This is a genomic window from Streptomyces sp. NPDC014870 (genome assembly GCF_043081505.1).
GTDB lineage: Bacteria > Actinomycetota > Actinomycetes > Streptomycetales > Streptomycetaceae > Streptomyces.
In genome coordinates this window covers 450,835-562,728 of the sequence record NZ_JBIBWQ010000002.1, presented here as the reverse complement: position 1 = coordinate 562,728, position 111,894 = coordinate 450,835, and the positions used below count along the sequence as shown (strand labels likewise).

Below are 111,894 nucleotides of genomic sequence, written 5' to 3'. Positions count from 1 at the left end.
CGGCGGCCTCACCCGTCCACTCCCCCGGCTCCGCCCAGGGGTGGAAGGCCAGGTTGAAGGTGCCCCAGTGGATCGGCAGGAGCACGCCGTGCGGGCGGCCACCCTGGAGGTCCAGGTGGGCCTGGACGCCCTCGGCGGGGGTCATGTGGATGTCCGGCCAGTACTCGCTGTACGCGCCGATCTGGATCATGGTCGCGTCGAAGGGGCCGTGCGCGGCGCCGATCTCCGCGAAGCCCGGGAAGTAACCGGTGTCGCCGCTGTGGTAGACCCGGTGCTCGGGGCCGGCGACGACCCAGGACGCCCAGAGGGTGTGCTGGGTGTTGCGCAGGCCCCGGCCGCAGAAGTGGCGGGCGGGGGTCGCGGTCAGGCGCAGGTCGCCGATCTCGGTGGACTCGTTCCAGTCGAGCTCGCGCAGCCGGGAGGCCGGCACTCCCCAGCGCTCCAGGTGGGCACCGACGCCGAGCGGGACCGCGAACACGGTGTCCGTGCCGGCCAGCGCCTTGATCGTGGGCAGGTCGAGGTGGTCGTAGTGGTCGTGGGAGATCACGACGACGTCGACCGGGCCGAGCGCGGCGAGCGGCAGCGGCACCGGGTGCAGCCGCTTGGGGCCGGCGAAGGCGAAGGGCGAGCAGCGGTCGCCCCAGACCGGGTCGAAGAGGACCCGGTGGCCGTCGATCTCCGCGAGGACGCTGGAGTGCCCCATCCAGGTGATCCGGAGGCCCGAGACCGGGGGCTTGGCGAGGTCGGCCACGGTGGTGGCGTGCACGGGGATGGTGCCGGTGGGGGCCCGGCGCGCCCGGGCCTCCTTCTGGAAGTAGATCTTCGCGAACTCGGCGGTGGAGCCGGACGGCCTGTGCCGGGCTGCCACGGGGTTCTGGAAGACGCCGTCCGCGAAGTTCGGCGAACGGCGGATGCGCTCGAGGCGCTCCCCCTCGGGATCGGCGCCGAAGGCCTCGGGGCGCAGGGCGCGCAGCCTGGCCCGCAGCGAATGGTCGGAGCCGGTGCCGGTCACGGGACCTCCTGATGGTCGGGGTCGTTCCATTATGGTCGGCCCGCGCCGTTCCCGGCCGGAGTATGCGCGATACTGAACGCTCATTCAGTAGCGCCCCCTGCCTCACCAGCACTCCCACCGCAGTCCCACCAACATCCTCGCCGCACCCTCGGAGATCGCCCATGACCACCGCCCCGCTGATCTCACTGACCTGGTCGGACCCTGTCACCGGCCGGCAGGGGCATCTGGTGATCGACCGGCTGGTACGGGGTGTGTGCAGCGGCGGGCTGCGCATGCGGGCGGGCTGCACAGCGGCGGAGGTGGCCGGGCTCGCGCGCGGGATGACCATGAAGGAAGCCCTGCACTACGACCCGAAGAGCCGGTACGTCCCCCTGGGCGGCGCCAAGGGCGGCATCGACTGCGATCCCCGCTCGCCCGAGGCGTACGGCGTCCTGGTCCGTTATCTGCGGGCGATGCGCCCCTACGTCGAATGCTTCTGGACCACCGGTGAGGACCTCGGCCTGACCCAGGACGTGGTCGACAGGGCGGCGGCCGAGGCGGGACTCGTCTCCTCGATCCAGGCCGTCTACCCGCTCCTGGACGACGAGGCGCGGGCTCGGCGCAGGCTCGCGGACGCGTTCGCGGCCGAGGTGGACGGGATCGGCCTCGACGAGCTCGCGGGTGGCTGCGGGGTCGCCGAGTCGGTCCTGGTGGCCATGGAGCGGGCGGGCAGGCCGTACGCCGGTACGCGGGTCTCCGTGCAGGGCTTCGGGACCATGGGCGGCGCCACCGCACGTTTCCTGGCCAGGGCCGGGCTCACGGTCGTGGCGGTGGCGGACGTACGGGGCACGATGGCCAACCCGGACGGGCTCGACGTCGAGGCACTCCTCGCCGCGCGCGACGCGCACGGCACCGTGGACCGCGCCGCGCTGCGGTCCGGGGACCGGGAGGAGCCCGGCGACGCCTGGCTCGGGGTCGACGCGGAGGTGCTCGTCCCGGCCGCCGTCTCGTACGCGATCGACACCCGGAACCAGTCGGGGATCACCGCACGCTGGATCGTCGAGGCGGCCAACATGCCCGTCCTCCCCGACGCGGAGGCACTTCTCGCCGCGCGCGGAATCACGGTCCTGCCGGACGTCGTGGTGAACTCCGCCACCAACGCCTGGTGGTGGTGGACCCTCTTCGGCGACATCGGCGCCGACCCGGACGAGGCCTTCGCCCACATCCGCACGGCCATGCGCGCCCTCGTCGGCCGGATGCTCGACCGGGCGGAGGCGGACGGCTCCACGCCGCGCGCCGCGGCCCACGCGCTGGTCGAGGAGCGGCTGCCGGAGATCGCGGAGAGGTACGGCTGGTACTGATCCAAAGCAGGTCGAACCCAGCGGAACCGTCCCGACCAGCCAGAAAGACGATCATGCCCTTGGCATGGTCTGTGTAGGCTGACCGGCGTGACGAGAGTGCGGTTGAGCGTGGCGGAACGGCGGGACGAGCTGCTCCGCGCCGCCGTCACGCAGATCGAGGAGCGGGGTGTGGCGGCCGTCCGGATCGCCGATGTCGCCAGCGCCCTCGGGGTCAGCAACGCGCTCGTGCTCTACCACTTCTCGACCAAGGAGAAGCTCGTCGCGGAGGCGTTCGCGTACGCCGCCGAGGCCGATCTCGCGCATCTGCGCCGGCTGCTGGGACGCCGGACCACCGCCCTGCGCCGCCTCCGGGCGGCCGTCCGGTGGTACGCGCCGACCGGGCAGGCCAAGGGCTGGCGGCTCTGGATCGAGGGCTGGGCGGCCTGCCTTCGGGAGCCGGCGCTCCGCGAGGTCGCCGGGGCGCTCGACCAACAGTGGAAGTCGGCCCTGACCCGCGTGATCGCGGAGGGCGCGGCGGCCGGCGAGTTCCCGTGCGCCGATCCGGCGGCCGCCGCCTGGCGGCTGACGGCCTTCCTGGACGGTCTTGCGGTGCAGATGACGTCGTATGCCGGGTCGCTCTCGCGCGCCGCCATGCTGGAGTGGGCCGACGCGGCCCTGGCCCGGGAACTCGGGCTGCCGTCGCTGGACGCGCCGGCACCCCCGCCGCCGGCGTAGGCCGCACCCGCACCCGGGCGCGCCCCGGCCACCACGCGTCCCCGACCGCTCAGGTCTGGACGAGCGGCTCGTACGCCGCCTCCGCGAGCCCGAAGGTCCAGGCGACACCCTCGCGGGCGGTCCGCGTCCGGGGCGGCACCCTCAGCCAGTACGTACGGAAGGTCCCGTCCGGCTCGGGCGTCGCGTTGACCACCTCGACCATGACCACGTCCTCGTCGTCCACGAGCTCGATCCGCCAGAGCACTCCGGTCTCGTCCCGGGCCACCGGCTGCGCGCCCGACTCGGCGAGATAGCGCTCGTAGCCGTAGAACTCCAGCATCACGCGGCGCAGTTCGGCGTTGTCCTCGGAGCGTATGCGCTCCGGGGTGAGCCCACCGAGACCGGCGAGGAACTCCGCCGGCACGGCCATGCCCCGCCAGGCGTGCAAGGCGAAACCGTCGCCGTAGGCAAGGGCCGGGCCGTCGCCCCGGTCCAGCCGGCCGGCCTCGTCCCGGTGCAGCTCGACGGGCCGTTCGCAGACCACGGCGACCTTCTCGTACGGCCACCACCAGCCCGCGTTCTCGGCGACCGCCGTGAGTCCCGCGAGGCGCTCGCCCCGGCCGTCGAAGGCCGCGAGCCAGGCCGCGTCGTGCTGGCCCAGGACCGCGTCGAGCAGCACGAGCCGCACGGCGGCGGCGTGCTCGGCGGCGCCGTCCGTCGCGGCGCCGCCGTCGGACCCGCCGCCGCCCGCCTCGTCCACCACCGCCGCCCGTATCCGGTCGGCCAGGGCCCTCGTGGAGTCCCAGAGCGGCGCGCCGGTGCTCGACCACAGCGCCGTCCAGCCCCGGGGGCCGAGTTCGTCATGGACCCTGCGGCGCTCCTCCGCCCAGGGCCGGGTGCGGACCTCTTCCCGCACCGAGGCGCCCGCGTCGGTCAGTTCGCGCACGAGCGCGACCGCCGCCCGGGGCGAGGCCGCCCACACGATCCGCTCCGGCGCCGCGAGCCCGGCCGTGGCGTACGCGAGCCGCACGCCAGCCTCCGCCGCCGCCCGGTCCGCCGCTCCGGTCGCCGCCGCGACGGCCCGCCACTTGTCCACCGTCGTCGCTGTCTCGTTCATCGTTCCCCTGTCGGTGTCGTTGTCCGCGTCGTTGTCCGTGTCAGTCCGCGACGATCCGGTACGCGCCCGGGGTGTACTCCCGCTGGCGCACCACGCGGTACCAGCCCTTCGGCAGCGGGATCGGGGCGTGCTCCTCGTGCACCACCCGTCCGCCCGTGGGCAGTTCGAGCAGGAACGGCCCGAACGGTCCGGGCTCGCGCACCAGGCGTCCGGGCCCCGGGATCGCGTGGGCGTGGCCGGTGACCTCGCCGAGCGCGAGGACCAGCCGGCCTCTGGCGTCTCTCGGCTCCCCCGCCGCGTCCTTGGCGTGCGCGGGCACCGCCGTCTCCTCGACGGGCACGATCAGCACGTCTCCCTGCCGGTACATGGCTCTCCCCTCCGTGGTGCGCACGGGCTGTGTCGACCACGCATTCGACGCTAGAGGCAGCCACTGACAACGGCCTTGCGACCGCCCCCGCACCACGCGTTGTCGGTGCGGGTTGGTACAACTGCTCGCGTCAGCAGATCAGCAGATCAACGCCGTCCGGTGTCTGGAGCATTCATGACCATCTCGGGAGACATGCAGGAGTTCCACGGCCTGCCCGTGTTCGAGTTCCCGGACCGTGACGCCGTCGTCGAGCTGCCGGACCCGGCCTCCGTGGCCTGGCGGGTCTCCGGCCCGACGTACTGCGACCCGGAGGACGAGCAGTGGGAGCAGGTCTTCACCCGGTTCCTCGCCGCCGTCGACAGCAGCCGGGTCCGCGCGCTGATCGTCGGCGGCTGGGACGAGGCGTACGACAGCTCGTCCGCGCCGATCGTCGCCGCACTCGTGGAAGCCGCCAGGGAGCGGCTCACCTCCCTGGAGGCGCTGTTCCTCGGGGACATGACCTTCGAGGACTGCGAGATCAGCTGGATCCAGCAGTCCGATGTGACGCCGCTCCTCGTCGCCTATCCCCGGCTGAAGGAGCTGGGGGTGCGCGGCGGCACGGCGCTCGCCTTCCCGGCCGTCCGCCACACCGAGCTGCGGACGCTCGTGGTGGAGACGGGCGGTCTGGGGGCCGACGTCGTGCGCGGCATCGTGGGCAGCGACCTACCCGCGCTCGAGAAGCTCGACCTCTGGCTCGGCACCGACGAGTACGGCGGCGACGCGACGCTCGACGACCTGGCGCCGGTGCTCGCCGGCACGGGCTTCCCCGCCCTGCGCGACCTCGCGTTGCGCAACAGCGTCCTTCAGGACGAGATCGCCGCCGCCGTCGCCGGCGCCCCGGTGGTCGCCCGGCTCGACCGCCTCGACCTCTCGATGGGCACGCTCACCGACGAGGGCGCCGAGGCGCTGCTCGTGGGGCAGCCGCTCACCCACCTCACGCGCCTCGACCTCTCCCACCACTACCTCAGCGAGAAGATGAGCGAGCGGATCGTCGACGCCCTCACCCCCTACGGGGTGACGGTCGACGTCGGCGACGCGCAGGAGGCCGAGGACGACGGGGACGGCGAGGTCTACCGGTACGTCGCGGTCGCCGAATGACCCCTTCCCTCGCGGGCGCCCACCCGCGCCTCGTCGTCGTCGGCAATCCGGGCAACCGCAGGGTCGCGTACTTCCGCGACGCCGTGCGGGCGGCCGGGTTGCCCGAGGCGCGGGTCGAGCCCTGGCTCGACGTCCTGCGGGGTGGGGGCCGGTTCCGGCCGGGCGAGACGGTCCGGCTGGAGTCGCCCGGCGAGGACCCGGACGTCGAGCGGCTGCTGCGCGGCACCGACGACCCGACCCGCGTCGAGGGAACGGCCCGCTGGTACGAGGCGTTCACGGCCGCCACGGCACGGCTCGCCCGGACCGTCGCCGACGCGGGGGCCGTCCTTGTCGACGACCCCGCCGAGCCGGCGGTGCTCTTCGACAAGCGTCTCGCCCACGCCCGGCTGCGCGCCGCCGGGGTCCCGGTGCCGGAATCGCCGACGTCCGGTACGGCCGGCCCGCCCGTACGGGACTGGGTGGACGTGCGCTCCCTCATGGCCGCAGCCGAGCTGCCGCGGGTCTTCGTGAAGCTCGCGCACGGCTCGTCCGCCTCGGGGGTCCTGGCCGTGGAGACGAACGGCGCCGGACGCGTCCAGGCCACCACCTCCGTGGAGCGGGCCCCGGACGGGCGGCTCTTCAACTCCCTCCGGGTGCGGCGCTACACGTCGGAGCGCGAGGTGGCGGCCATCGTGGACGCGCTCGCCCCCGACGGGCTGCACATCGAGCGGTGGCTGCCCAAGGCCGTGCAGCACGGGCGGGCGGCCGATCTGCGGGTGGTCGTGATCGACGGGCGCGCCACCCACGCCGTCGTGCGGACCAGCCGCTCCCCGATGACCAACCTCCATCTCGGCGGCGCCCGGGGCGATCTGGGCGCCGTGCGCGCGGCCGTCTCCGCGGCGGGCGGACGGTGGGCGGACGCGCTGGAGGTGTGCGAGCGGGCGGCCGACGCCTTCCCCGGCACCCGGTGCGTCGGGATCGACCTGCTGCCGGCCGTCGGCTGGCGGCGCTTCGCCATCGGCGAGGTCAACGCCTTCGGCGACCTCCTCCCGGGCCTCACCGGCCTGCCGGGCAGCGGAGCCGAGGGCATGGACACGTACGCCGCCCAGGTCGCCGCGCTGCTGCGCGGCGCCGACACCCGCACAGACAACCCCCGCACCAACTGCACCACAGGCACCAACCGCACCACCGGCACCACAGGAACGAGCACCACGTGAACCAGCAGCACGCACCCGACATGAACGAGATCGTGGGCAGCCACGACCTCCTCCTGGTCACGCTCGACACCCTCCGGTACGACGTGGCCGCCGAACTCGCCGCCGCGGGCCGCATCCCGAACCTGGCCCGGCACCTCCCCGGCGGCCACTGGGAGCGCCGGCACGCCCCCGGCAGCTTCACGTACGCCTCCCACCAGGCGATCTTCGCCGGATTCCTGCCGACCCCGGCCACTCCCGGTCCGCACCCCCGGCTCTTCGCCGCCCGGTTCGCGGGCAGCGAGACCACCGCCGACGGCACGTTCGTCCACGACACCCCCGACCTCGTCGCCGGGCTCGCCAAGGAGGGGTACCGCACGGCGTGCGTGGGCGGGGTCGGGTTCTTCAACGGGCAGGGCCCGCTCGGCTCCGTGCTGCCGGGGCTCTTCGACGAGAGCCACTGGGAGCCGGCCTTCGGCGTCGCCTCCCCCACGTCCTTCGCGTCCCAGGTGACCAGGGCCGAGGAGATCGTCTCCGCGCTCCCCGCCGAGCAACGGCTCTTCCTCTTCGTCAACGTCTCCGCGCTGCATCAGCCCAACTGGTTCCATCTGCCCGGCGCGACCCGGGAGTCCGGCGACACCCGCGCCTCGCACGCGGCGGCCCTGGAGTACGTGGACCGGCACATCGGCCGCCTCTTCGCCGCCATGAGCAGCCGCCGCCCGTGCTTCGCGATCGTCTGCTCGGACCACGGCACCGCGTACGGCGAGGACGGGTTCACCGGTCACCGGCTCGGCCACGAGGTCGTGTGGACCGTCCCGTACGCCCACTTCGTCCTCGACGGGCCCGACGGACCCGACCGCGACGGCCGCGACGGACTCGACGCGGAGGCCCACGCATGACCGAGTCGCCCCGGCCGTACGAGAGTTACGTCTACGCCTACCCGCACAAGACGGCGTACCGCCCGCTCGCCGACCCGACGCCCGACCTCGCCGCGCTCTGGCGGGACGAGCCGAAGGACGCGCTCTCCCTCTACGCCCACATACCGTTCTGCGAGGTCCGCTGCGGCTTCTGCAACCTCTTCACCCGGATCGGCGCCCCCGACGAACTGACGACCCGCTACCTCGACGCCCTCGACCGCCAGGCGACCACCGTGCGCGAGGCACTGGGCGACGCCGGGCCGGTCCGGTTCGCCACGGCGGCCTTCGGCGGCGGCACGCCCACCTTCCTCACCGCCGGCGAGCTGGAGCGGCTCTGCGACATCGCCGAGCAGCGCATGGGCGTGGACCTGCGCGCCGTCCCCCTCTCCGTGGAGACGTCCCCGTCGACCGCGACCGCCGACCGGCTCACGGTTCTCGCCGAGCGCGGGGCCACCCGGATCAGCATCGGGGTGCAGAGCTTCGTGGCTTCGGAGGCCCGGGCCGCCGTGCGTCCCCAGCGCCGCGCCGAGGTCGAGGAGGCGCTGGGCCGGATCCGCGCCAGCGGCGTCCCCGTCCTCAACATCGACCTGATCTACGGCATCGAGGGACAGACCGAGCGCAGCTGGACCCTCTCGCTCGACGCCGCCCTCGCCTGGCGGCCTGAGGAGCTCTATCTCTATCCGCTGTACGTCCGTCCCCTCACCGGCCTCGGCCGGCTCTCGGCGACCGCCGACCGGGAGTGGGACGAGCAGCGGCTGCGGCTCTACCGCCACGGCCGGGACCACCTGCTCGCCCGGGGATACGAGCAGGTGTCGATGCGCATGTTCCGGCGCACCGACGCCCCGCCGCAGGGCGCGGACGACTACGCCTGCCAGACCGACGGCATGATCGGTCTCGGCTGCGGGGCCCGCTCGTACACCTCGGCGCTGCACTACTCGTTCGACTACGCCGTCGAGATGCGGGAGATCCGGGCGATCATCGACGACTACACGGCGACGGAGGACTTCGGCCGGGCCCGGGTGGGCCGCCGGGTCGACGCGGACGAGGCGCGCCGACGCCATCTGCTGCAGTCGCTCCTGCAGGCCCGAGGCATGGCCACCGCCGAGTACGAGGAGCGGTTCGGCGCCTCGCCCTTCGCGGACTTCCTCGAGGAGCTGGGCCGGTTCGAGGCGCTGGGCTGGCTGGACCCGGCGGCGCCCGCCGGACTCCTTCGGCTCTCCACCGAGGGGCTCGCGCACTCGGACGCGCTGGGCCCGGCGCTCTTCTCCCCGGCCGTACGGGCGGCGATGGCCGCCTACGAGCCGAAGTAGGGACCGGTCGTGGACCTGACGATCCTGTACCGGGGGCCGCTCGCCTCCTGTGACTACGACTGTCCCTACTGCCCGTTCGCCAAGCGGCGTGACAGCCGTGAGCAGCTGCGGGCCGACCGGGCCGCCCTCGAGCGCTTCTCCGCGTGGGCGGCGGCGCAGACCGGTGACCGGCTGCGGATCCTGTTCACGCCGTGGGGCGAGGGGCTGGTCCGGTCGTGGTACCGGCGGACCCTCGCCGAGCTGTCGCACCTGCCGCACATCGAGCGGGTGGCGATCCAGACCAATCTGAGCTGCCGCACGGACTGGCTGGCCGAGGCCGACGCCGGGACCCTCGCGCTCTGGTGCACGTACCATCCCGGCCAGACACCGTACGACCGTTTCCTCGCGAAGTGCCACGAGCTGGCGGCGCGGGGGACGCGGTTCAGTGTCGGGGTCGTCGGCCTGGCCGAGCACCGGGAGCACGCGGTGCGGCTGCGCGCGGACCTGCCGGGCGAGGTCTATCTGTGGGTGAACGCGGCGGAGGGCCACACGTACACCGACGAGGAGGCCGAGCGCTGGACGGCGCTCGACCCCCTCTTCCCGTACAGCCGCCGTCCGCACCGCTCGGCCGAGCTGCCCTGCAGGACCGGGGAGTCGGTGATCTCCGTGGACGGCGACGGGACGGTGCGCCGGTGCCATTTCGTCAAGGCCGAGCTGGGCAATCTGTACGACGGCTCGTTCCGTGCCGCCCTGCGCCCGCGCGCCTGCCCGCTCGCCGTGTGCGACTGCCACATCGGCTACGTCCACCTGGAGACGCTGCCGCTGTACGACGTGTTCGCGGGCGGGGTCCTGGAGCGGATCCCGGCCGCGCCGGTCGGGGTGGTCGGACCCGACGGCGCGGCCGCGCCCGGCGGAGTCGTCAGAGGGGCATGAGGTCGCCGACCGGCATGAGGTCGGGGCGCTTGGCCGCGACGTCGTCGCCCGAGCTCTCGCCGCGCAGGCGGCGCCCGATCCACGGGACGAGGTACTCCTTGGCCCAGTGGATGTCGTCGCGGCGGACCTCCAGGGTCCCCCTCGGCGGCAGCGGCGGCCAGGCCTGGTCAGGGTCGGCCGGCACGTCCATGCCGAGGACCTGGGCGGCGCGCAGCGCGACCCGGGTGTGGCCCTCGGGCGAGAGGTGCAGCCGGTCGTCGTCCCAGGCCCGCCTGTCCTGGACGGACTTGAGCGACCACAGGTCGAGGACCGGGCAGTCGTAGCGGTCGGCGATGGCCCGGACGTGGGCGGTGTACGTGGCGATCTTGCCGCGCAGGTGCCGCAGGACGGGTACGTCGCGGGTGTCGAAGCCGGTCGTCACCATCACCGTGCCGACGGCCGACGTCAGGTCGGCGACGGCGCGCTCGAAGCGCTCGGCGACGTCGTCCGGGTCGGTGCCGGGGCGGATGATGTCGTTGCCGCCCGCGCAGAAACTCACCAGGTCGGGGGCGAGTTCCCTGGCCCTCGGGACCTGTTCCGCCACGATCTGGTCGAGGAGCCGGCCCCGGACGGCCAGATTGGCGTAACGGAACGCGTCGTGCTCCGGCAATTGGTCGGCGAGGAGAACCGCGAAGCGGTCCGCCCATCCGACGTACTTCCCGTCCGGCCCGGGATCTCCGACGCCCTCGGTGAAGCTGTCCCCGATCGCCGCGTACGACCCGAATGCGTTCTTGTCTCTTGATCTCGAATCGTCTGCCACGGGAGTTCATCTTTCCCTTATGGGTGTGACCTACGCGACCGTAAGGAGGGGTTGACGCCGGGTGAGATACGCCACCGGTCAAGATTCCGCCAAGCCGGAATACGCCGGAGGGGCCCGGCGCACCGAAGTGCCGGGCCCCTGCGGGGTGGAGCGTGCGACGCGGAGCGTCAGATGCCGACGCCGTGCTGGCGCAGGTATGCCAGCGGGTCGATGTCCGAGCCGTAGCTCGGGCCGGTGCGGATCTCGAAGTGCAGGTGCGGGCCGCTGGAGTTGCCGGTCGAGCCGGAGAGGCCGATCTGCTGGCCGCCCGTGACGGTCTGGCCGGCCGAGACGGAGAGCGAGGAGAGGTGGGCGTACTGGGAGTACGTGCCGTCGGCGTGCTGGATGACTACCTCGTTGCCGTACGCGCCGCTCCAGCCGGCCGAGTGGACGGTGCCCGCGCCGACGGCCTTGACCGAGGTGCCGGAGGAGGCGATGAAGTCGACACCGGTGTGGTAGCCGGAGGACCACATCGAACCGGAGGCCCGGTACGGGGTGGAGACGCCGCCGCCGACCGGGGCGACCCAGCCGGAGGAGGACTGCGCCGGGGCGGACTGCGCGGGGGCGGAGCCCTGGGTGGTGGCGGCTGTGGTGCGCTCGGAGGAGCGGGAGGCACGCGACTCGCTCGTGTCGGAGGACGAGGACTTCTTCTCGGCCTTGGGCGCGGCCTTCGGGGCGGCCTTGGGGGCCGCGGCCTTCGGGGCGGCCGTGGACTTGGCGCCGAGGGTGAGCTTCATGCCGGGGAGGATCAGCGAGGGGTTCTCGCCGACGACCTGGCGGTTGTCGGCGTAGAGCTTCTGCCAGCCACCCTTGAGGTCGTGCTCGGCGGCGATCTTCGACAGGTAGTCGCCCGGAACGACGGAGTACGTCTTCGGCTTCGCCGCGGGGGCGGTCGCCGGGGCGGCCGGGGCCTTCGCGGGGGTGGCGGCGACGGCGGTGACGGCCTGCGCGGGCGTCAGGGCCGGCGCGGCCTTCTCGGCGGCGTGGGCGCCGGTCGCGCCGAGCAGCGGGAGGGCGACGACGGCGCCACCGGTGCCGGCGGCGACGAATCCGCGCGTGATCGGGTTGGCCTTGGGACGGCGATGCTTACCCTTCGCGGGCATGGCGAATTCCTCTCCGTCGCCTACGAGGTGAGCTGTCGGGTTCGGACTGGAGATGTCCGGCCGCGCTCTCACGCGACTTCACCCCGAGCCGACCGGTTCGACCGGTGCGGCGTACTTACCTGGGTCCCCCGCTCCTGCCGTACGTGGATGGGTGCGGATTGATTCCGGGCGGTGGCAGGATTCGGCGGTCCGTCCGGATTGAGCGTGACGCTAGACGAGCGGGGTCGAGCCGAACAAGCCGCTGGTTTCCGTTCGCAATCCGCGGCGTGATATCCGCACCGAATTCCGGTCACCCTGCGTGGATGACGGGGGATCGATTTCCTTTTCCGGTACGGGAATTAGCGGGGACGATCAGGCACGGTCCGTCACCTTTGAGACGCTGCTCACGCCCCGAAACCCATCTCCCCTGCAACCAGGGCGCGTTATATCGAAGGGCTCAATTCGGACAGAACACCCAATCCCCCACCCAGGGGTGCGCGCCGACCCCGACACCCGGGATGATTGCCCCAGGAATCGATCAGGAACCGATCGCGATCCGTCTACCTTCAGGAGCACTCGTGACGCAGCAGCTGCCCCAGGTCCCGTCGACCGAACCCGAGCTCACCGGGGTCCGCAACTTCCGGGACGTGGGCGGACTGCCGACCGTGGACGGCGGTTCGGTGCGGTTCGGACGCCTCTTCCGCAGCGGCCACCTGGCCCACGCCACCGAGGAGGACGCGACCTTCCTCGCCACCCTCGGGCTGCACACGATCTTCGATTTCCGCAATCAGGCCGATGTCAAGATCGAGGGTCCGGACGTCGAACTGCCCGGTGTACGGAACGTGAACATACCGCTCAACGACCCGGCCGACGGCAAGGAGTTCTGGAAGCTCGTCCGCTCCGGCGAGCTGGAGCAGCTTCGCGCCATCCTCGGCGACGGCAAGGCCGCGACCCGAATGTCCGATTCGTACCGGCAGATGATCGTCGAGCGGACGGCGGAGCACAGCCGCATCCTGCACGCGCTCGCCGAGGACAGCGTCCCGGCGCTGATGCACTGCGCGGCCGGAAAGGACCGGGCCGGCCTCTCCGTCGCGATCTCCCTGCTCGCGGTGGGCGTCGAGCGCGAGGCGATCGAGGCCGACTACGTGAAGTCGAACGACCCGCACCGCCGCTACAAGGTGCGCCGCACCTCCGACGCCTCGGACGCGATGGCGCCCGAGGTGATGGAGCTGATCAGCCCGCTGTTCGACGCGCGGGTGGAGTACCTGCGGGCCGCCTTCGAGACGATGGAGCAGACCTGGGGGACGGCGGAGAACTACTTCACCGACGGCCTGAAGCTCAGCCCGGAGACCCGGGCGAAGCTGCGCGAGCGACTCGTCGTCGAGGGGTGACCGCCGTCCCGGCGCGTCATTGGTTCTGCGCGCCGAGGGCGAAGAGCAGATAGAGGAAGCCGGCGAAGAGGTGCCCGGCCACGAGGTAGGCGAAGAGCCGGAGGACCAGGCCCTTGGGGAACTTGCCGGCCTCGCGCTCCTCGCCGGTGACCGGTGCGGGCTTCTTGGACATATCGGTCCTTTCTGAAGGTCAGCGCAGATGAGGTGCGCCGCCGTCGCCGAGGCACAGCTCGGCGACGGGGCTCTGCATCAGCGTGTGGACGAAGAGCAGCTCGGCCCCGCCCCGTCCGGCGGCGCCGATCCGGTGCGGCGTGAGCGAGTCGAAGTGCGCGCTGTCCCCGGGCTCCAGGACATGGACGGCATCGCCGAGCGCGAGGCGCACCCGGCCGTCGAGGACGTGCAGCCACTCCTCCCCCGGATGGACCCGCACGATGTCGGCCCGGGTGGCGTACGGCACGTGGACGCGGAGCGCCTGCAGCGCGCGGCCCGGCCCCCCGGCCTGGCGGTAGATCCAACCGTCCGCCTCGACGGGTTCGGACCGGCCGGCCCGGACGATCGGATCACGCTCGGCCGGAACCTCGCCCAGGAGGGCGGAGACCGTCGTACCGTAGATACGGGCCAGGGCCAGCAGCATCGGCAGCGAGGGCTGGCGGTGGCCCGTCTCGAGCCGGGAGAGATGGGCCGGGGAGAGTCCGGCGCGCTGAGCGGCTGCCTCGAGGGTCAGCCCGCGGCGCCGGCGCAGGCCCCGCAGCTGCGGGGCGACGTCCGGCAGGACGGCGGTCGCGTCGCCTGCGGCAGGGTCCGGGGAACGCTCCCCGGGGAGGTGGTCCATGCCTCCATTCCGCCAGGAATTTTCCTCTGAGGCAAACTTCTTGCCCCAGAGGCAAAGAGTGCCGGTGTGAACGCGCCACCCTCGCGTCAGCGCTGCGCGACCGCCTGCTTGACCAGCGTCTTCCCGAAGTCCCAGACCAGCCCGCCGCCACCGTGGGCGTCATCCATGACCGCCGTGAACGCGGTCACGAACCGGTCCACGTCCGCCTCGTCGATGATCAGCGGCGGAATCAGCTTGATCACTTCCATGTGGTCGCCGGACACCTGGGTCAGGATCCGGTGGCGCTGGAGCAACGGCACGACGACCATCTGCGCGAAGAGCCCCTTGCGGGCCGCCTGCAGCATGGTCCAGCGGCTGCGCAGGCCGAGCGAGGAGGGCCGGCCGAACTCGATGCCGATCATCAGTCCACGCCCACGGATCTCGTGCAGCAGCTCGTAGCGCGGCACGAGCTCCCTCAGACGCGAGGAGAGCAGTTCGCCGATCCGGCGCGCGTGCGCCACCGTGCCCTCGTTCTCCATCACCGAGAGCACGGCGAGCCCGGCGGCCATGGCCTGCGCGTTGGAGCCGAAGCTGGCGGAGTGGACGAGGACGCGGTCCATGGACGAGTAGACCTTCTTGAAGATCCAGTCCTTGCCGAGCGTCGCCCCCACCGGTACGTACCCGCCGGACAGGGCCTTGGCGACGCAGAGCAGATCGGGCTCGACCCCCTCCTCGTGCTGGTACGCGTAGAAGTCCCCGGTCCTGCCGAGCCCGGTCTGCACCTCGTCGGCGATCAGCAGGGCTCCGTGCCGGTGCAGCAGCTCCTGGGCGGCGCGCAGGAAGCCGGGCGGGGCCGCGTGCACCCCCTTGCCCTGGATCGGCTCGACGACGAAGCCCGCCACGTCGCCCTTGCGCAGCTCCCGCTCCAGGGCGTCGAGGTCCCCGAGCGCGAGGGCCGTGTCGGGCAGCAGCGGAGCGAAGCCGTCCCGGAACCCCTTCTCCCCGTTCACCGACAGGGAGCCGGTGGTCAGTCCGTGGAAGGCGTGCGCGCAGTACAGGATCCTCGGCTTCCCGGTGGCGTACCGGGCGAACTTCAGCGCGGTCTCCACCGCCTCCGTCCCGCTGTTGCCGAAGAAGACCCGGTCGAGGTGCGGGCTGTGGGCGAGCAGCTTCTCCGCGAGGAGACCCGGCAGCGGCTGGCAGTCGAAGCGGGTGAGGTCGGCGAGCTGGGCGTCCAGGACGTCGTGGAGGGCCCGGCGGACCACGGGGTGGTGCCGCCCGAGGCCCATGACGCCGAAGCCGGCCAGCATGTCGAGGTAGTCCTCGCCGTCGGCGTCCCAGAAGTGGGCGCCCTCGGCCCGTTCGTAGACCTTGTCGAAGCCGATCGTGTGCAGCATGCGCGGGAGCTGGTGGTTGAGGTAGCGGCCGTGCAGCTCGTAGCGCTCCGCGCCGCGTTCGGCGAGCAGCGCCGAGAGGTCGAACTCCGTGCTCATCGCCCCTTCTTCCGGGTCGGTGCGGCGCCGATGCGCCCGGCGATCTCCACCGGGGGTGGGGCCGAGGTCGGCGAGGCCTGGGCGCGCCTGGCGTGGGCGAGGAACTGCCCCGGCGTCCCGAAGGTTCTCAGGGAGCCGTACGGGGGACCCGCGCCCGGTCGTCCTTCGCGGGCCCTCCCGTACGCGTCACGTCATCCGCGGTTGCCGGAGACCGTCTCGCGGGCCGCCCTCAGGGACTCCTTGAGCGAGCCCATGGTGGCGAGGACGGCGGTCGGTTCGTAGCCGCAGTGCGCCATGCAGTTGGCGCAGCGCGGGTCCTTGCCCCGGCCGTACTTGTCCCAGTCGGTCTCCTCGATCAGCTCCCGGTACGTGGGCACGTAGCCGTCGCTCATCAGATAGCAGGGTCGCTGCCAGCCGAAGAGCGAATAGTTGGGGATCGCCCAGGCCGTGCACGGGAAGTCCGCCTTGCCCTCCAGGAAGTCGAGGAAGAGCGGCGAGTGGTTGAGCCGCCACCGGCTCCGGTTGCCGCCCGCGAAGGCCTTCTTGAAGAGTTCGCGGGTCTGCTCGACGCCGAGGAAGTGTTCCTGGTCGGGCGCCTTCTCGTAGGCGTACGCGGGGGAGATCATCATCTCGTCGACCTGGAGGTCGTCGTTGAGGTAGTTCAGCACCTCGATGATGGTCTGCGGGGTGTCGGTGTTGAAGAAGGTCGAGTTGGTGGTGACCCGGAAGCCGCGCCGCTTGGCCTCCTTGATCGCCGCCACCGCCTCGTCGAAGACGCCTTCCTTGGCGACGGACTCGTCGTGCCGCTCGCGCAGCCCGTCGATGTGCACCGCGAAGGCGAAGTACCGGGAGGGGGTGAACTTCTCCAGCTTCTTGCGCAACAGCATCGCGTTGGTGCAGAGGAAGACGTACTTCTTCTTGGCGACCAACTGGCGCACGATCTCGTCGATCTGAGGGTGCATCAGCGGTTCGCCGCCGGCGATGGAGACCATCGGCGCGCCGGACTCCAGGACGGCGCCGACTGCCTGGGCGACCGGCATCCGCTGCTTGAGCACACCGGCCGGGTGCTGGATCTTTCCGCAGCCCTCGCACTTGAGGTTGCAGGCGTACAGCGGCTCCAGCTCGACGATCAGCGGAAACTTGTCCCGCTTGCGGAGCTTCTGTTCGAAGAGGTAGGTCCCGACCCGGATGGACTGACGGAGCGGCATGGCCATAACTCGCTCACCTCCTGGGGAGCAGCAAAGAACGGTGCCATTCGAAGAATGCGGGAAGGACGGAACGAAGAACACGGAACGCTGATATTCCCCCGCGTACCGTGCCGATCCGGACCAGTTCATGTTCTGGAGCGTCCACGACCACCCGGACGGCCGCAACCGGACGCGGTCCCGCCGCCAGCGCGGTACGGAGCGTGGCGGCTGACTCCATGTCGACGGCGATGGCGCCGGTGGCCTCGAGCTCGGCCCGCTCGTGGCCCCTGACGACATGGTCGGAGCCGGTCAGGGGGCCGGTGTGGACGGTGCGCCCGGGCAGCGCCCTGGTCAGGGCCTTCACCAGGAGCTCGGTCCCGATGCAGGCCGTGACGGTGCCGGGGCCGGTACGGGGACCGCCCGGTTCGTCCCGGGTCTCGTCGGCGACGATCAGGTCTCCGGGGTGCATCCCGGGGGCGAGACCGGCGCAGAAGCCGGAGGCGATGACGGCGGCGTCCCGCCAGGGCTCCCGGTCCAGGGCACGGGAGACGCCCCGGCGGGCGTGGGCCGGGCCCATGCCGGTGCGGACCACGGTGAAGGGGCCGGGCGCGCCGGCCCGGTCACCGCTGCGCAGCGCGAGCTGCTCGATGCCGAGCGCGCAGGCGATCAGCAGCGGCGGTGCGGAGCCGGCCGGCGGCCCCGGCTCTGCGCCCATCAGTCCTCCCCGGGGACGGCCGGCTCGCCGTTCAGGTAGCGGCCGAGGGCCGTGAGCGGGAAGACCTGCCGGTAGAGGTGGTAGTTGATGGAGAAGTCCCAGGGGAAGCCGGTGCCGGTGAAGTACGGCTCGTCCCAGGAGCCGTCGGCCCGCTGTGTCTCGGCGAGCCAGGCGACGCCCCGTTGCACCGCCTTGCTCTCCGGTCCTTCGGCCGCGAGCAGGGCGAGCAGCGCCCAGGCGGTCTGGGACGCGGTCGAGGCGGGGCGCCCGATCCAGGGCTGCGGCTTGTACGAGCGCAGGTCCTCGCCCCAGCCGCCGTCCTCGTTCTGTACGGACTCCAGCCAGCGGACGGCCCGGCGGATCGCCGGGTGGGAGCGGGGCACCCCGGCGGCGGTGAGCGCGGGGATCACCGAGCCTGTCCCGTAGACGTAGTTGACGCCCCAGCGGCCGAACCAGGCGCCGTTCGGCTCCTGTTCGGCGAGCAGCCACTCGACTCCCCTGCGGGTGCGCGGGTGGTGGGCCTTGCCCTCGTGGGCGAGCATCTCGACGACATGGGCGGTGACGTCGGCCGAGGGCGGGTCGACTACCTCGCCGAAGTCACAGAAGGGCAGCCGGTTGGGGAAGGGGCTGGTGTTGTCGGCGTCGAAGGCGGCCCACGCGCCGTTCTTCGACTGCATGCCGAGGGTCCAGCGGGTGCCCCGGGCGATGGCCGCCTCGGCCCGGTGGGGATCGGTGGGCGTGACGCGGCGCAGCGCGAGGATGACTTCGGCGGTGTCGTCGATGTCCGGGTAGTTGTCGTTGTGGAACTCGAACGCCCAGCCGCCCGGGGGCAGTCCGGGCCGGCGGACGGTCCAGTCGCCGGGGCGGACGATCTCCTCGCCGAGCATCCAGTCGGCGGCCCGCTGAAGCGCCGGGTGGTCGGCCGGGACGCCCGCGTCGGCGAGGGCGATCGTGGCGAGGCAGGTGTCCCAGACGGGCGACTGGCAGGCCTCGACCATGCGCGAGCCGTCCTCGCGCCAGACGGCGAACCGGTCGAGCGATGCGAGCCCTGCCCGCATGACCGGGTGTTCCAGGTCGTAGCCGAGCAGGTGCAGGGCGATCAGCGAGTAGACGGCGGGGGGCTGGATGCCGCCCCAGCAGCCGTCGTTCTCCTGGCGTTCGACGATCCAGCGGGCGGCGACGTTCATGGCCGCGGTGCGGAGCCGGCGCGGGGCGACCCGGTGGTAGACGTGCAGCGCCTTGTCGAGCCGCTGGAAGGCGCCGTCCCAACTCGCGGCGGGCGCGAGGGGTTTCCCCGGGTTCGGCCGGGCCGGGTCGGTGTGCAGCTCGTCCAGCGGGAAGGGTGCGGGTCGCACCGGCCGCTTGGCGGAGACCACGGTGAGCGGCACGATGGTCTGCCGGGCCCAGCAGCCGAAGTCGTAGATGTTGAGCGGGAACCACTTCGGCAGGAAGATCAGCTCGGGCGGCAGCTCGGGCAGGTCGTCCCACTTCCACCAGCCGAAGAGGGCGAGCCAGATCCGGGTGAAGACGCGGGCGCCGGCGATCCCGCCCCGCTCCCGGATCCAGGCGGCGGCGCGGGCCATGTGCGGGTCCTCGGGCCGGTCTCCCGCCAGGCGCAGCGCGACATACGCCTCGATGGTGGTGGAGAGCTCGGCGGGCCCGCCGTAGAAGGTGGCCCAGGTGCCGTCCTCGCGCTGTTCGCCGCGGATGTACCGGGCGGCGGCGCGGGTGGTCGCCTCGTCCCGGATGCCGAGGAACTGGCGCAGCAGGAGGTCCTCGGCGTCCATGGTGACGTTGGTCTCCAGGTCGCCCTTCCACCAGCCTTCGGCGTCCTGGCAGCCGAGCAGGTGCGCGATGGAGCGTTCCGCCGCCCGTGCGGCCGCCTCGTCGAGGCTGCCGGGGGCGTGCGTGGTGGTGTCGGTGGTGCTGGCCGCGGTCGTCCGGGGGCCCATGGCCCCGGCGCTTCCGTCGGTCGTCGCTGTCATGGCTTCCCCTTCGTGCAGGCGGTGTACTGGTGTGTACTTTCTGCTTCACTCGGGTCTGCCGTCGGCCGGTGCCGGGTGGCACCGGCCGGCGACCGCGCACTCATATCAGGGTGATGGTGATCATCTCTTCCGTACGACGACGAAGTCGGCGAGCGCGGTGAGCTGGGCCCGGACGCGCTCGGGCATGTCCACCTCGTGCAGGGCACGGACGGCGGTGGCGTGCTGGCGGCGGGCCTCCTCGGAGGTCCACGCCCGGCCCCCGGCCTCCTCGATGAGGGCGGCGCGGGTGGCGAACTCCTCCTCGGAGAAGCTCTCGAAGTCGCTGCTCTTGGCATCGGCGGCGAGCAGCTCACCGAGCCGCTCGGAGGCCGCCCCGCCGGCCGCGAGGGCGGCGACGACCGGAAGGGACTTCTTGCGCTGGCGCAGGTCGCTCCAGGTCTGCTTGCCGGTGGACTCCGGGTCGCCCCAGATGCCGAGGAGGTCGTCGACGGCCTGGAAGGCGAGGCCGAGGTGGTAGCCGTACTCCTCCAGCTTGTCGGCGGTGCGGTCGTCGGCGCCGCCGAGGACGGCACCGATGGAGACGGCGCAGGCGAGCAGGGCGCCGGTCTTGTTGCCCTCCATCTCCAGGCACTCCTCGACGGTGACCCGGTCGCGGTGCTCGTAGGAGATGTCCTGGGCCTGCCCGTCGATGAGCTTGCGGCTGGCGGTGGTCAGCCGGCGGGTGGCGCGGCCGGCCTCGACGGTCCCGAGTTCGAGCAGCAGCTCGTTGGCGAGGGCGAAGAGCGCGTCGCCGACGAGGATCGCCTGGGCGGGGCCGTGCACCTTCCAGACGGTGTCGCGGTGGCGCCGCTGCTCGTCGCCGTCCATGAGGTCGTCGTGCAGCAGCGAGAAGTTGTGGACCAGCTCCACGGCGACGGCGCCGGGGATGCCGACCTCGGGGGCGACTCCGGCGGCCTCGGCGGAGAGCAGGGCGAGGGCGGGGCGCACGGCCTTGCCGCTGTCGGCGTCGGTGGGGTTGCCCTGGGCGTCGATCCAGCCGAAGTGGTAGGCGGCGACGGTGTCCATGGGCGGCGCGAGCCGGTCGACGGCCGCCCGCAGGACGGGGGTGGACAGGGTCCGCCCGCGCTCCAGCAGAGCGGTGACGTCCGCGGTGTCGACGGCCGGATTCACCGGGGGCACAGTCGGCACGGTCTCTCCTCTTGTTCCAGTACTCACACTCATGCCGCCTCCTGCAGCGGATGTTCATGGCGGCGGCCGAGGGCGGAGAGCGCGGCGCCCGCGGCGCTGAAACCGCTGCGGACCGCGCCCTCCATGGTCGCGGGCCAGCCAGTGGCGGTCCATGCGCCGGCCAGGTAGAGGCCGGGGGCGTGGGTGCGGGCGGCGGGACGGAGCCGGCCGACGCCCGGGGTGGGGGCGAACGTCGCTGTCCGCTCCCGTGTGACGAAGAAGTCGCGGATCCCTGCTCCCCGCGCGGCGGGCAGCAGGCGCTCCAGCTCCGGGAGGTACCGCTCGCGCAGGGCGGCGACGGGCGCGTCGATCTCGTCCTGGGCCGCGGACTGCGAGACGGCCAGATACTGGCCGTCGCCCTGGAGACCGGAGGAGTCGGTGCGGTCGAAGACCCACTGCACCGGGGAGCCGAGCGCGGTGAAGAAGGGCTGCCTGAGCACCTTGCGGTCGTAGACGACGTGCACGTTGAGAATGGGCGCGGTGCCGATGTCCAGGAGCCGGTCGGGGTCGTCGACGGCGCCGTCGGGGAGCAGTTCGCGGGTCTCGCGCTGCGGGACGGCGAGGACGACGGTGTCGGCCTCGATGGTCTCCCCCGGTACGTCGACGGCCCAGCGGCCGCCCTCGGTACGGGTGATCCGCTCAGCCTTGGTGCGCAGTTCGGTGCGGACGCCGAGGGAGTCCAGGGCCTTGCGGGCGAGGGTGTCGTGCAGTTCGCCGAGGGGCACGTGGGCCCAGCCGATGTCGGCGGCGCCGGGCTCGGAGAGCAGTCCGGTCTTGAAGACCATGGCGGCCAGGCCCATGGAGGCGTCCGGCGCGGTGGCGTTGAGGGTGGCGACGCCGACGAGGTCCCACAGCGCCTCGATGGCGCGCGGGGACTGGCCGTGACGGCCGAGCCAGGTGGCGAAGTCGATGCCGTCCAGGGCCGGGTCGGCGGGGTCGAGGCCCTTGAGGGCGAGCGCGGCGCGCCCGACGCTCGCGCGCTCGGCGAGCGAGAGGTGCGGATAGGTCGCCAGGCTCTTGGCGAGGTGCAGCGGTACGGGCAGGTTGGTGCGCCGCAGCCGTCCGAGGCGGGGGCCGCGGGGGTGGGCCACGTCCAGGACGGGCACGTCGAGCCGGTCCTGGAGGGGCGCGAGGTGGGCGCCCTCGACCCGGTCGAGGAACCACCGGTAGGCGGTGCAGCAGCGCAGGTAGACGTGCTGGCCGTTGTCGACGGTGAGTTCGCCGCGGCGGAAGGAGAACGCGAGCCCGCCGAGCCGCGGGCGGCCTTCGAGCAGGGTCACGCGCAGCCCGGCGTCGGCGAGTTGGAGCGCGGCGGTGACGCCGGCGAGCCCGCCGCCGACGACGACGGCGTGCGCGGCGGCGTCCCGGCCGGTCTCACGCTCGGTCATGCCGCCTCCCCTCGGGTCGTCGCAGGCAGGGACGCCGTCGTACGGCGTGGGGTTGCCCGGTGCCGGGGCGCGTGCCGGCGCATCAGGCACGCCTCCTGACGGTCCGTCGGGAGACATGGCGGGTGTCGAGTCCGGAGAGGCCGCGCACGGCGACGTACGCCTTCTCCCGGCCGGGGAGCGAGACACGGCCGCGCAGCACGGCCGCCGGGTCGCGTTCGATCCGGTCGAGGAGGCGGCGGTAGATGCCGGCCATGGCGGCGACGCACGCGCCGCTGCGCCGGTCGAGCATGGGCAGGAGCCGGTAGCCCTCGGCGAACAGGGCACGGGCGCGGCGTACTTCGAAGTGGACGAGGCCGGTGAAGTCGGCGCCGGCCGGCGGGGTCTCGCTCCCGAAGCCGTCGCCGCAGCCGAACTTGGCGAGGTCGTCGGCGGGCAGGTAGGTGCGTCCGTTGCCGGCGTCCTCACGGACGTCACGGAGGATGTTGGTGAGCTGGAGTGCCAGGCCGAGGGTGTCGGCGTACTCCGACGCGCGTTCGACGCCCTGGGCGCCCGGCTGGGTGCCGAAGACGCCGAGCGAGAGCCTGCCGATGGCGCCCGCCACGCACCGGCAGTAGACCTTGAGGTCGTCCCAGGTCTCGTACGTCTGGCCGCGCACGTCCATGAGGACGCCGTCGATGAGTTCGTCGAGACCGCCGAGCGGGATCGGGAACCGCCGCGCGGCGTCGGCGAGCGCGACGGCGACGGGGTCGGTGTCGTCCTCGTCGACCTTGTCGTGCCGCACCCGGTCCAGGAGCGCGCGGGTCGCTTCGAGCCGCTCCCGCTTGGCCTCGGGGGCGAGCGGGCCGTCGCCGATGTCGTCCACGCGGCGCGAGAACGCGTACAGCGCGGACATGGCCTGTCGCTTGTCGGTCGGCAGGAGCCGGATCCCGTAGGCGAAGTTGCGCGCCTGCTGTCCGGTGACGGCCTCGCAGTAGCTGTACGCGGCCTGCACCGGCGCCGACGTCTCCGTCTGTCCCTCCACGGTCCGGCTCACCCCTCTCTCCGCGCTTGGAGCAGGACCGTTCCCGCTTCGCGCATCAGACTCGGCTTCGTGGGCTTGGGGGGTTCCCGCAGGACGTCGAACCCGGCGGCGGTGATCGCGTCGAGGGCGGCGAGGCCGCCGGCCGTGAAGCCGGCGAGGAGCAGCCGCAGCCTGCCGCGCACGCTGCCCACCAGCGGGGTGCCGTCGCGCAGCAGGGTGCGGGCGCGGTCGGCCTCGAAGGCGATCAGGGCGCGCACCGAGGCGTTCGCGGTCGGCCGGGCGAGGTCGTCCTCGGTGACGTGGAACCGCTTCATGTCCTCGGCGGGCAGGTAGATCCGGTCCCGGCCGAGGTCCTCGGCGACGTCCTGGAGGTGCTCGACGATCTGCAGCGCGGTGCAGATCTCGTCCGAACGTTCGACGCGCTCGGGGGTGGCGGTCCCGGTGATGCCGAGGACGAGCCGGCCGACGGGGTTCGCGGAGAGTTCGCAGTAGGCGAGGAGGTCGTCGTACGTCTCGTAGCGGCGCACCAGCTGGTCCTGGCGGTTGGCCGCGACGAGACCGAGGAAGGGCTCGGGGGTCAGTGCGCGGCGGCGCACGGTCGGCTGGAGGGCGCGCAGCAGGGGGTGGTGGGGGGTGCCGTCGAAGACCCGCAGGAGGTCGGCCTCGAAGGCGTCGAGCAGGGCGAGCCGGTCCTCGGCCCGGTCGGGGGCGACGCCGAGGTGGCGGGCGTCGGCTCCACCGGGTGCGAGATCGCCGTCGCCGATGTCGTCGACGAGCCGGGCGAAGCCGTAGACGGCCATCAGGTCGTCGCGCCAGGCGCGCGGCAGGAAGAAGGGGGCCACGGGGAAGTTCTCGTCCGCTGCCTTGTCGAGGGTGGTGCGCGCGGAGGCCTCGGGGCGCACCCGCCGGGTTCCCGTCACTGGCCGCTGCCCGACGCGGGGACGGCGACACCCTCGTGGAGCTGGAGATTTCGCGTCATGGCCGTCACATCTCCTGTTCTACACTGCCGATCCAATCCATCCTATTTCGGACACGCCACCGGTCCGTCACGGACGGCTCACCGTCTGACGCCCGAGGATGCCTAGGGGTTATCGACCCACTTGCCACGAATCAGCACCGCTACAGCTTACGTTGTACAACGCCGAGTGCCTCGTCGGGGTGCCGGGCGCCGCGCGAAAAGAACACCCAGGTCGTCAACTCGCCCGCATAGAGCGGAAGTTCAGCTTCCTCGCCGCGCCCGGCCGGCGCGGGCCCCGGAGACCACCAGGGCGAGGGTGGACTCGACGACGTCGGCCCGGCGCTGGGCCGGCAGGGCGTCCAGCGGGCCGTCGAGGAGCAGAAGTGACAGTCCGTGCACGGCCGACCACGTGGCAGCCTCGGCCGCGGGCCGGGCGCGCCGCGGGCCGCGGCCGGCCCCGGTGAGGGCGTTCACGGCCTCCGTGAGCAGGGCGAACGCACGGATCTCGGGTTCGGGTTCGGCGGGGCGCCCCGGTGGCGCCCAGGGCTCGCCACAGGCCGCGCGCGGGGTGCAGAAGGCGGCCCGGTAGAGGCCGGGGTGGTCCAGGGCGAAGCCGACGTAGCCGCGGCCGAGGGCGGCGAGGCGCATCTCGGCGGCGACCGTGGGGTCGTCGGCACCGGGAACCCGCTCGACGGCCCGCTCCATGGAGTCGGCGAGCGCCCGCTGGGCGTGGGTCTTGACGGCTTCGAGCAGCTCGCCCCTGCCCTCGAAGTGCCGGTAGGCGGCGGTGGGCGAGACGCCGACCCGGCGGGCCGCCTCGCGCAGGACGACGCGTTCGGGGCCGCCCTCGGTGGCGAGGTCGACGGCGGCACAGATCAGCGCGTTGCGCAGATCGCCGTGGTGGTAGGTCTTTCCCCCGGTGATCGCTGCCATGGGCTCATCCTGCCCGATGTTGACCGCATGAACATTCCCGGTGGTCGGCGCCGGACGGGGCGGGGAACGCGAAGGCCCCCGCCGGTCGGGCGGGGGCCTTCGTACAGCGTGTGCAGCGGCTACCTCGCGGTCTCGCGCTCGTACGCCCGCATGACCTCTTCGGTGGGGCCGTCCATCAGGAGCTCGCCCTTCTCCAGCCACAGGACCCGGTCGCAGGTGTCCCTGATCGACTTGTTGCTGTGGCTGACCAGGAAGACCGTGCCGGCCTCCTTGCGAAGCTCCCTGATGCGCTCCTCGGAGCGGATCTGGAACCTGCGGTCACCGGTCGCGAGGGCCTCGTCGATCATGAGGACGTCGTGGTTCTTCGCGGCGGCGATGGCGAACCGGAGCCGGGCACCCATGCCGGAGGAGTACGTCCGCATCGGCAGGCTGATGAAGTCGCCCTTCTCGTTGATGCCCGAGAAGTCGACGATGCTCTGGTAACGCTCGCGGATCTCGTCCTTGCTCATGCCCATGGCGAGGCCGCCGAGGATCACGTTGCGCTCGCCCGTGAGGTCGTTCATCAGCGCGGCGTTGACGCCGAGCAGCGAGGGCTGCCCGTCGGTGTAGACCTTGCCGCTCTCGGTGGGGAGCAGGCCGGCGATGGCGCGCAGCAGGGTGGACTTGCCGGAGCCGTTGCTGCCGATGAGGCCGATGGCCTCGCCCCGGTAGGCGGTGAAGGTGACCCCGCGCACGGCGTGCACCTTGCGGACGCCGCGGGAGACCTCGGCCTTGCCCTTGCCGACGATCCGGCTGAGGGCCGCGGTGGCGCTGCCCTTGCCGCCGCCACCGGTGTTGACCCGGTAGACGATGTGAACCTCGTCGGCGATGACGGTGGGAACGCGCCCCTTGGTGATGTCAGCCACGGCCGTACCTCTCCTCGGCCTTCCAGAAGTAGACGAAGCCGCCGATGCCGATGGCCAGCGCCCAGCCGAGCGCCGCCATCCAGACGTGCGACGGCAGGTTGGAGGAGCCGTAGTCGTCGATCAGGGCGAACCGGACCAGGTCCATGTAGATCGCCGCCGGGTTGTACATGAGGACGTCGGCGATCCAGGCCGGCTTGTCCGCGAGCATCACCGGGATGGAGAACATCACGCCGGAGGCGTACATCCAGGTGCGCATGACGAAGGGCATGAGCTGGGCGAGGTCGGGTGTCTTGGCCCCCATCCTCGCCATGATCATGGCCAGACCGACGTTGAACACGAACTGCAGGAACAGCGCCGGAATCAGCAGCAGCCAGCTCAGCGACGGGTAGCTGCCGAAGGCGATCACGATGGCGGCCAGCACGATCATCGAGAACAGCAGCTGCTGGAGCTGCTGGAGCGCGAACGAGACCGGCAGCGAGGCGCGCGGGAAGTGCAGCGCGCGGACCAGGCCGAGGTTGCCGGCGATCGCGCGGACACCCGCCATCACCGAGCTCTGGGTGAAGGTGAAGACGAAGATGCCGGTGACCAGGAACGGGATGTACACCTTGGTCGGCATGCCCTGACCGGCGCCCAGGATAAGACCGAAGATCAGGAAGTAGACACCGGCGTTCAGCAGCGGGGTCGCCACCTGCCAGATCTGCCCGAGCTTCGCCTGGCTGTACTGCGCCGTCAGCTTCGCCGAGGAGAAGGCGAGGATGAAGTGGCGCCGACCCCACAGCTGCCGGATGTACTCGAAGAACCCGGGCCGGGCACCGCTGACCGCAAGACCGTACTTGGTGGCCAGCTCGGCCGGGGTCAGGCGGTCGTCGACGGATGGCGGGGCGCTCGTCGCGACCGCACCGTCGTGGGTTGTCTCACTCACAGGTCGGAACTTTCGTATTCAGATGCGCGGTGGTCAGGCACCACGTGTCAGACGACGGGCGGGCGTCCCAGTCGGGTCAGCCGCCACACCGTACGCCATTTCATGGGCCGGCGCGGTCCGCAGGGGGCGGCCCAGCCTTCCCGGAAACCGCCGAGCCACGCCTTGAGCGCGGGGCCCGAGGGGCGCCGCGCGAGGGTCAGGAGCAGCCAGACACCGAGATAGACCGGAACGAGGAGTGCGGGGAGGTTGCGCCGGGCCAGCCATACCCGGTTGCGGGCCACGTTGTAGTGGTACGTCGCGTGCCGGGACGGTGGCGTGGTGGGGTGGAGCAGCACCATGTCGGAACGGTAGTCGATCATCCAGTTGGCGTCGAGGGCCCGCCAGGCCAGATCCGTCTCCTCGTGCGCGTAGAAGAACTCGTCGGGCAGGCCGCCGACTTCGGCGAGGACCTGGGTGCGGACGGCGTTGGCGCCGCCGAGGAAGGTGGTCACGCGCGAGGACCGCATCGGGTCGGCGGCGCGCAGCCTCGGGACGTGCCGGCGCTGGGTGAGACCGGTCTCCGGGTCGGCGATCCGGAAACTGATGATGCCGAGCCGCTCGTCGGCGGCGAAGGCCGCACGGACCAGCTCGGCGGTGTCGTTCCGCTCCAGCAGGCCGTCGTCGTCCAGGAAGAGCAGGGCGTCGACGGGGCCGCACGGACCCTCGGGGCCGAAGGCCTCGATGCCGACGTTGCGGCCGCCGGGGATGCCCAGGTTTTCGGGCAGGTCGATGGTGTGGACGCCCTCGGGCACCCCCGTGACGGGGGCGCCGTTCCCGACGACGACGACCTCGACCGGGTCGCCCTCCTGCTTGGCGACCGACTCGAGCAGCGCGCGCAGGTCGTCGGGGCGGTTGCCCATGGTGATGATGACGGCGCCCAGCTTCATCGGCGTGCTCACGCTCGTCCCCCTGCTCGTCGTCGTCATGTCGGTCGTCCGCCCACTCCTGGCCATGTCAGCCGGTCCTCACTTCAGCCGGCTCGACGCCAGGATCGACACCAGGTGCAGCACCGTCTGCAGGAGCGCGATGCCCGCGAGGACGGCGACGCCGAGGCGGGTGAAGAACAGGTCGCCGCGCGCCGCGTCGAGGAACGCGAGCACCAGGATGAGCAGGGAGGCCTCGATGCCGAGGACCAGGCGGTGGAACTTCAGCGCCGCGGCCGCCCGGCGGGCGAGGGCCATGCCGGAGGAGCGGGGCTCGCTGGCCGACTCCTTGACCGGCTCCATCCCGCTCTGGTGGCGGGCGACGCCGACGAGGTCGGTCTCCGCCTTGATGAGGATCGCGCCGAGCGCGGCGAGGGTGCCGAGGAAGGCCCACAGCCAGTCGATCCGGCCACCGCCCCACAGGTCGGAGGCGCGCAGGCCGAGGCCGACCAGGACGGCGGCGTCGCACAGGTACGCGCCGACGCGGTCCAGGTAGACACCGGCGAGCGAGTACTGCTTCTTCCAGCGGGCGACCTCGCCGTCGACGCAGTCGAGGAGCAGGTAGAGCTGGACGGCGACGACGCCGAGGACCGCGCCCCAGATGCCCGGCACGAGCAGGGCGGGGGCCGCGAGGACGCCGCAGATCGTCATCACGTACGTCAGCTGGTTCGGCGTGATCCTGGTGCCGACCAGGTGGCGGGTGATGCGCAGCGAGATCTCGCGCATGTACAGGCGGCCGCCCCAGTGTTCGCCGCTGCGCCGGTCCTTCACCCCCGCCGGGTGCACGACCGGGCGGAGCTCAGCTACCGATGGCTTTGGCATAGTCGGCGTACGCGTCCCTGATCTGGTCGTCGGAGAGGTCGAGGTGTTCGAGGATCGTGAAGCGGCCCGGACGGGTCTGCGGCGCGAAGGACACGGCCCGGACGAACTCGTCCACGCCGAAGCCCATCTCCTGAGGGGTCACCGGCAGGCCGTGGCGGCGCAGCGTCTCGACGATCTGGAGCGAGCCCTCGGCCGCACCGCGCAGGTGCATCGCGAAGGCGGCGCCGAGACCGACCTGCTCGCCGTGGCTGGCAGCACGCTCGGGGAAGAGCAGGTCGAAGGCGTGGCTGATCTCGTGACAGGCGCCCGAGGCCGGCCGGCTGTCGCCGCTGATCGACATGGCGATGCCGGTCATCACCAGGCCCTCGGAAAGGGTGACGAGGAATTCCTCGTCGCCGATGCCGCCGGGGTGCCGGAGCACCGCCTCGCCCGCGCTGCGGGCCATCGCCGCGGCGAGGCCGTCGACCGGCTCGCCGGTCTCGCGGTGCGAGAGCTCCCAGTCCGCGATGGCGGAGAGGTTGGAGACCGCGTCGCCGATGCCGGAGCGGACGAAGCGCACCGGGGCGTCCCGGATCACGTCGAGGTCGATGACCAGCGCGATCGGGGTCGGCACTCCGTAGGAGCCGCGTCCGTTGTCGTTGTCCAGGGTGGAGATCGGCGAGCAGATGCCGTCGTGCGACAGGTTCGTGGCGATGGCGACCAGCGGCAGGCCGACCCGGGCCGCCGCGTACTTGGTGACATCGATGATCTTGCCGCCACCGAGGGCGACCACGGCGTCGTACCGCTTGCCGCGCATCGCGTCGGCGAGCTTGACCGCCGCGTCGATGGTTCCGCCGTCGACCGGGTACCAGTCGGCGCCGGGCAGCTCGGGCGCGAACTGGTCGCGCAGCTTCAGGCCGGAGCCGCCGCTGATGGCGACGGCGATCCGGCCGTTGCTGGAGATGCGCTGGTCCGCCAGGAGGCCGGCGAGGTCCTCCAGCGCCCCCCGCCGGATGTCGACGACGACCGGCGAGGGGATCAGCCGGGTCAGTACTGGCACGCGATCTCACGGCCCTTCGCGAGGTCGTCGTGGTTGTCGATCTCGACCCACTTGACGTCGCCGATGGGCGCCACGTCGATGGTGAAGCCGTCGTCGACGAGCTTCTGGTAGCCGTCCTCGTAGTAGAGGTCGGGGTCGCGCTCGAAGGTGGCCTTGAGGGCGTCGGCGAGCGCCTCGGCGGCGGCGGGCTCGATGAGCGTGACACCGATGTACTCGCCGGTGGCGGTGGCCGGGTCCATCAGCTTGGTGATCTTCTGGACGCCCTTGCCCTCGGCGGTGATGACCTTCATCTCCTCGTCGGCGAGGTTCTTCACCGTGTCGAGGGCGAGGATGATCTTCTGGTCGCCGCCGCGCGCGGCGAGCAGGGTCTTCTCGACGGAGACCGGGTGGACGGTGTCGCCGTTGGCGAGGATCACACCGCGCTTCAGGACCTCGCGGGCGCACCACAAGGAGTAGGCGTTGTTCCACTCCTCGGCCTTGTCGTTGTCGATCAGCGTGATCGACAGGCCGTACTGGGCCTCCAGGGCCTCCTTGCGCGCGTACACGGCCTCCTTGCGGTAGCCGACGACGATGGCGACCTCGGTGAGGCCGACCTCCGCGAAGTTCTTCAGCGTGAGGTCGAGGACGGTGGTGTCACCGTCGACAGGCACGAGGGCCTTCGGGAGCGTGTCGGTGTAGGGGCGCAGACGCCGTCCGGCACCGGCTGCCAGTACGAGGCCAATCATGCTGTTTCTCCTTCGTCATGTACGGCGGGTGCTCCGGAGGACACCCAGAAGCGGATGGACTCCACGAGCACCACGAGCGCGAGGGCGACCGCGAGGGCGGTGAGTGCCAGGGCGAAGTCGTCGCCCCGGCTCGCCAGCAGGGCGGCGAGGACCGTCACCAGCAGGACGCGGCCCTCGTGCCCGCCGATGGTGCGCACCAGCCAGGCGGGCGGGGCGCCGGTGCCGCCGCGGATGCGGTACACCGTGTCGTAGTGATGGTAGGCGACGGCGGCCACCAGGCCGTAAGCCGCGGGCAGGGCGCCGTTCACCTCGGAACGGGCGGCGAGGATGAGGATCAGGCTGTACTCGGCGGCCCGGAAGATCGGGGGCACGAGCCAGTCGAGGGGGCCCTTGAGGGAGTGCGCGACGGCCACGCCCGCCGCAGCGACGTACACCACGGCGGCCAGGACGACCCAGTAGCTGCCGACGCTCTTGTCGCCCGCCTCGACCAGCAGGATCGCCGCGCCGACGGCCGCGGCCAGCGGGGCCGTCCAGCGGTCCCGGGTTCTGCTCGGTGAGCCCGCGATGAACTGCGCGATCGGGCCGCTGTCGGCCAGGTCCGCCAGGGCCTGGGCGGCCCGGTCGGTGCGCTTCGCCTTGCGGGTCAGCGAGCGCAGCACGCGGCCGGCGGTGGTGTAGCAGGCGCCGAAGGCGCAGCCGATGATGAGCGCCCAGAAGGTGATCCGGGGGGTGGTGACGGCGGTGAGGACCGCGATCATGGCCCAGCGCTCGCCGATCGGCAGGATGATCATCCGGCGGATCCAGACGGTCCAGCCGACGCTGTCGAGCCGGCTGGAGAGCGCCGCGGTGGGGCTGGTGTTGGCCGTGGCGTCGTGATTGGCCTCGTTGAACGAGAAGTCCACAACGTGCCGGCAGGTCATCAGGATCATCGCGCCGAGCGCGAGCGCCCAGACGTCGTCGCCGTTACGGGCCGCGCCGAGGGCGAGGCCGGCGTAGAAGGCGTACTCCTTGGCGCGGTCGAAGGTGGCGTCGAGCCAGGCGCCCATCGTCGAGTACTGCAGGGAGTAACGGGCGAGCTGCCCGTCGGTGCAGTCCAGGACGAAGGAGACGAGGAGGAGCACGCCGGCCGCGATGTATCCGCCGCGCTCGCCGGTGGCGGCGCAGCCTGCCGCGATGAGCGCGGTGAGCAGCGAGGCGGTGGTGACCTGGTTGGGCGTGAGACCGCGCCGGGCGCACCAGCGGGCGATGTAGCGCGAGTACGGGCTGACGGCGAAGGTGGTGAAGAAGCCGTCGTGGGCCTTCACGGCGGAGCGGAGGCGTACGGCCTCCTCGTCGACGGCGGCGACGGCGGCGCGGGCCTCGTGGCGGGCCTCGGCGTCGGTCGGTACGGCGGCGACGAGCGTGCCGAGGGTGGGCCGGTGCACGGCGACGCCGTCGGCGTCGAGGGCCTCGGCCAGGGTGTCGGGCAGGCTCTCGTCGGAGGCCGTGTCCGCCGCGGGGGCGCCGGGCACCGTCGCATGGGCGTCGGTCAGGGCGCGGGCGAGCGCCGGGCGGGCCTCGGGCTGCGCGGTGAGCGCGCCGGGCGCCGCGGCGGCCGGGAATCGGGGGTCGGTCAGGGCCAGGCGCAGGGCGTGGAGGTGTCCGACGAAGCGGGGGTCGACGACGGCGACCCGCTCACCGGCCGGTACGGCGGCGAGCAGCGCTCCGGTGTCCTGGGGGCCTGAGGCGACCCGCACGTCGAAGCCGAGCGACCGCAGATCGCCGTCGAGCGACGATCCGGGTACCGGCGGACCGGTGAGGATGGCGGTCGACAGACGAACTCACTCCTTGGAGCTGACGGGCGGGCCCTCGGGGCTCACGGCACGGCCCCGGGCACGGCGGCTCGGCCCGGCATCGGGCGGCGGCACGTCGGCTGAGGCTATCGGATGAACATGGCGGGAGTTCACCGAGGCTTTGCGGGGCGGACTCCCCCGGGCCCACTCGAATCCGTCCGTGTGCGCCATGCCCCACGGAGATCATCATGGGCGATCGACCCGCCGCCCCACAAACCGCGTTCGGAGGCGTTCCGGGACCACCTTCTCGCGCCGTACCGCCGAACGCGCATCAGTGCAGGTCAGATGATATGACAACGGTGTTCAATCCCGTGTTGCACATACCCCCCACCCGTAGTTCACTGGCGAATCGGAGCGACTCGCGGTGACGCGAAACACCCGGCACACGACACGAGGGAGAGGCGACGTCATGGGGGCTGGACACGACCACGGGCACAGCCACGGCGGACCCCCGCCCACGGGGACCGCCGCCGCTGCCTACCGCGGCCGGTTGCGGATCGCGCTCGCGATCACGCTGTCCGTGATGGTGGTCGAGATCATCGGCGGCATCGTCTCCGACTCGCTCGCCCTGATCGCCGACGCCGCCCACATGGCGACGGACGCGGTCGGCCTCGCGATGGCGCTGCTCGCGATCCACTTCGCCAACCGCCCGCCCACGGAGAACCGCACCTACGGCTTCGCTCGGGCCGAGATCCTCGCCGCGCTCGCCAACTGTCTGCTGCTGCTCGGTGTCGGCACCTATGTGCTGTACGAGGCGATCCAGCGGTTCATCGAGCCCGCCGAGACCAAGGGCGGCCTCACGATCATGTTCGCGCTGATCGGTCTGGTCGCCAACATGGTCTCGCTCTCCCTGCTGGTACGGGGCCAGAAGGAGAGCCTGAACGTGCGCGGCGCCTATCTGGAGGTGCTCGCCGACGCGCTCGGCTCGGTGACGGTCCTCGTCTCGGCCGGCATCATCCTGGCCACCGGCTGGCAGTACGCCGACCCGATCGCCTCCATCCTCATCGGCCTGATGATCGTGCCGCGCACGATCAAGCTGCTCCGCGAGACGCTCGACGTCCTGTTGGAGTCGGCTCCCAAGGGCGTCGACATGGCGGAGGTCCGGGCGCACATACTGGCGCTTCCCGGCGTCGAGGACGTCCACGACCTGCACGCCTGGACGATCACGTCCGGCATGCCGGTGCTCTCCGCGCACGTGGTGGTGGACCAGGCGGCGCTCGACTCCGTCGGCCACGAGAAGATGCTGCACGACCTGCAGGGGTGCCTGGGCTCCCACTTCGACGTGGAGCACTGCACCTTCCAGCTGGAGCCCGCGGGTCACGCCGCGCACGAGGCCAAGCTCTGTCTGTGAGCCCTGTTAGGCTTGATCGACACGTGTTCGAACCGCATGCGCGAAGCGCGTGAGTGGGAGAGGAGCTGAGGTTGATGACCGTCGCGATGGAGGCTGCCCAGTGCGGCAGCGCCCGGTCCAGCTTCAGCTTCCGGGTCCTCGGCTGACCTGATCCCGGTTCTTCCGGCCCGATCATCCGTCGGCCGGGACCCTTTCACACAAGGGTTTCCCACGTTGTCCGACAACAACAGCAACGCACTTCGCGATGCTTTCTTCGCCCTGCACCACGGCCTTCCGCGCCAGGGTCCGGGCTCCGACGCCACCACCCGCCGTCTGCTCGCGCTCGCGGGACCGCTCCCCGAGCGCCCCCGCGTGCTCGACCTCGGCTGCGGCCCCGGCCGCTCCGCCCTGCTCCTGGCCGCCGAGGCCGGGGCGGAGGTGACGGCCGTCGATCTGCACCGGCCGTTCCTCGACGAGCTGCGCGAGGCCGCGGACGCCCGCGGGCTCGGCGACCTGATCCGTACGCTCGACGCCGACATGGGCGAGCTGCCGTTCCCCGACGGGTCCTTCGACCTCGTCTGGGCCGAGAGCTCGGCCTACGCCCTCGGCTTCGACACCGCCCTGCGTTCCTGGCGCAGGCTCCTGGTTCCCGGCGGCACCCTGGTGCTCACCGAGTGCGAATGGACGGTGGACGAGCCGAGCGAGGAGGCCCGCGCCTTCTGGGACACGCATTACACGCTGCGCACCCGGCGGGCGAACACCGCGGCGGCGGTCGAGGGCGGCTACCACGTCCTCGGTGTCCTCCCGCAGCCGGAGAGCGACTGGGACGCGTACTACGGACCGCTCTCCGAGCGGGCCGACGCGGCGGACCCAGGCGTTCCCGGCATGGCCGAGATCCTCACCTCGACGCGCGCCGAACTCGCCATGCGCCGCGACCACGGCGGCGAGTACGGCTACACCGGTTACGTCCTGCGGCCCGCCGACGCCCGGTGGCGGACGCGGCCGGAGACCGCCGACGACATCCGTTCCGTACGGGACGTCAACGCGGCGGCGTTCGAGACGCCGGCGGAGGCCGATCTTGTCGACGCCCTCCGCCGGGACCCCGGGGCGTGGCTGCCGGGTCTGTCGTTCGTGGCGGAGGCCCCGGACGGCTCCGTCGCGGGGTACGCGCTGATCACCCGCTGCCACGTCGACGGCGTCCCTGCGGCGGCGCTCGCCCCGGTCGCCGTCGCCCCGCGGTACCAGCGGCAGGGTGTCGGGGAGGCCGTCACCCGGGCGGTGCTCGACGCGGCACGGCTGCGCGGGGAGCGGCTCGTCCTGGTGCTCGGCCATCCGGAGTACTACCCCCGGTTCGGGTTCGCACCCGCGTCTGAATATGGAATTCGGCCGTCCTTCGACGTTCCGGACGAGGCCATGAGGGCACTGGTCCTCGACGGCTCCGGCCCGGTTCCGTCGGGCACGATCCAGTACGCGGCGGCTTTCGGGGTCTGACGCCCCGCCCGCTCCCGCCGTGCCGGTGTACTCCGGTGCGGTGGGAGCGGGCCATGTCCGGCCGCTCGAAGTACGGACAAGAGGCTTTTGTACGGCAGACTGAAGGGGCCCTTCCGGGCCGAGACCGAAGCGAAGGACGGTTATGCCGACCACATCAGCCAGCGTGGCTCACACCTCGTCGAACGGTGTCCAGCCGACCGCAGCCCAGGCGTCGATCATGCTCGAACTGGTCGACGAGAACGGCATCACCATCGGTACGGCGGAGAAGCTCGCCGCCCACCAGGCCCCCGGTCAGCTCCACCGGGCGTTCTCCGTCTTCCTCTTCGACGAGTCGGGCCGGCTGCTGCTCCAGCGCCGCGCGCTCGGCAAGTACCACTCCCCCGGTGTCTGGTCCAACACCTGCTGCGGCCACCCCTATCCGGGCGAGGCGCCGTTCGCGGCCGCCGCCCGGCGCACGTACGAGGAGCTGGGGATCTCCCCCTCGCTGCTCGCCGAAGCAGGAACGGTCCGCTACAACCACCCCGACCCGGCGTCGGGCCTGGTGGAGCAGGAGTACAACCACCTCTTCGTCGGCATGGCGCAGACCGAACTGCGGCCCGACCCGGAAGAGGTCGAGGAGACGGCCTATGTGACGGCGGAGGAGCTGATGGAGCGGCACGCGAGCGCGCCGTTCTCCGCCTGGTTCATGACCGTCCTGGACGCGGCGCGTCCGGCGATCAAGGAGCTGACGGGTCCCGCCGGGGGCTGGTGATCCCGGGTGCGGCCGGGGGGAGCGCCGACGGCGCCTCCCCGGGGCGCGCGAGGTCCGGGTTCAGGGGCAGCGCGGCCCAGATGATCTTTCCGCCGCTCGCGGTGTGCTCCACGTCGCAGGCGCCGCCCGACTCCAGGGCGATCTCCCGGACCAGGAGCAGCCCGCGGCCGCCCGTCTGACCGTAGTCCGCCTCGAGGGCCTTGGGGCGGTACGGATGGTTGTCCTCGACGGACACCCTGATCCACTCCGCGCCGATCGCCACCTCCACCGCCACCTCGGGGGAGAGCAGCGCCGCGTGTTTGACGGCGTTGGTGACCAGTTCGGAGACGATCAGGAGCAGCCCCTGAACCGTTTCCTCATGGACCGGTACTCCTTGACGGAGCAACAGGTCGCGTACCGCGTGCCGGGCCTGCGGAACTGAGACGTCGACCGCGGGAGCGGTGAAGCGCCAGACCCCTTCGTAGGACGGTGGCCGTGCGGGGACGCTCCCGCTCTCCATGGTCCGGCTCCCACCGTCGTGCTCGATTGTCGCCACGCGTCAAGTCTTGGTAATGCGCAGGTCCGGACCGGGCTACTGACCAGAAGTCGACACTTATCGACCACATTCTGATCAGGTGAGTATGCCAACGTCAGTTGTTCGACTGCTCCTGATCCTCCGTTGACGCCTTCGGAGGGGTGGCGGGAGACTCGTCCTTCACCGTCGTGGCGGGCGGTGTGACCATGCCGACGATACGCCTGCCCCCGACGCCGATCGCGATCAGGCCGAGACCGTCGAAGAGCAGGGCGAGCGAGAAGAAGACGCCGAGCACGTACCGGCTGCTGTCCGGCCAGTCGAAGAGGACCAGCAGACCGAGGAGGAGACCGAACGCTCCCTGGAGCAGGGTCCACCCGAACTGCGGTCCGCGCACCACCACACTACCCACCAGCCGGAAGACGCCGCCGGTGAGGAAGAGCAGGGCGGCGAACATGGTCAGGGCCTCGGCCGAGCCCTCCGGGTGCCGGATCACCACGACACCCGCCGCGATGTTCAGCGCCGCCACCACCACGGCGAGCCAGAAGAAGTTGCTTCCGCGCGATTCGATGGCGTGCACCAGCCCGACGACACCGCCGATGAGCAGCAGCCAGCCGAAGAGCAGCATCGAGGTGAGGGTGGCGAGACCGGTGTAGAAGAGACCGACGATCCCGGCGATGACCAGCAGGACGCCGAGCACGGTGAGCCGGCCGAGGCTGCGCTTGAGCTTGCGTCCCTCGTGCACGGCGTCGAAGGGGGCCTCACCGGACGCGTCGTCGGGTTCCCGGGCCATGCGCGCCTCCTCCTTCGCCCCCTCCGCGACCCCTCCTCGATCGTACGGTCGAGGTGCCCGGATAGCATCCGGCGCATGGAGCCCACCGAGCCGCAGCTGACGGTCGTCGTCGCCGACGCGGTCGCCACCGTCGTCATCTCGAACCCGGCCAAGCGCAACGCGATGACGGCGGCGATGTGGCGGTCCCTGCCCGGGCTGCTCGCGCCGCTCGCCGCCGACCCCGAGGTCCGCGCCCTGGTGCTCACCGGCGACGGCGGCACCTTCTGCGCGGGCGCGGACATCTCGACGCTGCGGGAGCCGGGCGACGAGCAGCAGTCGCTCGCGGTCCGGGCCGAGGAGGCGCTCGCCGCCTTCCCCAAGCCGACCCTCGCCGCGATCCGCGGCTTCTGCGTGGGCGGCGGCAGCCAGCTCGCCGCCGCCTGCGACCTGCGGTTCGCCGAGGAGGGCGCGCGGTTCGGGGTCACCCCTGCGAAGCTCGGGATCGTGTACCCCGCCTCGTCGACCCGCAGACTGGCCGCGCTCGTCGGGCCCTCCGCCGCCAAGTACCTGCTCTTCTCCGCCGAGTTGATCGACACCGAGCGGGCGCTGCGCACCGGGCTCGTCGACGAGGTCCTGGCGGAGGGCGAACTGGACAAGCGGGTGGCCGAGTTCAGCCGGGTGCTCGTCGCGCGCTCGCTGCTCACCCAGGCGGCGGCCAAGGAGTTCGCGGACGGCCACACGGACCGGGACGCGCACTGGGCCGAGCAGGCGCGCGGCAGCGGCGACACCGCCGAGGGGGTCGCCGCCTTCCTGGAACGCCGGGCGCCCCGCTTCACGTACGGCCTGTAGGACCAGGCCGCCAGGCCGGTCAGCCCTGGGGCAGGTCCTTCGGGGCCGTGCCGCGCCAGTGGGCGACGATCTCGGCCGGCGCCTTCTCCGGGGAGCCCGCGTCGTAGGGCGGCTGCGGGTCGTACTCGGTGAGCAGCTGGATGGTCTGGGCGGTCGCGTCGCCGGCGATCCGGCCGATGAGGTGCAGCGCCATGTCGATGCCGGACGAGACCCCGGCGGCGGTGACGTACTTGCCGTCGAAGACGACCCGCTCGCCGGTCGGCTCGACGCCGACCGCCCGCAGCTCGTCGAAGGCGAGCCAGTGGGTGGTCGCCCGGCGGCCGTCGAGCAGGCCCGCGGCGCCGAGGATGAGCGAACCGGTGCAGACGGAGGTCGTCCAGGTGCTGGTCTCGTCGGCGGTACGGAGCCAGCCGAGGATCTCCGGGTCGTTCATCGCCGCCCGCGAGTCGGGGCCACCGGGGACGAGCACGATGTCGGGGTGCGGGACGTCCGCGAGGGTCTTGTCGGCGACCAGGGCGAGGCTGCCCTGGTCGTTGCGGACCGGCCCGGCCTCCTTGGCGACGAAGACGGTCTCGGCTCCGGGGATGCGGGCGAGCAGCTCGTAGGGTCCGACGGCGTCGAGGGTGGTGAAGCGGTCGTAGAGGAGCACGGCGATCTGCATGGGGTCCCTTTCCTTGGGTGGTCGGTGCTGAGTGGTCTCGGGTTCGCCGCGGGCGCGGGTTCCGCAGGTGGGGCGGTTCAGGGCCGCGTGGCGTTCCGTACCGGTGCGTGGAAGCGGCGGCGGTAGTCCGCCGGAGCGGTGCCCATCGCCTTGACGAAGGCCCGGCGCATCGCCTCGGGCGTGCCGTAGCCGACGGCCCGGGAGACCTCCTCGACGCCGTCGGTCGTCTCCTCCAGGAGTCGCCGCGCGTGCTCGAGCCGGACCCTGTCGACATAGCGGCCCGGGGTCGTGCCGGTCTCCGCCTGGAAGGCGCGGGCGAAGTGGCGGGGTGACAGCCGGGCCCGGGCGGCGAGCGCCTCGACGGAGAGGTCCCCCGCCGGATGCTCGGTGATCCAGTGCTGGAGGTCCCGCAGCGGCGCGCGCCGGGCGGTCTGCGCGGCGAGCTGGGCGCTGAACTGCGCCTGGTTGCCGGGGCGGCGCAGGAAGACGACCAGGTGCCGGGCTACGGTCAGGGCGGTGTCACGGCCCAGGTCCTCCTCGACGAGCGCGAGCGCGAGGTCGATGCCCGCCGTCACGCCGGCGGAGGTGGCGATGCGGCCGTCACGGACGAAGATCGGGTCGGGATCCACGTCGACCTCGGGGTAGCAGCGGGCGAGGTGGTCGCAGGCGATCCAGTGGGTGGTCGCGCGGTGGCCGTCGAGCAGCCCGGCCTCCGCCAGCAGCAGCGCCCCGGTGCAGACGGAGACCAGCCGCTCGGCACGCGGGCCGTTCGCCCGCAGCCAGTCGATCAGCCGGGGGTCGGGGCGCCGGGTGCCCTCACCTCCGGGGACGAGCAGGGTGTGCGGGCGGTCCGCAGCGGCGAGCGTGGTGTCCGGCAGCAGCCGCAGGCCGCTCTGGGTGCGGACCGGCCCGCCGTCGAGCGAGGCGGTCACGATCGGGTAGGAGCCGCCGCCGGCGCGGCCCGCCCCGGCGAACACCTCCACCGGTCCGGTGACATCCAGGCTCTGCACGTCGTCGAAGAGGACGACGAGCACGGGTCGCTTCGTCATGGGCACCATCCTTGGCCGGTTGCGGGGTGTCCGCAATGACGAGCAACCCACCTTTCCTGCCATGCGGGACCGGGGCGACCGCCCCGGGCTTCCGGTCGTACCGACCAGTCGGTAACGTTCCGTTCCATGACCTCTCTGCCTCCCCGCGCGGGCCGCCGCTGTCACCACATGCTCAACCCGATGCACTCCACGGTGTACTTCTCACCGGACCTGGACACCGAGTTCCGCGCCCTCGGCTTCGAGGACGCCACGGCCATGCGGCTCGCCTCGCGCAGCGCCGCGATGGGCGCCGTGGGCGCGGGCACCGTCGCCGCGGCCTTCTTCAACTACAACGTCGAGATGCTGGCCCAGCACCTTCCGGCGGTGTGGGACATCGCCTCGCCCGCCGAGGTCGGCGCCGCGCGGCTGCGGACGGTGGACCGCACGCTGCGCCGGCTCCTCGGCGAGGAGGCGATCGCCTCGGCCGAGATGGCGGAGGCCGCCGAACTCGCTCTGCGCGCCACCGAGGCCTGCACCCGGCACGCCCGGCCGCTCTACTCGGCCCACGCCGACCTGCCCGTCCCCGAGGCGCCGCACCTGCGGTACTGGCACTCCGCGACGCTGCTGCGCGAGCACCGGGGCGACGGCCACCTGGCCGCGCTGCTGACCCTGGACCTCGACCCGCTGGAGGCGATGGTCAGCCACACCGCGACCGGCCTGGGCATGAACCCGCGGCTCGCCCTGGGCGCGCGCGGCTGGCGGCGCGCCGACTGGGACGCCGCCGCCGACCGGCTGCGCGGGCGCGGGCTGCTCGACGCGGAGGGCGAACTCACGGCCGAGGGCACGGCGCTGCGCGAGGAGCTGGAGGAGCGGACGGACCGGCTGGACTCCGCCCCGTACGAGCACCTGGGCGCGGCGGGCGTGGAGCGGCTGACGGAGCTGGGCAAGACCTTCCGCAACGCGGCGTTCCTGGCCGGGGCCTTCCCGGCCGACCTGAGCGCGAAGAGCTGACCTGCGGCCGCCGGACACGGCGGGACCGGGGCGCGTGCGGGGTTCCGGAGGAGGAGACGGCAGAATGCACTCGCAAGCTTGAGGCACGAGAAGGCGAGTCGGGACACCGTGACGACGTCCATCGAAGGCAGGATCGCCGAGGAACTCGGCGTACGTGAGCGACAGGTGAGGGCGGCCGTCGAGCTGCTCGACGGCGGCTCGACCGTGCCGTTCATCGCGCGCTACCGCAAGGAAGCGACCGAGATGCTCGACGACGCGCAGCTGCGGACGCTGGAGGAGCGGCTGCGCTACCTCCGGGAGCTGGAGGACCGGCGGACCGCCATCCTCGACTCCGTACGGGAGCAGGGGAAGCTGACGGCCGAGGTGGAGGCCCAGCTGCGCGCCGCCGACACCAAGGCCCGGCTTGAGGACATCTACCTGCCCTTCAAGCCCAAGCGCCGTACCAAGGCCCAGATCGCCCGCGAGGCCGGTCTGGAACCGCTGGCGGAGGGGCTGCTCGCCGACCCGTCGGTGGATCCGGCGGCGGCCGCGGCGGCCTTCGTGGACGCCGACAAGGGCGTCGCCGACCCGGCGGCGGCCCTGGAAGGCGCCCGCGCCATCCTCACCGAGAAGTTCTCCGAGGACGCCGACCTCATCGGCGAGCTGCGGGAGCGGATGTGGGGCCGGGGCCGGCTGGCGGCGAAGGTCCGGGACGGGAAGGAGGAGGCGGGCGCGAAGTTCGCCGACTACTTCGACTTCGCGGAGCCCTTCACCGCGCTCCCCTCGCACCGGATCCTCGCCATGCTGCGCGGCGAGAAGGAGGACGTCCTCACCCTGGAGCTGGAGCCGGAGGAGCCCTCCGAGGTGCCCGGTCCGACCGCGTACGAGGGCATGGTCGCCTCGCGCTTCGGCGTGGCCGAGCGGGGGCGTCCTGGCGACAAGTGGCTGCTCGACACGGTCCGCTGGGCGTGGCGGACCCGGATCCTGGTCCATCTCGGGATCGACCTGCGGCTGCGACTGCGCACGGCCGCCGAGGACGAGGCGGTCCGGGTCTTCGCGGCGAACCTGCGCGACCTGCTGCTCGCCGCCCCGGCGGGCACGCGCGCGACCCTGGGCCTCGACCCCGGTTTCCGTACGGGCGTCAAGGTGGCCGTGGTCGACAGCACGGGCAAGGTCGTCGCCACCGACACGATCTACCCGCACGTCCCGGCGAACAAGTGGGACGAGTCGCTGGCGAAGCTGGCGCGGCTCGCGAAGGAGCACGCGGTCGAGCTGGTCGCCATCGGCAACGGCACGGCGTCCCGCGAGACCGACAAGCTCGCCGCCGAACTCATCACCAAGCACCCCGAGTTGAAGCTCACCAAGGTCATGGTCTCGGAGGCCGGCGCGTCCGTGTACTCCGCCTCGGCCTTCGCCTCGCAGGAACTGCCGGGCCTGGACGTCTCGTTGCGCGGCGCGGTGTCGATCGCTCGGCGGCTCCAGGACCCGCTGGCCGAGCTGGTGAAGATCGACCCGAAGTCGATCGGTGTCGGGCAGTACCAGCACGACCTGTCCGAGGTGAAGCTCTCGCGTTCGCTGGACGCGGTCGTCGAGGACTGTGTGAACGGTGTCGGCGTCGACGTCAACACCGCGTCCGCGCCGCTGCTTTCGAGGGTGTCGGGCATCGGCGCGGGTCTCGCCGAGAACATCGTCGCGCACCGCGACGCGAACGGCCCGTTCCGTTCGCGGAAGGCGCTGAAGGACGTGGCGCGGCTCGGCCCGAAGGCGTACGAGCAGTGTGCGGGCTTCCTGCGGATCCGGGGCGGCGACGACCCGCTGGACGCGTCGTCGGTGCACCCGGAGGCGTACCCGGTGGTGCGGCGGATGGTGAAGACGACGGGCGGCGAGGTCGCGTCGCTGATCGGCAACACCGGGGTGCTGCGGTCGCTGCGGGCGGACCAGTTCGTGGACGAGACCTTCGGTCTGCCGACGGTCACCGACATCCTGCGCGAGCTGGAGAAACCGGGTCGCGACCCGCGGCCCGCGTTCAAGACCGCCACGTTCAAGGAGGGCGTCGAGAAGATCGGCGACCTGGTCTCGGGGATGGTCCTGGAGGGCGTGGTCACCAATGTGGCGGCGTTCGGGGCGTTCGTGGACATCGGCGTGCACCAGGACGGGCTCGTCCATGTGTCCGCCATGTCCAAGACCTTCGTCAAGGACCCGCGCGACGTGGTGAAGCCGGGTGACGTGGTCCGGGTGAAGGTCCTGGAGGTCGACATTCCGCGCAAGCGGATCTCCTTGACGCTGCGGCTCGACGACGAGGCGTCGGCGAGCGCGGGCGACGGGGACGCGCCGAAGCGGGAGCGCGGAGAGCGGCGTGAGCGCGGCGGGCGTCCGCCGCAGCAGCGGCGCGGCCAGCCGCAGGGCGGCCAGCGCTCGGCGCCGTCGGCCGGCCCCGCGAACAGCGCGATGGCGGACGCCCTGCGCAAGGCGGGGCTGCTGAACGAGGGCGGCGGCGACAAGCGGCGCGGCCGCTGACGGGGAACGGGCCCGGCCGGACGGCCGGGCCCGTTCGCGTCGCCGAGGGCGACATCCGTGCCGTCAGGCGTTCGGCAGGAAGCGCAGAGCCCATTCGGCGCGGTTCGCGACCGTGAGGTCGTCGTCCTCCGTCAGGGGCTGGAGGAGCGCGCGGGCGCGGGTCGGGTCGGCCTGGACCAGGTCGACGATCTCCGCCGCCAGGGAGTCCTGGTCGTCGCCGAGGTCCACGGAGGAGGCCCGCAGGAGCGCCGGCAGGGCGTCAGGGCCGCCGATGGCGGCGAGGACGCCGCCGAGGAGCTCGCGGGCGTAGGCGTTGCGCTCGACAAGGGCCCGGTCGAGTTCGGCCTGGAGCCGGGGCAGCAGCGCCGCGTCGCCCGAGGCGGCGATCTCGTCGGCGAGGTCGATGGTCTCGTCGAGATCGGCGTCGAGATCGTCCAGCATCTCGGTGAGCCGGGTCAGCAGGTCGGTCATGGTGTCTCCTGGAATGCGCCGTCCCTCAGGACGGGGACCGTCTCCGAGGTGTCGGCCTCGGCGGCCACCGCGACGTCCTGCGGATAGCCGTACTCGTACAGTTCACGCCCGGAAGCGCAGCGGTGCAGCTCCGCCACCGGATCCTCGGTCGCCTCCCACAGCGTGGCCGCCGCCCGCGCCTCCGGCGTCAGGGCGTACGGGCCGAGGCCGCGCAGGGCCGACAGGACGGCGCCCGCGCCGAGGAGGTCCTCCAGGGCGGGGCGCAGCGAGCCGTCCGGCCACCGCTCGCCGGCGGCGATCACCGCGAGCGGGCTCGACTCGGAGCCGTAGCCGTGGGTGGCCAGCCAGTGGGCGACGGCCGTGCGGTTGCGGAGCGAGGCGGCGACGACGGTCGCCCCGGCCGCCTCCGCCGCGATCGTGGAGCCGTTCGGGGACGGCAGGACCAGTCGCGGGGTCGGCGGGGCTGCCCGCAGGGCGGCCGGGGAGAGCGTCCACGGCGTCTCGGGCGATGCCTCGCTCCGGCCGACGGCGAGGGCCGCGTCCCGTTCGGCCGCGTACGCGACCGCCGTCCCGTCCCTCCAGCGGTAGGGGAAGACGGACGTACCGGCCTCGACCGCCACGCCCACCGACGTGGTGAAGGAGAGGACGTCCACGACGACCAGGCAGGCGGCGTCCTTGGCCAGGGCCGCGGCCTCCGTCGGGCCCCAGCCGAAGGTGACACCCATCAGAGCTCGGTCACCTTGCCGGTCGCGACCTCGACGCGGCGGGTCGTACGGACGGCGTCGAGCATCCGCCGGTCGTGGGTGACCAGGAGGAGCGTGCCGGTGTAGGAGTCGAGCGCGGACTCCAGCTGCTCGATGGCCGGCAGGTCCAGGTGGTTGGTCGGCTCGTCGAGGACGAGCAGGTTGACGCCCCGGCCCTGGAGGAGGGCGAGCGCGGCCCGGGTCCGCTCGCCCGGGGAGAGCGTGGTGGCGGGGCGCAGGACGTGGGCGGCCTTGAGCCCGAACTTCGCCAGCAGGGTCCGGACGTCCGCCGGCTCGGTCTCGGGGACGGCCGCGCAGAACGCGTCGAGGAGCGACTCCGAGCCGTGGAAGAGCTTGCGGGCCTGGTCGACCTCGCCGACGACGACGCCCGAGCCGAGCACCGCGTCGCCGGAGTCGAGCGGGAGGCGGCCGAGGAGGGCGGCGAGCAGCGTCGACTTGCCGGCGCCGTTCGCGCCGGTGATCGCGACCCGGTCGGCCCAGTCGACCTGGAGGGTCGCGGGCCCGAAGCGGAAGTCGCCACGCCGGACCTCGGCCTCGCGCAGGGTCGCCACGACCGAGCCGGAGCGCGGGGCGGGGGCGATCTCCATCCGCAGCTCCCACTCCTTGCGGGGCTCCTCGACGACGTCGAGCCGCTCGAGCATCCGCTGCGTCTGGCGGGCCTTCGCGGCCTGCTTCTCGCTCGCCTCGCCGCGCAGCTTCCGGCCGATCTTGTCGTTGTCGGTGGCCTTGCGGCGGGCGTTGCGGACGCCCTTGTCCATCCAGTTGCGCTGCATCAGGGCGCGCCCTTCGAGCGCGGCCTTCTTGTCGGCGTACTCCTCGTACTCCTCGCGGGCGTGCCGGCGGGCGGTGTCCCGCTCCTCCAGGTACGCCTGGTAGCCGCCGCCGTAGAGGGTGATCTGCTGCTGGGCGAGGTCGAGTTCGAGGACCTTGGTGACCGTGCGGGTGAGGAACTCGCGGTCGTGGCTGATGACGACCGTGCCCGCGCGCAGCCCCTGGACGAAGGACTCGAGCCGCTCCAGACCGTCGAGGTCGAGGTCGTTGGTGGGCTCGTCGAGCAGGAAGACGTCGTAGCGGGAGAGGAGGAGGGAGGCGAGGCCTGCGCGGGCGGCCTGGCCGCCGGAGAGCGAGGTCATCGGCTGGTCGAGGCCGACGGTCAGGCCGAGGGACTCGGCGACCTCCTCGGCCCGCTCGTCGAGGTCGGCGCCGCCGAGGCCGAGCCAGCGCTCCAGGCTCACGGCGTACGCGTCGTCGGCGCCGGGCGCCCCGTCGACCAGGCCCTGGGTGGCCTCGTCCATGGCGGTCTGCGCGGCCGCCACACCCGTGCGGCGCGCCAGGAACTCCCGGACCGTCTCCCCCGCGCGCCGCTCGGGCTCCTGCGGGAGGTGGCCGACGTTCGCGGTGGGCGGGGAGAGCTTCAGCTCGCCCTCTTCGGGGGTGTCGAGCCCGGCGAGCAGTCGCAGCAGGGTCGACTTGCCGGCGCCGTTGACGCCGACGAGGCCGATGACGTCGCCGGGGGCGACGACGAGGTCGAGCCCGGCGAAGAGGGTGCGTTCGCCGTGGCCGGCGGCGAGATCCTTGGCGACGAGAGTGGCAGTCATCAGGGAACGCATCGTATGTCACCGGCCCGACGCACCGTGGTGCGGCCGAACGGCTCCCGGTACGGTCCGCGCATGAGCGACGACGTGATCGTGGTGGGCGGCGGGGTCATCGGTCTGACGACGGCCCTGACCCTTGCGGAGCGCGGCCTTCGGGTACGGGTCTGGTCCCGGGACCCGGCGGAGGGGACGACCTCCGCGGTGGCGGGGGCGCTGTGGTGGCCGTACCGGATCGAGCCGGCGGCGGAGGTCGGCGGCTGGTCCCTGGAGTCGCTGCGGGTGTACGAGAAGCTCGCCGCCGATCCGGGAGCGACGGGGGTGCGGCTGGTGCCCGGCGTCCACGCCGACACGGCCCTCGCCGGCCTGGGCGACTGGGCGCGGGAGGTCTCGGGGCTGCGGCAGCTCGCGGGGCCGGACGTGCCGGGGCCGTACCGGACGGGCCTCGCGGCGGTGCTGCCGCTGATCGACATGCCGGTCCACCTGGGGTGGCTGCGGCGGCGCCTGGAGGCGGCCGGCGGGGTCGTGGAGCGGCGGACCGTGACCGGTTTCGCCGAGGCGGCCGGGTCGGCACCGGTCGTGGTGAACTGCACGGGGCTCGGCGCCAGGGAGCTCGTGCCGGACGCGGGTCTTCGTCCGGTGCGGGGGCAGTTGGTGCTGGTGGAGAACCCGGGGGTGGAGGAGTGGTTCACGGCGGCCGACGCGGCGTCGAGCGCGACGACGTACTTCTTCCCGCAGCCGCGGCGGCTGATCCTGGGCGGGACCGCCCAGGAGGGCGACGAGCGTCTTGAGCCCGATCCGGCGACGGCGGCGGCGATCGTGGCGCGGTGCGCCCGGATCCGGCCCGAGATCGCCGACGCGCGGGTCCTCGGCCACCGGGTGGGCCTGCGGCCGGCCCGGGCGGGCGGGGTGCGGCTCGACGTCGAGCCGCTGCCGTCCGGCGGCCGCCTGGTCCACAACTACGGCCACGGCGGCGCGGGCGTCACGGTCGCCTGGGGCTGCGCGCGGAGGGCAGCGGAGCTGGCCTGCGGGTAACGGCCCCGGAGGGATCGTCCGGGAGGGTGACGGTCCCGGAGGGGCCGGTGATCGGTCACCGGCCCTCGGCCCCCTCCTCTCGCACACGCTCAGCCGCCGTCCCCCGGCGCGCCCGTGCCGGGGCCGATGCGGAGTTCGAAGTCGCCGTCGTACTTCTCGTGGCCCGCGATCACCGCGAGTTCGATGACCTCCTCGCCCACCTCGCCCCTGACGATCAGCGGGTCCTTGCGCAGGTCCTTCATCAGGGCCACGCACATGCCGATCATCACGAGGACGAACGGCGCGGCCACCAGGATCGTGAGGTTCTGCAGGCCCGCGAGGGCGTCGCCCTGGCCGTCGCCGATCAGGAGCATGATCGCGGCGACGGCTCCGGTGACCACGCCCCAGAAGATGACCACGGGGCGGGTCGGTTCGAACGTGCCGCGCTGCGAGAGGGTGCCCATGACGATCGAGGCGGCGTCCGCGCCGGAGACGAAGAAGATGCCGACGAGGATCATGACGATCAGGCTCATGGTCCCCGTGAGCGGGAACTCCTGCAGCACGCCGAAGAGTTGCCCCTCGGGCGTGGTCTCCTCCGCCAGCCTTCCCTCCTCGCTCAGCTTCATCGCGGTGCCGCCGAAGACGGCGAACCAGACCAGGCTCACCGCGCTGGGCACGAGGATGACGCCGCCGACGAACTGGCGGATGGTGCGGCCCCTGCTGATCCGGGCGATGAACATGCCGACGAAGGGCGTCCAGGAGATCCACCACGCCCAGTAGAAGACCGTCCAACCGCCCAGCCACTCGTGGATGTTGTCGCCGCTGGTCGCCTCGGTCCGGCCGGCCAGCTGCGGCAGGTCGCCGAAGTAGGCGAAGATCGAGGTGGGCAGCAGGTCGAGCACGATGATGGTCGGGCCCGCGATGAAGACGAAGACGGCCAGGACGAGCGCGAGCACCATGTTCGTGTTGGACAGCCACTGGATGCCCTTCTCGACGCCGGAGACGGCGGAGGCGACGAAGGCGACCGTAAGGACGGCGATGATGCCGACGAGCAGCCCGGTCCCGGTCGTCTCCAGCCAGCCCAACTCCTCGACGCCGCTGCCGATCTGGAGCGCGCCGAGCCCCAGCGAGGCGGCCGAGCCGAAGAGGGTCGCGAAGATCGCCAGGATGTCGATGAACCGGCCCGGTCCCCCGTAGGCCGCCCGCTTGCCGATCAGCGGGACGAAGACGGCGCTGACGGTCTGCCGCCGGCGGCGCCGGAAGGTGGAGTACGCGATGGCGAGGCCGACGACCGCGTAGATCGCCCACGGGTGCAGGGTCCAGTGGAAGAGGGTGGTGGCCATCGCGACCTGCATCCGCTCGGCCGAGTCGACGGGGTGCGTGCCGGGCGGCGGGGTGCCGTAGTGGGCGAGCGGCTCGCTCACCCCGTAGAACATCAGGCCGATGCCCATGCCCGCACTGAACATCATCGCGATCCACGAGACGGTCCGGAACTCGGGACCCTCGCTCTCGTGGCCGAGGGTGATCCGGCCGTACCTGCTGATGGCGAGCCACAGCGCGAAGACGACGAAACCGGACGCGGCGAGCATGAACGCCCAGCCGCCGTTGCGGATCAGCCCGTCGAGGAGGTCGCTGGAGACGCTCTCCAGGCTGTCCGTGGCGGTGGCGCCCCAGACCACGAAGGCGAGGGTGAGGCCGGCGGTGACCCCGAACACGATCCGGTCCGTGCGCGCCTTCGGGTGGTGGCCGGGGCCGCGCGGGAGGTCCGCCGTCACCGACAGCCCCTCCCGGCCTCCCCGGCCACCACCGCTCCCGGACTCCCCGGCTGACTGATCATCCTGCGACACCGATGGCACCTTTCCCTGCAATACGGGACAAACGCACTCCGTAAGGCAGCAGTACCACAGGTGTCACGCCAGGTACGGGACCAACTCAGCCCGTCGGCCCGTCACCCCGTCAACAGACCTCCACCGGCTGTCCGGTGGTGAGCCGGTAGGCCGCGCGCCCGTCGAGGAGCAGCGGCACGAGCGCGCGCTGCGACTGGCGCAGCGGCACCCACGCCCCCGCGCCGTCCCGCCGGACGGTCACCCCGTGCAGCGCCAGCTCGTCACCGAACTCGGCGTACTGCGCGGCGTCCAGGCGGTAGCCGCAGGGCGGGTCCTGGAGGATCTCGGCGGGTTCGGCGGGGTCGTTGTCGGCGCCCCCGATCATGACGGGTCCCCGGTCGGCGAAACCGGTGTGACGGGCGGCCGCGGTCGCCGCTCCGAGGAGCCCGCGCCGCTCGTCGAGGTAGGCGAACGCACCTTTCAGCGCGACGAGTTGGGTGGTGACCCGGCGCCGGTTGTTGCGCGCCTCGTCGTCGGCGTCGGCCTGGGTGAGCGCCTCGATCCGGGTCTCGACCAGCAGCCCGACGGAGTGCTTGAGCCCGGCCGTGTTGCGCAGGATGCGCTCCTGGCCGTCGCCCGCGACCTGCTTGACCGGCTGCCCGGTGTGCGGGTCGGTCCAGATGCCGTAGATGCCGCTGCTGAAGCCCGAGATGCCCGCGGCCGGCCGGACGTAGGACTCCGAGAGGGCGTGGGCCTCGTCGTGCACGTGGGCGTCGGTGTTGAGGTTGCGTGGCCAGAGCGCGAGCAGGTCCTTGTCGTAGTACGGCGAGGTGCCGTCGTACTCGTGCAGGTCGTAGACCAGCTCGGGGCGCCGGTCGCGGATGAGCGCGGCGAGCGCCCGGCCCTCGGCGGTCGCCAGGGCGAGGTGGTCGCGGTTGACGTCGACCCCGTCGGCGTTGCCCCGGGTGTCGGCCTCACGGCCGTCGGGGTTGGCCGTGGGGACGACGAGGAAGGTCGTACGGGCAAGGAGGCGCAGGGTCTCCTTGTCCCGCGCGTAGGCCAGGTCCCGCACGGTCGTGAGGCACGCCTCCCGGCCCGACGGCTCGTCGCCGTGCTGGGAGCAGACCAGCAGCACGGTGGTCGGCGCCGACCGCGCGCCGACCGTGGCGAGCCGGATCGGGCGGCCCTGCTTGGTCGTCGCCAGGGTGCGCAGCGCGACCCGGTCGCTCGCCCGGTCGACGGCGGCGAGGAAGGCCCCTTCCTCGGCCTCGGTCGTCCAGCGGGCTCCGTGGCTGGTCTCGAAGCCGGTGCGCGGGGGCGGCGTCTGGGCCGACCCGCCGTGCGCCTCGGCGGGCACGGCCACGAGCGGCAGGCCGAGGGCGGTGACACCCGCGGCGAGGGCGAGCGCGCGGCGCACGGGGCGGCGGCGGGGTGCGCGGTTCATCGGGCCTCACCGGGGACGGGGATGCCCGGGCGTGCGGGCCCGACACCCGTGAGCGGCTGCCCGGCCTGCGCCGAGCGTGCGTCGACCGTAGCGGCCGTCGCCCTCGTGAACGCCTCGACGCCACCGACGAGCGGGAGTTTCGCCGAGGTGCGGGCGAGGTCGAGGGTGAGCGTCGGGGTCGTGGACGGCGGGTCGAGCAGGTCCCTGTCCGTGCCGCCGACGATCAGGGCCAGCCGGTGGCCGGCCGGGATGACGTGGTCGGTGGCCGCCAGCTTCAGCGTGATCGTGTACGCCTTCCCCGGGGTCAGCGGCCGGCCCTGCGCGGGGTTCGCCCATGTGCCCAGGTCCGCCCAGCCCCGGCTGACGACGGTGTGGCCGACGTCGGCCGTCCGGGCCTTCGTCTCCTTGAAGCAGGCGGAGTCGCCGTCGGTGCTCGCGCCCCAGCAGGTCCGGTCGGTGAGGGTGGTGATGCCCTCGCCGGAAGCGGCGTAGTCCCGGATGGTGTCGGGGCCGAGGTCGACGAGGACGGCCGTCAGGTGCGCGGTCGTGGTCGTCGGGGTGGCGGTGACGGTCACCGTGGAGGAGCCGGAGAGTCGCAGGTCGCGGGAGAGCTGCCGGGTGGTGAAGCCGGCCTGGGCGGAGGTCGGGTCGTCGGTCCGGGCCGCCCAGTCGGTCTCGCCGAGCGCCGGGTCGTCGGTGAACGTCTCCGTGGCGCCGGCCGCGGCGGGGGTCCGGCCGAGGGTGCCGGCGCGGGGCGCCTGGCCCGTGCCGGGGCGCAGGGTGGTGGGCTCGGTGGCGCGCGGCGGCCATACCCGGTCGGTGGTCCACCGGTCCGGGGCGCGCTCGATGTCGGCCATCGGCTCGCGGTCGATGCCGTTGTCGTAGCCGAGGAGTTCGTGGTCGAACCAGCGGTGCAGGGTGCGGACCCAGTCGGCGCGCCGGAAGTCGAAGGGGTCGACGTGGCCGGTCTGGGAGAGCCAGATCTTGCGCTCGACGCCCTGCGCTGCGAGGGCGTCCCACCACTGGCCGAAGTGGTTGGCGCGGACGTTGAGGTCCTGCTGCCCGTGCACGACGAAGACGCTCGCCTTCACCTTCCGGGCGTCCGGGACGTGGTTCCGCTCGCTCCAGGCGGGCGTCCAGTCCCCGCTGTACGGGGTGCCGGCGGTGACCCGATCCTGGACGGCGCCGCAACGGGCCTTCGCCTCGGGGCTGTTGACGTACTCGGAAAGCCAGCTCGGGTTGGCGTTGTAGAGCGGGGCGCCCTGGGAGTGGAAGTAGTCGTACCAGGAGGAGATCGCGCCGATCGGGACGATCGTCTCCAGGCCCTCGACCCCGGTGGCGGCGACGCCGTTGGCGATCGTGCCGTCCCAGCTCTTGCCGATCATGCCGACCTTGCCGGTGGACCAGCTGGTGGCCTTCGCCCGCTCGGAGCCGGTACGGGTGGTGTAGCCGCGCGCGCGGCCGTTCAGCCAGTCGACGACCGCCTTGGCGGACTGGACGTCGGAGCGGCCGCCGACGTCGTCGCAGCCGTCGGAGCGGTTGGTGCCGGCGAGGTCGACGGCGACGAAGGCGTAGCCGCGCGGCACGAAGTAGTTGTCGTAGAAGAGCGGGAACTGGACCGGTTTCCCGGCGGCGTCGTAGGTCTTCTTCTGGCTCTCGTTGCCGCGTCCGCAGCAGGCGTAGTACGGGCTGGCGTCCATGATGACCGGGATCTTCCGGCCGTTCGCGGCGGTCTCGCGCGGGCGGACGATGTCGGCGGCGACCCGGTCGGTGCGGCCGTCGCCGTCGCCGTCGAGGCCGGTGTCCACCCAGATCGACTCGCGTATCGCGTCGCCGTAGGAGTACACGGGCTGGGACTCGCGTACGGCGCGATCGGCCGCTCGGGTGTCCGCGGCGAGGGCGCCGGACGGGGCGACGACGAGGGCGGACAGCAGGGCGGCCGTGGCGGCCACGGCGAGGGTTCTGCGCGACGGACGGGCTCCGCGGGTTCTCCGCACACGTATCGGCATGGGGCGGAACGTACCCCCGTCAACTCCCGCGCAAAAGAGTGCCGTCGGGAGCGGGGCCGTACGGGTGGGGCCGGAGGGTCCGTTTCGGCCGAATGGCGATCGTGTGAAAGGAGGTCCTCTGGACGTGACGGGGCATCACCGCGCTGAATAGCGTCGCTAAGGACCGAACACCATGCATGCTTCTTACCGACTTGGAGCTCTCGTGCACCGCAGACTTGTCGTTCCGAGCGCACTCGCGGCGTCCCTCCTGCTGGCGATCCCGGCATCCGCCGCCGACTACGTTCCGGGCGCATCGGGCATCGGCGACCCCTACTACCCGGCCAGTGGCAACGGCGGCTACGACGTCTCCCACTACGACCTGCGGCTGACGTACCAGCCCGCGACCGACCTCCTCGAGGGCACGGCGACGATCCTCGCCACCACCAAGCAGAACCTCTCCCGCTTCAATCTGGACCTCGGCCTGAAGGTCAGCGAGGTGCGGGTGAACGGCAGGAAGGCCGCGTTCACCACCAGCGGCGAGCAGGAGCTGGAGATCACCCCGGCGACCCCGCTGGAGAAGAACCGGACGATCTCGGTCGTCGTGCGCTACGCGGGCAAGCCCTCCGAGGTGAAGATCGGCGGCTGGACGGCCTGGCACCGCACGCCCGACGGCGGGGTGGCCGCCCAGGAGCCGGACTCGGCCGCCTGGTGGTTCCCGTCCAACGACCACCCCCTGGACAAGGCCACCTTCGACGTCTCGGTCTCCGTCCCGGACGGTACGCAGGCCATCAGCAACGGCGTGCTCCAGTCGCAGTCCTCGCGGCTCGGCTGGACCCGCTTCAACTGGCGCTCCAACAAGCCGCAGGCGACCTATCTGGCCACGCTCGCCGTAGGCAAGTTCGACATCACCACCGACAAGACCGCGAAGGGGCTCCCGGTCCTCAACGCGTACAGCAAGGACCTCGGCGACAACGCGGGCGCGGCCCGGGCCTCGATCGAGCGGACCGCCGAGGTCGCGGAGTGGCTGGAGGAGGTCTTCGGGCCGTACCCCTTCAACGCGCTCGGCGGCTACGTCCCCAACGTGACCAGCGGGTACGCGCTGGAGACGCAGACCCGGCCGTTCTACAGCCCCCGCCAGTTCGCCAACGGGGCGAACGTGTCCGTGGTCGTCCACGAGCTGGCGCACCAGTGGTACGGCGACAGCGTCTCGGTCGACCGGTGGAAGGACATCTGGGTCAACGAGGGCTTCGCCCGCTACAGCCAGTGGCTCTGGTCGGAGAAGGAGGGCGAGGGCACGGCGCAGGAGCTGGCGGACTACGTCTACCAGACCCGTACCGCGGAGGACCCGTTCTGGACGGTCGCGCCGGGCGACCCGGGTCCGGACAACCAGTTCCACATCGCCGTCTACGACCGGGGCGCGCTGGCGCTGCAGGCGCTGCGCAACGAGATCGGCGACGAGGACTTCTTCGCGATCCTGAAGGGCTGGCCGACGGCGTTCGCCTACGGCAACGCCAAGGTGAAGGACTTCGTGAAGTACGCGGAGCGGATCTCGGGCAAGCCGCTGGCCGCGCTCTTCGACACCTGGCTGTACGAGCCGGTGAAGCCGTCGACGTCGACGGCCGCGGAGGCGGGCGTGTCGGCCCGGCCGGCCCGCTCGGCGGGGGTCGCCGCCGCCGCGCCCGCCGCGCCGGCGAAGCCCGTGCAGCCGAAGTCCTGGAAGAAGATCGCGGAGACCAACACGATCCACGAGCACGGCGGCCCCGAGGGCAACGGCGGTCACTGACCCGTCGCGCACGCGCCCCGCGCCGCCCCCCGGAGGGGCGGGGCGGGGCGCGTCCGTGCGCCCTGGGTAGGCTCACCGGCTGCACGAAAGCGACAGGTGGGAGCGGACAGTGGCGGTGGCGGCGGAGCGGTACGGGGACCCGGAGGTACGGGCGGCCGTCGCACGGCGGGTCCGCGGGGAGTGGGGTCTTGAACTGCCGGACTCGTTCTTCCGGTTCGCCGACTTCCTCGCCGCGCTCGGCCCCGTCGAGCAGCGGGCGCTGCGTGACCTGGACCTCGCGCCCTACGGCGTGACGGACCTGTTCGCGGACCCGTCGGCGCTCCCCCGGGAGGGGCTCGACATCCGGGTGCACGGGCGGTACTACCGGGATCCCCCCGAGTTCCTCACCTTCCTGCACGGCGGTTCGGACGGCCTGCACTTCGGGCTCTGGTCCGACGACGGGCGCACCTGCGACGGAGTCGCCTCGTACTGCACGAACGACGGCGAAGGGATCGACCGGACCCACCGCACCCCGCTGGAGGCCATCCGGGCACGGATCGAGGCGGCGCAGCGGGACCTCGCCGACTACGCGGCCGACGGGGACGAGGAGGAGCTCGCGCGCCTCGCCGACCTGGGGCGGCTACGGGTTGCCCTGACCGGCTTCGAGACCGGGGACCGTACGGAGACGGGGCTCGCCTACTCCGAGACGTACGTGTACCCGAGAGCGCCCGTCGACACCGCCCGGATCACGACCATGGACGGCGCGGGGGCCCTGGTCTCCGGGCGGACCGCGCTGGACCGGCCGGCGCACGGCGCCGCCGACCCGTACCGCTTCGGCACCTTCATGGAGGACCTCTTCGACGACGCCGAGCAGGTCCTGGCGGCCCGCGACGAGGCCCTGCGGCGGGCGTCGGCCGGGGATCCGGCGGAGGCGCTTGCCCTGGGACGGGACCTGCACCGCGCTTCGTACGGCCGCGCGGAGCACGAGGAGTACGCGCGCGAACTGCTGGAGGTGGCGTACCGGGAGCTCGGCCGCCCCGCGCTGGCCGAGGTGGCGGCGGCCCACCACCGCCACCGGGCACTGCCGGACGTGAACGTGCTGCGGGCGGCGCGTTGAGCCCCGCCCGGCTGAGAGCGCTTTCGCCATCCGCCCCGGCCCGCCCCACCAGGGGTTACCCTCGACGCTGTCAGGACCGTCGCAGCACCGTGCCCATGGGGAGCCAGCCTTGAGCGAAATGACGTCCGGGACGCGCCCGACCCTGGAAGCCGTCGCCGAGCGCGCCGGGGTGTCCCGGGCGACCGTGTCCCGCGTCGTCAACGGCGGCGCGGGGGTGCGCGAGGCGCTCGCGGAGAAGGTGCGCGTGGCCGTCGAGGAGCTGGGCTACGTCCCCAACCACGCCGCGCGGACCCTGGTGACCCGGCGCAACGGGGCCGTCGCCGTGATCATCGCCGAGCCCGAGTTCCGGATCTTCTCCGACCCGTTCTTCGAGCAGCAGATACGCGGCATCAGCCGCGAACTGACCGCCCATGACGCACAGTTGGTGCTGCTGTGGGTGGAGGGGCCCGGCGACCACGAGCGGATCGCACGGTACCTCGGCGGCGGGCACGTCGACGGGGCGCTCGCCTTCTCGCTGCACACCGACGACCAGCTCCCGGAGATCGTCCGGCGCGCGCAGGTGCCGACGGTCTTCGGTGGGCGCCCCGGCTGGACGCCCATCGGCGATTCCACGGTGCCGTACGTCGACTGCGACAACCGGGGCGGCGCCCGCGACGCCGTCCGCCATCTGCGCTCGCTCGGGCGCCGCACCATCGCGCACATCACCGGCCCGGGCGACCAGACCTCGTCCCTCGACCGGCTCGACGGATACCGCGACGAACTGCCCGAAGCCGGGCCGGAGCTGGTGGCCGAGGGGGCGTTCACGGAGGAGAGCGGGGCGCGCGCGATGGCCGAACTCCTGCGCCGCCGCCCCGACCTGGACGCCGTCTTCGCCGCCAGCGACGTGATGGCCTCGGGCGCCCTGCGCGTGCTGCGCGAGCACGGCCGGCGCGTCCCTGAGGACGTGGCGCTCGTCGGCTTCGACGACATGCTCCAGGTGGCCGAGGCGACCGACCCGCCGCTGACCACGGTCCGCCAGGACATCGAGGGCATGGGCCGGTTGATGGTGCGGCTGCTCATGGGCATCCTCGACGGCACGGGCGTGCCCCAGCCCGTGATCACCACCACGGAACTGGTCCGCCGCCACTCCGCGTAAGCTTCCGACGTACTGGCGTGCGCCCTCGTACGGCTCCTGAAGTGCGGGGGCGGATATCGGCGTTGGCCGAGCTGTTACGCGTTCGACTCTTGACGGGAACCTGGGCCGGGAGGCACGCTCCAGACGCATTCTTGAGAGCGCTCTCAACACGGAGGCTTCCCATGCCCACAGCCCGAGCCGCCAGAACGACCGCCGTGCGGACCACCGCCGCACGGATCGGCGCGGTCGTCCTCACCGGGGCCCTGCTCGCTGCCTGCGGATCCGGCGGGTCCGACGACACGTCCGACGGCGCGGGCGGAAAGGTGACGATCACCGTCGACCTCTTCGGCTCGTTCGGCTACAAGGAGGCCGGGCTCTACGCCGCGTACGAGAAGCTCCACCCCAACGTCACGATCAAGCAGTCCGACACCGAGGACGAGCAGGACTACTGGAAGTCGCTCCAGACCCGGCTGGCCGGCGGGGGCGGCCTCGCCGACGTCCAGGGCATCGAGGTCGGCCGGATCGCCTCGGTCACGCAGCAGCAGGCCGACAAGTTCGAGGACCTGACGAAGTACGGCGCGGACGCGCTGAAGGGCGAGTTCGCCGACGCCAAGTGGTCGGCCGCGACCACCAAGGACGGCAAGGTCCTCGGCCTCGGCACGGACGTCGGCCCGGAGGCCATGTGCTACCGCACCGACCTGTTCAAGCAGGCCGGACTCCCCACCGACCGCACCGAGCTGGCGCAGAAGTGGTCCACCTGGGACGGCTATCTGGAGCTCGGCAAGCAGTACAAGGCCAAGGCACCGGCCAAGAGCGCCTGGGTGGACAGCGTCGGCAGCCTGTACGCGGTCATGATCGGCCAGGAGAAGGAGCGGTACTACGACGCGTCCGGGAAGCTCATCTACGCCGAGAGCCCCGCCGTGCAGGCCGCCTGGGACACCTCGACGAAGGCCGCGCAGGACGGCCTGAGCGCCAAGCTGGACCAGTGGTCCCCGCAGTGGAACCAGGCCTTCTCCACCGGCTCCTTCGCCACGCTCCCCTGCCCCGCCTGGATGCTCGGCTACATCAAGGGCCAGGCCGGTGACGCGGGCAAGGGCAAGTGGGACATCGCCAAGCTGCCCGGCGGCGCCGGCAACTGGGGCGGTTCGTACCTCTCCGTGCCGCGCGCGGCGAAGCACAAGAAGGAGGCGTACGAGCTGATCAAGTGGCTCACCGCCCCCGAGCAGCAGGCCACGCTCTTCACGAAGCAGGGCAACTTCCCGTCCTCGACCGGCGCCATCGCGAAGGTCGCCACCGCGACGGACCCGTACTTCTCCGGCGCCCCGATCGGGCAGATCTTCGGTGACGCGGCCAAGGCCGCCCCGGTGCAGGTGCTCGGCGTGCACGACAAGAACGTCGCCGACCAGATCACCAACGCGCTCAGCGAGGTCGAGCGCAAGGGCACCTCACCCGAGAAGGCGTGGTCCAACGCCCAGAAGGGTGTCGAGAACGCCGTCGGATGACGCCGGGGACGCGGGGGCCGGACCACCGGCCCCCGCCCTCGGGGGGCGTCCTGCCCCCAGCCCGTCAGCCACAGCACCTCGCACCCGCTCACCCGACCCGAAGGGCCGCACCGTGACCCTGACCGCCTCCGGGCCGACGGCCGCACCCGTCCCGCCGTCGTCGGCCCGGTCCTCCGGACCGTCGCGCCGACGCCGACGGTCCACGCTCGCCCCGTACGCCTACATCGCCCCGTTCTTCACCCTGTTCGCCGCCTTCGGCCTCTTCCCCTTGCTCTACACCGCCTTCGTCTCGCTCTACCGTGTCGAGCTGCAGACCCCCGGCGACATGGAGTGGCGCGGCCTCGGCAACTACACGGCGCTGCTCACCGACGAGTTCTTCTGGACCGCGCTCCGCAACACCTTCACCATCGGGGTCCTGTCCACCGTGCCCCAGCTCGCCATGGCGCTCGGTCTCGCCCATCTGCTCAACTACAAGCTGCGCGGCCGGACCTTCTTCCGCACGGCGATGCTGCTGCCCTACGCGACCTCCGTCGCCGCGGCGACCCTCGTCTTCGCCCAGCTCTTCGGGCACGACTACGGGCTCGTCAACTACGGTCTCTCCCTGGTCGGTTTCGGTCCTGTCGACTGGCAGAACTCCACGCTCGCCTCGCAGATCGCCGTCTCCTCGATCGTCGTCTGGCGCTGGACGGGCTACAACGCGCTGATCTACCTCGCGGGCATGCAGTCCATCCCCTCCGAGCTGTACGAGGCGGCGGAGATGGACGGGGCCTCGCGCTGGCGGCAGTTCTTCCACGTCACCCTGCCCGGACTGCGCCCGACGATCGTCTTCACCACCGTCGTCTCGACGATCGGCGCGACCCAGCTCTTCGGTGAGCCGCTCCTCTTCGAGGGCTCCATCTCGGGCGGCATCTCGCACCAGTACCAGACGCTCGGGCTCTATCTCTACGAACAGGGCTGGGGCTTCTTCCACCTCGGCCGCGCCGCCGCCATCGCCTGGCTGATGTTCCTGCTCATTCTCGTCCTCGTCGGGGTCAACGCCCTGCTCGTGCGGCGCCGTTCACGCAAGGAGGCCCGCGCGTGACCACCCGAGTCGCCGGCCGCACCGGGCGCGGGGGCCGGATCACGTACGCCGTCCTGATCCTCGCCGTCCTCGTCTCGGCCTTCCCCTTCTACTGGACGATCGTCGCCGCCAGCCGGTCCAACGCCGATCTGGCGCAGGTGCCGCCGACCCTGCTGCCGGGCCCCAACCTGATCCGCAACTTCGAGGCGGTGATGGAGGAGGCGGACATCGGCAAGGCGCTGTTCAACTCGCTCGTCGTCTCCGGTTCCATCACCGTCGGCACGGTGCTCTGCTGCACGCTGGCCGGGTTCGCCTTCGCCAAGCTGCGCTTCCGCGGCCGGGGCGCGCTGCTCGCGATCACGGTCGGCACGATGATGATCCCGCCGCAGCTCGGGGTGATCCCCCTCTTCATGCTCATCGCCGAGCTGGGCTGGGTGAACCAGCTGCAGTCGGTGATCCTGCCCGGTCTCGTCTCGGCCTTCGGCGTGTTCTTCATGCGCCAGTTCCTGGTGCAGTCGCTGCCGGACGAGCTGATCGAGGCGGCCCGTGTCGACGGCGCGTCCTCCGCGCGGATCTTCTGGTCGATCGTGATCCCCGTGGCCCGGCCGGGCATGGCGGTGCTCGGGCTGCTCACCTTCATGGCCGCCTGGAACGACTTCTTCTGGCCGATCATCGCGCTGTCCTCGCAGGAGCCGACCGTGCAGGTCGCCCTGCGCCAGCTCGGCGGCGGATACGTCCACGACCAGTCCGTGATCATGGCCGGCACCCTGCTCGGCACGCTGCCCGTGCTGCTCGTCTTCGGCCTGCTCGGCCGGCAGATCGTCGGCGGCATCATGCAGGGCGCCGTCAAGGGCTGAGCGGGTGGCCGACCGTACCCTCTTCCTCTCACAGGAGTTCTCCCTCCATGAACGCTCTCTTCCCTGACGGCTTCCGCTGGGGCGCGGCCACCGCCGCCTACCAGATCGAGGGGGCCGCCGCCGAGGACGGCCGCACCCCGTCCATCTGGGACACCTTCAGCCGTACGCCGGGCAAGGTGCGCAACGGCGACACCGGTGACATCGCCGCCGACCACTACCACCGCGTGCGGGAGGACGTGGCCCTCATGAAGGAGCTGGGGCTCACCGACTACCGCTTCTCGCTCTCCTGGTCCCGCATCCAGCCGACCGGGCGCGGACCGGCCGTCCAGAAGGGCCTCGACTTCTACCGGAGCCTTGCGGACGAGCTGCTCGACGCGGGCATCCGGCCGGTCGCCACCCTGTACCACTGGGACCTGCCCCAGGAGCTCGAAGACGCGGGCGGCTGGCCGGAGCGGGGGACGGCGGAGCGCTTCGCCGAGTACGCGGGGCTGGCCGCCGAGGCGCTCGGCGACCGGATCGCCACCTGGACGACGCTCAACGAGCCCTGGTGCACGGCCTTCCTCGGCTACGGCTCCGGGGTGCACGCGCCGGGCCGTACCGACGACGCGGCCGCGCTGCGCGCCGCCCACCACCTCAATCTGGCCCACGGCCTGGCCGCCCGGGCGCTGCGCGCGGCCGTGCCCGCCTCGGTCGAGCTGTCGCTCACCCTCAACCTGCACTCGATCAGGCCGGTGTCCTCCTCCCCCGAGGACGTGGACGCGGCCCGCCGGATCGACGCCGTCGCCAACCGGATCTTCCTCGACCCGGTCTTCCACGGCCGCCTGCCGGCCGACCTGGTCGAGGACACGGCGGGGATCACGGACTGGTCCTTCGTCCGCGACTGCGACCTGGAGGCGATCTCGGCCCCGATCGACTCGCTCGGCATCAACTACTACACGCCCACCGTCGTCGGCGCCGGTGTCTCGGAATCACCGTCGCCGTACCCCGGCGCGCCGGCCCGGGTGCGGTTCGAGCCCGCGCCGGGTCCGCGTACGGCCATGGACTGGCCGGTGGACGCGGCCGGTCTCCACGAGCTGCTCGTCCGGCTCCGCGACGAGCTGCCCGGGGTGCCGCTCATGATCACCGAGAACGGCGCGGCGTACGACGACTACGCCGATCCGGAGGGCGCGGTCCACGACCCCGAGCGGGTGGCGTACCTCGACGCCCATCTGGGGGCCGCGCACCGCGCGCTCGCCGACGGCGTCGACCTGCGCGGGTACTTCCTCTGGTCGCTCCTGGACAACTTCGAGTGGGCCTACGGCTACGGCAAGCGGTTCGGGATCGTGCACGTGGACTTCGCGAGCCAGCGCCGTACACCGAAGGACAGCGCGCGCTGGTACGCGGAGGTGATCAGGCGCGGCGGCCTGGCGCGCTGACCGGGGCCTCGCGTCCGGCGCGCCTGGCCTGGCGGCGCGCCTCGCGGGCCAGGGGCAGATACCGCAGCCGTTCGGGGAGTACGGGCACCACGGCCCGTACGACCCGGGCGAAGCGGCGGAGCCGGCGCTCCTGCTCGTCGGTCCACTCCAGGCCGATGGCGTCGCGGGCCTCCGGCGGCATCAGACCGACGGTGACGAAGGCGCGGAAGCGGGCGAGGCGGGGCAGGAGCACCGGCCAGAGCAGCCTGAGCAGCAGCCGCAGCGGCAGCGGGCCCCGGTCGGGCGGCGGGACGGGCTGGTCGACGGCGGTCAGCTCGCGCAGGACGACGGTGGCCTCCAGCTCGCCGAGCCGCTTGCGGAAGTACGGCCAGAACTCCTCGACCGTCTGGGGCATGTCCCGGTCGTGGATGCCGAGGATGCGGCCGACCTGGAGCCACTCGGCGTAGAGCTGCCGTTCCTGGGCCTCGGTGAGCGGGCGGTGGAGCAGGCGCAGGCCGTGCTGGTAGACGGGGAAGCCGGTGGCGTGCACCCAGGCGTAGTGGGACGGGGTGAGCGCGTGGTAGGAGCGGCCGTGGGCGTCGGTGCCCTGGATGGTCCTGTGGAGCGTACGGAGCCGGCGCCCCTCCTCGGCCGCGGCCTCGCCGCCGTACACCCAGAGCTGTACGGAGCGCAGCGAGCGCTCGCCGCGGCCCCAGGGGTCGGTGCGGAAGACGGAGTGCTCGTCGACGCCGGCGCCGACGGCGGGGTGGGCGACCTGGAGGGCGAGGGCGGCGGGCAGCATAAGGAGCCCGCGGACGTCCCCGGCGACGCTCCAGAGGACGCCCCCGGCGGGGGGCGGCTGGGGCGGTTCGGCCGAGTGCGGTGCGGTCATGCGGGCGTTCCTCTCACGTTCTCAGCCTGCCCCTGTGCGGACCTTCGCCGCAAAGGGCGCAAAAGGATCGGGGCCGCGTCCCGGGCGTCGGCCCGGGGCGCGGCCCCGATCACATGGCGTGCTGCGTCAGGCGCGGTCGGCGCCGACCGGCTCGCCGACGATGCGGCCGGCCAGGGCGCGGGCCCAGGCCTCGACGTCCTGGTTGAGCTCGCGCTCGGCGGACTCGCGCTCGGTGGCGATGCGCGCGGCGCCGGCGGCCAGGATCTCCTCGCGCTCGCGGATGCCCTCGGCGCGGGCGGTGGCGATGGCGGCGGCGCCCTCCTCGGTGGCCTGCGAGCGGATGCGGGCGGCCTCGTGGCGCGCCTCGGCCAGCTCGGCCTCGTACTGCTCGCGGATCTCCGCGGCCTGGGCCCGGAGGGCGTCGGCGCGGCCTTCGCCACCCGCGATGGCGTCCTCACGCTCGGTGAGGGTGCGGTTGATCTTCGGCAGGATGCCCTTCGCCAGGATCAGGAAGGTCAGGGCGAACAGCACCACGCCAAGGATCAGCTCAGCCGTCACCGGGTTGAGCGGACCGAGGTCCATGTCGAAGATCGTCGAATTCTGCGCGAGGGTCATGCGCGCATCCTACCTGGTCCAGGATGTGACATTTCAGGCACCAGGACGAGAGTTGACGGCAGAGTTGGCATGTTCGTGCCGGGCGCGCAAGATTCCCGGCATCCAACGGCTACCGGAAGGTAACTAGGGCTGATTGCATGTGCGTCGCTGGTCGAACCCCCACCCAGAATCGGGAGATCCTGTGTCGCCGCTCGCCCCGCTCCACCGCAGATTCCTCGGCGCCGCCGTGTCCGGCGCGCTCGCCGCCGCCACCCTCGCCGCCACCGCCCCCGGCGCGACCGCCGCCTCCGCCGCCGACGCGCCCCGGCTGAAGGTGCTCACCTACAACGCCTTCCTGTTCAGCAAGACGCTCTACCCCAACTGGGGCCAGGACCACCGGGCCAAGGCGATACCCGCCGCGTCCTTCTACCAGGGCCAGGACGTGGTGGTGATCCAGGAGGCCTTCGACAACTCCTCCTCGGACGCGCTCAAGGCGAACTCGGCCGCCCAGTACCCGTACCAGACCCCGGTCATGGGCCGCAGCAAGAGCGGCTGGGACGCGACCAGCGGGGCCTACTCCGCCACGACGCCCGAGGACGGCGGCGTGACGATCCTCAGCAAGTGGCCCATCGTCCGCAAGGAGCAGTACGTCTACAAGGACGCCTGCGGCGCGGACTGGTACTCGAACAAGGGCTTCGTCTACACCGTCCTCGACGTGAACGGCAGCAAGGTCCACGTCGTCGGCACGCACGCCCAGTCCACGGACCCGGGCTGCTCGGCGGGCGAGGCTGCGCATATGCGCAGCCGCCAGTTCAAGGCGATGGACGCCTTCCTCGACGCCAAGAACATCCCGGCGAACGAGCAGGTCATCGTGGCCGGCGACATGAACGTCGACTCGCGGACGTCCGAGTACGGCACGATGCTGAGCGACGCGGGCCTGGTGGGCGCGGACGCGCGGACGGGTCACCCGTACTCCTTCGACACCGAGCTGAACTCGATCGCCTCCTACCGCTACCCGGACGACCCGCGCGAGGACCTCGACTACGTCCTCTACCGCTCCGGCAACGCGCGCCCGGCGAACTGGACCAACCACGTGGTCCTGGAGAAGAGCGCGCCCTGGACGGTCTCCAGCTGGGGCACGCAGTACACGTACACGAACCTCTCGGACCACTACCCGGTGACGGCGTACTGACCGGCCTTCCCCGCGTGACCGGCCCGGGGCCTGGGGGACATCGTTCCTCGGGGCCCGGGCCCTCCTCCGTAGACTGACCGGCATGGCTTGCCGCATCAGTGAACTGGTCATCGAGTGCGCCGACCCCGAGCGGCTCGCCGCGTTCTGGAGCGAGGTGCTCGGCTACGTCGAGGTCGAACGCGAGGACGACGGAAGCATCGCGATCGGCCCGCCCGACACCGGGTTCGGCGGTGCGCAGCCCACGCTCGTCCTCAGCCCCAACAGCGAGCCGAGGACCGGGCCCCACCGCATGCACTTCGACGTCAACGCCACCGACCGCGACCAGGACGCCGAGTTGGAGCGGCTGCTCGCCCTCGGCGCCGAGCCCGCGGACATCGGTCAGACCGGCGAGGAGAACTGGCACGTCCTGGCCGACCCGGAGGGCAACCTCTTCTGCCTCCTGCGCACGCGGCTCCAGCCGCTCTGATCTCTGGCCCGCGCCTAGGGTCGGGCGTCGATCGCGTCCATCGCCGGCCCCGCCACCGCGCGCATCCGGCTCTGCCGGAGGTCGAGGACGCGGGTCGGGTTCGTGAGGCCGTGGGACGCCAGCAGGTTCATCAGGGCCCAGATCGCGTCGGTCCGTCCCGCCAGGGAGATCTCCCGGCCCTCGGGGGCGACGACCGTGGCCTCCGCGGTGCCGGCGAGGAGGCACGTGCGGGGCCAGTCGACGACGTACGAGCCGCCGTTCGGGGCCGCGTACAGGACGACGTCCCTGGTGCGGTGCAGGACCGCGAGGTAGTTCATGGGCACGGTCAGCCTGCGGGCCGCGTCGAACGGGGGTGTGCCGTCGGCGGGTTGGATGCGTACAAGGGTGTCGAGCACGGGCCCGTGGTCCTGGAAGTCGTGCGTGGGGCTCATCCGGAGGAACCGGCCACGGACCAGGACGCCACCGCGGCGCGACCACCGTCGACCGACGGAGCCGAAGGCCGCCGGGGCACCCGGGAGGCTGTCCACGATCCACCGGGACTGCTCGCCCGGCTCCGTCACCGGCGCGCGCTCCTCGGGAGACGTGCGGGCCCATGCGGCGACGGCGGAGTACCGCGCCGCCGTGTCCGCGTCGAGGCGGCGGAGGTCGATCGTGTCACCGGCCATCACGACGCCTCCGACGTCCTCGGAGATCCGCATCTGCCGCAGCTGGCGCCCGGTGAACCGGGTGACGTCGGTCAGCCGGCCCTCCAGGTCGATGACCCTGCTGGTGCGGGTGCCCGCCAGCAGGGCGCTGCGCGGCCACAGCGGGGTGACCTTGCCGGGCGCCTGGTGTCCTGGCGGGTCGACCAGGACGGCGAGGCGGCCCGCGGTGACCGCCGACAGGCAGACGGACGGCACCCGCCACTCCTCCGTGACCTCGAAATCCGGTGCGCCGCCAGGCACTTCGGTGTCACCGCGCACCCGCAGTCTCAGGCGGACCAACGGCGTGAACTCGTTCGGGGTGTAGGTGCCCGGGTAGCTCGTGAAGGTCGCCTCGCCCTCGGGCTCGTACCGCACGAGGGCTGCCTCCAGCACGTCGGCCCGGGCCAGCCGTGCCCCCGGACGGGCCTTCGGGGACCCCGGTGCCCGCAGGACGAAGGTGTCGTCGCCATAGCCGTAGGGGACCGCGTCCGCCTCCTTGGCCGTGTCCCGTCGGGTGATCCGGGGGAACAGCCTGCGGGCGGTCGTGCGGGCGATGAACGGGACGGGCAGCGAGCAGGCCAGTCCGGCGACGAGCGGGATCCACGCCCAGTCCGCCCCCTGGCTCCAGGCGACGCATCCGAGGACGAGCCCCATGGGGCCCGGAGCGCACAGGACGACGGCGAGCAGTACATGTCCCGCCATCACCCGCGCGTAACCGCGCCGACCGTCCACCGTCGACGCCCCGCTTATCCGCCGAAGACGTGGTAGGCCCAGAGACCCACGACGCCGGCGACGCATATCAGCACCGCCCAGGAGGCGAGACCGGTGTGCCGTCTCTTCGGGGGCCGGGGGGCCGCGCCTCTGCCCTTGGCCTGGCGCTCGGTGCGGGCCCGGGGCGGCCGGGTCTCCGCGGCGGCGACATCGGCGAGCAGGCGGCGGCAGACCGCGGCGAGCTCGGCCGTACCGACCGAGAGGTCGACCACGGTCTCCGAGCGGGCCGGTGCCGTGGTGCCGCCGTCCAGGAGCCGGCCGGCGCGCAGCCGCGCCTGGTTCCTTCCGCCGGTCGGGGCCAGACTGATCCAGCGCTCCACGTGCTCCCCCCGGATCACGACCCCGCCCCCGCGCTCCCGGTACACGGTGTGCTCCCGCCACAGGACCGCGGCCAACTCCGTGGCCGTCTCCCTGAGTTCCGTGTACATGACCCTCCCCTGTCAGCAAACCCCGTGATCGAACAAACACGTGACTCTAGCGGCAGGTACACGCCAGGCGACGCGCGGGCCGCCGCCAAGGCCCTACGCGCCGAAGTCGTACACCGTGACCGGGATGCCCCGCGAGCTGAGCCGCTCGGCGATCAGCGGCTCGACCCGCGCCCACTTCCCCCCGGCCAGCCCGCACCCGATCCGCGGCATGTGCACGGAGGCCCCCAACTCCCCCGCCTTCACGGCGAGCAGCCCGAGGGCCGCGTCGATCGCCTCGTACCGCACGGGCACACCGGTGCTGCGTCCCGTGCGCATCCCGCGCTGGCCCACCAGGTTGGCCACCCACACGTACGGCTCGACCTGGACGAACTGGGCCGCGCCCAGGGCGAAGTCGTTCTTCGCCCGCTCCCGGTGCCACGCGCGGTATGCCTTCTCCGGTTCCGGCCAGCGCCGCGACAGCGCGAGGACGAAGCCCTTGCCCCAGCCGCCCAGGTCGTTGCAGACATGCGCGACGATCTTGACGCCCTTGCCCTGCGGCGCACAGGCGTCCCCCCGTACGTACGTGATCCCCGTCCCCGTCCCCACCATGTCCCTACCGTACGAGCCGCCACTGACAACCTCAGTCCTGCGGCGCCGGCTGCTCCTTCGTGACCCGGGTGCCGGGGTGGGCGAGTGCGCAGAGGAAGGCGACGGCGAGGGCGATCGCCATGGCGTAGAAGACCCACTGGTTGGCCTCGGCGAAGTCCATGCGGATCGCGTCCCCGGCGCCCTGCAGGGCTTTCGCCACCGGGCTGTCGCCGGTGGGGGCCTGGCCGTCCGGATGGCCGGTGACCGCCTCGGCGACGTGGCGTGCCGTCGCCTCGGCCTCGGCCGGTGGCAGGCCGCGCTGCTCGAGCGTGGTCGTGATCCGGTCCGTGGAGACGTGGGTCAGGATCGTGCCGAGCACGGCCATGCCGATGGCGGCCGCGTAGTTGCGGACGGTCTGGGTGATGCCGGTGACCTCGCCGTACGAGGCGCCGATGGAGCGGTTGACCGCGTCGGTGGAGGCGGGGGCCAGCAGGAAGCCGATGCCGGCGCCCGCCATGGCCGCGTACGGCCACTGGTCGTGCATCGACAGGTCGGTCAGCTTCTCGGCCCAGAGGTAGAAGCCGACGGCGCCCAGCGCGCAGCCGATCTTCATGGCCGGGCGGGCCCCGCGCCGGTCGAGGATCCTGCCGCCCCACTGGGAGGCGATGCCGAAGCCGAGGAAGAAGTACAGCAGGTACAGCGCGGCCTGGTTGGCCGAGGCGCTCAGCGACACCTGGGCGTAGACGGAGGCGAAGAAGAACACCGGCACGAAGGCGAGCATCGCGAAGAACAGCACCAGGTTGTCGACGGTGAAGGCCCGGTCCCTGAAGACGTCGAAGTTGATCAGGGGGTGCGCGGTCCGCCGCTCGTAGAAGAAGAACAGCACCAGGACCGCCAGACCGCCGACGATGCAGGCCCAGGTCGCGACGCTGCTCCAACCCCAGGCCGCCGCCTGCTGGAAGCCCAGCACGCTCAACGCCATGCCGGCGGCGACGAGTACGGCCCCGACGACGTCGAGGCGTTCCCGTCGCCGGCTCTCGGGGATCCGGGCCAGCACGGTGAGCACGATCGCGACGACGGCGACCGGCACGTTGACCCAGAAGATCGCCCGCCAGGTCCACTGGGTGAGCCAGCCGCCGAGGAGCGGGCCGAGAGCGGTGAGGGCGCCGGAGACGCCGAAGAAGAGGGCGAGAGCCCGGCCGCGCCGTTCGACGGGGAAGACGGCGATGACGACGGCGAGCGCCGCCGGGAACATGAGGGCGGCGCCCAGACCCTGGGTGGCGCGGAAGACGATGAGCCACGCCTGCGCGAAGCTGTCGTCGGGCACACACCCGCACAGCACCGACGAGACGACGAAGAGCACGGTGCCCAGCAGCATGATCCGCCGGTGCCCGAAGAGGTCGGAGAGCCGCCCGCCGAGCGCGAAGAACGCGGCGAGGGAGAGCAGATAGGCGTTGACGACCCACTGCATCCCGGACGCGGAGAGGCCCAGCTCGGAGGTGATGTCGGGCGCGGCGATCGACACGATGGTCTGGTCGATGAAGGTCATCGACACCGCGAAGAGCATCCCCGCAAGGGCCAGGTTCTGGCGAGGTCCCGCCGAACCCGGGACAGCGGCCGGACCGGAGGACGTGGAAGTTCCTGCCATGTACGGATGATCACCCGGCGCGGCCCGGCGCGCATGCGGGGCGCATGCGGGGCGCATGCGCACGACGCGGAGGACGGTTCTCCTTTTACAACGCCGGTGAGACAGCAATACTGTTGCACCGAAGTCGGATGGGGACGGCACGGCACCGGAAGCGAGGGGTCTTTCGATGGGCACCGAGACCGAGGAGCAGACGTCGACGTTCACCGTCGACGAGCTGGCCGCGCGAGCGGGGGTCACCGTGCGGACCGTACGGTTCTACAGCACCAAGGGGCTGTTGCCGCCGCCGGCCATCGGGCCGCGGCGGGTCGGGCGGTACGGGGCCGACCACCTCTCCCGGCTCGCGCTGATCGAGGAGCTCCAGCGGCAGGGCATGACGCTCGCGGCCATCGAGCGGTATCTGGGCCAGCTGCCGCCCGACCTCAGCGCCCGGGACCTCGCCGTCCACCGCGCGCTCGTCGCCTCCTGGGCGCCCGAGTCCGCCGAGGAGATCACCCGGCGCGAGCTGGAGCGGCGCGCCGGGCGCGCGCTCGCCGACGCGGACGTCGACCGCCTGGCGGCCATGGGCGTCCTCGACAAGGGCGCGGACCCGGACGTCTTCCGGCTGGACGCCACGCTGCTGCGGCTCGGGGTCGAACTCCTCGACGTCCCCATCGCGCACGAGACGATCCTCGCCTCCCGCACCGTCCTGCTGGAACACGCCCGAGCCGCCGCCCACGAGCTCTCCCGGCTCTTCCGGGACGAGGTGTGGAACCCGTACCGCGAGAGCGCGGAGGACCCGGACCACGTCGCCGCGATGAAGTCGCTGTCCGCGCACATGCAGCCGATGGTGATCCAGGCCCTGGTGACCGCGTTCCAGCGGTCGTTGCGGGAGGAGCTGCGGGAGGCGTTCGGTACGGAGGGGTCCGAGACCGGGCCCCGCTAGCCGAGCAGCTTCGGCAGAGTGCCCGGAGTCAGGCCGATCCAGACGTCGTCGCTCTCCCGGATGACGTACATCGCGTCCCGCTCGACGTTCCACCCCAGGGGAACGACGTAGTACCGACCGTCGCGCTCGAGGAGCAGCCGCAGCCCGGTGTAGCGGTAGCGGTGGTGCACCCAGCTCGGCAGGTCGTCCCTCTTGACCGCACCGGTGGGCAGAGCGAGCGGGTGGCTGCTGAGGAGCACCACGCCGGTCCAGTCGGTGACGTGGCGGGCGCGGGACCTGGCGTCCCGTTCCGCGGCCTGCACGGTGACCTGGGTGAGCCCCCAGAAGACGAAGACCCCCGCCGCGAAGACGGGCAGCGCCCGGCGCCGGAACCCCTCCGGCCGGCGCCCGCTCGCGTCACGGAACTGGCCCATGAGGAGACCGGCGGCGATGATCAGTGGGGCGACCCATCCGTAGGGTTGGATCTCGGTCCACAACGCGAGCAGGACGACACCGACGAGCACGACCGGCAGTTGCAGTCGACTCGCCAGGACCTCCGCGCGGAAGGTCGTCCGCGGCCCGGCACGCACGGTCGAGCGGGCCTTGTCCCCGAACCAGGGGCCGGTCACGAGGAGCACGAGCACCCCGGCGGCCACCAGGACCTCCAGCTTGAGCATGTGCAGGCTCTGCGTCACCTGCTCGCCGAAGCCCAGGTCCAGCGCGTTGAGCGAGAGGTGGAAGTACGCATAGTAGTTACTGGTGTACATCGCTCCCAGATAGAACATGAGGGCCGCGACGAACGTCCCTTGCGCGATCACGATCCTCAGCAGCGCGGTGGGGCTCGTCTGATCGCCCGCCCGGACCTGCCGAGCCGCCTCCTGGTCGTGCGGCGCGTACTCCTCGGGCTCGCTCATGGGCCGTCTGGTTCGGGCTGCTCCGGCGGGGGCTGCTGCTCCGGCGGCACAGGGGAGTTCGGCTCGGGGCGCAGCGACGGGTCCTGGAAGCTCGGCGCGCTGCTCGGGTCGCCCTCGTCATTGCCCGTGGCCGTCGGCGGGGGCGGGGGCGGTGCGATCGACTGGTCGCCTCCGCCGGTGGGGGGAGCGTACGGATCCCCGCCCGGATCCTCCTCCGTATCCCCGCCCGGGTCCTCCCCCGGCTCCCCCTCCGTCTCCTCCGTCACGACCGACGGTGACGGGTCCACGGGCTGCTTCTTGTCGGGGTCGCACCCGCTGAGCAGGCCGACGCCGCACGCGCCCAGCAGGGCAAGACTGACGACCCGGATCCAACGACCGGTCTTCACCCGCATCCGACCTCCTCAGATCGGCTGCGAGCGTAGGTGGCGCCGCCACGCCCCGGCCGGACCCCACACGGGACGGCCCCGCCGCGCCCCTCGATCGGACGATCGAAGGGTGATGCGGCGGGGCCGTTCGGCGCAGTGGGGTGGAACAGGCGCGTCAGGCGTCCGTGAAGGCCTCGCCGCGCTCCGCCTTCTCGACCAGCAGCGCCGGCGGCTGGAAGCGGTCGCCGTACTTCTCCGCCAGCTCACGCGCGCGGGCCACGAAACCGGGGAGCCCGCCCTCGTAGCCGTTGATGTACTGGAGCACACCGCCCGTCCACGCCGGGAAGCCGATGCCCATGATGGAGCCGATGTTGGCGTCGGCGACCGAGGTCAGGACGTTCTCCTCCAGGCAGCGGACCGAGTCCAGCGCCTCGGAGAAGAGCATCCGCTCCTTCATGTCCTCGAACGGGACCTCGGCGGCGGAGCCGCCGAAGTGCTCGCGCAGGCCCGGCCAGAGGCCGGCCCGCTTGCCGTCCTCGTCGTAGTCGTAGAAGCCCGCGCCGCCGCTGCGGCCCGGGCGCCCGAACTCGTCGACCATCCGGTCGATGACCGCGTCCGAGGGGTGGCCGGCCCAGGTGCCGCCGGCCTCCTCGACCGCGCGCCGGGTCTCGTTGCGGATCTTGCGGGGCAGGGTGAGGGTCAGCTCGTCCATCAGGGAGAGCACCTTGGCCGGGTAGCCGGCCTGCGCCGCCGCCTGCTCGATCGAGGCCGGCTCGACGCCCTCGCCGACCATGGCCACGCCCTCGTTGATGAACTGGCCGATCACCCGCGAGGTGAAGAAGCCGCGCGAGTCGTTGACGACGATCGGGGTCTTCCTGATCTGCCGGACCAGGTCGAAGGCGCGGGCCAGCGCGTCGTCGCCGGTGCGCTCGCCCTTGATGATCTCCACCAGCGGCATCTTGTCGACCGGGGAGAAGAAGTGCAGGCCGATGAAGTCCTCGGGGCGCGAGACGCCCTCGGCGAGGACGGTGATCGGCAGCGTGGAGGTGTTGGAGCAGAGCAGCGCGTCCGGTTCGACGACGTCCTGGATCTCCTCGAAGACCTTGTGCTTGAGCGCGGTGTCCTCGAAGACGGCCTCGATCACGGCGTCGCAGCCCGCGAGGTCGGCCGGGTCGGCCGTCGGGGTGATGCGGGCGAGCAGCTCGTCCGCCTTGGCCTGGGTCGTGCGGCCCCGGGAGACGGCCTTGACGCAGAGCTTCTCGGAGTAGGCCTTGCCCTTGGCCGCGGCCTCCGCCGAGATGTCCTTGAGGACGACCTCGATACCGGCGCGGGCGCAGGAGTACGCGATGCCGGCGCCCATCATGCCCGCGCCGAGGACGGCGACCTTGCGGACGGGGCGCGGCTCGACGCCCTTGGGGCGACTGGCGCCGGAGTTGACGGCCTGGAGGTCGAAGAAGAAGGCCTGGATCATGTTCTTCGCCGTCTGGCCGGTGACCAGCTCGGTGAAGTAGCGGGCCTCGATGGTCAGCGCGGTCTCGAAGTCGACCTGGGAGCCCTCGACCGCGCAGGCGAGGATGTTGCGCGGGGCCGGGTAGGGCGCGCCGTTCAGCTGCTTCTTCAGGTTGGCGGGGAAGGCCGGCAGGTTGGCGGCGAACCGCGGGTTCGACGGCGTCCCGCCGGGGATCTTGTACCCCTTGACGTCCCAGGGCTGCTGCGACTCGGGGTGCGCGTCGATGAAGGCGCGCGCCTTGGCGAGCATCTCCTCGGGGGTGGCCGCGACCTCGTGGATCAGGCCGTTCTCCAGCGCGCGCCGCGGGTCGTACTGGGTGCCCTGGAGGAGCACCTTCAGGAGGGCGTCGGCGATGCCCATGAGGCGTACGGTCCTGGTGACTCCGCCGCCCGCGGGGAGCAGGCCCAGGGTGACCTCGGGCAGGCCGATCTTGGAGCCGGGCGCGTCGAGCGCGACGCGGTGGTGCGAGGCGAGGGCGATCTCGTAACCGCCGCCGAGGGCCGCGCCGTTGATCGCGGCGACGACGGGCTTGCCGAGGGTCTCGATGCGGCGCAGGGAGCGCTTGATCTCCGTGCCGGTGTCGAACGCGAGCTGCGCGTCCTCGGGCCGCAGCCGGATCATGTCCTTGAGGTCGCCGCCCGCGAAGAAGGTCTTCTTGGCGGAGGTGTAGATGATGCCGCGGATGGAGTCCTTCTCGGCCTCCGCGCGGTCGGCGACGGCCGCGATGGAGTCCTTGAACGCCTGGTTCATGGTGTTCGCGGACTGGTTCGGGTCGTCGAGGACGAGGGTGACGACGCCGGTCTCGTCCTGCTCCCAGCGGATGGTGGTGCTCTCGCTCATGTTGTGGTGTCTCCGAAGTCGGGGAGGGACGGGTGGTCAGACGCGCTCGACGACGGTGGCGACGCCCATGCCGCCGCCGACGCACAGGGTGACCAGGCCGTAGCGCTTGTCCTGCCGCTCCAGCTCGTCGACGACGGTGCCGAGGATCATCGCGCCGGTCGCGCCGAGCGGGTGGCCGAGCGCGATCGCGCCGCCGTTGACGTTGACCTTGTCGAGGCTGATGCCCATGTCCTTGACGAAGCGGAGCACGACGCCCGCGAAGGCCTCGTTGATCTCGACCAGGTCGATGTCGTCGATCGTGAGCCCGGCCTTGGCGAGCGCCTTGCGGGTCGCGGGGGCGGGTCCGGTGAGCATGATGGTGGGCTCGGAGCCGGAGACGGCGGCGGAGACGATCCGGGCGCGGGGCGTGAGTCCGTACCGCTCGCCGACGGCCTTCGAGCCGATGGCGACGAGCGAGGCGCCGTCGACGATGCCGGAGGAGTTGCCGGCGTGGTGGACGTGGTCGATCTTCTCCACCCAGTGGTACTTCTGCAGCGCGACCGCGTCGAAGCCGCCCATGTCACCGATGGCGGCGAAGGACGGCTTGAGGGCGGCCAGCGAGTCGGCGGTGGTGCCGGGGCGCATGTGCTCGTCGTGGTCGAGGACGACCAGGCCGCTGCGGCGGTCCTTGACGGGGACGACGGAGCGGTCGAAGCGGCCGTCCTTCCAGGCGGTCGCGGCCCGCTCCTGGGAGAGCGCGGCGTACTCGTCGACGTCGCGACGGGAGAAGCCCTCGATGGTGGCGATGAGGTCGGCGCCGATGCCCTGGGGTACGAAGCCGGTCTCGAAGTTGGTCATCGGGTCGGCGAACCAGGCGCCGCCGTCGGAGGCCATCGGGACCCGCGACATGGACTCCACGCCACCGGCGAGGACCAGCTCCTCCCAGCCCGAGCGGACCTTCATGGCGGCCATGTTGACGGCTTCGAGGCCCGAGGCACAGAAGCGGTTCTCCTGGACGCCGGCGACGGTGTCGGGCAGTCCTGCGGCGATGGCGGCGATCCGGGCGATGTCGGAGCCCTGGTCGCCGACGGGGCCGACGACACCGAGGACGATGTCGTCGATGGCGGCCGGGTCGAGTCCGGGGAAGCGGCCCTGGAGTTCGTGGATGAGTCCGACGACCAGGTCGATGGGCTTGGTGCCGTGCAGGGCGCCATTGGCCTTGCCGCGCCCGCGCGGGGTGCGGATCGCGTCGTACACGTACGCTTCGGTGCTCACGAGCAGCCTTTCAACGATGCGGCGATGAGGGTGAGGAGAGAGGGGTCGCGGGTCAGCCCAGCAGGGAACGTCCGATGATCTCCTTCATGATCTCGGTCGTTCCGCCGTAGATGGTCTGGATACGGCCGTCCGTGAACGCCCGGGCGACCGGGAACTCGGCCATGTAGCCGTACCCGCCGTGCAGTTGGAGGCAGCGGTCGGCGACGCGCTTCTGCAGCTCGGTGGCCCACCACTTGGCCATGGAGGCGTGGACGGCGTCGAGTTCCCCGTTCGAGTGATCGACGATGCACCGGTCGAGGAACGTACGGGTGACGGCGCACTCGGTGGCCATCTCGGCGATCTCGAAGCGGATGTGCTGGAGCTTGGCCAGCGGGCGCCCGAAGGCCTCGCGCTCCTTGACGTACCGGGTGGTGATCTCCAGGAGGTGTTCGGCGGCGGCGATGCCGGCCACGGCGATGGCCATCCGCTCCTGGGCGAGGTTGGTCATCAGGTGGACGAAGGCGCCGTCGAGCTCGCCGAGCAGGTTCTCCTTGGGGACGCGGACGTCGTGGAAGAAGAGTTCGGCGGTGTCCTGGGACTTCTGGCCGATCTTGTCGAGGTTCCGGCCGCGCTCGAACCCCTCCATGCCCCGCTCGACGACGAGCAGCGAGAGCCCGTGCGCCCCGCCCTCGGGGGTCGTCTTCGCGACGACGATCACCAGGTCGGCGAGGATGCCGTTGGAGATGAAGGTCTTGGCGCCGTTGAGCACCCAGTGGTCGCCCCGGTCCTCGGCGCTGGTCCTGATGGCCTGGAGGTCGGATCCGGCGCCCGGCTCGGTCATCGCGATGGCGGTGATCAGTTCGCCCGTGCAGAAGCCGGGCAGCCAGCGGCGCTTCTGCTCCTCGGTGGCGAGCGAGGTGAGGTACGGGCCGATGATGTCGTTGTGCAGGCCGAGGGCCATGCCGGGCGCGCCCGCCCGGGTGAACTCCTCGGCGAGGACGGCGCTGTAGCGGAAGTCGGGGTTGCCGCCGCCTCCGTACTCCTCGTCCACCGCAAGGCCGAGCAGCCCCTGCCGTCCCGCGGCGCGCCAGGCCTCGCGCGCGACGATGCCGTCCTTCTCCCACTGCTCGTAGTGGGGCAGCACCTCCTTGGCGAGGAAGGTACGGACGGTGGCGCGGAAGTCCTCGTGGTCGGCGGTGTAGAGCAGGCGCTTCATGCTTCCTGGCCTTTCAGGGAGGGAACGGCCCAGTCGCGGGCGATCGCGTCGGTGTCGGCGCCGGGCAGCGCGGGTCCGGTGCGGACCGTCCCGGGGGTGGCGGAGAAGCGGGGTGCGGGCGCCGGCTGGGTGAGGCCGCCGTGCTCGACGAAGGTGGCGCGGGCGGCGAGGTGCGGGTGGGCCGGGGCCTCGCGGAGGGAGAGGACGGGGGCGACGCACGCGTCGCTGCCGGCGAAGACGGCCGTCCACTCGTCTCTCGTACGGGTGCGGAAGCGTGCGGCGACGGCGGTACGGAGCTCGTCCCAGCGCCCGAAGTCGCGGCGGGCGGGAGCGAGGTCCTCGATGCCGAGGAGCCGGACGAACTCGTCGTAGAACTGCTGCTCCAGCGCGCCGACGGCCATGTACCCGCCGTCGGAGGTCTCGTACGTGCCGTAGAAGGGGCAGCCGCCGTCGAGCAGGTTGACCCCGCGCCGGTCCTGCCAGCCGCCGGCCGCGAGCATGCCGTGGATCATGGTGGCGAGGTGGGCGGAGCCGTCGACGATGGCCGCGTCGACGACCTGGCCCTCGCCGTGCGCGCGGGCGTGCTGGAGCGCGGCGAGGACTCCGACGACGAGGTAGAGCGAGCCGCCCGCGTAGTCGCCGACGAGGTTGGCGGGGACGGTGGGCGGGCCGTCCGGGTCGGGGCCGATCATGCCGAGGGTGCCGGTGATCGCGAGGTAGCCGATGTCGTGTCCGGCGCGCGCGGCGAGCGGACCGTCCTGGCCCCAGCCGGTCATCCGGCCGTAGACGAGCCTCGGATTGCGGGCGAGGCAGGCGTCGGGGCCGACGCCGAGGCGTTCGGCGACGCCGGGACGGTAGCCCTCGATGAGGATGTCGGCCCGCTCGACCAGGTCGAGGACGGTCGCGGGGCCGCCGTCGGCCTTGAGGTCGACGAGGGCGGAGCGCTTGTTGCGGTTGGTGAGGTCGTAGGCCGGGTCGATGCCGAGCCCCGGCCCGCCCGGCCGGTCGACGCGGACGACGTCGGCGCCCAGGTCGGCGAGAAGCATGGCCGCGAACGGGCCGGGCCCGATCCCCGCCAGCTCCACCACGCGCACTCCGGAGAGCGGCCCGTTCGAGGTCGTGCGGTCCGTCGCCGTCGTCGCGGCCATCGAGCCCCCAGCTATGTGACAGCAATGATGTAACACCGGTGATGCTAGGAACGTGTTCCACTCCGCACAAGCCCCCTGGCCGAGCAAGCGCTTGGAATTTCGCCTCCGAACCGGCCACCTCACGACCGGCCCCGGATAGGGTCCAGGCATGTTCACATCACGACGTCGGATCACCGCGCTCTTCGCCGTACCGATCGCCGCCGCCCTGCTGATCTCCTGTTCCACCGGGGGAGACGCCTCCACCGGCGCGACGCCCACGTCGACCGCGCCCCCGGTCGCCACCGCGGAAGCGAGCGCAGGGGCGGGAGCCGATGCCGGCACGGACGCCGGGGCGGAGGCGAACGGCGACCAGCCGACGCCCGGGCCTGAGCTGGTGCGGGACGCCTTCGCCGGGCTGCAGGCCACGCTCGACGACAGCTGCGCCACCGACTGCGCGTACTTCCTGGGCCGCGTCCACGAGGAGCTCGAAGGGCTCGACCGCGCCATGAAGGCGGACCCGAAGGGGCCCGGCCACTTCCCCGAGCCGATCGCCTGGATCGAGAAGCTGCGGACCACTCTGGATGGCGACACCACCTACCCCAACCTGAAGAAGCACCAGACGCTACTGGTCGGCACCCGGGACCGGATCAACACCTGGATGCAGGACCACCCCGACGACTACCGCTGACGGGACCCGGCGGAGCAGGCGCTAGGCTCCGCGCTCGCAGAGGATGCAGGACAAGCAGGGGAAGCCGCAGGGGAAGGGGAGGGCCGTATGGAGCTGGCGAGCGGGAACGGTGTGGAGCGGGGCACGGGCGAGCGGGCGTACGACGTCGTCCTCTTCGGGGCGACGGGGTTCGTGGGCGAGCTCACCGCGGAGTACCTGGCCGAGCACGCGCCGGCCGGGTGCCGGTGGGCGCTCGCCGGGCGCAGCCGCGCCAAGCTGCTCGCGCTGCGCGAGCGCCTCGCGGCGCGGTGGCCCCGGTGCGCCGAACTGCCGCTGATCGTCGCGGACTCCACCGACGCGGACTCGATGCGCGAACTCGCCGCGTCCGCCCGGGTGGTGGCCACCACGGTCGGCCCGTACGTCTGGTACGGCGAGAAGCTCGTCGCGGCCTGCGCGGAGGCGGGCACGGACTATGTGGACCTGACCGGCGAGCCGGAGTTCGTCGACGACATGTACGTGCGCCACGACGCCCGGGCCCGCGAGACGGGCGCGCGGATCGTGCACGCGTGCGGCTTCGACTCCGTACCGCACGACCTGGGCGTCTGGTTCACCGTGCGGCAGCTGCCGAAGGACGTGCCGCTGCGGATCGACGGCTTCGTGCGCGTCGGCGCGGTCTTCTCGGGCGGCACGTTCGCGTCCGCCCTGACCGCGATGGGGCGCGGCCGGGAGACGCTGCGCGCCGCACGTGAACGGCGGCTGCACGAGCCCCGGTTGGTCGGCCGCAGGGCGCGCGCCCCGATCGGCGGGCCGCGCTTCAGCCGGGAGACCGGCACCTGGGCGCTGCCGCTGCCGACCATCGACGCCCAGGTGGTGGCCCGTTCGGCGCGCGCGCTCGACGCGTACGGCCCCGACTTCGTCTACCGGCACTACGCCTCGGTCAGGACACTCCCGATGGCGATCGGCGGCTCGGCCGCCGTCGGCACCGGCCTGCTGGCGGCTCAACTGGCTCCCGTACGGAGCTGGCTGATGAACCGTTACGAGCCCGGTCAGGGTCCGAGCGCGGAACGGCGCGCGCGCAGCTGGTTCACCGTGCGCTTCGTCGGCGAGGGCGGCGGCCGGCGCGTCTTCACGGAGGTCTCTGGCGGCGACCCGGGGTACGGCGAGACGGCGAAGATCCTCGCCGAGTCCGCGCTCTGCCTCGCCCTCGACGACGGCCTGCCGAAGAGCGCGGGGCAGGTCACGACGGCGGTCGCGATGGGCGACGCGCTGGTCGACCGGCTGCGGGCGGCCGGCATCCGCTTCCGGGTGGCAGACGCCCGCTAGCACCGGCCCCGGGTCGCACCGGAGCGCGCCTCAGGGGCGTACGGGACAGGCCTCAGTGGCGTACGAGACAGAAGGGGTGGCCGGCCGGGTCGGCGTAGATGCGCCAGGCCCGGTCGCCGCCCCCTTCGTCGAGCGGTGTCGCCCCGAGCGCGAGGACCGCGTCGTGGGCGGCGTCCAGGTCGGCGACCCGGACGTCGAGGTGGAACTGCTGCTCGGGCGCGCCCCAGACGGGCGGGCGGTGGTCGGCCACGCCCTGGAAGGCGAGCACCGGAGCGCCCGCGGCGTCGTGCAGCGTGGCCCAGGCGTCGCCGACGGCCCACTGCGGGTCGGGCCGGTTGATCTCACCGCCGAGGACCTGCTGGTAGAAGGCGGCGAGTTCCATGACGTCGGTGCAGTCCAGGACGACGCACTGGAGCGTGCCGATCATGCCGCCACCCAGGCGACGACGACGTAGAGCATGGCGCAGACCCAGGCCAGGGCCAGCAGCCCGGCCCCGGCGAGCAGGGCGTTCATGCCACGGCCCGCGGTGCGCGAAGGAGTGGAGACGGGGGATGTCATGGGCTCAAGCCTGCCGTGCGTGATCACTCCCCGCCATCCGTACGGGTACTCAGTCCGGCTACTCAGCGCCCGCACCGCCGGCCTGGGCCAGGGCGTCCTTGAGGGCCCGGCGGCAGAGGGAGTCGGCGTGCCGGGTCGTCTCGGGGACCCGGTAGCGCGGGGCGAGCAGCAGGGTGTGGCCGCAGGCGTTGTCCAGGGAGACGCGGTGGCCGACGGAGACGAAGACGGGCTTCACCCCGGCCTGGGTGCGCAGGGCGCGGCCGACCTCCTCCGTGCCGGCGGCTCCGGCCGGGCCGGAGGCGAGGAGGGGGCTGAAGTCGCCGCGTTCCGGGCCCGGTTGGTCGTGGTGGAAGGTGAACGGGTTCTTCGCGACGCCGATCGAGGGGCGTCCGGTCAGCACGCCCAGGTGGCTCGCGAGACCGAAGCGGCGGGGGTGGGCGAGCCCGTAGCCGTCGCAGACGAGCAGGCCCGGGTCCTCGGTCAGCCCGGCGAGCGCGGCGAGGACGGTGGGTATCTCGCGGAAGGCGAGCAACCCTGGCACATAGGGGAACGACACCCGGCCGACCGCCGTCGCCTCCTCCACGACGTCGAGCGTGCGGGCGTCCAGGACGACGGCCGCGGCGGCGACGAGGTCGCGCTCGTCGTCGTAGGCCACGTCGAGGCCCGTGACACGGCCCGTGCCGGGCGCCGGTCCCGGCTCGTCGAGCACGAGCCGCTCCCGCAGCTCCTCCTGCACGGCACGGGCCGTCGTCTCGTCGGTGGGCCAGCCCGCGGGAACGTCGATGATCGTCATGATGACGGCCACCCTACGGCGCCGGGCCGTCCGACTGGCGAACGGTTTCCGCGCCGCCGTCGGGGCCCCGGGTAGCCTGCCGGTCATGTTCGTACTGGAATTGACCTATACCGGCCCGGTCGAGCGGGCCGACGCGCTGCTCGAGGCGCACGTCGAGTGGCTCGACGCGCAGTACGCCGCCGGCGTCTTCATCGCCTCCGGGCGGAAGAACCCGCGCGACGGCGGCATCATCCTGGCCGCCGGGGTCGACCGCGCGGAGATCGAGAAGATCGTGGCGGCCGACCCGTTCACCGTCGAGGACGTGTGCGTGTACCGGATCACGGAGTTCTACGCGACGAAGACGGCCGAGGCACTCGCCCCGTACCGCGAGCAGCTCCCCTCCTAGCGACCGCCCAGGCGGGCGATGCGGCCCTTCTCGCCGGAGGCCCAGCACGCCCCGTCCCCGGTGCAGTCGACCGTGTCGTACGAGCCGGTGTCGACGGTCCGCCAGGTACGGCCGCCGTCCACGGTCAGGTCCGTGCCGGTCGGGCCGACCGCGAGCGCGGCCGTCCTGGAGTACGGGAGCCAGGCGACGCCCGAGCGGTACGCGGGCGGCGGGGCGGAGGCCGCGGTCCAGTGGCGGCCGCCGTCGTCGGTGACCGCGGCCGCCTGCGGCGAGGCCTGGCCCGCGCGGTAGTCGCCGCCGACGGAGATGCCGTGCGCGCGGTCACGGAAGGCGAGCCCGAAGACCCCGCGGGCCGGGTCTCCCGCCGGGATCGTGGACTGCGCGACGGTCCAGTTCAGCCCGCGGTCACGGGAGTGCAGCACGCGCGCCGTGGCGCCGCCGCCGGTCGCCAGCCAGACGTCCCTCGGTCCCGAGGAGACCAGGCACTGGCCGCTCGCCGCGAACCCGGCCTCTCCCGGCAGGGCCGCCGGCATCCCCGCGTCGGGCAGCACCGCCCAGGAGCGCCCGCCGTCCCGCGTCGACAGGATGCGGAACCTCCCGTCGACCGGGTCGCTCATGGCGAGGCCGTGGCGCCGGTCGAAGAAGGTCATGCAGTCGTAGAAGGCCCGCGGGTCGGTGTTGCGGAAGGACTCGGTCCAGGTGGCTCCGCCGTCCTCGGTCCGCAGGACCCGGGAGGCCTCCCCCTCCCCGATCGCGAGGACCACGGCGCGCCGGGCGTCGAAGGCCTCGACGTCCCGCAGCTCCAGCTCCCCGGCCCCGGGTGGCGAGACGTTCCGCCAGCTCCGGCCGCCGTCCGTGGTGCGCAGCACCGTCCCCTTCGAGCCCGCCGCCCACGCGGTCCTGCGGTCGACGGCCGCGAGGCCCCGGAAGCGGGCGTCGGTCCCGGTCTCCGTCAGCTGCCAGCCGGCCCCGTGAGGACCGGCCTGCGAGGCGCCGCGCGGCGCGCCGGCCGAGGCGGCGTCCGACGCGCCGTACGCCGGGACCGTCAGGGCCGCCGCGAGGGCCACCCCGCTGAGCCCCACCGACATCATTCGTCTCGTCTTCCCCTTGGACGTCATGGCGCCGGAAGCTAGCCCACGCCGGTGGCCCCGTCCAGACCGCCTCCCGGCCGGCGTCCGGCGTCGCGGTGACACAGCTCACGTGACCCCCCAGTGCACGTTCTGGCGTCATCGTTCGTCTTCCCTTGTGTCAGGGAGACGTCAGGAACCGAAGCCGCGCGACAGGAGCTGGCCTTGCCCACCGTCATCGAGCACGCCGTTCAGGCCCGTCTGGTCGCATCCGCGCCCCGGATGGAGACCGTCCCCGCCACACTGCGGTACGACCGTGAGGACCCGTTCGCCGTCAGCATGGCGTTCCCTCCGCCCGCGACGCTGGAGGGCGTCGAGGTCTCCTGGGCGTTCGCGCGCGAGCTGCTCGTCCAGGGCGTCGAGGGACCGGCCGGTCTCGGCGACGTCCGGGTGCGCCCGTACGGCTACGACCGGACCGTCGTGGAGTTCCACGCCCCCGAGGGCGTCGCCGTCGTGCACGTCCGCACCTCCGAGCTGCGCCACTTCCTCCGGCGCTCGCAGCACCTCGTGCCGGCCGGCCGCGAGCACCAGTACCTGGACTGGGACGGGGACCTGGCCCAGCTCCTGGACGGCTGACCGGGCACCTCTCCCGCCCTCCGCTCCCCGCGCTTAATTCGATTGCCTCCTCCCCGTGCCGGGCGTACCGTCCTGACCTGGCCCTGTTGTCGCCCGATCGGAGAAGGCCGTTGCTCGTCTGAGGTTGCGAGACACCGTGCCGCGCGTGCCCCCGAGCTGCTTCACGCAGCCCGCCGCGTGTGCCGTCTTCGCCCTCGGCGTACGAGCTTTCCCGCCTGCCCGCGCCCCGGTGTCTCACCCGTTGCCCCAGCCCACGCTCTCGCAACAGGGAGGCCACCATGGCGACCCATCCCACGTTCATCACCTGCTCGTCCCTCTCCTTCTCCTGGCCGGACGGCACCCATGTCCTGGACGACTTCCAGCTCACGGTCGGCCCCGGTCGTACCGGCCTCATCGGCCTGAACGGCTCGGGGAAGTCGACGCTCCTCAAGCTCGTCGCCGGTGAACTGACCCCCGCCGACGGCACGATCCGTACCGTCGGCGAGGTCGGCTACCTCCCGCAGAACCTGGTCCTGGACACGGCCCTCCGGGTCGACCAGGCCCTCGGGATCGCGGCGACCCGGGCCGCGCTGCACGCCATCGAGGCGGGCGACCCCGCCGAGGAGCACTTCGCCGCGGTCGGCGACGACTGGGACGTGGAGGAGCGGGCGTGCGCCACGCTCGACCAGCTCGGCCTCGGGCACATCGGTCTCGACCGGACCATCGGCGAGCTGTCCGGCGGCGAGTCGGTCCTGCTGCGGCTGGCGGCGCTGCTGCTCGCCCGCCCGGACATCCTGCTGCTCGACGAGCCGACGAACAATCTCGACCTGTACGCCCGCACCCGGCTGTACGAGGCCGTGGACGCCTGGTCCGGGGTCCTCGTCGTGGTCAGCCACGACCGGCAGCTCCTGGAGCGGGTCGACCAGATCGCCGATCTGCACGACGGGGACGTCACCTGGTACGGCGGTGCCTACTCCGCGTACGAGGAGGCGCTCGCCGCCGAGCAGGAGGCGGCCGAGCGGATGGTCCGGGTGGCCGAGGCCGATGTGCAGCGGCAGAAGCGGGAACTCTCCGAGGCCCAGATGAAGTTGGCCCGCCGCAAGCGGTACGGCAGGAAGAGCTACGACAACAAGGTCGTGCCGAAGATCGTCGCCAACAACCGCAAGGCCGCGGCGCAGGTCTCGGCGGGCAAGCACCGCGCCCTGCACGCCGAGCGGCTGGCCGAGGCCCGCGAACGCCTCGACGTGGCGGAGGAGGCGGTGCGCGACGACGACGAGATCAGGATCGAGCTGCCGCGCACCACGGTCCATCCCGGTCGCGAGGTGCTGACGCTGCGGGAGCTCGAACTGCGGTACGGCGCGCGGGTGGACGGCGGGTTCGAGCTGCGCGGGCCCGAGCGGATCGCGCTCGTGGGCCGTAACGGGGCCGGCAAGACGACGCTGTTGCGCACGATCGCCGGAGAGCTGGCGCCGGTGGCGGGCGAGGTCGAGGCCCATGTGCCGCTGCGGTTCCTGCCACAGCGACTCGACGTCCTCGACGAGGAGTTGAGCGTGGTGGAGAATGTCGCCCGGTTCGCTCCCGAGGCGACGGGCAACGCGATCAGGGCACGGCTCGCCCGGTTTCTCTTCCGGGGCGCGCGGGCGGACCAGCCGGCCGGGACGCTGTCGGGAGGGGAGCGGTTCCGGGCGACCCTGGCGGCGCTGCTGCTCGCCGAACCGGCGCCTCAGCTACTGATGCTGGACGAGCCGACGAACAATCTGGACATGGCGTCGGTACGGAAGCTGACCGCGGCGCTCGACGCGTACGAAGGGGCGCTGATCGTGGCGAGCCACGACGTGCCGTTCCTGGAGTCGCTGGGGATCACCCGCTGGTTGCTGCTCGACGGCGAACTGCGGCCGACGAGCGCGGAGGAGGTCATGGCACAGATGCACGGAGAGACCGGGTCAACGGTGCAATAAGGCCCAGGATTTCGTACCGCCACCGGGCCCGAGCACCGGGGCGAGCCCCCAGTCCCCGCCCTGGGTGTCGACCGCCGCGGCCAGCAGCCACATGCTGCGGCTGCGGCGGTCGCGGCATTCCTCGGCCTTGTCCGGCGAGGCGTGCGCCGGGTGCTGGTCGTACAGGACGATCCGCAGGGCCTCGAACTGCCAGCGGACGCGCAGGATCATCTCCCGGTCGGGGGTGAAGCGGTAGGCGGCGGCGACCAGTTCGGAGGCGGCGAGCACGGCGGTGTCGCAGAGCGCGGCGAGCCCGTGCCGGTCCAGCAGGCCGCGGACGGCCTGTCGGGCCAGTCCGGCGCAATAGGCGCCGCCGGGCAGGACCATCGAGTAGCTGAGGTTCTCCGTGGCAGGAGGTATGGGCCCGGCCGCGACGGCGGACGGGAGGCAACGCAGGGCGCCCTTCATCGTGTTGCTCACATTTCCTGTGCGTGTGGGGATGCTCACACACAGGTACGGTCGCCGCGTGTGAGACTGGCGCTACCGACCGTAGCGCAGATGCGGAGCACGGTGCTACTACTTGCGGGTAGTCGTGTCATTCCGGCCAAAACGTCGGCCGCCCGGGCCGGCCAGAAGGAGAGAACGAGCCGTGCCACCCAGGAGCACCCCGACCGCGCGCCAGCAGCGGCTCGGGAACGAGCTGCGCAAACTGCGCGAACAGTCGGGGATGTCGGCCCAGCAGGCCGCCGCCCTCCTGGGCGTCGACCGCACCCGCATCCCCCACATCGAGTCGGGCCGCTTCGGCATCAGCGCCGAGCGCGTGCGCACCCTCGCCTTCAACTACGGCTGCCCCGACACCGGCCTCGTCGACCTGCTCGCCGCGACGGCCCAGGAGCGCGACCGCGGCTGGTGGGAGGAGCACCGCGGGCTGCTCCCGCCCGGCCTCCTCGACATCGCCGAACTCGAGTTCCACGCCTCGGAGTTGCACACCGCCGTCACCACGCACATCCCCGGCCTGCTGCAGACGGAGGAGCACGCGCGGGCGGTCTTCGACACCGCCGATCCGCCGCTGCCCGGACCCGACCTGCGGGCCCGGGTGGCCCTGCGGCTGCGCCGCCAGGAGATCCTGGACCGCGAGCGGCCCACGCTCTACGAAGCGGTGATCCACGAGGCCGCGCTGCGGATGCAGTTCGGCGGCCCGAAGGTGGCCAGGGCGCAGCTGGAGTACATCCTGGCCCGCTCCGAGCGGGACACCGTCACCGTGCGCGTGATCCCCTTCACGGCGGGCGGTTTCCCCGGCGCGGGGCAGTCGTTCACCTATGTGGCGGCGCCCGTGCCGCAGCTCGACACCGTGCAGCTGGACTCCTCCCACGGATCGACACTCCTCGACGCCGACATGCAACTCAGGCGATATCGCGGGCTGTTGGACCGGCTGCGCGGACTCGCCCTGCCCGAACCGGAGTCGCGCGCGTTCATCCACGCGCTCGCCCAGGACCTCTGAAGGAACCGGCATGAACGTCATCGACCCCTCCGCCCCCGAGAAGATCGCCTGGAACGAGGCCTTCTGCAGCGAGGGCGCCAACTGCTTCCGCTTCGGCCTCGACGACGCGGGCCGTGCCTACATCGGCTCGACCCTGGCCCCCGACACGTATGTGACCGACTCGGTCGAGGCGCTGCGCGCGCTGATCTCGGCCGTCAAGGCGGGGCAGGCCGACCATCTGCTCTGAGTAGCCGCCCGGGTGAGCCGCGAACACGGCGCCCCGCCGCGCCGAAGCCGTGACCTGCCTCTCCGTACGCCGCCACCAGCAGCGCACATAACGGAACGTAACCGGACATCGCTGCAGCGGGCTTGGCCGGGGCCTTATGGGGCCTTAACCTACGGTCTCGTAACCTACGAATCCGTAGGTAGTTCCGTATGCCCTTCTCCGTCCCCAGGAGTTCCCGTGACGCTCACCTCTCCCCACCTCGGCAGCTCGGCAGGGTGGACCGACGCGCGGCTGCTCTACGCGCTGGAAGAGGTGGTGGAGAAGGAGCTGAACCGGCACCTGAAGGTCACCAAGGACTGGATGCCGCACGAGTACGTGCCGTGGTCCGACGGCCGGAACTTCCCGGGCTTCTTCGAGGACGGCGAGGCCTGGGACCCGTCCCAGTCCAAGGTCACCGAGGTCGGCAAGATCGCCCTCGTGGTCAACCTGCTCACCGAAGACAACCTGCCCAGCTACCACCACGAGATCGCCACGCTCTTCGGCCGCGAGGGCGCCTGGGGCACCTGGGTGCACCGCTGGACCGCCGAGGAGGGCCGCCACGGCATCGTGATGCGGGACTACCTGCTGGCCTCCCGCGCGGTGGACCCGGACAAGCTGGAGCAGTTCCGGATGTCGCACATGAGCGAGGGCTTCGAGTCCGACAACCGGCACTCGATGCTGCACTCGGTCGCGTACGTGGCCTTCCAGGAGCTGGCCACCCGTATCTCGCACCGGAACACCGGCCACCAGTCGGGCGACCCGGTCTGCGACCGGATGCTGGCGCGCATCGCCACCGACGAGAACCTGCACATGGTCTTCTACCGCAACCTGCTGGGCGCGGCCTTCGAGATCGCCCCGGACCTGACGATGCAGGCCGTGCGGGACGTCGTCGTGAACTTCCGGATGCCGGGACACGGCATGCCGGGCTTCGAGCGGGCGGCCGCGCAGATGGCGATCGGCGAGATCTACAACATGCGGATCCACCACGACGACGTGCTGCAGCCGGTGCTGCGCTTCCTCAAGGTGCTCCAGATCGACGGGCTCGGCCCGGAGGGCCTGAAGGCCCAGGAGGAGCTGGGGCTGTACATGAACGGGCTCGACGCCGAGGCGTCGAAGTTCGACGAGAAGCTGGCCGCGCGCAAGGCGCGGATGGCGGCCCGCGCGGCGGGCTGACGGGCCCTGCCCGCCGCCCGCCTCAGGAGCGGAGCCGGCGGCGGGCACCCGCGGTGCTCTTGAGCCGCCCCCGCTCCTTCTCCGAGAGCCCGCCCCACACCCCGAACCGCTCGTCGTTCTCCAGCGCGTACTGGAGGCACGCCACCCGGCCCTCGCACGCCCCGCACAGCTGCTTCGCCTCACGGGTCGAGGAGCCCGGGGCCGGGAAGAAGAACTCCGGTCCGGCCTGGGCACAGAGGGCGTCCTCCTGCCAGGACATGTCGGGGGCGCTCGGAGCGGTCATCACGGTGGTGTCGGTCTGCATGGCCGATACGTTGCCGTGCGGCCGTAAACGGTCCCTCAACGTTCGATCAATGCGCACGCGCGGCGCGCGTTCAACGCGGCGCGCCGAGCGGGTCCGGAGCCTCGTGGGCCTCTCGGGTGCGGCGGAACAGCGCTGTCCAGAGGAAGTCCTCGCCGAATCGCGGCGAGTCGGCCGGCTCGTCCCGCATGCGGCGCAGTTCGACCTCGGTCAACTCCCCGAAGATCCGGCGCAGGGACTCCGGTGTGTAGGCGAGCCCGCCGTGCAGCCCCGGTTCGCGCTCCCGGTAGAAGGCGGCGTCGGGCAGTTCCGAGCCCATCGCGCCGGCGGCGAAGCACGTCAGAGCAAGGTGGCCGCCGGGCGCGAGCAGCCGGTCGAGCAGCGCGCGATAGCTGATCCGGCGGTGCGGCGGCAGATGGTGAAAGCACCCCGAGTCGTAGATCAGGTCGTACGGCCCGGTGAGCACACTCCCGGCCAGGGCGAAGGCGTCCCCGTGGTGGAAGCGCACCTCGGCCCCCGCCTCCCGGGCACGCTGCGCGGCCCAGCCGATCGCCTCGTCGGAGAGGTCCACGGCGTCCACCTCGAAGCCGAGCGACGCCAGGTACAGGGAGTTGCGCCCCGGGCCGCAGCCCAGGTCGAGGGCGCGGCCGGGGGCGATCAGACCGCGCTCGGCATAGGAGACGAGGCTCTCGTCCGGCTTGGCGACGAAGAACGGCACTCCCTTGGTCCGGTCGCCGTAGAAGTCGTTCCACCAGCCGGCCGCGCCGGCGGTCCAGCGGTCCGCCTCCGGCGCGAAGAGCCCGTCGAGCAGCTGCAGGACATCGTCGACGTCACGTATGTTCCGGTCCATCCGGCACCCCTTTCCCGATGACCTGAAACCTAGGGGAGATCACGGAGAAAGCCCAGCTCAGGAGGGGTTTGCAGGGGTGCGCTCACGGCCGTGGACGGCCTTGGGCGGGCCGGTTGGGCGGGGGTTGATCACCCCACCCCCGGCACCCCGGGGACGGGTGTGGACGCCCCCGCCGGGGGCCGTCAGAGGGCCGTCCCGGGCCGCGCCCGGCTGGGTTTTCCGGCACGCGGCAGGGACGTCCGGCGCCCGGGCGGGGCCCCCGCTCAGTCCTCGGTCTTCTTCGCCCGGCTGGGCTGCACGCGCTTCGGTTCGCCCGGCATCTTCGGGTACTCGGGCGGGTACGGCAGATCGCCGAGACCGTGCTCCGCCTCGTCGCGGCGGGCCAGTTCCAGCAGGCTCTCCAGGCTGAACCGGTGGTCGTCCATGTCGGCGTGCACGTCACCCACCTCCGCGTACCGGGCCGGCATGGTCCTGATGTCGAAGTCCCGGGGCGTCGCGTCGTCGATCTCGTCCCAGTTCAGCGGGGCGGAGACCGGGGCGTGCGGGCGGGGCCGTACGGAGTAGGCGGAGGCGATCGTGCGGTCGCGGGCGGTCTGGTTGTAGTCGACGAAGATCCGCTCGCCGCGCTCCTCCTTCCACCACTTGATCGTCACCCGGTCGGGCATCCGGCGCTCCAGTGCACGGCCGCAGGCGATGGCGGCGCGCCGGACCTGGGTGAAGGTCCACTTCGGTTCGATCGGTACGAAGACGTGCAGGCCGCGCCCGCCCGAGGTCTTGGGCCAGCCGCGCAGCCCGTGCTCGTCCAGGACGGCGCGCAGCTCGTGGGCGGCGCGCACGGCGTCGGCGTAGTCGGTGCCGGGCTGGGGGTCGAGGTCGATGCGCAGCTCGTCGGGGTGGTCGGTGTCCTCGCGCCGTACCGGCCAGGGGTGGAAGGTGACCGCGCCGAGATTGGCCGCCCAGAGGACGGCGGCGGGCTCGGTCGGGCACATCTCGTCGGCGGAGCGTCCGCTGGGGAAGGTGATGTGCGCGGTCGGGATCCACTCCGGGAGGTACTTGGGCGCGCGCTTCTGGAAGAAGGACTCGCCCGTGACCCCGTCGGGGTAGCGCTCCAGGGTGGTGGGGCGGTCGCGCAGCGCGCGGGTGATGCCGTCACCGACGGCCAGGTAGTAGCTGACCATGTCGAGCTTGGTGTAGCCGGGCTCGGGGAAGTACACCTTGTCCGGGTTGGATACGCGCACGGTCCGCTCGCCGACTTCCAGTTCCACCGCTGCCGTCTTGCTCGCCATGCGTGTCAGCGTAGGGCTCGCCGCCATTCCCCGCATACCGGACAATCGGTCCATGGATCTGCCGGTGATGCCGCCCGTGAAACCGATGCTCGCCAAGGCCGTGAAGAAGATTCCGCCGGGCATGCAGTACGAGGCCAAGTGGGACGGCTTCCGTGCCATCGTGCACCGCGACGGACCGGAGCTGGTCATCGGCAGCCGCACGGGCAAGCCGCTGACCCGCTACTTCCCCGAACTGGTCGAGGCGCTCCTCGCCCGGCTGCCACGGCGGTGCGTGATGGACGGCGAGATCGTGATCGAGCACGACGGACGGCTCGACTTCGACCGGCTCACCGAGCGCATCCATCCCGCCGACTCGCGCGTACGGATGCTCGCCGGGACGACACCGGCCCGGTTCATCGCCTTCGACCTGCTCGCCCTCGACGACGACTCACTGCTCGACACCCCGCTGACCGACCGGCGGGCTGCCCTGGAGGAGGTCCTGCGCGGGGTCGACGCCCCGGTCCACCTGGCGCCCGCGACGACCGATCCGGAGGTCGCGGCGCGCTGGTTCGAGCAGTACGAGGGGGCGGGCCTGGACGGGGTGATCGCCAAGCCGCTCGACCTGCCGTACAGGCCGGACGCCCGGCTGATGTACAAGATCAAGCACGAGCGGACGGCCGATGTGGTGGTGGCCGGCTACCGCTTCCACAAGAACGGTCCGGTCGTCGGTTCGCTGCTGCTCGGTCTCTACGACGACGGCGGCAGGCTCCAGCACGTCGGAGTCTGCGCGGCCTTCACCGCCAAGCGCCGCGAGGAGCTGGTCGCCGAGCTGGAGCCGCTGCGGATGGACCCGCCCGACGGGCACCCCTGGGCGGCCTGGGCCGAGGAGGCCGCGCACGCGGGCGCCCGGCTGCCGGGCGCACCGAGCCGCTGGTCGGGGAAGAAGGACCTGTCCTGGGTGGCACTGCGGCCGGAGCGGGTCTGCGAGGTGGGATACGACCACATGGAGGGCGACCGGTTCCGGCACACCGCCCAGTTCAAGCGGTGGCGGCCGGACCGGGCGCCGGAGTCCTGCGGGTACGGTCAGCTGGAGGAACCGGTCTCGTACGACCTCTCCGAGGTGCTCGCCTAGCCGGCCCCAGGGGCCGTGGTCAGCGGTGGTCAGCCGTACAGCGCGTCTATCTCGCTCCCGTACGCCGCCAGGACCGCGTGTCGTTTCACCTTGAGGGACGGGGTCAGCATCCCGTTCTCCTCGGAGAACTCCCCCGGCACGACACGGAACCGGCGGATCGACTCCGCCCTGGAGACGGCCCGGTTGGCGTGGTCGACCGCCTTCTGGAGGTCGGCGAGCAGCTCCGGGTCCTCGGCGAGCACCGCCACAGGGGTGTCCACCGGCCGTTTCCGTACGGTCAGCCAGTGCCGGACCGCCTCGGGGTCGAGGGTGACGAGCGCCCCGACGTACGGGCGGTTGTCACCGACGACCAGGCACTGGCCGACCGGCGGGCGGCTGCGCAGCCGGTCCTCCAGGACGGCCGGGGAGACGTTCTTGCCGCCGGAGGTGACGAGGATGTCCTTCTTGCGGCCGGTGATGACCAGGTAGCCGTCCTCGTCCAGGGCGCCGAGGTCGCCGGTGGCGAACCAGCCGTCCCGCAGCACCTCCGCGCTCGCCTCGGGGTTGTTCCAGTACCCGGTGAACACGATGGGGCCCTTGAGGAGGACCTCGCCGTCGTCGGCGATCCGGACGCCGGTGCCGGGCACGGGGCGGCCGACGGTGCCGGGCCGGGGGCGCAGGGGCGGGGTGACGGTGGCGGCGGCGCTGGTCTCGGTGAGGCCGTAGCCCTCGTAGACGAGGACCCCGGAGGCGTAGAAGAAGTGGCTGAGGCGGCTGTCGAGCGGGGAACCGCCGCTGATGGCGTACCGCAGGTTCCCGCCCAGCTCCTTGCGGATCCGGCGGTAGACGAGCAGGTCGTAGAGGGCGTGCGCGGCGGTGAGGCCCGCGCCGGGGCGGGGCCCCTGGCCGAGGACATGGCACAGGGAGGCCTCGCCGTAGCGCACGGCTATGGAGTCCGCGCGGTCGAAGGAGGCGCCCCGCCCGAGCTTCTCGGCGGTGGCGCGGCCGGTGTCGTGGATCTTCTCGAAGAGATACGGCACGCCGACGACGAACGTGGGCCTGAACCGGCGCAGTTCGGGGCGGAGCTCATCCGGCTTGATGCTGGGGAACTGGCCGATCTCGATGCGCGCCATGAGGCAGGCGAGCTGGATGACGCGGCCGAGGATGTGGGCGAGGGGCAGGAAGAGCAGGGTCGAGGCCGGCTGCCCCGTGACCGCCTCGAAGACCGGGTGCAGCAGGTCGACCGTGGCGCGCGCCTCGGCGTGCAGGTTGCCGTGGGTGAGGGCGCAGCCCTTGGGTCGGCCGGTGGTGCCTGAGGTGTAGCAGAGGGTCGCCACGGTGTCCGGGGTGAGCGCGGCGCGCCGGCCGGCCGGTACCTCGTCGGCGATCTCCGCTCCGAGGGCGGCGAGTTCGGCCAGGCCGCCGGAGTCGGCCTGCCAGGTCCTGACGGGCTCCGGGAGCGTGGCGGCGGCCTCGGCGACGGTGGCGGTGTGCTCGGCGGCCTCGGTGACGACGTGCCGCGTGCCCGAGTCGTGCAGGATCCAGGCGACCTGGTCGGGCGAGGAGGTGGGGTAGACGGGGACGGTCTGTCCGCCGGCCGACCAGATCGCGAAGTCGAGCACGGCCCAGGCGTAGCCGGTACGCGCCATGAGCCCGACCCGCCCGCCGGGTTCGACGCCCGCCGCGATCAGCCCCTTCGCGACGGCGAGGACGTCGCCGGCGAACTCGGCGGCGGAGACGGGTCGCCAGTGCCCGTGCTCCCGGCGGCGCATGACGATCGCGCCGGGGTCGGCCGCCGCGTGCCCGAAGGGAATGTCCGCGGGGGTTCCGGAGGGCGCGGGCCCGGCCGCCAGGGGCGTGTGGGCCTCCCGGACGACGCCGTCCTCGCGCACGATCCTGACGGGGAAGCGGGCGACCAGGTCGGGGCGCCTCCTGGCCTGCCTCAGGTCCTTGCGTACGCCCATGGCGGCTCCTGTTCGCGGCGTGCGGACGGGGAACGAGCGGACTGCCGAGTGACCTACCGACACGTCAACTTACCGACCCGTAACCGAATTTCAAGCTCTCGCGCACGACCGGATCGAAGCGGATCGCGGTCATCCGCCCTGCCCTTTCGGACGTGAGATGCTTCACATTCACGTGCGGACTGCCGATCTGATGTTTGACGAACAGACAACCGAGTCGACGGGGCGCTCGACGAGGAAGATCCGCCCGCGCGGCGCGCACCTGCGGGAACGGCCCGACGCGTCCCGCGCGCCGCCGACGGATCGGGCGCCACCGGTCCGCACACCCCGCCGAACGGCAGCCCGGTCGTTGCCCCGCGTGGACAACCCCGTCTCCGAACCGGGAAGCCGATCCTGTACGTATGGAGGAGGGAGACCCCACACCCGACTCCGTACCCACAAGGACTGGCCCGTGATCACCTCGCCTTCGCCCCTCGTACCCGTCCCGATCCCCGACCGCGTCGCGGCCATGATCGGGTCCTGCCTGCCGCTGCACGTCCTGCAGGCGGAGGTCGACGCCGACTGCGCGGCACGCGAGGTGCTGCGGTTCCGGGGGCCGCTCTGCGCGGAGGACCGGGCGGACCGCGAGCACGCGCTGTCCGCGCTCGCGCGGGCGAACAAGATCCTCGCCAAGCACCACCCGCTGCTGCCGGTCCGGCACTAGAAATCTCGCTCCCGCTGGGCCGTTCGGGTCGTGGCCCCGGCGCCGCACCGGTTCGGGTGTTCCCCGCATGCGGGTGACGCCACCCGGTGTGAGGCTGCGAGGGTGACCACCACCAGCGAAGCCGCACCCGCGCCCCCGGCCGCCTCGCCCCCCGTGCTCGACAGCCGCCGCCGCAACATCGTCTTCGGCACGATCATGCTCGGTGTCCTGTTGGCGGCGCTCGACCAGACGATCGTGGGCACCGCGCTGCCGACGATCGTCTCGGACCTCGGTGGCGCCGCCCACATGTCCTGGGTGGTCACCTCCTACCTCCTGGCGGAGACGGTCGCCACCGTCCTGGTCGGCAAGTTCGGCGACCTCTTCGGCCGCAAGGTGATCTTCCAGATCTCGGCGATCGTCTTCATCACCGGCTCCTTCCTCTGCGGCCTCGCCACGAACATGACCCTGCTGATCGTCTGGCGCGGCCTGCAGGGCATCGGCGCCGGCGGACTGATGGTCACCTCCATGGCCCTGATCGCCGACGTCATCCCGCTGCGCGACCGGGGCAAGTACCAGGGCGCGATCGGCGCCGTCTTCGGTGTCTCCACCGTGATCGGCCCGCTGCTCGGCGGGCTCTTCACCGACCACCTGAGCTGGCGCTGGGCGTTCTACGTGAACGTCCCGATCGCGATCCTGGTCGTCATCGCGGCCGCCCGCACCATCCCCTCCGTACGCTCCGCGAGCAGACCCGTCATCGACTACGCGGGCATCGCCCTGGTCGCCGCCGGGTCCAGCGCCCTGATCCTGGCGACCAGTTGGGGCGGGAACGAGTACGCCTGGGGGTCCGGCGTCATCATCGGCCTCTTCGCCGGCGGTCTGATCGCCCTCGCGCTCTTCTGCTGGGTGGAGACCCGCGCGGCCGAACCGATGCTGCCCATGCGGCTGTTCGCCAACCCGGTCTTCACCGTCTGCTCCGTGCTGAGCTTCGTCGTCGGCTTCGCGATGCTGGGCTCGCTGACCTTCCTGCCGTCGTACCTCCAGTACGTCGACGGGGACTCGGCCACCGTCTCCGGCATCCGGACCCTGCCCATGGTCATCGGGCTGCTGATCGCCTCGATCTACAGCGGCAACGTGGTCAGCAAGACCGGCAGATACCGGATCTTCCCCATCGTGGGCTGTCTGGTGATGGGCGTCGGCCTCTTCCTGCTCTCCCTGATGGACACGGGCACCAGCGCCTGGCTGGAGTCGCTGTACATGTTCGTGCTCGGCACCGGCATCGGCCTGTGCATGCAGGTGCTCACCATCGCCGTGCAGAACACGGTGGAGTACGCCGACCTCGGCACGGCCACCTCGGGCGTGACCTTCTTCCGTACGCTCGGCAGCTCCTTCGGCACCGCGGTCTTCGGCACGATCTACGCCAACTCGCTCAAGCCCAACCTGGCCGAGGGCGTCGGGGCGGCGGCGGCCGTCGCGGGGCCGAGCATGGATCCCGCGGCGATCGCCCAGGCCGCCCAGAGCCCGGCCGGGGTGCACGGGCTGCCGGACGACGTGGCGGCGCCGATCGTCCAGGCATACGCGGACACCCTGCACACGGTGTTCCTCTGGACGGTGCCGGTCGCGGCGGTCGGCTTCGTCGTCGCACTCTTCCTCAAGCAGGTGAAACTCCGGGACACCGCCCGGGCCTCGGCGCCCGACATGGGCGAGGGCTTCGCGTCGCCCACCTCCTCCGGGGACTCCGCCAAGCTCCTCGAACTCTCCGTCGGCAGGATCCTGCGGAGGACGGACCTGGACACGGCGCGCCGTATCGTCGCCGACTCCGACACCCGGCTCGACACGGCGGGCGCGTGGGCGGTCATGCAGGTCGAGCTCTTCACACGGACGGTCGGGCACGCCAGTCTCGGCCTCATCTCCGCAGGTCGGCGCGTCCCGCCGGAGGTCCTGCTGCCGGTCTTCGACCGCATGGTCGACGAGGGGTTCCTGACCCGGGACGGCAACCTCCTCTCGCACACCCAGGCGGGCCGGCGCGAGGCCGAGGTGATCACCCAGGCCTGGGGGGACTGGCTCAAGGACCGGGTCGAGGAGGAGCGCGGCCGGCCGAGCGGGCCCGAACTGCGGGCGGCGACGGACGCCATCGCGAAGAAGCTGATCGCCGAGGACCTGGCCCAGGGGATGCCGCGCAAACGGGAACCGGTCGGGATCGGCTCCTGATCACAACTCGTCGAGGAAGTCGCCGTCCACGTACACCCAGGCGCCCTCGTGGCGGCGGAACCGGCTCCGCTCGTGGAGCGAACCGGGCTCCCCGCCGTGGGCGTAGCGGGCGACGAAGGTGACCGTGCCGGCTTGGTGGAAGGCCGTGCCCTCGGTGGTGTCGCGGATCTCCAGCCCCGCCCAGCGCGTCGACGGATCGAAGTCGACCTCGCCGGGGCGGGTCTCCGGGGCCCAGGTGCGCAGGAGGTACGACGCGTCGCGCACGACGAAGGCGCTGTAACGGGAGCGCATGAGCAGCTCGGCGGTGGGAGCCGCGGCGGCGGGCCCCGCGTGGAAGCGCCCGCAGCACTCTCCGTACGGCGCGGTCAGCCCGCACGGGCAGGGCGAGGCCGCGGAGACGGCGGGCGCGGAGGAAGGGGCGGGGCGGCGCTTGGGGCGGGTGGCGCGTCTGGACATGACGCCATTGTCCCTCGGCCGGGAGGGGCTGATCGCCTCTGCGGGAGGGGTGGGGTCGCTGGGCGCCGGGCTCGGCGGGCTGGGCCGGCTCGGCGGGCTCGGCCGGTCCGGTCAGCGCGGTCAGCGCGGTCGGGTCGACCGGTCAGCACGGCCGGATCGACCGGCCTCGTCGGCACGGTCGGGTCGACCGGTCCGGTCTGCGCGGTCGGGTCGGCGCGGTGCCGGGCGGAGGGGCGGGATCGCGCCATGTGTGGGGCGGTGGGCGCAGGACGCTTCCGGGGGTCGGTGGGCGGCCTTATGCTCCTGCGCCGGACGAGACCGTTACCGCCGGTAAGACCAAGGGGCTTGGCATGAACCGCACGGGTACCTCTCGACGCACCTTCGTCGGCACCGCCGCCGCCGTCACCGCGGCGACCGCCACCGCCGGCGTCACGGCCGTACCGGCCCGCGCGGCCGCACCGGCCGGGGCCTCCGCCTCCGCAGCACCGCCCGCCGTCGCCGTGCTCGGCGGTGGCGTGGCGGGCCTGACCGCCGCCCACGAGCTGGCCGAACGGGGCTTCCGGGTCACCGTCTACGAGCGCCGGGCGCTCGGCGGCAAGGCCCGCTCGATGGACGTGCCGGACAGTGCGCGGGGCGGCCGCCGGCCGCTCCCCGCCGAGCACGGCTTCCGCTTCATCCCGGGGATCTACCACAACCTCCCCGACACCATGCGGCGCATCCCCTTCCCCGGGAACGCCAACGGCGTCTGGGACAACCTCGTCGCCCCGGCCGAGATGTCCTTCGCCCGCACCGGCCGCGAGGACCTGCGCATTCCGCTCCCCTGGCCGGGCCACCGGCCCGCCGAGCTCACCCTCGACGAGATCCGCCGCGCGCTGACCGCGCTCCTGGAGACCGCCCGCTCCATCCCGCTCCACGAGGCCGCGTACTTCGTCAACCGCTTCCTGGTCTTCCTGACCAGCTGCGACGAGCGGCGGAACAGCACCTGGGAGGCCACCCCCTGGTGGGAGTTCCTGCGCGCGGACCGCATGAGCTACGACTTCCAGCGCATCCTGGCCGTCGGACTCACCCGCAACATCGTGGCCACCAAGGCCGAGGAGGCCAGCACCCGTACGGTCGCCACCCTTCTGGAGGCCTTCGCCTTCAACGCGCTCGGGCGCGGCGCGGACGGGCCGCTCGACCGCATCCTCGACCTGCCGACCAACGAGGCCTGGATCGACCCCTGGGTCACGCATCTGACCGGCCTGGGTGTGGAGTTCCGGGTCGGCTGGACGGTGCGCGAGCTGGCGTACGACGCGACGGCCGGGCGGATCTCCGCCGCCGTGATCGAGGGCCCGGACGGCGTACGCGGCCCGGTCACCGCCGACCACTACATCTCCGCCATGCCGGTCGAGCACGCCCGCCGCACCTGGGGCCCCGCGCTCCGCGCGGCCGATCCCCAACTGGCCCGCTGCGACCGGCTCGAGACGGACTGGATGACGGGCATCCAGTTCTATCTGACCGAGAAGGCACCCCTGCTCGCCGGGCACGCCAACCTGATCGACTCGCCCTGGTCCCTGACCTGCATCCAGCAGGCGCAGCACTGGCCGACCCGGAACTTCCCGGCCGACTACGGCGACGGTTCGGTCGTGGACTGCCTGTCGGTCGACGTCTCGGAGTGGGACAGGCCCGGCATCCTGTACGGCAGGACGGCCAAGCAGTGCACCCGTACGGAAGTGGCGCGCGAGGTGTGGGCGCAGCTGAAGGCCGGCTTCAACGACACGGGCCGCACGATCCTGAAGGACAGCTCACTGCACTCCTGGTTCCTCGACCCGGGCGTGGACGGGCTCGGCACCCCGAACCCGACCAACGACGACCAGCTCCTCATCCACCCGGTCGGCACCTTCCACAACCGCCCGCAGGCCGCCACGCGGGTGCCCAACCTCTATCTGGCCGGCGACTACGTGGCCGTCGACATCGACCTGGCGACCATGGAGGGCGCCAACGCCTCCGCCCGGCAGGCCGTCAACGCGCTGCTCGACCGTACGGGCTCGGCGGCCGCGCGCTGCACGGTCCGGCCGCTCTTCCGGGCACCCGAGCTGGAGGCGCTCAAGCGCCACGACCGGGTCCGCTTCCGGCTCGGGCTGCGCAACGCGCTCGACGTGGGCTGAGCCGCCCGGTCCTGTGCCCGAGTAGCGTGCGGGCATGAAACTGACGATTCTCGGAGGCGGCGGATTCCGGGTCCCGCTGGTGTACGGCGCCCTGCTGGGCGATCACGCCGAGGGCAGGGTCACCCGGGTGACCCTGCACGATGTCGACGGCGGCCGGCTCTCGGCGATCGCCCGTGTCCTCGCGGAGCAGGGCGCGGGCGTGCCCGACGCCCCGGAGGTGACGGCGACGACGGATCTGGACGAGGCGCTGCGCGGGGCGGACTTCGTCTTCTCGGCGATCCGGGTCGGCGGCCTGGAGGGCCGGGCCGCCGACGAACGGATCGCGCTCGCCGAAGGGGTCCTGGGGCAGGAGACGGTCGGCGCGGGCGGGATCGCGTACGGGCTGCGGACGGTGCCGGTCGCGACGCACATCGCGCGCCGGGTCGCCGCGCTCGCCCCGGACGCCTGGGTCATCAACTTCACCAATCCGGCGGGCCTGGTGACCGAGGCGATGTCCCGGGTGCTCGGGGACCGGGTCGTCGGCATCTGCGACTCGCCCGTCGGGCTCGGCCGCCGGGTCGCCCGGATCCTGGGCGCGGACCCGGCCGAGGCGTGGATCGACTACGTCGGCCTCAACCACCTCGGCTGGCTGCGGGGGCTGCGGGTCGGCGGCCGGGACGAGCTGCCGCGGCTGCTCGCGGACGAGGAGGCGCTCGGCTCCTTCGAGGAGGGCCGGCTGTTCGGCCCCGAGTGGCTGCGCTCGCTCGGCGCGATCCCCAACGAGTACCTGCACTACTACTACTTCAACCGCGAGGCCGTGCAGGCGTACCAGCGGGCGGAGCGGACGCGCGGCGCCTACCTCCGCGACCAGCAGGCCGGCTTCTACGCGGAGATGGGGAAGCCGGACACTCCCCCGCTGGCGGCCTGGCACCGTACGCTCGCGGACCGGGAGGCCACGTACATGGCCGCGAACCGGGAGGCGGCGGGGGTCGGCGAGCGGGACGAGGAGGACCTGGAGTCGGGCGGGTACGAGAAGGTGGCCCTCGCGCTGATGCGGGCCGTCGCACGCAACGAGCGGGCCACCCTGATCCTCAACGTCCGCAACGGCACGACCCTTTCGGCCCTGGACACGGACGCGGTGATCGAGGTGCCGTGCTTCGTGGACGCGGCCGGTGCCCATCCGGTCTCGGTGGCACCGCTGCCGTACCACGCGGTGGGTCTGGTGTCGGCGGTGAAGGCGGTCGAGCGCGAGGTGCTCTCGGCGGCGGAGAGCGGGGAGCGGGCGACGGCGGTGAAGGCGTTCGCGCTGCATCCGCTGGTCGACTCGGTCTCGGTGGCGCGACGCCTCGTGGAGGGCTACACGGCCGAGCATCCGCAGCTGGCGTATCTGCGCCGCTGATTCGACTGCCGGACTCCCGTCCGACGAACATCTTTACGGCGACGGGGGCGCGGCCTACGCTCGCGCCCCATGACCTCACCTGGCACACGCTTCCGACGGGCCGTCGCCCGTCTCACCGCGGGCTGTCTGCTGACCGCAGGCCTGGTGGGCGCCGGACCGGCGGTCGCCGAGTCCGCCGAGCCCGCCGATCCCGCCCTCGCCGCCGCGCGCGTCGTCCCCGTCCAGCTCACCGGTCCCGCCGACAAGCGTTTCAACCTGGTGGTCATGGGCGACGGCTACACCGCCGAGGAGACGGCCGCGTTCCGGGCCGACGTCGACACGCACCTGGGTGTGCTGTGGAGCATCGAGCCGTTCGCCTCGTACCGCTCGTACATCAACGTGTGGACGGTGGAGGTCCCTTCGGCGGAGTCGGGCGTGGACTGCGACCCGGGCCTTGACGCCCCGCGCCGCGACACCCCGCTGGACATGGGCTTCTGGGGCGGCTGCAACCCGAACAGCGTGCAACGGCTGCTGACCGTGAACAGCGGGAAGGCCGCCGCGCTCGCCGACCTCGTCCCGGGTACGAGCCCCGCGAACCGGCAGATCGTGGCGCTCGCGAACAGCGACACCTACGGGGGCGCGGGCGGCAGTTACGCGACGGCGTCCGGCGGCAACGCGCTCTCCTCGCTGATCACCCCGCACGAGATAGGCCACTCGCTCGGCGGCCTCCAGGACGAGTACGACTACTACGCGCGCGGGGTCGCGGGCGGAGCCTACGAGGGGACGGAGCCGGCGTCCGCCCACCACACCCTGCTGACCGAGAGCCAGATGCGGGAGCAGCGCGCCAAGTGGTGGCGCTGGCTGGGCGAACCGAGCGAGGCGGGCGGTGTCATCGGGCGGCACGAGGGCGGTCTGTACAGCACCGCGGGGGTGTGGCGGCCGAGCCGGCACTCGATCATGAAGACCCTCGGTTACGCCTTCGACCAGGTCGAGCGCGAGGTGATGGTCCGGGCGATCTCCGCCAAGGTGAACCTCGTCCAGGACCACACGCCGAACGCGGCGCCCATCGGGGCGGATCGCACGGTGTGGGTCGACACCCTGCACCCGCTGGGCGGTGAACTCGACGTCGTCTGGCGCCTTGACGGCCGCACGCTCAAGACCGGCGACGCCCGCACGGTGGACCTCCGGACACTCTTCCTCTCCCCCGGCGCCCACACCGTGACGGCCACGGTGAGCGACCCGACTCCGTTCGTCCGGGACCCGGCGGTACGCGGCTCGGCCGCGCTGACCCGCACGGTGAGCTGGACCGTGGACCGCGCCCTGACCACGCCCGACGACCACACCGCGGCCGCCTTCACGGGTCACACCCCGACCACGGCCCCGGTGGGCGCCTGGTCGGTGGTCCACGCCGACACCACCCACCCGACGCGCGCAACCCCGGCCGTCCGGTGGCGGCTCGACGGCCGTCCGGTCGCGAACCCGGGCAACGACCGCGACCTGGACCTGCGCGCGCTGCGCCTCGGCCCGGGGACGCACACCCTGACCGCCCGTATCCCGGGCACAGAAGCCGAGTTGAGGTGGACGGTGGACGCCCGACCGGCCACGGCCTCGTACGAACTGTCCGCTCCGCTGCGCACGGTGAACAGACCGGGCCGGCCGGTCGAGTACGTCTACGACGGTCCGTTCACGATGGGCCTCGCGGCGCGGGACGACCAACCCGGTGCGGTGGTCCGCCAGTTCCGGGTGAACGGCGACGGCTGGTACACGTACTACGGCTGGCCCACCGACGCCGAGGCCCCGTTCCGCTTCTCGCCGAGCGGCACGGTCATCGACGACCTGGTCTACGGGAAGCTGGGCCGGAGCCGCGCGGTGCCGTGGGACGACGCCACGCCGGACTACGGCACGCACACGATCGAGTACCGCACGATCGACGCGGCCGGGAACGTGGGCCCGGCGAAGTCCTTCCTGGTGACGCTGGTGAAGCCGCGCGGCTGACGGCAGGCGCGCCCCAGCCGTGTGGCGCACGGCGCGATGCCCCCGGACCCGTCGGTCCGGGGGCATCGCGCGCGTCCGCGTACCGGCGCGTCAGCCGATGCGGCCGACGGCGGCCCAGCCGGGGATCGGGTCGTCGCCCTGGACCGGGACGACCTCGCCGAGCTCCGGGTGCCACTCGGCCGTGAGTGAGACCCCCGGCTCGACGACCTCAAGGCCCTCGAAGAAGGCGGCCAGCTCGTCGCGCGAGCGCGGCCGCAGGGTCAGCCCACGGGCCTTGTACATCTCGACCGCCTTGGCCGCGCCCTCGGGGTCGAAGTCCCCGGTGACGTGCGAGAGGACGAGGTAGCTGCCCGGGGCCAGCTGGTCGACCAGCTTGCGGACCAGGTCGTAGGCCCCGTCCTCGTCGCCGACGAAGTGCAGCAGGGCGAGCATCGACAAGGCGATGGGCTTGTCGAAGTCAAGGACCTTTCCGGCCCTTTCCAGGATGATCTCGGGGTCGCGCGCGTCCGCCTGGATGTACTCGGTGGCCCCCTGCGGGGTCGAGCGCAGCAGGGCGGCCGCGTGCGCGAGGACGATCGGGTCGTTGTCGCAGTAGACGATCCGCGACTCCGGCGCGGCCTGCTGGGCGATCTGGTGCAGGTTGGGCTCGGTGGGGATGCCGGTGCCGATGTCCAGGTACTGGCGTACGCCGTTGGCGCTGAGCCAGCGGATGGCGCGGTGCATGAAGGCCCGGTTGACCCGGGCCATGTCCCGGCCCCGGGCGTCGAGGGTGAGGAGCTGCTTGGCCATCTCCTCGTCGACGGGGTAGTTGTCCTTGCCGCCCAGGAACCAGTCGTACATCCGCGCGGGGTGCGGCTTGCTGGTGTCGATCCGTACGGCTGCGGGGTCCTGGGTCATCGGGGCTCCTGGTCCGGGAGTGGAACTACTGGTACTTCAGCAAGAGTTACGCGACGGTAGGGGTGTGACGGAAGGGGTCAGGTGAGCAGAAAGTCTGCCTGACCGGATTTCGCCCCCTGGATGAACGCGGCGATCTCTCCGTGGGTGTAGATGAGCGCGGGTCCCTCAGGGTCTGCGGACTGTCGCACGGCGACTCTGCCGTCGGCCAGCTTCATGGCCTCCACGCAGTTGCCCCCGTTCCCGCCGCTCCACGGCTTGTGCCAGCCTTCGGCACCGAGATCCGCGGCGGGCATGCCGTTGTATATGCGATCCATTCACAGCTCCTTGCGGAGGCCCCGGAGGACCTCCTTCGTGCGTTGTGCAGTCGCGGCCTGAGCCGCCATGCGGTCCATGACCTCGAGATGGGAGGCCACCTCGGGGCGCGCGTCGAGATAGACGGCGCCGGTCAGGTACTCGCTGTAGACCATGTCCGGGAGTTCGGGCACGGCGAAGCGGAAGAGGACGAACGGTCCGTAGGTGCCGGGGTGGTGGCCGGACGCGAACTCCGCGATCTGCAGGGTGACGTTCGGCAGCTCGGACACTTCGAGCAGCCGGTCGAGCTGGTCGCGCATCACCTCGGGCCCGTCGCCGACCGGTCGGCGGAAGACCGTCTCGTCCATGATCACCCAGAACTTCGGGGCGTCCTCCCTGGTCAGCAGGGACTGGCGCTCCATCCGCAGGGCCACATGACGTTCGATCTCCTCGGTACTGCTGCTGCCGACCGCCCCGCTGCGCAGAATGGCACGGGCGTACCCCTCGGTCTGCAACAGACCGGGGACGAACTGGGGTTCGTAGGCCCGAATGAGGCTCGCGGCCCCCTCCAGGCTGACGTACATGGAGAACCAGCCGGGCAGCACGTCGTGGAACCGCTGCCACCAACCGGGCAGGTTGGCCTCTTCGGCGAGCGCGACGAACGCCTCGGCCTCCGAGTCCGTGATGCCGTACGCCTGGAGCAGGAGCTGGACGTACGGAATCTTCAGCGCGACTTCGGCGGTCTCCATACGGCGGATGGTGGCCGGGGCGACACGGAGGACCTTGGCGGCCTCCTCCCGCTTCAGGCCGGCCCGCTCGCGCAGATCCTGCAGACGTCTGCCGAGAACGACCTGTCCCACCGTGGGGGCGGACCGCGGCTCGCTCACTCTCAGACCTCCCCGACGCGCTGTTTCGTTTGAGTGTGCCACGAACACGGCCAGAGAGAACACAGCACTCTGCAATTTTCAGAGTGCCACTTGCCAAGTGTCCGCGTCGGGAGCAAAGTATTCCGGTGAACCAGTACGCGCTGCTGCCGCGCGCCGCCACGGGGGTCGCGTACGGCACTGCTTACCCACTGTTGTGAGGAACCGGTCGTGGCTTCTGGTAACGCGCTTCCCTCAGGTCTCATGAGCCCCCGCGTCATGCACCAGCGCCCACGCACCGAAGTCCTCCGCCACGACGTCCGTCGGTTCACCTTCGAGCTCCCCGCCCGCACCTCGTCGGTCTCGCGCGCCCGCAGACTGGCGGAGGAGCGGCTCATCCTCTGGGGCTGCGCCCCCGACATACGCGACACGGTCACGCTGATCGTCTCGGAGCTGGTCACCAACGCGGTGGTACACACCGCGAGCGGCCATGTCGTCTGCGAACTGCGCGAGGGGGAGGACCAGTTGCGCATAGCGGTACGGGACGAGGGCGGCGCGGCGGACCCGCGCATCCGGGACTGCGGCGAGGAGGAACGCGGCCGGGGGCTGCTCCTTGTGGACGCGCTGTCCAGCGCGTGGGGCTCGGACGGTACGGGGCACGGCACGGCACGGGTCGTCTGGGCCGAGCTGGCCCACGGCATGGGGCACACGTGCTGAGGTCGATGGCGACCCTGCTGACGCCGAGGTCCCGCAGGACCACGGACGCGATGGGCGCGACCGGCACGACGAGCACCGGGGGCTCGACCGGCCTGATCGTCCCACCCGGCTTCCGCACCACTCTGGGCTGCGACGCGGTCGGCGTCCCGGCGCGCTACGGCTTCCGCATCCTCTCCCGGCTGCCGGCGAAGGGCTGTGTCTACGCGGACACGGACTGGTGGTGGTGGCTGGTCCCGGCCGGCTCCGACCTTGATCTGCGCTGGCCTCTGCCGTCCTGCTACGCCCCGGGCGCAGAGGTCCCCGACCGTCGTCCCCGACTGATCCACCACCCGGACGGCACGTCGCCCTACACCCCTCCGATCCCCCTCTACCTGCTGGCCTGCCAGCTGACCGGCACCGCGCCGTCCTGGAGCCTCATCCCCACGCAGAGCGACGGCGTAATGTCGGAGCATGTTCACCCCTCAGGGCCCGACCGCACGTGAGCTGACCGTCCAGGCGTTCTCCTCGGTGGAGCGCGGGTACGACCTGCTGGCGAGCAAGTTCGACGCGACCCCCTTCCGCACCCCGGACCTGGTGCTCTCGGCGGTCACGGAGGCGCTGCGCCCCGTCGGCCCGTTCGACACCGGCCTCGACGTGTGCTGCGGCACGGGGGCCGGCCTGTCCGTCCTCCGCTCGCTGTGCGCGGGCCGGGTCACGGGTGTGGACTTCAGCGCGGGCATGCTCGAGCAGGCCAGGCGGGCCCACCCGAAGGCCACCCTGATCCGCGCGAACGTCCTGGCGCTCCCGTTCGCCCCGACGTTCGACCTGGCGGTCAGCTTCGGCGCCTTCGGCCACTTCCTGCCGCGCGACCAGCTCACCCTCTTCCGCCAGATCCACGACTCCCTCCGCCCGGGCGGCCTCCTCGCCTTCCCCCTCCCGGCCCCACCACGCGTCGGCTCGCGCGCCTACTGGACGCTGTTCGGCTTCGACGCGGCGATGCGGGTACGGAACGCGATCTGGCGACCACCCTTCGTCATGTACTACCGCACCTTCCGCCTACCGGACGTCCGCGACCGCCTGACCCACGCGGGCTTCACGGTGGAGACCCGAACGATCGAGTCCCTGGACCGAAGGCCCGACGGCAGCCCCCGGTGCCGGCTGGTGCTGGCCCGGAGGGCGTGACCGCTCGCGCGACCGCAGGCGCCCTACCGCTGCGCGGGCAGCGCCGGGAACACGACCACCGAGCCGTCCTTGTCGCGGGCGATCTCGATCGAGACGTCCGTCGGGCGGCTGTCGGCGACGACGCCGTCGCCCAGCTTGTGGATCCGGTTCGCCGCGCGCATCAGGCGATCGACCTCACCGGCCGAGAAGACGGGCAGCAAACCCTGCGGGCGGGTCAGGTCCAGCGCCGACAGGCGTTGCAGGACGCCCGCGATGCTCGACTCCAGACTGTCGAGGCGCTGCTGGTCGGCCTTGAGCGCACGGGAGAAGCTCTCGAACAGGTTGCCGGGGTCGCTCTGCGCGTGGTCGACGGCCTGCAGGACGACGACCCGCCGCTTCAGCGCGATGGCCAGGCCGGCGAGTTCGAGGTGGGCCCGGAACGTACCGCCGCCTTCGTCCACGCCGGGGAACGACTTGGCCAACGTGGCGATCTCGACGGGCTTGCCGTCAGGCAGCTTGTGGAGCGCGCTCTGCCACCGGGCGAGACGGCGATCGGCGGCGCCCAGCGCCGTGTTGATGGCATGCACGGCCGAGTCGAGTCCCAGCGAGACCCCGAGCTTGCCCTGGTCGAGCAGGATCGCGGTGGCTTTGTCGATGGCGTCGCGGCAGCCGTCGAGTTCGCTGTGCTCGTCGTCTAGCTTCTGTTCCTGCAACTGCTCCAGCAGCTCCGTGATGTGCTCGATGGCCTGCTGGCGCTTGGCGTCCGCGTTCGCGCTCACGCCCACCGCGACGGCCATGAGCACGAGCGGCGCGGCCACGGTGAGCGCCGCGCTGCCGGCGACCGCGACACCCGCTGTCGCACCGGCTCCACCGACCGCGCCCGCTGCCGCCGCCTTGCCGACCGGCACGAACGTCGCCTGGGCCGCGATGCCCGTGGAGTCCACGAGGGCGCCGTAGATACCGCGGGCGGCACCCTTCGACGGCATCGAGCGGACGATGCCCTGCCCGAACTGGGCGGCGACCTTCGCCGGAACCACCATGCGATACAGGCCTTCGCCGGCAGCGGCCGCCGTGGCGGCCGACGAGGAGCTTCGCGCGGGTTGCGCGATGAGCTGCGACAGGTGCTGCGCCAAGGGACTCGCGGCGTCGAGCGGGATGCCTCGGCTGCGGTCGAGCCTGGCGGGCAGCGGATGCACCTCGAGGGTGGCGATGGGTTCGTCCGCCAGGGCGGCCAGAACACCGCGCAGTTCAGCCAGGCGCTCGGCCGTCATCGGCTCGTCTCCGGTCAGCGCGGGCACCCGGACGTCGCCGGTCGCCAGCGTCCACACCGGAACGTTCGTCGTACGGTGGTCCGTCATCGTCTCCCCCTCGTTCTCCGGCAACAGACTACGGCCGACGGCCGACACGAGGGGGCGTTCGCGACTGTTGCCCCGAAACGCAAAAAACCCCAGATGAACTGGGGTTCCTGCTGGTGTCCGAGGGGGGACTTGAACCCCCACGCCCGATAAAGGGCACTAGCACCTCAAGCTAGCGCGTCTGCCATTCCGCCACCCGGACTAGGTGTTGTGTCGTTCTGGGGTGTTCCCCGCGGCGACATGGATAACTCTACCAGGGGTTTGAGGCGCCTTTCACCCACGTTTCCCGTGGTCAGTGGGGTGCGGCGGGGCCGCACGGGGTGGTGCACAGAGTGTCACCGTACGCCTGCGTGGCGTAGCCCTCGGGGGCGCCTAGCCTGCGCTGGGTGAGCAACCTCTTCGAGCCCCGTGGGTCCACCTACCGCAGGCCCAGGATGCTGTCGCCCCTGCGGGAGCATCTGCGGGACACCTTCTGGTTCGCCCCGATCGCGAGTCTGACGGCCGTCTTCGTGCTGTGGCTGGTCGCGTCCGCGGTGGACGAGGCGGTCATCCGGTACCTCCAGGACGAGCGGGACTACGACGCGGTCACCGAGCTGATCGGGATCGTCGAGGACGCCAAGACGATCGTGACCACGATCAGCTCCGCGATGATGACCTTCATCGGTGTCGTCTTCTCCATCTCGCTCGTCGCCGTGCAGATGGCCAGCGGGCAGTTCAGCCCGCGCGTGGTGCGGATCTTCATCCGGAGCCGGATCACCAAGACGACCTTCTCCGTCTTCCTCGCCACGTTCCTGCTCTCGCTGCTCGTCCTCACCTCGTACGACAGCGAGACCGATCCCCGGTACGTGTCGACGGTGCCGCTGGTGCAGTCGGTAGTGACCGTGCTCATGGTCGGGCTGAGCCTGCTGCTCTTCGTGGCGTACGTGAACTCCACGCTGCGGCTGATGCGCGTGGGGCACGTGGTGGACCGCATCACACGGGAGGCGTTCGGGGTCCTGGCGAAGCAGCCGCAGTACGCCGGAGAGCTCGGCGAGCTGGGCCAGCCGACCGAGCACGTGCTGCACCGGGGGCGCGCCGGGGTGCTGCGGGATGTGAACGTCGCCCTGCTCGTACGGCTCGCGCGGCGCCACGGGGTCGTGCTGCGGCTGCTGCCGCGGATGGGCGACTTCGTGGTGCCGGGGACGCCGATCCTCGCCGTGCACGGCGGGCGGGTGCCCCGCAGGATCGGGGCGGCCGTGTCGGTGGGGGTGGAGCGGACCTTCCACCAGGACCTCGGCTTCGGGCTGCGGCAGCTCGCGGACATCGGCCTTCGCGCCCTCTCCCCCGCCGTGAACGACCCGACGACGGCCGTGCAGGCGCTGGACCGGATCACGCAGTTCCTGGCCGCGGTGGCGAACCGACCGCTCGGGGCGGTCCACCATCGCGACGCGAAGGACGCGGTCCGGCTGGTGCAGGACGGACCGGGGTGGACGGACCTGGTGGACCTCGGCTTCACCGAGATCCGCGGCTGCGCCCCCGGCAATCCCCAGGTGTCACGGCGGATGCTGGCGGGCCTCGACGACCTGCTGTCCCTGGCACCGGTGGACCGCCGCGAGCCTCTGCTCCGGCACCGCACGCTCCTGACCCAACTGGTCGAGCGCACGACACCGGAGGCCGCCGACCGGGCGTTCGCACTGGAGGGGGACCGTCAGGGAATCGGCTGAGCGAGCCGGGTGCCGGGGGTCACGCCGTGCCGTCGGCCGGCCAGGGGTCACCCTGCACGCGCGCGTGCAGGTGCTCGTCGTGCCATCCGTCCGCGTGGAGCAAGGCGCTCCGCATGGTCCCTTCCAGCGCGAAGCCCGCCTGCGTCGCCACCTGGCAGGACGCCGTGTTGGCGACGGAGTGCGTGATACGGAGACGGTGCAGACCCAGGTCGTCCAGGGCCCACCGGCTGATCCGGTCGGTGGCCCTGGTCATCAGTCCGTGTCCGCGGCCTCGCGGCAGCAGCCAGTAGAGGAACTCGGCGCTTCCGCCGTGGAGGTCGATGTCGGCCAGGCCGATCAGGCCGACCGGCCCGCCGTCGCCGAGCGGGGAGATCGCCCAGATCACGGCCTGTTCCGCCAGCCTGCGCTGCCCCCAGCTCTCGATCTTGGCGGCGGCCTCGGCCGGCGACAGATACCCGGGACGGTTCCACTGCTGGATCTCCGGATCGCGGCAGGACTCCGCCAGCACGTCGGCGTCGTCCCTCCCCCACGGCCTGAGTTCGAAGCCGTGCCCGAGGTCGAAGACCGGCTGGCCGCCGGTGCTCAGGCGGCCGGCCGGGACCACCGCTGATATCGGATCGATCATCACACCATCATGCCAAGGCCCTCCTGCGGCATCAGGTGGTACTCCGGGTAGTTAGTCGCCCGTGCCGCGGGCCCGCCGGGTGGTGGCGAACCCGCGGCCGATCAGCCGGGACGTGTGAGCGTGACGGCCTGCCGGCTGCTCGGGCTGTTGCGCCTGCTCGGGCTGCTCGGGCTCAGCACTGCTTCTCGCGCAGCGAGTGCAGGTGCGCGCTGGACTTGCGGGCGAACGCGAAGGACTCGACGGGGTTGTCGTGTTCCGCCTGCCAGTGGTGCGCGCGGTAGCCGTGGTGGGTGCGGTTCACCGCCGAGATGAAGCGCCGGTAGTCGATGTCTCCGTCCCCGACGTCCGCCATGCGGTAGCCGTCGCGGACGGAGTCGTCGTGTTCGCCGTCCTTCACGTGGAAGAGCGGATAGCGGTGGGGCTGGGCGAGGACGTAGTCCAGCGGGTCGAAGGGGGCAGGGGTGCCGTCGGCTCGGCGGGAGAAGCGGAACTGGGCCACGTACGCCCAGTAGATGTCCATTTCGAGGTGGACGAGGTCGGGGTCGGTCTCGGCGAGCAGGACGTCGTAGAGCCGGACGTTCGGCCGGTCGGTGGCGAAGGAGAACTCCTCGGCGTGGTTGTGCTGGTAGAACTTCATGCCGCGCTTCCTCGCCTCGGCGCCGTACCGGTTGAAGTCCTCGGCGCAGCGCTTCCAGCCGTCGACGGTGGCGCCGTAGCGCCAGGGGCCCGACGCGGTGCCGATGTGCGGGAGACCGAGGGCCTGGGCGTCGTCGAGGACCTTGTCGAGGTTCTGCGCGAAGGTGTACGCGTTCGGGTCGCCGTCGTTGTAGTAGCCGACGTGGCTGCCGATGCCGCGCAGGCCGTGTTCGCGGGTGAGCTTCTTGAGTTCGGCGAGGGTGATCGGGCCCGCTGAGCCCTGGCCGTACCCGGCGAACTCGACCTCGTCGTAGCCGTACTTGCTCAGTTCGGCGAAGACCGCGGCGAAGCCGAGGGTGGAGACCTTGTCGCGCAGTGAGTAGAGCTGGATGCCGAGGCGGCCGGGCGGGAGGACAGGGCGGCCCTTGCCGTGTCCGTGGCCGTGGCCACCGTCCTGGCCGGGTCCACGGTCGGCCGAGTCGGCGGCGGCCTGGGGTGCGGCCGCTCCGAGCAGGGCGGCGGCGGTCGTGCCGGCGGCGACGCCGAGCATGTTCCGTCTGCTGAGCTTGCGGGTCAGCTCCGGGTCCGGGGTGGCGGGCGAGATGCGGCGGGAGCGGGTCATCTGTGGATAACTCCTCGTTGTCGGTGGTCTCTGCTTCACTGGAGATCGGTCAGGAAAGACCGGCCAGTCGGAGCAAGAGGGACTTCACATCGGTGGCCGCTACGCGGCCGCTCACAGCGCGGGGGGTGGAGCACAGAATGAGCGGACTTTCGTCGTCGCTCGTGGGGAGGCGGCCATGGCTGCCGCGAATAGGTGAGGGATCCAGGGGGACCACCGCGAGCCGGTAGCGCATGCCGAGCTTCTTGCGGGCGATCGCCTTCGCCGCCTTGACCCGTACGTAGGGATCGAGCGGGTCCATGAAGAGTTCGGCGGGGTCGTAGCCGGGTTTCCGGTGGATCTCGACGAGCTGGGCGAAGTCGGGCGCGTGCGTGTCGTCGAGCCAGTAGTAGTACGTGAACCACGCGTCGGGCTCGGCGAGGGCGACGAGTTCGCCCGAGCGGGGGTGGTCGAGGCCGTGCTCCTTCTTGCCCTCGTCGTCCAGGAGTCGCTCGACACCGGGCAGACCGGCGAGGGTCTCACGGACGGTGTCAAGGTCCTCGGGGCGGCGGACGTAGACATGGGCGAGCTGGTGGTCGGCGACCGCGAAGGCGCGCGAGGTCATCGGGTCCAGGTACTCCATGCCGTCCTGGGTGTGGACCTCCAGGAGGCCGGCGCGGCGCAGGGCGCGGTTGATGTCGACGGGCCGGCTGACGCGGGTGATGCCGTACTCGGAGAGGGCGACGACCGTGCGGCCTTCGGCTCGGGCCTCGTCGAGGAGGGGGGCGAGAGCGGTGTCCAGGTCGGCCGCTGCCCGCAGGGCGCGCGGGTCGTCCGGGCCGTATCGCTGGAGGTCGTAGTCCAGGTGCGGGACGTAGGCGAGAGCGAGATCCGGATGGCGGGTGCGAAGGATGTGGCGGGTGGCGTCGATGATCCAGCGGCTGGAGACCAGGTCGGCGCCCGGGCCCCAGAAATGGAAGAGGGGGAAGGTGCCGAGTTCCTCGGTGAGTTCGTCGTGGAGGGCCGGTGGTCGGGTGTAGCAGTCGGGTTCCTTGCGGCCGTCGGCGTAGTAGACGGGACGGGGGGTGACGGTGATGTCGGTGTCCGCGCCCATGGCGTACCACCAGCAGATGTTGGCGACGGTGTAGCCGGGGTGGGCGCGGCGGGCGGCGTCCCAGAGCCGGTCGCCGGAGACGAGGCCGTTGTGCTGGCGCCAGAGCAGGACGTCGCCGAGTTCGCGGAAGTACCAGCCGTTGGCGACGATGCCGTGCTCGGAAGGGAGGGTGCCGGTGAGGAAGGTGGTCTGGGCGGTGCAGGTGACGGCCGGCAGGACGGTGGTGAGCGGGGCCTGTGAGCCGGCCGCGCCGAGGGCCCGCAGGCGGGGCATGTGCTCCAGGAGGCGGGGGGTGAGACCGACGACGTCGAGGACGAGGAGGGGGGTGGGCCGGGTGTCGCCGCGTGGGCTGGTCATGGCAGTTCCTTGAGGCCGAGGTCGGTCAGCAGGTCGCGGGCCAGGGTGAGTTCGGCGGCGATGCCGTCGGCGAGGCGGGCGCGGTTGCGGGGGCGCCGGTCCGCCGGGAGCGCCTGCCAGGTGTAGGTCTCGACCTCCAGGTGGTGGGTGCGGGGGCGCGGTCCGCCGAGGAGGAGGGCGAGGGTGGTGCGGAGGACCGGAAGAGTGGAGGTGAGCGGAGGCTCGGGTGGGGCGTGCAGGGGGACGTGGAAGTGCGAGCGCCAGGGCGCGCCGTCGGGGAGGGCCCGGCCGGAGACGGCTTCCGGCAGGTCGTCGGTGCCGCGCAGTCCGGCGGCGGTCCTGGTGCGGGTCTGGTGGAGGAAGCGGGGCTCGGCGAAGGCGGCGAGCGCGGCGCGGACCTCCGGGAGATGGGGGTGCTCGGCGTGCAGGGCGGCGGAGAGCTGGGCCTTGACGACGGGGATGCCGGCGGCGCCGAGGGAGTCCAGGGCGGTGGTCGGGTCCTCGAAGGTGGTGGCGAGATGGCAGGTGTCGAGGCAGACGCCCACGCGGGGGCTTGAGACGGCGGTGAGGGGGGCGATCGCGTCGGCGGTGGTCTCCACGGTGCAGCCGGGTTCCGGTTCGAGGCCGATCCGGATGC

106 protein-coding genes, 1 tRNA gene and 1 riboswitch (2 of these 108 cut by a window edge) are annotated in these 111,894 nt (G+C 72.2%); of the genes, 43 read left to right on the top strand and 64 right to left on the bottom strand.

The genetic code is table 11. From position 1 onward, the window contains the following. Positions 1–1,042: the 5' portion of an MBL fold metallo-hydrolase gene (locus ACF09C_RS07205; protein ID WP_392089658.1), read on the bottom strand. 188 nt of this gene lie to the left of the window's left edge; only the first 1,042 of its 1,230 coding nucleotides appear in the window; its start codon is at positions 1,040–1,042; its stop codon lies beyond the left edge, outside the window. A 131-nt stretch (positions 1,043–1,173) separates the two neighbouring features. On the opposite strand from ACF09C_RS07205, the gene ACF09C_RS07200 reads away from it, so the two are divergent. Together ACF09C_RS07200 and ACF09C_RS07195 are read left to right on the top strand one after the other, a co-directional pair. Continuing rightward, positions 1,174–2,352, top strand: a complete 1,179-nt coding sequence (locus ACF09C_RS07200) for a Glu/Leu/Phe/Val dehydrogenase dimerization domain-containing protein (protein ID WP_392089655.1) — start codon at positions 1,174–1,176, stop codon at positions 2,350–2,352. An 87-nt stretch (positions 2,353–2,439) separates the two neighbouring features. Further along, entirely contained in the window at positions 2,440–3,066 is a 627-nt protein-coding gene (locus tag ACF09C_RS07195; protein ID WP_392089653.1) for a TetR/AcrR family transcriptional regulator, read from the top strand. 49 nt (positions 3,067–3,115) lie between these two features. Here the strand turns inward: ACF09C_RS07195 and ACF09C_RS07190 are convergent, their stop codons facing one another. Continuing rightward, positions 3,116–4,162: a DUF6745 domain-containing protein gene (locus ACF09C_RS07190; RefSeq protein ID WP_392089651.1), complete on the bottom strand. Its 1,047-nt coding sequence runs from the start codon at positions 4,160–4,162 to the stop codon at positions 3,116–3,118. Positions 4,163–4,202: 40 nt separating this feature from the next. Next, entirely contained in the window at positions 4,203–4,529 is a 327-nt protein-coding gene (locus ACF09C_RS07185; RefSeq protein ID WP_362409552.1) for a hypothetical protein, read from the bottom strand. Between the two features lie 174 nt (positions 4,530–4,703). Between ACF09C_RS07185 and ACF09C_RS07180 the strand changes: the two genes are divergently transcribed. From ACF09C_RS07180 to ACF09C_RS07160, 5 genes are read left to right on the top strand one after another with little or no spacing between them, the layout of a single operon-like run. Further along, complete coding sequence (locus ACF09C_RS07180) at positions 4,704–5,666, top strand: STM4015 family protein (protein WP_392089650.1); 963 nt, start codon at positions 4,704–4,706, stop codon at positions 5,664–5,666. After that, complete coding sequence (locus ACF09C_RS07175; protein ID WP_392089648.1) at positions 5,663–6,862, top strand: STM4014 family protein; 1,200 nt, start codon at positions 5,663–5,665, stop codon at positions 6,860–6,862. The genes ACF09C_RS07180 and ACF09C_RS07175 overlap by 4 nt, the downstream gene beginning before the upstream one ends. 20 nt (positions 6,863–6,882) lie before the next feature. Then, entirely contained in the window at positions 6,883–7,737 is an 855-nt protein-coding gene (locus ACF09C_RS07170; protein ID WP_392090281.1) for an STM4013/SEN3800 family hydrolase, read from the top strand. Continuing rightward, the gene (locus ACF09C_RS07165) at positions 7,734–9,065 is read left to right on the top strand and encodes an STM4012 family radical SAM protein (RefSeq protein ID WP_392089645.1); all 1,332 of its coding nucleotides are present in this window, start codon (positions 7,734–7,736) and stop codon (positions 9,063–9,065) included. Before ACF09C_RS07170 ends, ACF09C_RS07165 begins: the two co-directional genes overlap by 4 nt. A 9-nt stretch (positions 9,066–9,074) precedes the next feature. Beyond that, on the top strand, positions 9,075–9,977 hold the full coding sequence (locus tag ACF09C_RS07160; RefSeq protein ID WP_392089643.1) for an STM4011 family radical SAM protein: 903 nt from the start codon (positions 9,075–9,077) through the stop codon (positions 9,975–9,977). Here the strand turns inward: ACF09C_RS07160 and ACF09C_RS07155 are convergent. Together ACF09C_RS07155 and ACF09C_RS07150 are read right to left on the bottom strand one after the other, a co-directional pair. Then, the gene (locus ACF09C_RS07155) at positions 9,964–10,776 is read right to left on the bottom strand and encodes an SGNH/GDSL hydrolase family protein (RefSeq protein WP_392089641.1); all 813 of its coding nucleotides are present in this window, start codon (positions 10,774–10,776) and stop codon (positions 9,964–9,966) included. The genes ACF09C_RS07160 and ACF09C_RS07155 overlap by 14 nt on opposite strands. A 167-nt stretch (positions 10,777–10,943) precedes the next feature. Beyond that, positions 10,944–11,918 (bottom strand): LysM peptidoglycan-binding domain-containing M23 family metallopeptidase, encoded by a 975-nt coding sequence (locus ACF09C_RS07150; RefSeq protein ID WP_392089639.1) that lies wholly within the window; start codon positions 11,916–11,918, stop codon positions 10,944–10,946. A 4-nt stretch (positions 11,919–11,922) separates the two neighbouring features. Next, a riboswitch (cyclic di-AMP (ydaO/yuaA leader) is annotated at positions 11,923–12,082 on the bottom strand. A 393-nt stretch (positions 12,083–12,475) separates the two neighbouring features. On the opposite strand from ACF09C_RS07150, the gene ACF09C_RS07145 reads away from it, so the two are divergent. Further along, positions 12,476–13,288 carry a tyrosine-protein phosphatase gene (locus ACF09C_RS07145; RefSeq protein WP_392089637.1) on the top strand — a complete coding sequence of 271 codons (813 nt, stop codon included), beginning with the start codon at positions 12,476–12,478 and terminating at the stop codon, positions 13,286–13,288. 16 nt (positions 13,289–13,304) lie between these two features. Here ACF09C_RS07145 and ACF09C_RS07140 read toward each other — a convergent pair whose 3' ends face one another. The 18 genes from ACF09C_RS07140 to ACF09C_RS07055 all read right to left on the bottom strand — a co-directional run bounded on the left by ACF09C_RS07140 (position 13,305) and on the right by ACF09C_RS07055 (position 32,195). After that, entirely contained in the window at positions 13,305–13,460 is a 156-nt protein-coding gene (locus ACF09C_RS07140) for a DUF6126 family protein (protein ID WP_392089635.1), read from the bottom strand. Positions 13,461–13,478: 18 nt separating this feature from the next. Continuing rightward, on the bottom strand, positions 13,479–14,120 hold the full coding sequence (locus tag ACF09C_RS07135; RefSeq protein ID WP_392089633.1) for a helix-turn-helix domain-containing protein: 642 nt from the start codon (positions 14,118–14,120) through the stop codon (positions 13,479–13,481). 86 nt (positions 14,121–14,206) lie between these two features. Then, positions 14,207–15,592, bottom strand: a complete 1,386-nt coding sequence (locus ACF09C_RS07130) for an aspartate aminotransferase family protein (protein WP_392089631.1) — start codon at positions 15,590–15,592, stop codon at positions 14,207–14,209. 191 nt (positions 15,593–15,783) lie between these two features. Continuing rightward, positions 15,784–16,806 (bottom strand): adenosyl-hopene transferase HpnH, encoded by a 1,023-nt coding sequence (gene hpnH / locus ACF09C_RS07125; protein ID WP_392089629.1) that lies wholly within the window; start codon positions 16,804–16,806, stop codon positions 15,784–15,786. Positions 16,807–16,813: 7 nt separating this feature from the next. Beyond that, positions 16,814–17,494 (bottom strand): 1-hydroxy-2-methyl-2-butenyl 4-diphosphate reductase, encoded by a 681-nt coding sequence (locus ACF09C_RS07120; protein ID WP_392089626.1) that lies wholly within the window; start codon positions 17,492–17,494, stop codon positions 16,814–16,816. After that, positions 17,494–19,479, bottom strand: a complete 1,986-nt coding sequence (gene shc, locus ACF09C_RS07115) for a squalene--hopene cyclase (protein WP_392089624.1) — start codon at positions 19,477–19,479, stop codon at positions 17,494–17,496. Before shc ends, ACF09C_RS07120 begins: the two co-directional genes overlap by 1 nt. A 120-nt stretch (positions 19,480–19,599) precedes the next feature. After that, positions 19,600–20,700 carry a polyprenyl synthetase family protein gene (locus ACF09C_RS07110; RefSeq protein WP_392089622.1) on the bottom strand — a complete coding sequence of 367 codons (1,101 nt, stop codon included), beginning with the start codon at positions 20,698–20,700 and terminating at the stop codon, positions 19,600–19,602. Continuing rightward, positions 20,697–22,211: a hydroxysqualene dehydroxylase HpnE gene (gene hpnE, locus ACF09C_RS07105; RefSeq protein WP_392089621.1), complete on the bottom strand. Its 1,515-nt coding sequence runs from the start codon at positions 22,209–22,211 to the stop codon at positions 20,697–20,699. Before hpnE ends, ACF09C_RS07110 begins: the two co-directional genes overlap by 4 nt. Further along, positions 22,177–23,127 (bottom strand): presqualene diphosphate synthase HpnD, encoded by a 951-nt coding sequence (hpnD, locus tag ACF09C_RS07100; RefSeq protein WP_392089619.1) that lies wholly within the window; start codon positions 23,125–23,127, stop codon positions 22,177–22,179. Before hpnD ends, hpnE begins: the two co-directional genes overlap by 35 nt. Beyond that, a complete protein-coding gene (gene hpnC, locus ACF09C_RS07095; RefSeq protein WP_392089617.1) occupies positions 23,124–24,035 on the bottom strand; it encodes a squalene synthase HpnC in 912 nt (303 codons plus the stop codon). Before hpnC ends, hpnD begins: the two co-directional genes overlap by 4 nt. 299 nt (positions 24,036–24,334) lie before the next feature. Then, positions 24,335–25,006, bottom strand: coding sequence for a TetR/AcrR family transcriptional regulator (locus ACF09C_RS07090; RefSeq protein WP_392089614.1), 672 nt, complete (start codon positions 25,004–25,006; stop codon positions 24,335–24,337). Between the two features lie 119 nt (positions 25,007–25,125). Next, positions 25,126–25,911 carry an ABC transporter ATP-binding protein gene (locus ACF09C_RS07085; protein WP_362409592.1) on the bottom strand — a complete coding sequence of 262 codons (786 nt, stop codon included), beginning with the start codon at positions 25,909–25,911 and terminating at the stop codon, positions 25,126–25,128. Further along, the gene (locus tag ACF09C_RS07080; protein WP_392089611.1) at positions 25,904–26,833 is read right to left on the bottom strand and encodes an ABC transporter permease; all 930 of its coding nucleotides are present in this window, start codon (positions 26,831–26,833) and stop codon (positions 25,904–25,906) included. Before ACF09C_RS07080 ends, ACF09C_RS07085 begins: the two co-directional genes overlap by 8 nt. Before the next feature lie 47 nt (positions 26,834–26,880). After that, positions 26,881–27,759: a glycosyltransferase family 2 protein gene (locus ACF09C_RS07075; protein WP_392090278.1), complete on the bottom strand. Its 879-nt coding sequence runs from the start codon at positions 27,757–27,759 to the stop codon at positions 26,881–26,883. Between the two features lie 78 nt (positions 27,760–27,837). Continuing rightward, positions 27,838–28,617 (bottom strand): CDP-alcohol phosphatidyltransferase family protein, encoded by a 780-nt coding sequence (locus ACF09C_RS07070; RefSeq protein ID WP_392089609.1) that lies wholly within the window; start codon positions 28,615–28,617, stop codon positions 27,838–27,840. Then, complete coding sequence (locus ACF09C_RS07065) at positions 28,595–29,656, bottom strand: iron-containing alcohol dehydrogenase family protein (RefSeq protein WP_392089607.1); 1,062 nt, start codon at positions 29,654–29,656, stop codon at positions 28,595–28,597. The genes ACF09C_RS07070 and ACF09C_RS07065 overlap by 23 nt, the downstream gene beginning before the upstream one ends. Then, complete coding sequence (locus tag ACF09C_RS07060; RefSeq protein ID WP_362409600.1) at positions 29,644–30,381, bottom strand: phosphocholine cytidylyltransferase family protein; 738 nt, start codon at positions 30,379–30,381, stop codon at positions 29,644–29,646. The genes ACF09C_RS07065 and ACF09C_RS07060 overlap by 13 nt, the downstream gene beginning before the upstream one ends. Next, positions 30,378–32,195, bottom strand: coding sequence for a DUF5941 domain-containing protein (locus tag ACF09C_RS07055; protein ID WP_392090275.1), 1,818 nt, complete (start codon positions 32,193–32,195; stop codon positions 30,378–30,380). Before ACF09C_RS07055 ends, ACF09C_RS07060 begins: the two co-directional genes overlap by 4 nt. Positions 32,196–32,622: 427 nt before the next feature. On the opposite strand from ACF09C_RS07055, the gene ACF09C_RS07050 reads away from it, so the two are divergent. The 3 genes from ACF09C_RS07050 to idi all read left to right on the top strand — a co-directional run bounded on the left by ACF09C_RS07050 (position 32,623) and on the right by idi (position 35,785). Beyond that, entirely contained in the window at positions 32,623–33,564 is a 942-nt protein-coding gene (locus ACF09C_RS07050) for a cation diffusion facilitator family transporter (RefSeq protein ID WP_362409602.1), read from the top strand. A 213-nt stretch (positions 33,565–33,777) separates the two neighbouring features. Continuing rightward, the gene (locus ACF09C_RS07045) at positions 33,778–35,034 is read left to right on the top strand and encodes a GNAT family N-acetyltransferase (protein WP_392089604.1); all 1,257 of its coding nucleotides are present in this window, start codon (positions 33,778–33,780) and stop codon (positions 35,032–35,034) included. A gap of 142 nt (positions 35,035–35,176) precedes the next feature. Beyond that, positions 35,177–35,785, top strand: coding sequence for an isopentenyl-diphosphate Delta-isomerase (idi, locus tag ACF09C_RS07040; protein WP_392089601.1), 609 nt, complete (start codon positions 35,177–35,179; stop codon positions 35,783–35,785). Here the strand turns inward: idi and ACF09C_RS07035 are convergent. Further along, entirely contained in the window at positions 35,751–36,284 is a 534-nt protein-coding gene (locus ACF09C_RS07035; RefSeq protein ID WP_392090272.1) for an ATP-binding protein, read from the bottom strand. The two genes, idi and ACF09C_RS07035, sit on opposite strands and share 35 nt — an antisense overlap. 130 nt (positions 36,285–36,414) lie before the next feature. After that, positions 36,415–37,089 carry an HdeD family acid-resistance protein gene (locus ACF09C_RS07030; RefSeq protein ID WP_392089599.1) on the bottom strand — a complete coding sequence of 225 codons (675 nt, stop codon included), beginning with the start codon at positions 37,087–37,089 and terminating at the stop codon, positions 36,415–36,417. A 75-nt stretch (positions 37,090–37,164) separates the two neighbouring features. Here ACF09C_RS07030 and ACF09C_RS07025 point away from each other — a divergent pair, with 75 nt between their 5' ends. Then, the gene (locus ACF09C_RS07025) at positions 37,165–37,917 is read left to right on the top strand and encodes an enoyl-CoA hydratase/isomerase family protein (RefSeq protein WP_392089596.1); all 753 of its coding nucleotides are present in this window, start codon (positions 37,165–37,167) and stop codon (positions 37,915–37,917) included. 19 nt (positions 37,918–37,936) lie between these two features. Here ACF09C_RS07025 and ACF09C_RS07020 read toward each other — a convergent pair whose 3' ends face one another. Further along, on the bottom strand, positions 37,937–38,578 hold the full coding sequence (locus ACF09C_RS07020; protein WP_392089594.1) for a DJ-1/PfpI family protein: 642 nt from the start codon (positions 38,576–38,578) through the stop codon (positions 37,937–37,939). 77 nt (positions 38,579–38,655) lie between these two features. Beyond that, a complete protein-coding gene (locus ACF09C_RS07015) occupies positions 38,656–39,627 on the bottom strand; it encodes a GlxA family transcriptional regulator (RefSeq protein WP_392089592.1) in 972 nt (323 codons plus the stop codon). A gap of 126 nt (positions 39,628–39,753) precedes the next feature. Here ACF09C_RS07015 and ACF09C_RS07010 point away from each other — a divergent pair, with 126 nt between their 5' ends. Together ACF09C_RS07010 and ACF09C_RS07005 are read left to right on the top strand one after the other, a co-directional pair. Beyond that, a complete protein-coding gene (locus tag ACF09C_RS07010; protein WP_392089590.1) occupies positions 39,754–40,617 on the top strand; it encodes a hypothetical protein in 864 nt (287 codons plus the stop codon). Positions 40,618–40,725: 108 nt separating this feature from the next. Continuing rightward, entirely contained in the window at positions 40,726–43,113 is a 2,388-nt protein-coding gene (locus ACF09C_RS07005) for a Tex family protein (protein ID WP_392089588.1), read from the top strand. A 63-nt stretch (positions 43,114–43,176) separates the two neighbouring features. Here ACF09C_RS07005 and ACF09C_RS07000 read toward each other — a convergent pair whose 3' ends face one another. The 3 genes from ACF09C_RS07000 to ACF09C_RS06990 are packed head-to-tail and all read right to left on the bottom strand — an operon-like array spanning position 43,177 to position 45,946. Further along, on the bottom strand, positions 43,177–43,584 hold the full coding sequence (locus tag ACF09C_RS07000; protein ID WP_362409619.1) for a hypothetical protein: 408 nt from the start codon (positions 43,582–43,584) through the stop codon (positions 43,177–43,179). Continuing rightward, positions 43,581–44,309: a 2-phosphosulfolactate phosphatase gene (locus ACF09C_RS06995; RefSeq protein WP_392089586.1), complete on the bottom strand. Its 729-nt coding sequence runs from the start codon at positions 44,307–44,309 to the stop codon at positions 43,581–43,583. The genes ACF09C_RS07000 and ACF09C_RS06995 overlap by 4 nt, the downstream gene beginning before the upstream one ends. Continuing rightward, entirely contained in the window at positions 44,309–45,946 is a 1,638-nt protein-coding gene (locus ACF09C_RS06990) for an ABC-F family ATP-binding cassette domain-containing protein (RefSeq protein ID WP_392089584.1), read from the bottom strand. The genes ACF09C_RS06995 and ACF09C_RS06990 overlap by 1 nt, the downstream gene beginning before the upstream one ends. A 72-nt stretch (positions 45,947–46,018) precedes the next feature. On the opposite strand from ACF09C_RS06990, the gene ACF09C_RS06985 reads away from it, so the two are divergent. Next, the gene (locus tag ACF09C_RS06985; protein ID WP_392089582.1) at positions 46,019–46,975 is read left to right on the top strand and encodes an NAD(P)/FAD-dependent oxidoreductase; all 957 of its coding nucleotides are present in this window, start codon (positions 46,019–46,021) and stop codon (positions 46,973–46,975) included. An 89-nt stretch (positions 46,976–47,064) separates the two neighbouring features. Here ACF09C_RS06985 and ACF09C_RS06980 read toward each other — a convergent pair whose 3' ends face one another. The 3 genes from ACF09C_RS06980 to ACF09C_RS06970 all read right to left on the bottom strand — a co-directional run bounded on the left by ACF09C_RS06980 (position 47,065) and on the right by ACF09C_RS06970 (position 52,233). After that, positions 47,065–48,801 (bottom strand): BCCT family transporter, encoded by a 1,737-nt coding sequence (locus ACF09C_RS06980; RefSeq protein WP_392089580.1) that lies wholly within the window; start codon positions 48,799–48,801, stop codon positions 47,065–47,067. Between the two features lie 109 nt (positions 48,802–48,910). Further along, positions 48,911–50,224: a M14 family metallocarboxypeptidase gene (locus tag ACF09C_RS06975; RefSeq protein WP_392089578.1), complete on the bottom strand. Its 1,314-nt coding sequence runs from the start codon at positions 50,222–50,224 to the stop codon at positions 48,911–48,913. Next, a complete protein-coding gene (locus ACF09C_RS06970; RefSeq protein WP_392089576.1) occupies positions 50,221–52,233 on the bottom strand; it encodes a Xaa-Pro dipeptidyl-peptidase in 2,013 nt (670 codons plus the stop codon). The genes ACF09C_RS06975 and ACF09C_RS06970 overlap by 4 nt, the downstream gene beginning before the upstream one ends. Before the next feature lie 202 nt (positions 52,234–52,435). On the opposite strand from ACF09C_RS06970, the gene ACF09C_RS06965 reads away from it, so the two are divergent. From ACF09C_RS06965 to ACF09C_RS06935, 7 genes are all read left to right on the top strand, one after another. After that, on the top strand, positions 52,436–53,995 hold the full coding sequence (locus ACF09C_RS06965; RefSeq protein WP_392089574.1) for a M1 family metallopeptidase: 1,560 nt from the start codon (positions 52,436–52,438) through the stop codon (positions 53,993–53,995). 109 nt (positions 53,996–54,104) lie between these two features. Beyond that, complete coding sequence (locus ACF09C_RS06960; protein ID WP_392089572.1) at positions 54,105–55,091, top strand: hypothetical protein; 987 nt, start codon at positions 54,105–54,107, stop codon at positions 55,089–55,091. Between the two features lie 118 nt (positions 55,092–55,209). Further along, on the top strand, positions 55,210–56,226 hold the full coding sequence (locus ACF09C_RS06955; RefSeq protein WP_392090269.1) for a LacI family DNA-binding transcriptional regulator: 1,017 nt from the start codon (positions 55,210–55,212) through the stop codon (positions 56,224–56,226). Between the two features lie 161 nt (positions 56,227–56,387). Then, on the top strand, positions 56,388–57,707 hold the full coding sequence (locus tag ACF09C_RS06950) for an ABC transporter substrate-binding protein (RefSeq protein WP_392089570.1): 1,320 nt from the start codon (positions 56,388–56,390) through the stop codon (positions 57,705–57,707). A 223-nt stretch (positions 57,708–57,930) separates the two neighbouring features. Beyond that, entirely contained in the window at positions 57,931–58,788 is an 858-nt protein-coding gene (locus tag ACF09C_RS06945; RefSeq protein WP_392090267.1) for a carbohydrate ABC transporter permease, read from the top strand. Further along, positions 58,785–59,624, top strand: coding sequence for a carbohydrate ABC transporter permease (locus ACF09C_RS06940; protein WP_392089568.1), 840 nt, complete (start codon positions 58,785–58,787; stop codon positions 59,622–59,624). The genes ACF09C_RS06945 and ACF09C_RS06940 overlap by 4 nt, the downstream gene beginning before the upstream one ends. A 47-nt stretch (positions 59,625–59,671) precedes the next feature. Further along, positions 59,672–61,039 carry a GH1 family beta-glucosidase gene (locus ACF09C_RS06935; protein WP_392089566.1) on the top strand — a complete coding sequence of 456 codons (1,368 nt, stop codon included), beginning with the start codon at positions 59,672–59,674 and terminating at the stop codon, positions 61,037–61,039. Here ACF09C_RS06935 and ACF09C_RS06930 read toward each other — a convergent pair. Next, a complete protein-coding gene (locus ACF09C_RS06930) occupies positions 61,014–61,910 on the bottom strand; it encodes an oxygenase MpaB family protein (RefSeq protein WP_392089564.1) in 897 nt (298 codons plus the stop codon). The genes ACF09C_RS06935 and ACF09C_RS06930 overlap by 26 nt on opposite strands. Positions 61,911–62,036: 126 nt before the next feature. After that, the gene (locus tag ACF09C_RS06925) at positions 62,037–62,525 is read right to left on the bottom strand and encodes a hypothetical protein (RefSeq protein ID WP_392089562.1); all 489 of its coding nucleotides are present in this window, start codon (positions 62,523–62,525) and stop codon (positions 62,037–62,039) included. Between the two features lie 181 nt (positions 62,526–62,706). On the opposite strand from ACF09C_RS06925, the gene sph reads away from it, so the two are divergent. Both sph and ACF09C_RS06915 read left to right on the top strand, forming a co-directional pair. Beyond that, positions 62,707–63,696, top strand: a complete 990-nt coding sequence (sph, locus tag ACF09C_RS06920) for a sphingomyelin phosphodiesterase (RefSeq protein ID WP_392089560.1) — start codon at positions 62,707–62,709, stop codon at positions 63,694–63,696. Between the two features lie 82 nt (positions 63,697–63,778). After that, entirely contained in the window at positions 63,779–64,162 is a 384-nt protein-coding gene (locus tag ACF09C_RS06915; RefSeq protein ID WP_392089558.1) for a VOC family protein, read from the top strand. A 14-nt stretch (positions 64,163–64,176) separates the two neighbouring features. Here ACF09C_RS06915 and ACF09C_RS06910 read toward each other — a convergent pair whose 3' ends face one another. From ACF09C_RS06910 to ACF09C_RS06895, 4 genes are all read right to left on the bottom strand, one after another. Then, positions 64,177–65,547 carry a hypothetical protein gene (locus ACF09C_RS06910; protein WP_392089556.1) on the bottom strand — a complete coding sequence of 457 codons (1,371 nt, stop codon included), beginning with the start codon at positions 65,545–65,547 and terminating at the stop codon, positions 64,177–64,179. A 44-nt stretch (positions 65,548–65,591) separates the two neighbouring features. Then, positions 65,592–66,044 carry a hypothetical protein gene (locus ACF09C_RS06905; protein WP_392089554.1) on the bottom strand — a complete coding sequence of 151 codons (453 nt, stop codon included), beginning with the start codon at positions 66,042–66,044 and terminating at the stop codon, positions 65,592–65,594. Between the two features lie 93 nt (positions 66,045–66,137). Beyond that, positions 66,138–66,632 carry a macro domain-containing protein gene (locus tag ACF09C_RS06900; RefSeq protein ID WP_392089552.1) on the bottom strand — a complete coding sequence of 165 codons (495 nt, stop codon included), beginning with the start codon at positions 66,630–66,632 and terminating at the stop codon, positions 66,138–66,140. 31 nt (positions 66,633–66,663) lie between these two features. Next, complete coding sequence (locus tag ACF09C_RS06895) at positions 66,664–68,259, bottom strand: MFS transporter (protein WP_392089550.1); 1,596 nt, start codon at positions 68,257–68,259, stop codon at positions 66,664–66,666. A 166-nt stretch (positions 68,260–68,425) separates the two neighbouring features. Here ACF09C_RS06895 and ACF09C_RS06890 point away from each other — a divergent pair, with 166 nt between their 5' ends. Further along, the gene (locus tag ACF09C_RS06890) at positions 68,426–69,181 is read left to right on the top strand and encodes a MerR family transcriptional regulator (RefSeq protein ID WP_362409676.1); all 756 of its coding nucleotides are present in this window, start codon (positions 68,426–68,428) and stop codon (positions 69,179–69,181) included. Here ACF09C_RS06890 and ACF09C_RS06885 read toward each other — a convergent pair. From ACF09C_RS06885 to ACF09C_RS06860, 6 genes are all read right to left on the bottom strand, one after another. Next, positions 69,178–70,074, bottom strand: coding sequence for a hypothetical protein (locus ACF09C_RS06885; RefSeq protein WP_392089548.1), 897 nt, complete (start codon positions 70,072–70,074; stop codon positions 69,178–69,180). The two genes, ACF09C_RS06890 and ACF09C_RS06885, sit on opposite strands and share 4 nt — an antisense overlap. Next, positions 70,071–70,466 carry a hypothetical protein gene (locus ACF09C_RS06880; RefSeq protein ID WP_392089546.1) on the bottom strand — a complete coding sequence of 132 codons (396 nt, stop codon included), beginning with the start codon at positions 70,464–70,466 and terminating at the stop codon, positions 70,071–70,073. The genes ACF09C_RS06885 and ACF09C_RS06880 overlap by 4 nt, the downstream gene beginning before the upstream one ends. Positions 70,467–70,614: 148 nt before the next feature. Beyond that, the gene (locus ACF09C_RS06875) at positions 70,615–72,789 is read right to left on the bottom strand and encodes a 3-hydroxyacyl-CoA dehydrogenase NAD-binding domain-containing protein (RefSeq protein ID WP_392089545.1); all 2,175 of its coding nucleotides are present in this window, start codon (positions 72,787–72,789) and stop codon (positions 70,615–70,617) included. Positions 72,790–72,825: 36 nt separating this feature from the next. Then, positions 72,826–74,043 (bottom strand): acetyl-CoA C-acetyltransferase, encoded by a 1,218-nt coding sequence (locus tag ACF09C_RS06870; RefSeq protein WP_392089543.1) that lies wholly within the window; start codon positions 74,041–74,043, stop codon positions 72,826–72,828. A gap of 52 nt (positions 74,044–74,095) precedes the next feature. Then, entirely contained in the window at positions 74,096–75,238 is a 1,143-nt protein-coding gene (locus ACF09C_RS06865; RefSeq protein ID WP_392089541.1) for an acyl-CoA dehydrogenase family protein, read from the bottom strand. Beyond that, the gene (locus tag ACF09C_RS06860; protein WP_392089539.1) at positions 75,235–76,386 is read right to left on the bottom strand and encodes a CaiB/BaiF CoA transferase family protein; all 1,152 of its coding nucleotides are present in this window, start codon (positions 76,384–76,386) and stop codon (positions 75,235–75,237) included. The genes ACF09C_RS06865 and ACF09C_RS06860 overlap by 4 nt, the downstream gene beginning before the upstream one ends. 148 nt (positions 76,387–76,534) lie before the next feature. Between ACF09C_RS06860 and ACF09C_RS06855 the strand changes: the two genes are divergently transcribed. Together ACF09C_RS06855 and ACF09C_RS06850 are read left to right on the top strand one after the other, a co-directional pair. Beyond that, entirely contained in the window at positions 76,535–77,053 is a 519-nt protein-coding gene (locus ACF09C_RS06855; RefSeq protein ID WP_392089537.1) for a hypothetical protein, read from the top strand. An 87-nt stretch (positions 77,054–77,140) separates the two neighbouring features. Next, positions 77,141–78,355, top strand: a complete 1,215-nt coding sequence (locus ACF09C_RS06850) for a saccharopine dehydrogenase family protein (protein ID WP_392089535.1) — start codon at positions 77,141–77,143, stop codon at positions 78,353–78,355. A 52-nt stretch (positions 78,356–78,407) separates the two neighbouring features. Here ACF09C_RS06850 and ACF09C_RS06845 read toward each other — a convergent pair whose 3' ends face one another. Genes ACF09C_RS06845 through ACF09C_RS06835 form a run of 3 tightly spaced genes read right to left on the bottom strand, consistent with a single transcriptional unit; the run spans position 78,408 to position 79,706 of the window. Then, positions 78,408–78,782, bottom strand: a complete 375-nt coding sequence (locus ACF09C_RS06845; RefSeq protein WP_392089533.1) for a VOC family protein — start codon at positions 78,780–78,782, stop codon at positions 78,408–78,410. After that, a complete protein-coding gene (gene mmpA / locus ACF09C_RS06840; RefSeq protein ID WP_392089531.1) occupies positions 78,779–78,913 on the bottom strand; it encodes a morphogenic membrane protein MmpA in 135 nt (44 codons plus the stop codon). Before mmpA ends, ACF09C_RS06845 begins: the two co-directional genes overlap by 4 nt. Before the next feature lie 58 nt (positions 78,914–78,971). Next, positions 78,972–79,706, bottom strand: a complete 735-nt coding sequence (locus ACF09C_RS06835; RefSeq protein ID WP_392089529.1) for an endonuclease V — start codon at positions 79,704–79,706, stop codon at positions 78,972–78,974. Positions 79,707–79,791: 85 nt separating this feature from the next. On the opposite strand from ACF09C_RS06835, the gene ACF09C_RS06830 reads away from it, so the two are divergent. Next, positions 79,792–80,091 carry a YciI family protein gene (locus ACF09C_RS06830; protein WP_392089527.1) on the top strand — a complete coding sequence of 100 codons (300 nt, stop codon included), beginning with the start codon at positions 79,792–79,794 and terminating at the stop codon, positions 80,089–80,091. Here ACF09C_RS06830 and ACF09C_RS06825 read toward each other — a convergent pair. Beyond that, positions 80,088–81,179: a WD40/YVTN/BNR-like repeat-containing protein gene (locus tag ACF09C_RS06825; protein WP_392090264.1), complete on the bottom strand. Its 1,092-nt coding sequence runs from the start codon at positions 81,177–81,179 to the stop codon at positions 80,088–80,090. The genes ACF09C_RS06830 and ACF09C_RS06825 overlap by 4 nt on opposite strands. 204 nt (positions 81,180–81,383) lie before the next feature. Here ACF09C_RS06825 and ACF09C_RS06820 point away from each other — a divergent pair, with 204 nt between their 5' ends. Beyond that, positions 81,384–81,794 (top strand): SsgA family sporulation/cell division regulator, encoded by a 411-nt coding sequence (locus tag ACF09C_RS06820; RefSeq protein WP_362409702.1) that lies wholly within the window; start codon positions 81,384–81,386, stop codon positions 81,792–81,794. Between the two features lie 278 nt (positions 81,795–82,072). Continuing rightward, complete coding sequence (locus ACF09C_RS06815) at positions 82,073–83,731, top strand: ABC-F family ATP-binding cassette domain-containing protein (RefSeq protein ID WP_392089525.1); 1,659 nt, start codon at positions 82,073–82,075, stop codon at positions 83,729–83,731. Here the strand turns inward: ACF09C_RS06815 and ACF09C_RS06810 are convergent. Then, complete coding sequence (locus ACF09C_RS06810; protein WP_392089523.1) at positions 83,717–84,190, bottom strand: ATP-binding protein; 474 nt, start codon at positions 84,188–84,190, stop codon at positions 83,717–83,719. The two genes, ACF09C_RS06815 and ACF09C_RS06810, sit on opposite strands and share 15 nt — an antisense overlap. Positions 84,191–84,359: 169 nt before the next feature. Between ACF09C_RS06810 and ACF09C_RS06805 the strand changes: the two genes are divergently transcribed. From ACF09C_RS06805 to ACF09C_RS06795, 3 genes are all read left to right on the top strand, one after another. Further along, positions 84,360–85,211, top strand: a complete 852-nt coding sequence (locus ACF09C_RS06805; RefSeq protein WP_392089521.1) for a Scr1 family TA system antitoxin-like transcriptional regulator — start codon at positions 84,360–84,362, stop codon at positions 85,209–85,211. Between the two features lie 10 nt (positions 85,212–85,221). Continuing rightward, positions 85,222–85,437 (top strand): hypothetical protein, encoded by a 216-nt coding sequence (locus ACF09C_RS06800; RefSeq protein WP_392089519.1) that lies wholly within the window; start codon positions 85,222–85,224, stop codon positions 85,435–85,437. Between the two features lie 216 nt (positions 85,438–85,653). Next, complete coding sequence (locus ACF09C_RS06795; RefSeq protein ID WP_392089517.1) at positions 85,654–86,628, top strand: acyl-ACP desaturase; 975 nt, start codon at positions 85,654–85,656, stop codon at positions 86,626–86,628. Between the two features lie 22 nt (positions 86,629–86,650). On the opposite strand, the gene ACF09C_RS06790 is transcribed toward ACF09C_RS06795, so the two are convergent. From ACF09C_RS06790 to ligD, 3 genes are all read right to left on the bottom strand, one after another. Then, on the bottom strand, positions 86,651–86,932 hold the full coding sequence (locus ACF09C_RS06790; protein WP_362409714.1) for a WhiB family transcriptional regulator: 282 nt from the start codon (positions 86,930–86,932) through the stop codon (positions 86,651–86,653). Between the two features lie 70 nt (positions 86,933–87,002). Further along, positions 87,003–87,779, bottom strand: a complete 777-nt coding sequence (locus tag ACF09C_RS06785; RefSeq protein ID WP_392089514.1) for a class I SAM-dependent methyltransferase — start codon at positions 87,777–87,779, stop codon at positions 87,003–87,005. A 263-nt stretch (positions 87,780–88,042) separates the two neighbouring features. After that, positions 88,043–89,065: a non-homologous end-joining DNA ligase gene (gene ligD / locus ACF09C_RS06780; RefSeq protein WP_392089512.1), complete on the bottom strand. Its 1,023-nt coding sequence runs from the start codon at positions 89,063–89,065 to the stop codon at positions 88,043–88,045. Positions 89,066–89,117: 52 nt separating this feature from the next. Between ligD and ACF09C_RS06775 the strand changes: the two genes are divergently transcribed. Beyond that, a complete protein-coding gene (locus tag ACF09C_RS06775) occupies positions 89,118–90,176 on the top strand; it encodes an ATP-dependent DNA ligase (RefSeq protein ID WP_392089510.1) in 1,059 nt (352 codons plus the stop codon). 29 nt (positions 90,177–90,205) lie between these two features. Here ACF09C_RS06775 and ACF09C_RS06770 read toward each other — a convergent pair whose 3' ends face one another. Further along, a complete protein-coding gene (locus ACF09C_RS06770) occupies positions 90,206–92,119 on the bottom strand; it encodes an AMP-dependent synthetase/ligase (RefSeq protein ID WP_392089508.1) in 1,914 nt (637 codons plus the stop codon). 505 nt (positions 92,120–92,624) lie between these two features. On the opposite strand from ACF09C_RS06770, the gene ACF09C_RS06765 reads away from it, so the two are divergent. Both ACF09C_RS06765 and ACF09C_RS06760 read left to right on the top strand, forming a co-directional pair. Then, positions 92,625–92,819, top strand: a complete 195-nt coding sequence (locus ACF09C_RS06765) for a hypothetical protein (RefSeq protein ID WP_392090262.1) — start codon at positions 92,625–92,627, stop codon at positions 92,817–92,819. A gap of 102 nt (positions 92,820–92,921) precedes the next feature. Further along, a complete protein-coding gene (locus ACF09C_RS06760; RefSeq protein ID WP_392089506.1) occupies positions 92,922–95,006 on the top strand; it encodes an MDR family MFS transporter in 2,085 nt (694 codons plus the stop codon). Here ACF09C_RS06760 and ACF09C_RS06755 read toward each other — a convergent pair whose 3' ends face one another. Next, entirely contained in the window at positions 95,007–95,462 is a 456-nt protein-coding gene (locus ACF09C_RS06755; protein WP_392089503.1) for a YchJ family protein, read from the bottom strand. A 350-nt stretch (positions 95,463–95,812) separates the two neighbouring features. Here ACF09C_RS06755 and ACF09C_RS06750 point away from each other — a divergent pair, with 350 nt between their 5' ends. The 3 genes from ACF09C_RS06750 to ACF09C_RS06740 all read left to right on the top strand — a co-directional run bounded on the left by ACF09C_RS06750 (position 95,813) and on the right by ACF09C_RS06740 (position 100,961). Further along, positions 95,813–97,609: an FAD-dependent oxidoreductase gene (locus ACF09C_RS06750; RefSeq protein ID WP_392089501.1), complete on the top strand. Its 1,797-nt coding sequence runs from the start codon at positions 95,813–95,815 to the stop codon at positions 97,607–97,609. Between the two features lie 34 nt (positions 97,610–97,643). Continuing rightward, positions 97,644–98,987, top strand: a complete 1,344-nt coding sequence (locus ACF09C_RS06745) for a 6-phospho-beta-glucosidase (RefSeq protein WP_392089498.1) — start codon at positions 97,644–97,646, stop codon at positions 98,985–98,987. 69 nt (positions 98,988–99,056) lie between these two features. After that, complete coding sequence (locus ACF09C_RS06740) at positions 99,057–100,961, top strand: M64 family metallopeptidase (protein ID WP_392089496.1); 1,905 nt, start codon at positions 99,057–99,059, stop codon at positions 100,959–100,961. Positions 100,962–101,051: 90 nt separating this feature from the next. Here the strand turns inward: ACF09C_RS06740 and ACF09C_RS06735 are convergent, their stop codons facing one another. The 3 genes from ACF09C_RS06735 to ACF09C_RS06725 form a co-directional block, all read right to left on the bottom strand. After that, on the bottom strand, positions 101,052–101,858 hold the full coding sequence (locus tag ACF09C_RS06735; protein WP_392089494.1) for an SAM-dependent methyltransferase: 807 nt from the start codon (positions 101,856–101,858) through the stop codon (positions 101,052–101,054). A 77-nt stretch (positions 101,859–101,935) separates the two neighbouring features. Continuing rightward, a complete protein-coding gene (locus ACF09C_RS06730; protein ID WP_137992288.1) occupies positions 101,936–102,172 on the bottom strand; it encodes a DUF397 domain-containing protein in 237 nt (78 codons plus the stop codon). Continuing rightward, on the bottom strand, positions 102,173–103,036 hold the full coding sequence (locus ACF09C_RS06725; RefSeq protein ID WP_392089491.1) for a helix-turn-helix domain-containing protein: 864 nt from the start codon (positions 103,034–103,036) through the stop codon (positions 102,173–102,175). It lies immediately after the preceding gene. Between the two features lie 255 nt (positions 103,037–103,291). Between ACF09C_RS06725 and ACF09C_RS06720 the strand changes: the two genes are divergently transcribed. Genes ACF09C_RS06720 through ACF09C_RS06710 form a run of 3 tightly spaced genes read left to right on the top strand, consistent with a single transcriptional unit; the run spans position 103,292 to position 104,890 of the window. Continuing rightward, positions 103,292–103,729 carry an ATP-binding protein gene (locus tag ACF09C_RS06720; protein ID WP_392090259.1) on the top strand — a complete coding sequence of 146 codons (438 nt, stop codon included), beginning with the start codon at positions 103,292–103,294 and terminating at the stop codon, positions 103,727–103,729. Beyond that, a complete protein-coding gene (locus ACF09C_RS06715) occupies positions 103,723–104,211 on the top strand; it encodes a hypothetical protein (RefSeq protein ID WP_392089489.1) in 489 nt (162 codons plus the stop codon). The genes ACF09C_RS06720 and ACF09C_RS06715 overlap by 7 nt, the downstream gene beginning before the upstream one ends. Further along, entirely contained in the window at positions 104,180–104,890 is a 711-nt protein-coding gene (locus ACF09C_RS06710; protein WP_392089487.1) for a class I SAM-dependent methyltransferase, read from the top strand. The genes ACF09C_RS06715 and ACF09C_RS06710 overlap by 32 nt, the downstream gene beginning before the upstream one ends. Positions 104,891–104,913: 23 nt before the next feature. Here ACF09C_RS06710 and ACF09C_RS06705 read toward each other — a convergent pair whose 3' ends face one another. Both ACF09C_RS06705 and ACF09C_RS06700 read right to left on the bottom strand, forming a co-directional pair. Further along, a complete protein-coding gene (locus ACF09C_RS06705; protein WP_392089485.1) occupies positions 104,914–106,227 on the bottom strand; it encodes a hypothetical protein in 1,314 nt (437 codons plus the stop codon). 111 nt (positions 106,228–106,338) lie between these two features. Further along, positions 106,339–106,426, bottom strand: a tRNA-Leu gene (locus tag ACF09C_RS06700). Between the two features lie 232 nt (positions 106,427–106,658). On the opposite strand from ACF09C_RS06700, the gene ACF09C_RS06695 reads away from it, so the two are divergent. Then, entirely contained in the window at positions 106,659–107,927 is a 1,269-nt protein-coding gene (locus tag ACF09C_RS06695; RefSeq protein ID WP_392090256.1) for a DUF2254 domain-containing protein, read from the top strand. A 19-nt stretch (positions 107,928–107,946) separates the two neighbouring features. Here ACF09C_RS06695 and ACF09C_RS06690 read toward each other — a convergent pair whose 3' ends face one another. The 4 genes from ACF09C_RS06690 to eboE form a co-directional block, all read right to left on the bottom strand. Further along, on the bottom strand, positions 107,947–108,552 hold the full coding sequence (locus ACF09C_RS06690) for a GNAT family N-acetyltransferase (RefSeq protein ID WP_392089483.1): 606 nt from the start codon (positions 108,550–108,552) through the stop codon (positions 107,947–107,949). Positions 108,553–108,724: 172 nt separating this feature from the next. Then, entirely contained in the window at positions 108,725–109,810 is a 1,086-nt protein-coding gene (locus ACF09C_RS06685; RefSeq protein ID WP_392089480.1) for a sugar phosphate isomerase/epimerase family protein, read from the bottom strand. 49 nt (positions 109,811–109,859) lie between these two features. Continuing rightward, positions 109,860–111,257, bottom strand: coding sequence for an alkaline phosphatase family protein (locus ACF09C_RS06680; RefSeq protein ID WP_392089478.1), 1,398 nt, complete (start codon positions 111,255–111,257; stop codon positions 109,860–109,862). Then, positions 111,254–111,894, bottom strand: the 3' portion of a protein-coding gene (gene eboE, locus ACF09C_RS06675) for a metabolite traffic protein EboE (protein WP_392089476.1). It continues 529 nt past the right edge of the window; 641 of the gene's 1,170 nt are visible here — the last part of the coding sequence; its start codon lies off the right edge, out of view — the gene reads right to left on this strand; the stop codon is at positions 111,254–111,256. Before eboE ends, ACF09C_RS06680 begins: the two co-directional genes overlap by 4 nt.

Coding starts and splice junctions, on each gene's coding strand:
- ACF09C_RS07200 (WP_392089655.1), top strand. CDS start 1,174: ATGACCACCGCCCCGCTGATCTCACTGACCTGGTCGGACCCTGTCACC.
- ACF09C_RS07190 (WP_392089651.1), bottom strand. CDS start 4,162: ATGAACGAGACAGCGACGACGGTGGACAAGTGGCGGGCCGTCGCGGCG.
- ACF09C_RS07185 (WP_362409552.1), bottom strand. CDS start 4,529: ATGTACCGGCAGGGAGACGTGCTGATCGTGCCCGTCGAGGAGACGGCG.
- ACF09C_RS07180 (WP_392089650.1), top strand. CDS start 4,704: ATGACCATCTCGGGAGACATGCAGGAGTTCCACGGCCTGCCCGTGTTC.
- ACF09C_RS07175 (WP_392089648.1), top strand. CDS start 5,663: ATGACCCCTTCCCTCGCGGGCGCCCACCCGCGCCTCGTCGTCGTCGGC.
- ACF09C_RS07170 (WP_392090281.1), top strand. CDS start 6,883: ATGAACGAGATCGTGGGCAGCCACGACCTCCTCCTGGTCACGCTCGAC.
- ACF09C_RS07165 (WP_392089645.1), top strand. CDS start 7,734: ATGACCGAGTCGCCCCGGCCGTACGAGAGTTACGTCTACGCCTACCCG.
- ACF09C_RS07150 (WP_392089639.1), bottom strand. CDS start 11,918: ATGCCCGCGAAGGGTAAGCATCGCCGTCCCAAGGCCAACCCGATCACG.
- ACF09C_RS07140 (WP_392089635.1), bottom strand. CDS start 13,460: ATGTCCAAGAAGCCCGCACCGGTCACCGGCGAGGAGCGCGAGGCCGGC.
- ACF09C_RS07135 (WP_392089633.1), bottom strand. CDS start 14,120: ATGGACCACCTCCCCGGGGAGCGTTCCCCGGACCCTGCCGCAGGCGAC.
- ACF09C_RS07130 (WP_392089631.1), bottom strand. CDS start 15,592: ATGAGCACGGAGTTCGACCTCTCGGCGCTGCTCGCCGAACGCGGCGCG.
- hpnH (WP_392089629.1), bottom strand. CDS start 16,806: ATGGCCATGCCGCTCCGTCAGTCCATCCGGGTCGGGACCTACCTCTTC.
- ACF09C_RS07120 (WP_392089626.1), bottom strand. CDS start 17,494: ATGGGCGCAGAGCCGGGGCCGCCGGCCGGCTCCGCACCGCCGCTGCTG.
- shc (WP_392089624.1), bottom strand. CDS start 19,479: ATGACAGCGACGACCGACGGAAGCGCCGGGGCCATGGGCCCCCGGACG.
- ACF09C_RS07110 (WP_392089622.1), bottom strand. CDS start 20,700: ATGAGTGTGAGTACTGGAACAAGAGGAGAGACCGTGCCGACTGTGCCC.
- hpnE (WP_392089621.1), bottom strand. CDS start 22,211: ATGTCTCCCGACGGACCGTCAGGAGGCGTGCCTGATGCGCCGGCACGC.
- ACF09C_RS07090 (WP_392089614.1), bottom strand. CDS start 25,006: ATGGCAGCGATCACCGGGGGAAAGACCTACCACCACGGCGATCTGCGC.
- ACF09C_RS07075 (WP_392090278.1), bottom strand. CDS start 27,759: ATGAAGCTGGGCGCCGTCATCATCACCATGGGCAACCGCCCCGACGAC.
- ACF09C_RS07070 (WP_392089609.1), bottom strand. CDS start 28,617: ATGCCAAAGCCATCGGTAGCTGAGCTCCGCCCGGTCGTGCACCCGGCG.
- ACF09C_RS07060 (WP_362409600.1), bottom strand. CDS start 30,381: ATGATTGGCCTCGTACTGGCAGCCGGTGCCGGACGGCGTCTGCGCCCC.
- ACF09C_RS07050 (WP_362409602.1), top strand. CDS start 32,623: ATGGGGGCTGGACACGACCACGGGCACAGCCACGGCGGACCCCCGCCC.
- idi (WP_392089601.1), top strand. CDS start 35,177: ATGCCGACCACATCAGCCAGCGTGGCTCACACCTCGTCGAACGGTGTC.
- ACF09C_RS07035 (WP_392090272.1), bottom strand. CDS start 36,284: ATGGAGAGCGGGAGCGTCCCCGCACGGCCACCGTCCTACGAAGGGGTC.
- ACF09C_RS07030 (WP_392089599.1), bottom strand. CDS start 37,089: ATGGCCCGGGAACCCGACGACGCGTCCGGTGAGGCCCCCTTCGACGCC.
- ACF09C_RS07025 (WP_392089596.1), top strand. CDS start 37,165: ATGGAGCCCACCGAGCCGCAGCTGACGGTCGTCGTCGCCGACGCGGTC.
- ACF09C_RS07020 (WP_392089594.1), bottom strand. CDS start 38,578: ATGCAGATCGCCGTGCTCCTCTACGACCGCTTCACCACCCTCGACGCC.
- ACF09C_RS07015 (WP_392089592.1), bottom strand. CDS start 39,627: ATGACGAAGCGACCCGTGCTCGTCGTCCTCTTCGACGACGTGCAGAGC.
- ACF09C_RS07010 (WP_392089590.1), top strand. CDS start 39,754: ATGACCTCTCTGCCTCCCCGCGCGGGCCGCCGCTGTCACCACATGCTC.
- ACF09C_RS07000 (WP_362409619.1), bottom strand. CDS start 43,584: ATGACCGACCTGCTGACCCGGCTCACCGAGATGCTGGACGATCTCGAC.
- ACF09C_RS06995 (WP_392089586.1), bottom strand. CDS start 44,309: ATGGGTGTCACCTTCGGCTGGGGCCCGACGGAGGCCGCGGCCCTGGCC.
- ACF09C_RS06990 (WP_392089584.1), bottom strand. CDS start 45,946: ATGACTGCCACTCTCGTCGCCAAGGATCTCGCCGCCGGCCACGGCGAA.
- ACF09C_RS06985 (WP_392089582.1), top strand. CDS start 46,019: ATGAGCGACGACGTGATCGTGGTGGGCGGCGGGGTCATCGGTCTGACG.
- ACF09C_RS06975 (WP_392089578.1), bottom strand. CDS start 50,224: ATGAACCGCGCACCCCGCCGCCGCCCCGTGCGCCGCGCGCTCGCCCTC.
- ACF09C_RS06970 (WP_392089576.1), bottom strand. CDS start 52,233: ATGCCGATACGTGTGCGGAGAACCCGCGGAGCCCGTCCGTCGCGCAGA.
- ACF09C_RS06955 (WP_392090269.1), top strand. CDS start 55,210: ATGACGTCCGGGACGCGCCCGACCCTGGAAGCCGTCGCCGAGCGCGCC.
- ACF09C_RS06950 (WP_392089570.1), top strand. CDS start 56,388: ATGCCCACAGCCCGAGCCGCCAGAACGACCGCCGTGCGGACCACCGCC.
- ACF09C_RS06935 (WP_392089566.1), top strand. CDS start 59,672: ATGAACGCTCTCTTCCCTGACGGCTTCCGCTGGGGCGCGGCCACCGCC.
- ACF09C_RS06930 (WP_392089564.1), bottom strand. CDS start 61,910: ATGACCGCACCGCACTCGGCCGAACCGCCCCAGCCGCCCCCCGCCGGG.
- ACF09C_RS06925 (WP_392089562.1), bottom strand. CDS start 62,525: ATGACCCTCGCGCAGAATTCGACGATCTTCGACATGGACCTCGGTCCG.
- ACF09C_RS06915 (WP_392089558.1), top strand. CDS start 63,779: ATGGCTTGCCGCATCAGTGAACTGGTCATCGAGTGCGCCGACCCCGAG.
- ACF09C_RS06910 (WP_392089556.1), bottom strand. CDS start 65,547: ATGGCGGGACATGTACTGCTCGCCGTCGTCCTGTGCGCTCCGGGCCCC.
- ACF09C_RS06905 (WP_392089554.1), bottom strand. CDS start 66,044: ATGTACACGGAACTCAGGGAGACGGCCACGGAGTTGGCCGCGGTCCTG.
- ACF09C_RS06900 (WP_392089552.1), bottom strand. CDS start 66,632: ATGGTGGGGACGGGGACGGGGATCACGTACGTACGGGGGGACGCCTGT.
- ACF09C_RS06895 (WP_392089550.1), bottom strand. CDS start 68,259: ATGGCAGGAACTTCCACGTCCTCCGGTCCGGCCGCTGTCCCGGGTTCG.
- ACF09C_RS06890 (WP_362409676.1), top strand. CDS start 68,426: ATGGGCACCGAGACCGAGGAGCAGACGTCGACGTTCACCGTCGACGAG.
- ACF09C_RS06885 (WP_392089548.1), bottom strand. CDS start 70,074: ATGAGCGAGCCCGAGGAGTACGCGCCGCACGACCAGGAGGCGGCTCGG.
- ACF09C_RS06880 (WP_392089546.1), bottom strand. CDS start 70,466: ATGCGGGTGAAGACCGGTCGTTGGATCCGGGTCGTCAGTCTTGCCCTG.
- ACF09C_RS06875 (WP_392089545.1), bottom strand. CDS start 72,789: ATGAGCGAGAGCACCACCATCCGCTGGGAGCAGGACGAGACCGGCGTC.
- ACF09C_RS06865 (WP_392089541.1), bottom strand. CDS start 75,238: ATGAAGCGCCTGCTCTACACCGCCGACCACGAGGACTTCCGCGCCACC.
- ACF09C_RS06860 (WP_392089539.1), bottom strand. CDS start 76,386: ATGGCCGCGACGACGGCGACGGACCGCACGACCTCGAACGGGCCGCTC.
- ACF09C_RS06855 (WP_392089537.1), top strand. CDS start 76,535: ATGTTCACATCACGACGTCGGATCACCGCGCTCTTCGCCGTACCGATC.
- ACF09C_RS06850 (WP_392089535.1), top strand. CDS start 77,141: ATGGAGCTGGCGAGCGGGAACGGTGTGGAGCGGGGCACGGGCGAGCGG.
- ACF09C_RS06845 (WP_392089533.1), bottom strand. CDS start 78,782: ATGATCGGCACGCTCCAGTGCGTCGTCCTGGACTGCACCGACGTCATG.
- mmpA (WP_392089531.1), bottom strand. CDS start 78,913: ATGACATCCCCCGTCTCCACTCCTTCGCGCACCGCGGGCCGTGGCATG.
- ACF09C_RS06835 (WP_392089529.1), bottom strand. CDS start 79,706: ATGACGATCATCGACGTTCCCGCGGGCTGGCCCACCGACGAGACGACG.
- ACF09C_RS06830 (WP_392089527.1), top strand. CDS start 79,792: ATGTTCGTACTGGAATTGACCTATACCGGCCCGGTCGAGCGGGCCGAC.
- ACF09C_RS06825 (WP_392090264.1), bottom strand. CDS start 81,179: ATGTCGGTGGGGCTCAGCGGGGTGGCCCTCGCGGCGGCCCTGACGGTC.
- ACF09C_RS06815 (WP_392089525.1), top strand. CDS start 82,073: ATGGCGACCCATCCCACGTTCATCACCTGCTCGTCCCTCTCCTTCTCC.
- ACF09C_RS06800 (WP_392089519.1), top strand. CDS start 85,222: ATGAACGTCATCGACCCCTCCGCCCCCGAGAAGATCGCCTGGAACGAG.
- ACF09C_RS06790 (WP_362409714.1), bottom strand. CDS start 86,932: ATGCAGACCGACACCACCGTGATGACCGCTCCGAGCGCCCCCGACATG.
- ACF09C_RS06785 (WP_392089514.1), bottom strand. CDS start 87,779: ATGGACCGGAACATACGTGACGTCGACGATGTCCTGCAGCTGCTCGAC.
- ligD (WP_392089512.1), bottom strand. CDS start 89,065: ATGGCGAGCAAGACGGCAGCGGTGGAACTGGAAGTCGGCGAGCGGACC.
- ACF09C_RS06775 (WP_392089510.1), top strand. CDS start 89,118: ATGGATCTGCCGGTGATGCCGCCCGTGAAACCGATGCTCGCCAAGGCC.
- ACF09C_RS06770 (WP_392089508.1), bottom strand. CDS start 92,119: ATGGGCGTACGCAAGGACCTGAGGCAGGCCAGGAGGCGCCCCGACCTG.
- ACF09C_RS06765 (WP_392090262.1), top strand. CDS start 92,625: ATGATCGGGTCCTGCCTGCCGCTGCACGTCCTGCAGGCGGAGGTCGAC.
- ACF09C_RS06755 (WP_392089503.1), bottom strand. CDS start 95,462: ATGTCCAGACGCGCCACCCGCCCCAAGCGCCGCCCCGCCCCTTCCTCC.
- ACF09C_RS06750 (WP_392089501.1), top strand. CDS start 95,813: ATGAACCGCACGGGTACCTCTCGACGCACCTTCGTCGGCACCGCCGCC.
- ACF09C_RS06745 (WP_392089498.1), top strand. CDS start 97,644: ATGAAACTGACGATTCTCGGAGGCGGCGGATTCCGGGTCCCGCTGGTG.
- ACF09C_RS06740 (WP_392089496.1), top strand. CDS start 99,057: ATGACCTCACCTGGCACACGCTTCCGACGGGCCGTCGCCCGTCTCACC.
- ACF09C_RS06735 (WP_392089494.1), bottom strand. CDS start 101,858: ATGACCCAGGACCCCGCAGCCGTACGGATCGACACCAGCAAGCCGCAC.
- ACF09C_RS06730 (WP_137992288.1), bottom strand. CDS start 102,172: ATGGATCGCATATACAACGGCATGCCCGCCGCGGATCTCGGTGCCGAA.
- ACF09C_RS06720 (WP_392090259.1), top strand. CDS start 103,292: ATGCACCAGCGCCCACGCACCGAAGTCCTCCGCCACGACGTCCGTCGG.
- ACF09C_RS06710 (WP_392089487.1), top strand. CDS start 104,180: ATGTTCACCCCTCAGGGCCCGACCGCACGTGAGCTGACCGTCCAGGCG.
- ACF09C_RS06705 (WP_392089485.1), bottom strand. CDS start 106,227: ATGACGGACCACCGTACGACGAACGTTCCGGTGTGGACGCTGGCGACC.
- ACF09C_RS06695 (WP_392090256.1), top strand. CDS start 106,659: ATGCTGTCGCCCCTGCGGGAGCATCTGCGGGACACCTTCTGGTTCGCC.
- ACF09C_RS06690 (WP_392089483.1), bottom strand. CDS start 108,552: ATGATCGATCCGATATCAGCGGTGGTCCCGGCCGGCCGCCTGAGCACC.
- ACF09C_RS06685 (WP_392089480.1), bottom strand. CDS start 109,810: ATGACCCGCTCCCGCCGCATCTCGCCCGCCACCCCGGACCCGGAGCTG.
- ACF09C_RS06680 (WP_392089478.1), bottom strand. CDS start 111,257: ATGACCAGCCCACGCGGCGACACCCGGCCCACCCCCCTCCTCGTCCTC.